The following is a 112,320-nucleotide window of genomic DNA, read 5'->3' as shown; positions in this document are numbered from 1 at the left end:
TTCCATGGCCATCCTTGTCCTGGAAGAAGCACACCTGCTTCGCCGGGCACGAATAGTCCGCCGAGGCAGGCGAAGAAACTGCGAGGAGAGAGCCGGTCATGGCTACGACGATTCCTGCCCCGGCGGCAAGGGTACGCTTTCTCAACAAGCTCACTTGATCTCCAAATTTCGGAACTGCCACCTGGCGATGGAAGCGAACACGACGGCGCTCGACGTCGAACGATTCGCCCTTCCATCGCACGTCTTCGTTAATGAACGTACGAGGCGAGTCTGTAAGAGCTGTTTATTTCCACTGAACGCCTCCGGCCCGGCACGATCGAGGCGACCAGTCCGCCCTTGGCATTGTTCAGCCACAGTGCAGCGGATTCCACGATCCGTGCCGTCTTCGTCACCTCACGCCGACGCCGACTGGGCCTCCAGCCGCGCCCAGTGCATGATCAAAGGACGCCACCCTGACGGGCGGGGAGATCGACTGCCCGTCCGCGTACCACCCCGAGGAGGTCTGCGGCATGGACCTGCCGTTCGTCGTCACCACGCTGACCCGTCGCGGTCTGCTCACCCCGGGCCGCCCGATCCGGATCGCCTCACAGCTCAACGCGCTGCGTACCTGGGGATGGAGCCTCGCCGGCGAGCTACGCCAGGCGGCCGCCCGCGACCCCGGACGAGCGGCGATCATCGACGAGGACGGCGTCGAGCTGACCTACCAGGCGCTCCTCGACCGGGCCGAGCGGATGGCCCGGTCGATGCGATCCGGGATCGGCGTACAGCCTGGCGACCGGATCGGCGTCCTCTGCCGCAACCACCACGGGCTGATCGAGACGATCGTCGCAGCGACCCTGCTCGGCGTCGACGCGGTGCTCGTCAACACGGGCCTCTCCGCCGCCCAACTGGCGACTGTCGCCGAGGAACAGCGACTGCGGCTGTTGGTGCACGACGACGAGTTCGCCGACCGGGTCCTCGGCCTCCCCGCCGAGCTGCCCCGCCTCGACGAGCGCGCCCGCGAGGAGCTGGTGGCCGGGGCGCTGCCCGGCGAGCTGCACCCGCCGGAGCGCGACGGACGCATCATCGTGCTGACCTCGGGCACCACCGGCGCTCCCAAGGGCGCCCGCCGGCCCACACCCAGCGGTTTCGGGCCGCTCGTGTCCATCATCGACCGCATCCCCCTGCACGCGAAGGACCGGGTGCTGATCGCCGCCCCGATCTTCCACACCTGGGGATTCGCCGCGCTCCAGGTGTGCTTCGCGCTGCGGGCCACCATCGTGCTGCACCGCCGCTTCGACCCGGCCGCCACGCTCGCCGCCCTGGTGGCACACCGCTGCGACGCCCTCTTCGCCGTACCCGTCATGCTCCAGCGGCTGCTGGAAGTGCCCCCGCCGGACCCGCGCCCATCGCTCAAGGTCGTCGCGGTCAGCGGATCGGCCCTACCCGGTGGGCTCGCGCCGAAGTTCATGGACGCGTACGGAGACGTCCTCTACAACCTGTACGGGTCCACCGAGGTCTCCTGGGCGTCCATCGCCAGCCCGCCGGACCTGCGCCAGGCGCCCACCACGGCTGGCCGGCCACCGCACGGCACCCGACTGGAACTGCTCGACGACGCCGACCAACCGGTGCCGCAGGGGCGGGTCGGGCGCATCTTCGTCGGCAACGAGATGCTCTTCGAGGGATACACCTCGGGTGCCACCCGCGAGACCCGCGACGGGTTGCTCGACACCGGCGACCTCGGCCGGCTCAACGCCGACGGGCTGCTCTTCGTGGACGGCCGGGCCGACGACATGATCGTCTCCGGCGGCGAGAACGTGTTCCCGTCCGAGGTGGAGGACCTGCTCGCCCAGCTGCCGCAGGTACGCGAGGCCGCCGTGATCGGCGTACCCGACCCCGAGTACGGCCAGCGACTCGCCGCGTTCCTCGCCCTGCACCCCGGCGAGACGCTCGACCCCGAGGCGGTCCGCGAGTACGTCCGGCACTACCTGGCCCGCTTCTCCGTACCCCGGGACGTGGTCTACGTGAAGTACCTGCCCCGCAACGCCACCGGCAAGGTCCTCGCGCGCGAGCTGCGCCGCTACTACGGCTGATCATCCGGGTGCGCCGACGGCCTCATCGACGTGGGCCCAGACCCGCCTCCTGCGCCAGCAGTGCCGCCTGGGTCCGGTTGGCGCAACCGAGCTTGACCAGAAGCCGCGAGACGTAACCCTTGACGGTGGCCTCGGACAGGTGCAGGCGGCGGGCGATCTGCTGGTTCGACCGCCCGGCCCCGAGGCTCTCCAGCACCTCCACCTCGCGCTCCGTGAGCGACCGGAGCAGGTCACGGGCATGCTGGCTGCGCACCGTCTGCGCAACGAGGCGGTCAGCCGCCACCGCGGAGAGCACCGTGTGCCCGGCGGCCGCCACCCGTACCAGGGCCAGCAGGTCGTCGGGCGACGTCGACTTGAGCAGGAAGCCGGCCGCGCCGGCCCGGAGCGCGCCGGTCACGTAGTCGTCCAGGTCGAACGTGGTGAGCGCCAGGACCCGTGGCGGTGACGGCAGGGTCATGATCCGCTCGGTGGCCCTGATCCCGTCGACGCCCGGCATCCGCAGGTCCATCAGCACCACGTCGGGCCGTAGTCGCACCGCGGCCTCCACCGCGTCCGCCCCGTCGTACGCCTCGCCGACGACCGTCAGGTCCGGTGCGGACCCGAGGATCGTGCACAGGTGGGCGCAGACCATCCGCTCGTCGTCGACGACGAGTACCCGGATCACGACCGCACCGCCGTCGACACCCGCACCGGCAGCGTCGCGTGAACGGCGAAGCCACCCAGCTCCGTCGGTCCGGCCGCGAACGTCCCGCCGAGCACCTCGACGCGGTGCCGCAACCCGGCCAGGCCGGTGCCACCACCGGCGGCGGCCAGGACAGCGTCGGGTGACCGACCCGCCGAGGTGTTCGACACCGTGACCAGCACCGTCTGCCTGCCGTACTCGATCGAGACGGTGGCGGCGGCGCCCGGAGCGTGCTTGTGCACGTTCGTCAGCGACTCCTGGATCAACCGGAACAGCGTCCTGCGTACCGTCGACGCCAGCCCTTCCGGGTCACCCACTTCGGAGAGCCGAACCGGCAGACCGACCGCACGCGAGTCGTCGACCAACCGGGCCAGCTCGGGCGTGTCGTCCGGGACCGGATCAACTGCGGATCGTCCGTCCTCGCCACGCAGCACCCCGACCAGTTCGCGCAGCTCCGTCAAGGCCTGGCAGCCGGTTTCCCGCAGTTCCTCGGCCGCCGCCCGGGCCGTCGGATCCGTGGTGGTGACCCGAAGCGCGCCCGCCTGCAACACCATCAGGTTGATCCGGTGGGTGACCACGTCGTGCATCTCCGCGGCGAGCCGCACCCGCTCGTCGGCGCGCGCCTGATCGGCCAGGAGCAGACGCTCCCGCTCGGCCCGCTCCGCCCGGTCCGTCAACTCCGCCAGCAGGCTCCGCCGGGCACGGACGTACATGCCCAGGACCGCTGCGGCGAGGATGACGGTCGGCGCGGTGAACGGATCGTCGATCGACCAGGCGCTCGCCCCCACCAGGAACGCCACCGTCAGCAGCCCGATGACCGTCCACTGTCGCCACCGCCGACCCCGGCCGTACGCCGTGACCGCGTACGGAACGAGGACGGCGGCCCAGGCCGGCGCGAAGAGGCTGATCCCGGCGATGGTCAGCGCGGCCGTGTACGGACGGTGCCGACGAAAAAGCAGCATGACGGCGGCGGCCACCTGCGCGGCCACGTAGGCCCACGTAGGTGCGGGGATCAGCTTGGTGTCGACGTCCGGATCCGCCAGTTCCAACCCGCCGCCGGCCGCTGTCGCCACAAGCGCGAGCAGCACGTCCATGGCGACCCGGAGCGCCCGGCTACGGCCCATGGCAGCAGGGTAACCGGACGCCCGGGAAACGGCCTGCCGCGCGTACGAGGACCCGACGAACCGCGACCGGCATACGACGAAAGGAGGTAGCGGTCACGACTTTCTCCGCTGACGACGCTCGGCCGCAGCACGGTGGGATCGACTCATGACCGAATCGGTACGGACGACTGACCGGCCACCGGCATCGACCGACGTCTCCACCGTCGGACCGCGTATCGGCGCGCTGGACGCGCTGCGCGGCTTCGCGCTCTGCGGCATCCTGATCATCAACATCTACCAGCAGGTCGTCTTCCGGGGTGCGGCGGCCGGCACCTCGTCACAACTGCCAGAGGCGGTGCAACTGCTCTTCTACGAGCGGTTCTACCCGATCTTCTCGATCCTGTTCGGTGTCGGCTTCGGCATCTTCCTCCGGCGCGCCGCGACCCGGACCAGCCGTCCCCGGGTGGTGCTGGCCCGCCGACTGGTCGTCCTCCTGCTGATCGGTGCCGCGCACTTCGTCGTCCACCCCGGCGAGGCGCTGACCGCGTACGCGTTGGCCGGTCTTGTCGTGCTACTGCCGCTGAGTTACCTCGGTGGGCGCACGGCCCTCGTCGTCGCGGTGCTGTTGCTGCTCGTCGGCGCGCAACTCGTCGTCGGTTACGGGCCCATCCCGGGCCTGCTCGCCCTCGGCTACGCGCTGGCGACACTGGGCGTGCCGGCCGCACTCGAGCGTCGCGCCGGTCGGGTGGCGATCGCGTTCGTCGTCTGCGCCGCGCTAGCGGTGACCTGGATCGTGCTGACCATTCGCGAGGCGGACCTGCCGTTCGTCAACGTTCTCGGCGGACCGGGCGGCGGAGTGAGCCTGCTGCCCCCGCTCGCCGGCATCGCCACCGGCCTCGCGTACTGCTGCGGGCTGTTGCTTCTGCTCCGCACGCCGGTCGGGCCGGCGCTGTCCGCGATCCTGTCACCGATGGGACGCATGGCCCTCACGAACTACCTGAGCGCCACCGTGCTGTTCCTGCTCGCCGGACCGCCGCTGGGCATCGACAGCACCGACGACCTGCCCCGGATCGTGGGCCTCACCGTCGCCATCATCGTCGTCCAGGCCGTGTGGAGCGTGCTCTGGCTACGGTCGTTCCGGTACGGCCCGGTCGAGTGGGCGTGGCGGTGCCTGACGTGGTGGCGACGCGCGCCGATCCGACGTCGGGACACGGAGTCGCCGACCCCAGCCTGACCCACGCGACGACGCGCGCCGATCCGACGTCGCGGCACGGAGCCACCGACCCCAGCCTGACCCACGCGGCAACGCGCGCCGATCCGGCATCGCGGCACGGAGCCACCGAACCCGGCCTGACCCCACGGGACAACGCGCGCCGATCGGCATCGCGGCACGGAGCCGCCGAACCCGGCCTGACCCCACGGGACAACGCACGCCGATCCGGCATCGCCGCACGGAGCCACCGACCCCAGCCTGACCCACGCGACAACGCCCGCCGATCCGGCATCACGGCACGGAGCCACCGAACCCGGCCTGACCCACGCGGATCGGCGGCTTCGGCTCGTCGACCTCGTGCCGGCCGCGCTGGGCCGGCCGATGCCGGAGCGGGTGGCGGCCTCAGCCGGGGATCGTGATCCGGCCGTCGATCGCGGCGGCGGCGATGTCCGTGCGGTGCTGCGAGCCCGCCAGCTCCACCCCGTCCACCAGCGCGTACGCCGCGTCCCGCGCCGTTGCAAGGTCGGGGCCGGTGGCCGTACCACAGAGGACCCGGCCGCCGGCGGACAGCAACGCGCCGTCGCTGGCCCGGCGGGCGGTGCCCGCGTGGATGATGCCCGGCCGGTCCGCACCGGTGATCACGTCGCCGGTGCGCGGCGCGGCCGGATAGCCCTGCGCGGCGAGCACCACGGTGACGGCGGCGCCGTCCCGCCAGCGCAGCGGCGGGTGGTCGGCCAGCGTGCCGGTGGCCGCCGCGTGCAACAACCCACCCAGCGGCGTCTCCAGCAGCGCGAGCACCACCTGGGTCTCCGGGTCACCGAAGCGCGCGTTGAACTCGATCACCCGAGGGCCGGCAGCGGTCATCGCGAGGCCGACATAGAGCAGGCCCGCGAACGGCGTGCCCCGGCGACGCAGCTCCGCCAGCGTCGGGTGGACCACGTCGCGCATGACGTCGTCGACCAGACCCGGCGGGGCCCACGGCAGCGGCGCGTACGCTCCCATGCCACCCGTGTTCGGGCCGGTGTCGCCGTCGCCGATCCGCTTGAAGTCCTGCGCGGGCAGCAGCGGCAGGGCGGCCTCACCGTCGGTGACCACGAACAGGCTGACCTCCGGGCCGTCGAGGAACTCCTCGACCACGACCCGGCCACACTCCGCGGCGTGCGCCAGCGCGGCGGACCGGTCGTCGGTCACCACCACGCCCTTGCCGGCGGCGAGACCGTCGTCCTTCACCACGTACGGCGCGCCGAACTCGTCGAGCGCACGCGCGGCGCTCTCCTCGTCGGTGCAGACGTGCGCCCGGGCGGTCGGTACACCGGCGGCGGTCATCACGTCCTTGGCGAACGCCTTGGAACCCTCCAACTGCGCGGCCTCGCCCGACGGGCCGAAGACGGCGATGCCCTTGGCGCGTACGGCGTCGGCGACACCGGCGACCAGCGGCGCCTCCGGCCCGATCACGACCAGGTCGGCCGCGGTCTCCACCGCCAGCGCCGCGACGGCGGCCGGATCGGTCGAGGTAACGGCCCGCAGCTCGGCGACCTCGGCGATCCCCGGATTGCCAGGAGCGGCAATCAACTCGGAGACGCCCGGATCACGCACCAACCCGAGGGCAAGCGCATGCTCGCGCCCCCCACCACCCACCAAGAGAACCCGCACAACACCTCATCCTAATGCCCACCCCTCCCCACCAACCCTCCCCACCGCCGCCCGTCCCCTCCCCGACCCCCGCCGCCGCCCGCACCCTCCCCGGTGATCATGAAGTTGTTGCCCGCCACCTCGGCGTGTCGGAGCAATAACTTCATGACCACTGATGTCGCGCGGTGGTCATCGCCTGCCGGACGGTCCACGGGATGTAGTCCGGACGCAGTGTGTCCTGCCAGGTGAAACGGAGCACCGTCCAGCCTGCGTTCACCAGGCGGTTCTGGCGGCGCCGGTCAGCGAACACGGCCTCTGGCAAGCCGTGCGGCGAACGGCCGTCGGCCTCGGCGATGATCCGGTAACCACGCCACCCGAGGTCGCCGATGCCCAGTAGATAGCCGTCGTGGTCGCGCACCTCGAGTTGCAGCACATCCGGCGGGACTCTGCCGTCGACGCATCGGAGCCGGGCGCGGGTCTCAAGCGGTGACTGCGCGCGCCCATCCACTTCGGCGAGGAAGGCACGCGCCGCGACCGCACCGCGCCGCCCATTGATCAGGCGCGGCAGCGAGAGCAGGTCTTCGGCTGCCACCAGCCGCCGATTCAGTGCCGAATCCAGCACACTCACCGCCGAGAAGCGATCGACCCGCAGAATCACGTCGGCAAGGGTCCTGAGAGGTCCGGTCATGGTCATTCCGCACACCCGAACAAGTTGCTCGGACGAAATCACCAGTTGGTGGACCACCACCTCCGGATGGGCAACCCGCGCCGGCTTGGCAACCGGGCCAGGCACCGACAGATGAATCATTTCGGTGGCCTGCAGTCCATCCATCCCGTGCAGCTCGACCGCTGTTCCAAGCACTGCCGCGGCCGACGGCCCGAAGGATTCCAGCGCTGCCCTGATCTGCGCCCGACGGGGAACCCCGTCATAGAGATCGGCGTCCACCAGGTAGCTGCCGCGCGCGACGACCCGCCAGCGACCGGCGCGACAGAGCCGCTGCACCTCGTAGGTGGGGAAGCCGGCAGCGCGCGCCTGCCTGAGCGTCACTATCCCGTCACGCGCGTAAGCGACGCGCCGCACCGCAGCCAAGGCATCCACCCGGCCACCCTGGCCGACCAGCAAACCGCCCGAAACCCCCTGTGGACAACCACGTCCACCCTGTGGATAACCCGACCCACCCTCACGCGTCGATCATGAAGTTATTGCCACGACACGCCGAGGTGCCGGGCAATAACTTCATGATCACCGGGGGCAGGGCCGGCGGGCCCGGGGCCCGGGGGACGGGCCCGGGGACGGGTGGGGTTAGGGGAGGAGGGGGTGTTGGACTACGTTTTCGTCTCGGCCTGGGCCTACGCCTATGACGCTCACCCTCGTGTTGCAGAGTTCCTCTACGCGGGCGATGTAGCGGCGGGCGTTCTCCGGCAGGTCCTCGGGGGTGCGGGCCTTGGTGATGTCCTCCCACCACCCGTCCAGCTCCTCGTACACCGGTGTGGCGTGGTGGAAGTCCGTCTGGGTCATCGGCATGTCGTCGACACGCTTGCCGTTGATCTCGTAGCCGACGCAGATCGGCACCTTCGGCAGGCCGGTGAGCACGTCCAGCTTGGTGATGACCAGGTCGGTGACACCGTTGAGGCGGCAGGCGTACCGGGCCACCACCGCGTCGAACCACCCGCACCGGCGCTCCCGGCCGGTCGTGGTGCCGTACTCCGCGCCGATCTTGCGCAGGTGCGCGCCGTTGGCGTCGAACAGCTCGGTCGGGAACGGCCCGGAGCCGACCCGCGTGGTGTACGCCTTGCTCACCGCGATCACCTGGTTGATCGCGGTCGGCGGGATGCCGGCGCCCACGCAGGCCCCGCCGGCGGTCGGGTTGGACGAGGTCACGAAGGGGTACGTGCCGTGGTCCATGTCCAGCATGGTGGCCTGGGCGCCCTCCAGCAGCACCGTCTCGCCCCGGTCCAGGGCGTCCCAGAGCATCGCCCGGGTCTCGGTGATGTACGGCTTGAGCCGCTCGGCGTACTCCAGGTACTCCTCGACCGTGGCCTCGACGTCGATCGCCTTGCGGTTGTAGACCTTGAAGAGCATCTGGTTCTTCTCGCGCAGCGCGAGTTCCAGCTTCTTGCGCAGGATGCCCGGGTCGAGCAGGTCCTGGAGCCGGATGCCCATGCGGGCGACCTTGTCGCCGTACGCGGGACCGATGCCCCGACCGGTGGTACCGATCCGGGAGGAGCCGAGGTAGCGCTCGACGACCCGGTCCAGCGCCCGGTGGTGCGGCATGATGAGGTGCGCGTCACCGGAGATCCGCAGCCGGGACACGTCCACGCCGCGCTCGGCGAGACCGTCGATCTCGGCGAGGAGCACCTTCGGGTCGACGACCACGCCGTTGCCGATGACGATCATCGCGTTCGGCGAGAGCGCCCCGGAGGGCATCAGGTGCAGCGCGTACTTCTGGCCGTCCGGGGTGATCACCGTGTGCCCGGCGTTGTTGCCGCCGGAGTAGCGCACGACGTAGTCGACCCGCTCACCCAGCAGGTCGGTAACCTTGCCCTTGCCCTCGTCGCCCCACTGAGCGCCGATGAGCACGATCGCTGGCATCTTTTCCGCCTCCAGAAGGCTCGGGTGCCAGGTGGCGACCGGTTGGCGAGCCCGGGGTGTCAGGTTAACAAGTAGTGACGGCGCGACCGGCAGGGGTCGCGTCGAGAGGCAGGAGGCTCCTTCGGTGTACGACGTGGTGCTGCTCACCCTCTCGGCGGAGCGGGACGCCTCCGGCGGGTGTGGCAGCGGCGAGGCCTGCTGCGGCGGCGCGGACGCGACAGGCGCGGGCGTCGACAGAACCGGCACCGGACCGACCCCGGGTGACGCCGACGGTTGCGCCGGCGACCGGCCCCGGGTGCCGGTGCTGGCCTGCGCCGACGCGCTGACCGCCCGGGGCGCCCGGGTGCAGATGGTCACCGCCCGCTCGGACGCGGAGATCGACGCCGTACTCGCGCAGCTCGACGGCCCGACCCGTCCGGACGGCCTCACCTGGCCGGACGCGGACGGCAAGACCCGGCTGGTCGTCGCCACGGCCAGCGACGGTCAGTTGCGCGCCGTGCTGCGCCGGCTCGTTCGGCGGTACGCGCCGGCGCCCAGCCGCCGACCGGCGGACCTGCGCGACAACCGGACCCTGCCCGACCTGCCCCCGGTCGCCGTACTCCCCCTCGACCCGGCGCGCGGCGGCGCCCAGCGGGACCTGGCCGCGCAGCTCGGGTTGCCCCGCGACCCGGCGGCCGTGGCGGCCGCGGTGCTCGACGGCACGCCGCGCCGGCTGGATCTGCTGCGCAACGACGGCGGCTCGGTGACCCTGGACGGCGCGCTGTTCGGGGCCGCCGACGACGCGGGTCGACCGCTGCACTGGCGGGCCCGGGTGGAGGTCGACAACACCGTCCTCACGAACGGTGACGAACCGTTGCTGGCCTGCGCGCTCGGCAACGCCGGCGGGTACGCGTCGCTCGACGACGTGACGTTGCTGGCCGCGCCGGACCCGGCGGACGGCCAGGTCGAGGTGGCGGTGGCCGTCCCGGTGGTCGTCCGGTCGGCGTGGGGCCGCAAGCGGGTACGCCTCGAAGTGCGGCGGGCTCGCGGACGGGCGGTGTCGGTGCTGCCCCGCGAGGGAAAGGTGCCCTACCTCGACGACGGCGTCGAGGGTGAACTGACCCGCAAGCGCTCGTGGTGGGTCGAACCGGGCGCCTGGGCGGTCTGGGTGGTCTGACCCCCGTTTCGCCGACCGGCCGTGGTCGGCCGGTGGGCCTATCCTCGCAGGAGGACTGGGGAGGAACCGTAATGGACAAGAACGCCGACCGGGCTCAGGTGCCCGGCCAGCAGCCGGTGCCGGAGCGGGACATCGAACCACTGTGGCCGCCGGATCCGGCCGAGCAGGGCGCAGAGGTGGTACCGCCGTGGGCGGCGGTCGCCGAGCAGCGGGTCACCCCGTCGCAGTCCGGGCCTCAGGCCGTTTCGCCGCCGGTCGCCGCACCACCGATCACGGCACCGTCAGCCGGCCGTCCCGGCGTCCCCGGGCAGCCGGGCGCAGCGGCCCTGCCACCACCGTCTCCGTCGGACTACCCGTCGCTGACCGGGGCGGTGCCGCCTCCGACCGGTTGGGGCGCCAACGGTCCGGGCGGTCCGAGCGGGCCGGGCGCGGGCTGGGCGCCGGCGCAGCCGAGCTGGCCTCCGGCCGATCCGCCGGCCACGTCGCCCACCTCGACGACGTCGCCCGCTCCTGCCGCGCCGCCCGTGGCGCCGACGCCACCGCTCCCGCCCGCGGTGGGCGGGCTCGTCGGGCCTGGAAACGACTCGTCGCCGTCGACCACCGGCACTCCGACCGCCGACGGCGCAACGCCGATCCCCGCCACCAGCTCGGCGTCGTCGGGTGGCGCGAACGGCGCAACAGGCACCGGGGCGGCGGCCGCCGTGACCGGGGCGACCGGCACCACGACCGGAGCGGCGGCGGACGCGCCCGGGGCGGGTTCGGTTGCCGGCCAGTCGGCGGTTCCAGGCGGCGTCGACCTGGATCTGCCCTTCTCCCTGGACCGCCCGCCGGCCGCACCCACCGATCGAGCGGCCACGGCTGGCCTCGGAGCAGCCGGTCCGGCCGTACCAGGGCAGCCCACAGCAGGCGCCGCCACGGCGGGTGCCGGCCCGACAGACCCCAGCACGGCAGAAGCCAGCACGGCAGGCCCCGGCACCGCAGACCCCGGCACGGCAGGCCCGACCGCAGCAGGGCCGACCGCAGCGGAACCGGCGCCGCAGGGTGGCGGGGAGACCGCGCCTGCCGTCGGGACGGCTCGGCCCGCGACCGAATCGCCCTGGGCCTATCCACCGCAGCGACCGGCCAGCCCGCCCCCGTCGGCGCAGGAGCAGGTCAACATCCCGCCGCCACCGATCCCTGCCCCGCCCATTCCGCAGCCGCCGACGACTGCCGTCGACAACGGGGGCGCGGCCGGGCAGACGTACGCGGGTCAAATCTACGGCGGCCAGGCGGCGATCCCTGGTCAGGCCGGCCCCGCGCCGGTGGAGACCCCGCAGCAGGACGCCGTGCCGACCCCGCCGCCGGGGCCGTTTCCTCCGTCGCCGGGCTGGTACCCGCCTCCCTGGCAGCAGGGCACGGCGGCGGCGCCACCCACGCCTCCGCAGCAGTACCAGGAGACCGACCCGGTGGCGCGGGTGCCGGCCACGGGTTACCCGGACGCCACGTGGACGCCGGAGACCACTGCCGCGCCGACGGCCGAGGACTTCGCCCGCCGTCGGCAGGTACGACCCGCGGACCCGGTGGCCACGATGGGCGTACGGGCGGTCGTCAACAAGATGGGCCTGCTCCGGCTCTCTCCGGGGCGGCACGAGCAGGAGCTCAAGCGGGACATCGAGATGGTGCGCCGCAACTTCGGTGGCCTGCGGCAGGTGACCGTGGTCAACCCGAAGGGTGGCGCCGGTAAGACGGTGGCCATCCTGCTGCTCGCCATGACGTTCGGCCAGAAGCGCGGCGGCTACGTGCTGGCCTGGGACAACAACGAGACCCAGGGCACCCTCGGGATGCGCGCCCAGCAGGACTTCCACGCCCGCACGGTGCGCGACATGTTGCGTGACCTCGGGCAGTTCCAGGGCGCGCACGGGCGGGTCGGCGACCTGTCGCAGTACGTACGCTCGCAGGGCGAGGGCATGTTCGACGTGCTCGCCTCGGACGAGTCGGCTACCGGCGGCGAGATGCTGACCGCTGCCGCGTTCGCCGAGATCCGCGAGGTGGTCAGCCGGTTCTACAAGCTGATCTTCGTGGACACGGGCAACAACGTACGGGCGCAGAACTGGCAGGCGTCGATGGACGCCACCGACCAGCTCGTGGTCACCATGTCCGCCCGTAACGACTCGGCGGAGACCGCGGCCCGGATGCTCGACCACCTGGAGCAGAGCGGCCGGCAACGGCTGGTCCGGCAGGCGGTGACCGTGGTGTCGATGCCGCCGTCCCGCAAGGAGATCGACCTGCCGGCCATCCAGGAGCACTTCGCGGCCCGGACGCGGGCGGTGCTGCTGGCGCCGTACGAGCGGCTCATCGACAGTGGCGAGCCGATCCGGTACGGCGGTCTCTCCTCGGCCACCCGGGACGCCTGGCTGAAGATCGCCGCAGCGGTCGCCGAAGGGCTCTGAGCAGCCGACGGCCGGCCCGGTGTCGGGCCGGCCGTCGGAACGGGGTCAGTTGCTGGCCAGCGCGTCCGCCGCTGCCGGGTCGCAGTCGCGCAGGAACTGGGCGCAGCGGGCCGCCTCGTCGGCCTCGCCGATCTCGTCGGCTGCCCGGGAGAGCACGTACAGGCAGCGCAGGAAGCCCCGGTTGGGCTCGTGGGACCACGGCACGGGCCCGTGGCCCTTCCAGCCGTTGCGGCGGAGCTGGTCCAGGCCACGGTGGTAGCCGGTGCGGGCGTACGCGTACCCCGTCACCACCGCGCCGGCCGCGAACGCCCGGGCCGCGAGCGCGCCCCACGCCGCGCTGAAGGTCGGGAAGCGGGCCGCGACCTCGGCGTACGCCTCGTCGGTGCCGGCCTCCTGGGCAGCGGCCAGGGCGGCGTCGGCCTCGTCGTTCGCGGGCAGGAGGGTGGCCGGTGGCTCCGGCAAAAGGTTCTGCATCGCCCCATTCAACCCGCTGGACAGGGCGACATGCGAGCGGGTCGGCGGACGCGTCCCGCTGAACGGCTGAGGAGTTCATCACGCCTGCGGCCTATGCCGCCACCAGGTGTTTTCCGTTACAACTATTGGTCCGGAGCCTCCCCAGGAACCGGTAACGCAGGAGCCCGGTGGCCACGACCGCCGGGCTCCTGTCTCGTCCCGGGCCGCCCGGGGTTTGGTCGACCCCGCCGAAGGGGCAGGATGGCCCGGTGCCGACCCCACCACCCACCGACGTCATCGAACCGCACCTGCACGCCGACGAGATCCAGACCCGGGACGAGTTCGACCGGCAGCTGATCACCGGCCGCCTGACCGGGCTGACCGTGCAGGGGCTACGCCTCGACCTCGCTCCGGTACCCGACCTGACCGGCGTCGAGGTCACCGGCACCCTCTTCGTCGGCTGCCGGTTCGCCTCCCGGGAGGTCGGCGCCGACCTCGTCCGACGCGGCGCGAACGTGGTGCCGCCGTTCTCCGGGCTGCCGTACCCGACCCAGCCGGCGCACCTCTACACCCCGGACGACCTCGCCGCCGGGTTCGTCGAGGGCGGGTTCGTCGGGATGTACGACACCCGGGTGTACGAGCACTACCGGGCGCACGGCGGCGCGCTGCCGGACGTGAAGGAGGCGCTCGGCCAGCGGCTGCACGACCACGGCGTGGACAACGCGCTGGGTGACGCCACCCGCGCCTGGCTGGCGGCGCACGGGTCGCAGTCGGTGGTGGGCATCATGGGCGGGCACGCGGTGCGACGCGGCAGTCCCGCGTACCGGATGGCCGCCGTGCTGGGGTGGGAGCTGGCGCGGGCCGACCGCCTGGTGGTGACCGGCGGCGGTCCCGGGGTGATGGAGGCCGCGAACCTCGGCGCGTGCCTGGCGGACCGACCGGCCACGGATCTGACGGCGGCGATCGACCTGCTGGCCACCGCGCCCGACTTCACCGACCACCACCGGTACACGGCGGTGGCGTTGTCGGTCCGGCAGCGGTACGCGGGCGTACCCCGGCAGCGGGGCGACGAGCTGGGCTGGGCGCGTGCGGGCGGGCTGGCCATCCCGACCTGGCTGTACGGGCACGAGCCGGCCAACCTGTTCGCGGGACGGATCGCGAAGTACTTCTCGAACGCGATCCGGGAAGACACCATCCTGCGCCTCGCCCGAGGTGGCATCGTGTTCGCGCCCGGGCGGGCGGGCACCGTGCAGGAGGTTTTCCAGGCGGCCACCAAGACCTACTACGGCACCGACGGGGCCAGTGGCGCGTACATCTTCCTGGACCGCTCCTACTGGACGCGGGAGCTGCCGGTGGAGGCGTTGCTGCGTCCGCTGCTGGCCGCCTCACCGTTCGGTGACCTGTCGCCGACGATCCACCTCACCGACGACGTCCGCGAGGCCGTCCGCCTGTTGACGGCCTGAACGTCGACGGCCGGCCCCCGCGTGGGGAGCCGGCCGTCGACGGGACGCTTGTTACTTGGTCATCGTGGTGCCGGTGGAGCGCAGGTGCTCGCACGCCTCGACCACGCGGGCGGCCAGGCCGGCCTCGGCGGCCTTGCCCCAGGCGCGCGGGTCGTACTGCTTCTTGTTGCCGACCTCGCCGTCGATCTTCAGCACGCCGTCGTAGTTGCGCAGCATGTGGTCGGCGACGGGCCGGGTGAAGGCGTACTGGGTGTCGGTGTCGATGTTCATCTTCACCACGCCGTAGTCGAGCGCCTCACGGATCTCGCTCAGCAGGGAGCCCGAGCCGCCGTGGAACACCAGGCTCAGCGGCTTGTCCTTGCCGTACTTGGCGCCGACCGCCTCCTGGATCTGGTTGAGGATCTCGGGGCGGAGCTTGACGTTGCCCGGCTTGTAGACGCCGTGCACGTTGCCGAAGGTCAGCGCCGCCATGTAGCGGCCCTTCTCGCCGAGGCCCAGCGCCTCGACCATGGCCAGGCCGTCCTCGGTGGTGGTGTAGAGCTTGTCGTTGATGGCGTTCTCGACGCCGTCCTCCTCGCCGCCCACGACGCCGACCTCGATCTCCAGGACGATCTTGGCCTTGGCGGCCTCGTCCAGGAGCTGGGCGGCGATCTGCAGGTTCTCGGCGACCGGCACGGCCGAGCCGTCCCACATGTGCGACTGGTACAGCGGCTCCTCGCCGCGCTTGACCCGCTCCTGCGAGATGCCCATCAGCGGACGCACGAACTTGTCCAGCTTGTCCTTCGGGCAGTGGTCGGTGTGCAGGGCGATGTTCACCGAGTACTTCTTGGCCACCTCGTGCGCGTACGCGGCGAACGCCACCGCGCCGGTGACCATGTCCTTGATCGAGGGACCGGACAGGTACTCCGCGCCACCGGTGGAGACCTGGATGATGCCGTCGCTCTCCGCGTCGGCGAAGCCCTTGAGCGCCGCGTTCAGCGTCTGGGAGGAGGTCACGTTGATCGCGGGGTACGCGTACCGGCCAGCCTTGGCGCGGTCCAGCATCTCCGCGTAGGCCTCGGGGGAAGCGATGGGCATGTGATGCGCTCCTTACTTACCACTCTCGGCCGTGCTGGCCGCTGTTGTTCGTCTGTGCGCCGGACCGCGCTGTCCTCCGCCCGGCAGTATCCCGCAGGTGAGGTAGGCGGGACCAACCGAGGGGGTGTCAGCCGTTCACCGGGTGTCCAGACGGTCCGGCACGATGACGCTGATCAGCCAGGTGACCACGGTCATGACGATCGCTCCCCAGAATGCCGCCCAGAAGCCGTCCACCTGGAACGGCAGGTCGAGCCCGCGCGCGATCCGGTCGGTGAGCAGGAAGAGCAGCGCGTTCACCACCAGGGCGAACAGGCCGAGGGTGAGCAGGTAGAACACACAGCCGACCACCCTGATCACCGGCTTGAGCACCGCGTTGATCACGCCGAAGATGAGCGCCACCACGATCAGCGTGAGCACGGTGTTGCCACCCGAGCGGCCGTGCACGTCGACGCCGGGCACGATCAGCGTGGTCACCCACAACGCGACCGCGGTGATCGCCAGTCGGATGAGGAAGCCCACGGCACCATCCTGGCACCGGCTCCCGCCGTCCCGGGGTGATTCGGCCGACTCGGCTTGCCGGCGCGGAGCGGACGCAGCCCGTACGGTGATGGGAGCCGTGCCCCGAGACCCCGGGAGGGACGATGGGTCAGCCCGACGAGGACTTCACCCCCGGCGACCACCTCGCCGCGGACGAGCGCGATCCGGAGGCGGAGCCGGCCGACGCGGTCGAGTAGGCCACCTCGGTGAGCCCCGCCGACGTCGATGCCGAGCCGCCCCGCGGCCTGGAGGTCGACGACTGGGATGCCCTGGAGCAGGCCCGGGTGGTCACCGCGGACGAGGACGACTACCGCTGACCTGCCGCGAGCGCGGGCTGCCCGTTGCGGCAGAGGTTCCCAGCCGATCGGCTCGTTGGACGCGTATCGATGGAACGGGGCGTGCGCAGGGCGCCGGTTTCTCCCTAGGTTGTACGAACGTCGCCTACTCTCCGGGAGGACCCTCGTGCTCAAGCACCCGATCCGCTGGCTGGTCGGGCTGGGTGCCGTGAGCGCCCTGGTCGCCGCGTCCGCCACACCCGCCGTCGCCGCGGCCACGATCGAGCCGTACTTCCAGGACGCCACTCTGGCCGTCGGTTCGGAGAAGGTCAGAAGCCTGTTTCTGTACGCCGACGAAGAGACGAGCCTCAGTGACGTCTCCGTGCGGTACGACTACCGCTCACTGGCCAACAAGATCACCATTGCCCCCTTCGACCAGCAGGCGTGCACCACACCGGAGCCGGGCGTTCTCGTCTGCCCGGAGTCCTTCGGCGTCACCCTGAACGAGTTGCCGCCGCTCGGCAGCGGGATCTACCGAGGCGTCACCAAACGGGTGGCCCTGACCGCCACCCAGAACGCACAGCTCGGCGACTCCGGCGACGTCGTGGTCAGCTTCGAGGCGGCCGGCGGGCGGCAGGGCAGCTACACCTCACGGGTCCGCATCGGCGAGGGCGTCGACCTGGCCGGCGGGCCGTTCACCGAACATTCCTCGAAGCCGGGCGGGAAGGTTTCGGTGCCGCTGGCCGTGTCCAACGTCGGCGACAAGACCGTCACCGGATTCGTCGCGGTCTTCGACCTCCCGTACGCGATCCGGACCAAGGATCGGTTCAGCAACTGCCTCTACTCCGACGACCACCTGGTCTCCTGCCAGTTCGACCAGGAGATCCCGGCGGGCGAAGGGCTCACCGGCACGTTGAACCTCGAACTCGCGAAGGACACCTACGCCCCGAGCAACCTGTCCGGCTACGCCCAGTTCATGACCGTTGCCGACTTCGAGGACCTGACCCGGGTTCGCGAAGCCGTCGGCGCCCGAGAGGGCGCGCGGGGCAGCGGCCCGAAGCTGACCCTGAGCTCGGCACCCAGCGGGATGCGGCTGGCCGACCAGACCGACGTCGGCCCGGGCTACGACTACACCGGCTGGATCATCAAGGTCACGGGCCGCAACGGCACCGACCTCGCGGCGATCGGCGCCACGCTCAGGGGCCGGGCGGGCGCTGTCGTCACGGCCACCGTCGGTTTCCGCAACAACGGCCCGGCGACGCTCGACAACGTGAGCGAGGAATGGGAGGCCGCCACTCACACGCTCGTCGAGCTGCCACCCGGCACCACGGCCGTCGAGGTCCCCGACAGTTGCGAACTGCGGCCGGGCACCCGTACGTACCAGTGCGCCTCGGAAATGCTCCTGGTGGCGGGCAAGACCTACACCGTGGAGTTCCGCCTGCGTATCGACCGGGTCGTCCCCAACGCCAAGGGCACGGTGTGGGTCAACGCGCCCTGCGAGTGTCCCGCCGGCGGCGGCTTCAGGGGTGACATCAAGCCGGCCAACGACCGGGCCACGATCCTGGTCAACCCGGGCCAGGGCGGCGGCAGCGGTGACGGTGACGAGGGTGGAGGCAGCGGCGGCGGTGGTTCGCTGCCCATCACCGGCACCCCCACGAGCCTGCTCGCAGGCCTCGGTGGCCTGCTGCTCGCCGCCGGCCTCGGCGCTTACCTGCTCGCCCGACGTCGCAGCAGCCACTTCGTCGCCTGAGCTGCCCCGCCTGACCGGCACCCCGCCGCCGTTCGTTCCCTGGGCGGTGGGGTGCCGTCGCAGTCCACGGGAGTCACCGGGCCTGGTCGACCAACGTCGGGTGACGGGCGGCCCACTCGCCGAGGCGGTCCTCCCGCAGCGCCTTCAGGAACTCCGGCACGAACGTCGGGTCGGCACGCAGGGAACGGTCCCTCGCGCTCGGCAGGGCGACCGGCAGTCCGAGCCCGACCGGTTCGACCGACCGCAGCGTGGGCACGAGCCGCAGCAGGTCCAGGATGGCCGCCCGGTCGGGTGACACCACGAGGTCGGGGCCGACGGTGGCCAGCAGTCTGGCGAGGCGTACGGGATCGGTGAGTACGCCCTGGTCGGTGGTCTGGCGGACGAGACCGGCGGCGAAGAGGCGGGCGTTGCGGTCCCGGTCCTGGCTGCCCGCGGGCAGACCGTAGCGCTGGCGGAGCAGGTCGACCGAGGCGGCGCCGTCGAGGCGCTGGCAGCCGGCCGGGAAGACCCGGCGGGTGTGGACGGAACGCACCCGGTCCTTCAGGCAGATCGGCACACCGCCCACGGCGTCCGTCAGCGCGCTCGCGGCTCGGTACGTCAGCACCAGACCGGCATCCACCCGGACCCCGGTCAGCTCGGCCACCGTGCGCCGGGTCAACTCGTACCCCTTGGCCATCTCCGGCCGCGTCGACCCGACGCCGGCCGGGAACGCGGCGTTCAGCTTGTCGGTGCCGTGGCCCGGGATCGCCACGCCCAGGTCGCGGGGCAACGACACCAGGTAGGGGCGGCTGCGGTCGGCCGGGATGTGCACCAACAGCACGGCGTCGGCCCGCGTCGCCGCCGGCCCGTCACCGTCGAGGCCGAGCAGCAGGATGTTCAGAGCGCCGGTCGGTACCGGCCGAGCGGATTCACCGAGCAGCTCGGCGGCCGGCGGCGGCCCCCCGCGCTCCGGGGTGAGCAGCGGCACCCCGATCCCCAGCACCCCGAGCAGCGCTAACGCGACGCCACCGGCCTGCCAGCGGCGACGCCGACGGCGACGGCGGATGGTCAGGCGGTCGATCGCCGCGCGCAGCGGGCCGGTCGGCGGGGTCAGCGGCTCGTGCCGGGCGAAAGCGGCACGCAGGTCATCCTCGATCACGAGGGAACCTCCACGTACTCGGCCCGGAGCGTGGCGAGGGCCCGGGAGATGGACGAACGGACGGTCCCGACGGCACAGCCGAGGATGTCGGCGATCTCGGCGTCGGGCAGGTCCTCGTAGTAGCGCAGTACGAGGGTGGCGCGCTGTCGGCGCGGGAGCCGGGACAGCCAGGTCCAGATCTGGTCCCGGTCCACGGCGGACTGGGCGTGGTCGACGGGCGCCGGCAGGGACTCGTCGGGTTCCCCGCGCAACAGGACCCGGCGCATCCACGAGCCGCGCTTCCAGTCGACGTACTGGTTGGTGAGCATGCGGCGCACGTACCGCTCGGGCGAGTCCGCACGGGCGACCCGCCGCCAGTTCAGCTGGACCCGGACCATCGTCTCCTGCACCAGATCCTGTGCCTGGTGCGGATCACCGGTGAGCATCACCGCGTACCGCAGCAGCGGGGCAAGTCGCGTGTCCGCGAACTCCTCGTACGTCACTGCACCTCCCGGGGTCCTGCCTCAGATGACGGGAGCGGACGCGCGGAACATTGCGGTAGCGGGGGTCAGCCTTTCGGTTCGTCCTGGTCACCGGCGGTGATCAGGGACGACGCCGAACCTTAGCGGTTCCTTAAGATCCACAGGCTCCACCTGAATCCCCCTACTGGAGGAATCCCCCTCATGCTCACGCACTCCACCCGGCGCTGGCTCGCCGGACTGGGCGTCGCAGGCGCGTTCGTCGCCGCCTCCGCCAGCCCGGCCGCCGCCGAGGAGCCCTCGAACGAGGTCTTCCTGTACGCGAACAACGCCCTCCTCGCCGCCGGCGGCGAGGCCAAGTCCGTCATCCTTCAGGCGTTCGCCGAGGCGCTGCCGGATTACTTCACCGTCACGGTTGACCGCGCCGCGGTGGCCGACTTCGCCGCCGTCACGCTGAGCAACCCGGTGCCGGGCTGCTCGGAGAGCGGAACGCTCATCACCTGCAATCTCCGGGGTGCCACCACCATCGATTACGTCCTCGACCTCACGGTCAAGGCCAAGGACACCGCGGCGGTCGGCAAGAAGGGTGACATCACCCTGACGATGGCCACCAAGGGCAAGGCGAACGTCACCGCCACGTCGACCATCGAGGTGGGCGAGGGCGTGGATCTCAAAGCGGACGACACCCTCGAGATCTCGGGAGCGCCAGGAGCGGCGGTGAAGGCGCCGCTGCGGGTCGCGAACGTGGGTGACAAGACCACCAACGGCGCGGTCCTCCTGCTGATCGGCAGCGGTCTCAGCGCGGCCCAGCACTCGAACTGCTCCTACCTCTACGCGTTCGGTACGAACTTCGCCCAGTGCACGCTGGACCAGAAGATCGAGCCGGGGGCCGTCGTCCAGCTGGACTCGACGTCCACCCTCAAGATCGCTTCGGACGCCTGGGCGCCGAGCGAGCAGAACGGATCGGCCGAGTGGTTCGCCGATGGCGACTGGGCCGCCTTCCTCGCGGAGTCCCCGTTCCCGGACGGCGCGTGGCAGAAGGGCACCGGGCCGGCGCTGACCCTGGTTCCGGCGCCGACGTCGCAGGCTCGCCAGCTCAAGCAGACCGACAAGGACCCGTACAACAACATCACGTGGATCACGGCGACCGTGACCGGCAACCAGCGGGCCGACGTGGCCGCGAACGGGGCCGAAGTTGCCGGTGCCGTCGGCAAGACCGTCAACACCAAGGTCGGCTTCGTCAACAACGGGCCAGCGGCGATCAACACGTACTCGCCGGGCCAGCTGACCACCGCCGCCGAGATCACCATTCCGGCTGGCGCGACCGTCGTGACGGCACCGAACGAGTGCTCACCCTTCAAGGACGGTGAGGTCGTCGGCTGGTACGGCGATCCGGGCGCTCGCGCCTACCTCTGCGAGTGGTACGAGACCCTGCACAAGGGCGACACCGCCGTGTTCGAGTTCGGGCTGCGGATCGACAAGCTGGCCGGCGCGCCGGGCTCTGTGCACCTGCTGCACTTCAACCTCGATGGCGAGGGGGCGACCATCGCCGACCTCGACCCGAAGAACGACACCGCGGCGTTCACCATCAAGGGTGCGACCGACGGCAACGGTGGCGGCGAGGGTGGCGGTGACGGTGGCACGCTGCCGATCACCGGTCCGTCGACCGGCCTGCTCGCCGGACTCGGCGCGCTGCTGCTCGCCGCGGGCGTTGGCGGTTACCTGGTGGCGAAGCGCCGCCGGACCCGTTTCGTCGCCTGACCGCCCGTCCCAGCAGTACCGGTGCCCCGTCGACCAGCCTGGTCGGCGGGGCACCGTCGTATCCGGCCACCGGGTGGTGGGGGCTGGTCCGGCGTGGGCCGGGCACCGGGCTTCGGTACCCTTTGTGGCCGTGGACACAGCTGAGAAGACCCGCGCTCTCACGGAGAGCGTCGCCCTGAACCCGCTCGATCCCAAGGACCTGTTGCAGACCTTCGGGCTGGTCGGCGTCTGGGTGATCCTCTTCGCCGAGACCGGCCTGCTGGTGGGCTTCTTCTTTCCCGGCGACTCGCTGCTGTTCCTCGCCGGTGTGGCCGCTTCGCCGGTGGCGGACGCCATCTTCGGCGGCGGCACCCGACTTTCGCTGGCCGGTCTGCTGATCGGAGGACCGATCTGCGCGATCGTCGGAGCGCAGTTGGGGCACTGGCTCGGCGCGCGGTACGGCCGACGGATGTTCGAGCGGCCCAATTCGCGGCTCTTCAAGAAGGAGTACGTGGAGAAGGCCGAGTACTACTTCCAGAAGTTCGGCCCGGCCAAGGCCGTGGTGCTGGCGCGCTTCATCCCGATCGTGCGGACGTTCCTCAACCCGGTCGCCGGTGCGCTGGGCATGCCGGCGCGGCAGTTCCTGCTGTGGAACATCGTCGGCGGGATTCTCTGGGTGGACGGCATCCTGCTGATCGGCTATCTGCTGGCCGATCGGATCTACAAGGCGATCGGCGACAAGATCGACCACTACATCCTGCCGGTGGTCGCACTGATCATCCTGATCTCGGTGCTGCCGATCTTCTTCGAGTTCCTGCGCGACCGCCGGGCGCGCAAGCGTGGCGAGGCGGTCGCGGTGGTCGCGGCGGCCAGCGCCGCGGGCGCGGTCGAGGCGGTACGCGAGAAGTTCGACCACGACGAGCACCCGCACGACCGTCGGGGGCACGGGTACGGCCAGGAGCGCTGACGTCAGGTACGACGACGGCCGGCCCCCTGGTGTGGGGGTCGGCCGTCGGCATGTCGGACCCGGCCTCCGGCGGTGCGGCCGGGGACGAGCAGGTGTCAGCTACCGGTGGCGCCACCCCTGGTTCGCCACCGGACACCGCCCCGGATACGGGACGGTGCGCAGCGCCTTTGTCAGCGGGCCTTCTTGGTGGCCCGCTTACGCGGCGGGGTCAGCAGGTCGGCGATCGTCGCGATCGCGCTCGGGACCAGCCGGTAGTACGCCCAGACACCGCGCTTCTCCCGCTCCAGCAAGCCGGCCTCGGTGAGGATACGCAGGTGGTGACTGACCGTCGGCTGGGAGAGGCCGAGCGGCGCGGTCAGGTCACAGACGCACGCCTCGCCCTCGGGGGCCGACTGGATCAGGCTGAGCAGCCGCAGCCGAGCGGGATCCGCAAGGGCCTTGAGGACCCCCGCGAGACGCTCGGCATCGGCACGTTCGATCGGCTCGCCGGCAAGCGGCGAGATCTGAGGCATAGTCATTTCGGCCAACGCAGTTCCCACGTATTCCATCCTTCCACCAGCAGCATCGATCCGCCTGCATATCAGCAGATACGAATCGGCAAACTTTTACGCCACAAGGCCGAGGTCAGCCAACGTATAGGCCGCCCGGTACGGCAATCCGGCGGCTCGCACCGCGTCGCCGGCGCCTCGATCAACAATAACCGCCACGCCCACGACTTCGGCTCCGGCCTCGCGAAGAGCCTCGACGGCGGTCAACACACTTCCGCCCGTTGTGGACGTGTCCTCCACCGCCAACACCCGGCGGCCGGCCACCTCCGGTCCCTCGATCCGTCGCTGTAGACCGTGTGCCTTGCCCGCCTTGCGCACCACAAAGGCGTCCAAGGCGCGGCCGGTCGGAGCGGCGGCGTGCAGCATCGAGAGCGCGACAGGGTCCGCGCCCAGGGTGAGGCCACCGACCGCGTCGTACTCCCAGTCGGCGGTGAGGTCGAGCAGCGCCCGACCGATCAACGGAGCGGCCTGGTGATGGAGCGTGACACGTCGCAGATCGACGTACCAGTCTGCCTCGCGCCCCGACGAGAGCACGACCCGTCCGTGGACCACAGCCAGGTCGGTAATGAATTTACGCAGGTCGTCGTGGTCCCCCATGGCGATAGAGGTTACTGCGCAACTCTGAACGCCGTGTGGACGGGCCTGGTGATTCGGAGCGGCGAGACACCGATGACTGGCGATGTTCGACTACGCTCAGCGACCGGCTCGGTCGCGGTGCGCCAACGACCGACGGCGGCGGCTCCGGCGCGACAACGCGCGGAGGCTCAGCGTTCCTCGCGACCGATCCGGCCGCGGGTGTCGCGGGAGACCACCTCCAGCAGCCGGCGCGGCGCGTGTCGCAGACCGGCGACGGCCACCTTGTACTTCCACGCCGGGACACTCACCAACTTGCCTTTGCGCAGGTCACGCAGGGCCTCTCCGACGACGTCGTCGGCCCGCAGCCACATCCACTCCGGCGTCTTGGACATGTTGATGCCGGCCCGCTCGTGGAATTCGGTACGGGTATAGCCGGGGCACAGAGCCATCACCCGGACGCCGAAAGGGCGCGCCGACTGGCCCACGGACTCGCTGAAATTGGTGACCCACGCCTTGCTGGCCGAGTAGGTCGACCCGGGCATCACCGCGCCAAAACCAGCAACCGAAGAGACATTTATCACTGCCCCGTCGCGTCGTTCGGTCATCGGACGTAGCGCCGCCAGTGTCAATCGCATGACGGCGTGCACATTGAGGCGGAGCAGCCGCGCCTCGTCCTCCGCTGTGGAGCGCAGGAAGGGCTTGTTCAGGCTGATGCCCGCGTTGTTGACCAGGAGGTGAACGGGACTGTCGGACGCCAGCCGCTGTTCGACGATGGCGCAGCCGTCATCGGTGGACAGGTCCGCCGGCAGCGTCTGGACGTCGTGACCGTGCCGGGTGCGCAGCTCGGTGGCCATCGCGGCCAGTCGGTCCGCGTCCCGGGCGACCAGCACCAGGTGCCAGCCGTCGGCCGCCAGCCGCCGGGCGAACGCCGCTCCGATGCCGGCCGTGGCGCCGGTGACCAGGGCCCGTCGCTCGGTGGTCGTGGATTCGAGCGTCACGGGCGGTCCTTTACCTGGGTGGGTACGGGGGCGTGGCCGGCGCCTGCGGGGGTTGGTGTGACGCGGGCGGAAACGCGGACGGTCCGGTGGGTGCCGCGACGCGGTGTCGACCGAACCAGGCGTTCGCCGCCGGCAGGACCAGCAGCGCGGCTACCACAAGGTAACCGAGGGCCTGTCCGACGGAAAGCCCGGCATTGAGCGGAATCCACCAGGACGGGTACGCGTCCGCGAGCAGACCCAACAACTCGGCGGTGGCCCGCTCGTCGGCCCCCAGCCGCAGCGGCGCGGCGCGTTCGCCCACGAGCACCGCCACGCTGCAACAGCCCGCGAGCAGGCCGAGCCCGCAGACCACCCAGGTGGCCACGCGTACGCCCCGTCGACCCGTCAGCAGTCCGAGGGCCAGTCCGGCGAGCACGGGCGCGGACAGTCCGGCGACGACCGCGGTCAGCGCCGCCGACGCACGCAGCAGAGCCACCACGCCGTCGATCTGCTGCGGGGTGGCCGAGGTGTCCCGGGCCGCGGCGCGGAAAGCGTCCACCGTCGGGCCCAGCACCGCCAGGTCGACGGCGGCGTACGCGAGTGCGCCGACCGCCATCAGCAGCAGCACGGCCGTGGCCACCAGGACCACGGCGGGCCGGCGGGGCGGTGCCGGTTCGGGGTACGACACGACGGATCCCTCCGGTAGGCGTCGGGTTGCAACCTACTCGGAGGGATCCTCGGCGTCGTGCTTATCCGTGGATCAACTCGTCGACGGCGGGGTCGTGCCGGGGCGGTCCGTCGGCGGGGTGTCGTCCGGACGGTCCGAGGTGGACGGGTTGGCCGGTGGGGTGGTCGGCTGCTCCGGCTCGGACGCCGGGCCGGGAGTCGACGGGTAGGCCGGCTCCCCGCTCGACGGCTGTCCAGGGGCCGGCGGGTAACCGGGCTGGCCGGGAGCCTGCGGGTAGCCCGGCTGGCCGGACGCCTGCGGGTAGGCCGGGTAGCTGGCGCCCGGGGTCGGCGGCTCCCACGCGGCGGCGGGCTTGCGGAAGAACTCGTTGGACTTCGGCAGGGCCAGCAGGATCAGTGCCGCCAGCAGCGCGAGCAGGCTGATCACACCGAGCAGGAGGCTGACCGGGGTGATCCAGGAGGGCAGCGCCTCGTCGAGGCGGCGCTGGATCTCGTCGGGGCTCGGCGCGTCGCCGCCGCTGTTTCCACCGGCGTTGAAGCCGCCGCCCGCTCCGCTGAGCAGGCCGCCACCCGTGCAGCAGACCATGATGCCGCCGACGATCCAGGTGGTGATCCGGGCGCCGTTACGACCCTGGTTGTTGAAGATGGCCAGCACGCCCAGCACGACCGCCAGCAGGAGCAGGAGGATCGCGGCGCCGAGGCCGAAGGCGAAGACGAAGTTCGCGACCTGCTCGGCGCCCTCGGTGGTGCTGCCCTCGTACGCCTCGCGGAGCACGTCCCGGGTCTTGCCGATGGTGGCGAGGGTGATGATGAGACTGATCACCTGGCACGCCAGGAACAGGTAGAGCAGGTAGCTGGAAATCGTCACGGTGGAGGGCCGTTGGCGGGCCGGCGTGCTCGGGGAGTCGACCACGATTCTCCTTTCCTAGATCGGGCCCACACCGTATCGGCAACCGGCCACTCCGGCATGCCGTGACGAAAGCGGCGCGCCCGGCGAGGTCGTTCAGCGCGCGTCGTCGGCCGGTCGGATCGCCAGGTCGGCCGGGTCGAGCAGGTCGCCGCGCGCGACCCGCCAGCCCTCTTCGCCGTACGCCTCGAAGGAGAGCCGGGAACGCCCACCCGACTCGTAGTCGTGGTAGCGCATCGTCCCCGCCGCCGGCAGGCCGGTCTCCCCGGTGGCGGTGTAGCGCGCCTGCCCGGTCTCGGCCCAGGTGTACCGCCGCCCGCCGAGGTCGATCTCCGGGGCGCCCGGGGTGACGGTCGCGCCGGGCGCGGCGGTCCAGAGGACGAGTTCCAGTTCGGGGCCACCGTCGCCCTCCACGGAGAGGCGGTGCGGCGTGCCGGAGGCGTCGTCGAGGAGGTGCTGCACCCAGGTCCAGTCGCCCTCGACGAGTCGGATGGTGCCGCTCACGACGTACTCCGTCTGGCGGATCCGCACGCGATCACCCGGCGCCAGGCGGCGGGTCGGCGGGAGGCCGGTGGGCCGGGCCGCGGCCCGCCGCCGGGCGCGCAGGACGACCACGAGCACGACCGTCATGAGTACGACAACGGCCCCCACCAGGGACGCCAGCGACCCGTCCACCCGACCACCTCCCCAGGTACGTCGGCGCAGACGGTAACAACCTGGCGCACCGAAATGAGTCGCGTCGTGACCGAAAGCTCAGCTCCTCACGACGGGCCGCCGGACACGGCCCTCGATGGTGGAGGTCTGCGGCGATCGTCAGGCTGCGGCGAGTCGTTGGGTGGCGTAGTCGCCGAGGGTGGAGCGGCCCATGACGCAGCCGACGAAGGTGGTGAACTCGGTGGGATCGTCGCGCAGCGACGTCCAGATCGCCTGGGCGGCCGCCGGGTCGACCCGCTCCAGCAGCGTCGCCGCGTACGCGCGGCCGGCGGGCGAGCCCTCGGCCAGCAGGTGGTCGAGTTGCCGGCGTACCTCCTCGGGGTGCTCGTCGAGTGCGGCCTCGACGCGGTGGTACGCCTCGGTCACCGGCAGCACCTCACCGGCGAACCCCACACCGCCGAAGGCCAGCGTGTCGGCGGTCATCAACTCGTCCGCCGCCGCACGAAGGTCCCGCTCCCACCCACTCATCCCGAACATGCCCCACTCCTTTCCCCGTCGGCCCGCCTCTCACCCTGTTGATCAAGAGGTTTGCGTCATGGGAAGACGTCCCGATGACGCAAACCTCTTGATCGCGGGGCTCAGGCGGCCGTGACCGTCAGGGCGTTCCCGTCGGAGTTGAGGTCGGCCTTGACCGTGTTGCCGTCCCGGATGGTTCCGGAGAGCAGGGCCTTCGCCAACTGGTCTCCGATGGCCGTCTGCACCAGCCGGCGCAGCGGGCGGGCGCCGTAGATCGGGTCGTAGCCGTGCTCGGCCAGCCAGCCCCGCGCCGCCTCGGTGATCTCCAGGCCGAGCCGCCGGTCGGCCAGACGGCGTCGCATCCGGTCGAGCTGGATGTCCACGATGGAGCGCAGATCGTCCCCGCGCAACGCCGCGAACACCACGATGTCGTCGAGCCGGTTGAGGAACTCGGGCTTGAAGTGCGACCGGACGACGGCGAGGACGCCCTCGCGACGCTGCTCCTCGGCCAGCGTCAGATCGCTGATCACCGACGAACCGAGGTTGGAGGTGAGGATCAGGATGGCGTTGCGGAAGTCCACCGTCCGCCCCTGGCCATCGGTGAGGCGACCGTCGTCCAGCACCTGGAGCAGCACGTCGAAGACGTCCGGGTGCGCCTTCTCCACCTCGTCCAGCAGGATCACCGAGTACGGCCGGCGGCGGACGGCCTCGGTGAGCTGGCCGCCCTCCTCGTAGCCGACGTAGCCGGGCGGAGCGCCGACGAGGCGGGCGACGGAGTGCTTCTCGCCGTACTCGCTCATGTCGATGCGGACCATCGCCCGCTCGTCGTCGAACAGGAACTCGGCGAGCGCCTTGGCCAGCTCGGTCTTGCCCACACCCGTCGGGCCGAGGAAGAGGAAGCTGCCCGTCGGGCGGTCCGGGTCGGCGACACCGGCGCGGGCCCGCCGTACGGCGTCGGAGACCGCGCTCACGGCCTCGGCCTGGCCGACCACCCGACCGCCGAGCGACTCCTCCATCCGCAGCAGCTTGGCCGTCTCGCCCTCCAGCAGCCGACCCGCCGGGATGCCCGTCCAGGAGGCGACGACCGCGGCGATGTCGTCCGAGCCGACCTCCTCCTTGAGCATCGCGCCGTCGGCCTGGAGCTGCGCCAACTCCTCCTCGGCCTGCGTCAGCTCGACCTTCAGGGCCGGGATACGGCCGTACCGCAGCTCGGCGGCGCGTTCCAGCTCGCCGTCGCGCTCGGCCCGCTCGGCCTCGCCGCCCAGGCGCTCCAACTCCTCCTTGGCGGTGGAGAGCTTGGTGATGTGGCTCTTCTCGGTCTGCCAGCGCTCGGAGAGCACGGTGAGCTGTTCGCGCTTGTCGGCCAGTTCCTGACGCAGCCGTGCCAACCGCTCGGCGGAGGCGGCGTCGGGCTCCTTGGCCAGCGCCATCTCCTCGATCTCCAGCCGGCGCACGGCCCGCTCGATCTCGTCCACCTCGACCGGACGGGAGTCGATCTCCATCCGGAGCCGGGACGCGGACTCGTCGACCAGGTCGATCGCCTTGTCGGGCAGGAACCGGTCGGTGATGTACCGGTCGGAGAGCGTGGCGGCGGCGACCAGCGCGGCGTCGGTGATCCGTACGCCGTGGTGCACCTCGTAGCGCTCCTTGAGGCCCCGCAGGATGCCGATGGTGTCCTCGATCGTCGGCTCGCCGACCAGCACCGGCTGGAAGCGGCGCTCCAACGCCGGGTCCTTCTCGATGTGCTCGCGGTACTCGTCGAGCGTGGTCGCACCGACCATCCGCAGCTCGCCGCGGGCCAGCATCGGCTTGAGCATGTTGCCGGCGTCCATCGAGCCCTCGCCCTTGCCGGCGCCGACGACGGTGTGCAGCTCGTCGAGGAAGGTGATGACCTGCCCGTTGGAGTTCTTGATCTCCTCCAGGACGGACTTCAGCCGCTCCTCGAACTGGCCCCGGTACTGGGCGCCGGCGACCATCGCGCCGAGGTCCAGCGAGACCAGCTTCTTGTCGCGCAGCGACTCGGGCACGTCTCCGGCCACGATCCGCTGGGCGAGACCCTCGACGATGGCCGTCTTGCCGACGCCGGGCTCACCGATCAGCACGGGGTTGTTCTTCGTACGCCGGGAGAGCACCTGGATGACCCGGCGGATCTCCGAATCCCGGCCGATGACCGGGTCGATCTTGCCGTCCCGCGCGCTGGCGGTGAGGTCGACGCCGTACTTGCTGAGCGCCTGGTAGGTCTGCTCGGGATCGGCGGTGGTGACCCGCCGGTCTCCGCCTCGGACGGTCGGGAAGGCCGCGATCAGGGCTTCCTCGGTGGCGCCGGCCGACTTGAGTGCCGCCGACACCCCGCCGCCCACGCGGGCCAGACCGGCGAGCAGGTGCTCGGTGGAGGTGTACTCGTCACCCAGCGGGCGGGCGATCTGCTCGGCGGCCCCGATGGCGTTGACGAACTCGCGGGCCAGGGTGGGCTCGGCGATGCTGGAGCCCCGCGCGGCCGGCAGGGCGTCGACCGCCCGCTCGGCGGCCCGGCGCAGCTCGGCGGGGTCGGCCCCGACGGCGCGCAGCAGACCGGCGGCGGTCGAGCCTTCGGTGTCGAGCAGGGACAGCAGCAGGTGCCAGGGCTCCACGGTCGCGTGGCCACGCTGGTTGGCCAGGGAGACGGCACCCGTGATGGTCTCGCGGCTCTTGGTGGTGAGTTTCTCGGTGTTCATGGGCTCCCCCGGATCGGCGTTGTCCACTGTCTTGGACGCAACCAGAGTTGAGCGTATTCCACTCAACCTTACCGTGTGACGCCCGTCACTCGCGGCGTCGCCACCGCCAGTCGAACTCGCCGGCGGCCGGCGCCGGGCCGGGGAGCGCGCCCGCGTCCGGCGTCGTCGACAGGCCACCCAGCAGTACCGCGAGCTGCCTGCGGCGCAACTGACGGGTCCGCTCCGCATCGGGTACGCGCACCGCCGCGCACCCCTCCAACACCAGCCCCAGATCCCGTACGACCACGTCGGCGCGCAGCCGCCCGCTGGCGTGCGCCCGCTCGACGAGCGTCGAGGCCAGCTCGCCGGCACGTACCGCGTCCCGGCCCATCTCCTCGGTCGGCGTGAACGTGCCGGCCAGGTGGACGGTGAGCGAATGCACGTCGGCGTCGACCACCCGGGACAGGAAGCCGGCGAACGCGGCCCAGTCGTCCGGCTCGGCGAGCGCCTCCTCGGCCACGGCGATGTAGCGGCGCAGCCCGTCGTGGCAGAGCTGACGCAGCAGGGCCTCCTTGCCCGCGTACCGCCGATAGAGCGCGCTGATCCCCACGCCGGCGCGATCCGCGACGGCGGCGATCGGTGCCTTCGGGTCGTCCAGGAAGACGGCGCGGGCGGCTTCGAGGATCACCTCGTCGTTGCGGGCGGCCTGGGCGCGGCGGCCGGCCAGAGGTCTCGTCGACATGACCTGAGCCTAGCACTGGAACGGATCGTTCCGGTCTGCTACCGTGGTGCAGAACGAAACATTCCGTTCCAAAGGAGCACCGAGATGACCGGCACCGCGATCCGCCCGTTCCGCGTCGAGATCCCGCAGACCGCCCTCGACGACCTGGCCGCCCGCCTGGGCCGCACGATCTGGCCCGCCGAGCTGCCCGGCGTCGGCGACTCGTACGGGATGAGCGGCGACCGGATCCGCGCGCTCGCCGACCACTGGCGCGACGGGTTCGACTGGCGAGCCGTTGAGACCCGACTCAACGCCCACCCGCAGTTCGTCACCGAGATCGACGGCGAGCAGATCCACTTCCTGCACGTCCGGTCGTCCCGGCCGGACGCCACCGCCCTGGTGCTCACCCACGGCTGGCCGGGCTCGGTGCTCGAATACCTGGACGTCATCGGCCCGCTCACCGAGCCGAGCGACCCGGCCGCGCCGGCCTTCCACGTGGTCATCCCGTCGCTGCCGGGCTTCGGGTTCTCCGGCCCCACCCGCAGCGCCGGCTGGAACCGGCACCGCACGGCCCGCGCCTGGGCCGAGCTGATGAACCGCCTCGGGTACGACAGCTACGGCGCCGTCGGCAACGACGCCGGCTCGATGATCTCGCCCGAGCTGGGCCGGATCGACCGCAAGCACGTGCTGGGCGTGCACGTCACCCAGATCTTCTCGTTCCCCTCCGGCGACCCGGCCGAGTTCGCCGACCTGTCCGAGGCGGACCAGGCGGCGCTGGCGCACCTCCAGTGGTTCTACGAGAACAAGTTCTCCTTCAACCAGGTGCACAGCCAGCAGCCGCAGACCCTGGCGTACGCGCTGGCCGACTCGCCCGTCGGCCTGCTGGCCTGGCACGCGCAACTCTTCGACGAGAGCCTGGACGCCGACTTCGTCCTGGCCAACGTGGCCCTGTACTGGTTCACCGGCACCGCCGCCTCGGCGATCCGCCTCTACTGGGAGGACGCCCACGCCGGGGAGCAGCCGGCCGAGCCGACGACGGCACCGATCGCAGTGGCCATGTTCCCCGGTGACTTCCAGTCCATCCGGCGCTTCGCCGAGCGGGACCACGCGAACATCGTCCGCTGGACGGCCTACGGCACGGACGTCGAGGGGCGCGGCGACGTCGGCGGCCACTACGCCGCCCACCAGGCGACCGACGTCCTGGTCGACGACATCCGCGAGTTCTTCGCGCAGCTCTGACCGGCTCGGCTCGGCTTGATCGACTCGGTTTCCCGAAAGTCGGGGTGTCCTGGGAGTCCGGACACCCCGACTTCCGTGATGTCGAGTCGATCAGGCTCGGCGGGGCAGGCGGGCCGTGCAGGGCGTCTCGTGGTCGGCGCGGAGCACGCAGCGCCGGCCACCGTCCAGCCGCCGGTCGCAGAAGACCCAGTGCCGTACGCCCTGATCGTCCTCGGCCGAGACGGTGATTCCGCCCAGGTCGATCCGGGCCAGGAAGGCCAACGACCGGCCGGCGGTCCGGCCCAGCATCTTGGCGCGAGCCAGATCCGGCGCCGAGATCGGCAGGTGAATGACAAAGCGCCCGGTCATCGCCGCCGCAATCGGTGAGACATGACTGACGGTCCTCCTCGCGGTGGAAGGCAGAGCCGGGACGAACAACGGGGGGAAGCTCGCCCCGGCTCGGTGAGCGCTCCAGTGCCATCCGGAAGCGTTCTCTCCGAACCTACAATCGGTAGCGGTTGTAGGTCAACGACCTGGCTCCGATTGCTTGAGGTTGTAGGTGGTCGCGTGATCGAATGGGCGTGCCATCCGGGGAGTGTGTATGCCCAAGCAGCAGTACCAGGTGCTCGCAGACGAGCTACGGACGAAGATCGAATCAGGAACGTGGCCGCCCGGCACGAAGCTGCCGAGCCGATCGCAGCTCTGCAAGGAATACGGCGTGTCGGACACCGTGGTCGGCAAGGCCATGATGATCCTCCGCGCGACCGGACTAACCGAGACGCTGGAAGGCGTCGGTGTATTCGTAGCGGAGAAGCCACCGATCTCCTGACGGTCAGCGGCTCTAGATCGACACGAGATCGCCGATGTCGGGGCATCTAGCGACCGGGACACCCCCACATCGGCGAAGTCGTGTGGATCAAGCCCGCGCCGCCGGTCGGCGTCCAAGATCTGCGCTCCGTTAACTTGGCGGTAGCCTTGGCGGGTGCGAGTACGTGTCGAGCAGACCGCCCTACCCGGGATCGGGGTACGCCACGATCTGGTGACGGAGTCCGGACGCCGCCTGGGCGTCGTCTCCCACCGCAATGGCCGCCGTGATCTTGTCCTCTACGACCCTGACGATCCCGACTCCTGCCAGGCGGACATTCCGCTGACGGACGACGAGGCGGAGGCGCTTGCCGACATCCTCGGCGCGTCGCTGATGCTCGGTCAGCTCTCCGGACTGCGCGAGCAGGCCGCTGGGCTGCTCACCGAGCAGATCGCCATTCCGGCGGGGTCGCGGTACGTCAACCGTCCGCTCGCGGACACCAAGGCGCGTACCCGCACCAGCGCCTCCATCGTGGCGGTGCTGCGTGACGGCGAGGTGATCGTCTCGCCGCTCCCCTCGTTCCGCTTCGCCGCCGGTGACGTGGTGGTCGTCGTCGGGACCCGCAGAGGTCTCGACGGTGTGTCCGCCATCCTCGCCGACAGTGACCCGGACGGCTGAGGCGGATGCACGATTTCACCACGCTGCTCATCGAAGTCGGTGCGCTTCTCCTGCTCCTCGGGCTCCTGAGCCGGCTCAGCCGGCGCTTCGGCCTGTCTCCCATCCCCCTCTACCTGCTCGCCGGGCTCGCATTCGGGCACGGCGGGCTGTTGCCGCTGGACGCCAGCGAGGAGTTCTTCGCGGTCGGCGCCGAGATCGGCGTGATCCTCCTGCTGGTGATGCTCGGCCTGGAGTACTCGGCCAACGAGCTCGTCGGCAACCTGCGCTCGGCGGCACCCGCCGGCCTGATCGACGGGGTGCTGAACGCGCTGCCCGGGGCGGGGTTCGCCCTGCTGCTCGGCTGGGACTGGGTGGCCGCCCTCGTGCTCGGCGGCATCACCTGGGTCTCCTCGTCCGGTGTGATCGCCAAGGTCCTCGCCGACCTGGGCCGGCTCGGTAACCGCGAGACCCCCGTGATCCTCTCGGTGCTCGTCATCGAGGACCTGGCGATGGCGCTCTACCTGCCCCTGGTCACCGCCGTACTGGCCGGCACCGGTCTGCTCGGCGGCGGAATCGCGCTCACCATCGCGGTGGGCACGGTGCTGATCGTGCTGGTGGTCGCCATCCGGTACGGCCACCTGATCTCGTCCGCCCTGTCGGCGAAGGACCCGGAGGCGCTGCTGCTCGGCGTACTCGGCCTGACCTTGCTGATCGCGGGCATCGCGGCGTCGCTCCAGGTGTCGGCAGCGGTCGGCGCGTTCCTGGTCGGCATCGCCCTCTCGGGTCCGGTGGCCCACCACGCCACCGAGCTGCTCTCGCCCCTGCGGGACCTGTTCGCGGCTGTGTTCTTCGTGTTCTTCGGCCTGACCACCAGCCCGCAGGACATCCCGCCGGTGCTGCTGCCGGCGCTCGCGCTGGCCGTGGTCACCATGGGCACGAAGACGCTCACCGGCTACCTGGCGGCCCGCCGGGTCGGCATCGCCGAACCCGGTCGCTGGCGGGCCGGTCTGGCGCTCGTACCCCGAGGTGAGTTCTCCATCGTCATCGCCGGGCTCGCGGTCGCGGCCGGCAGTGTCGAGCCGCGGTTGGCGGCGCTCGCGGCGACGTACGTCCTCATCACCGTGGTGACCGGACCGATCCTGGCCCGGCTGCCCGACTTCCCGTGGTTCAAGCGGTGGTTGCGCAACCGCGCGCTGGCCCAGCGGCGGGAACCGATCCCCGTTCACGACTGATGTTCACCGCCGCTGTCCTGCCCGCCGAGGTGGGACAGCGGCGCTGGCCAGGACACCCGAACGCGCGTTCGGGCAGGGCCGGCCGACGGATGCCGAATTGCGCCTTGCGGGTACTACCGCAGTAACCAACGGCGGGTTACCGTTTCGCCCCAGCAGCCAGCGTCCGCAGGCAGCGTTGCCACCCGCGGGCGATAGCGGAAGGTTGGCCGGTGAGCGTGCAGGAGTCGACGTTCCACGGCTTCGCGAACCCCGTCGATCCGAGCCCGGCGGAGTTGCGAGCTTGGGCGTACCAGCCGGATTCGGTGCCATTGGCGTCCATGCCGCCCGACTGGGACCTCCTGGTCTCCGGTGACCGGCTGGTGTTGACGCTGTTCGAGTTGGCCATGGACCCGACGTGCCCGGCGCGGCGGTTCGCGCTGCACTGCCTCTACATCTACGCCGCCGACGGCATCCGGACGAACTTCCGGGCTCATCCCAAGCGCCGCTTCCGCAAACTCGTGGAGCAGGCCGAGCGCGACGGCGACGAGCTGATGAGGATCTGGGCGCACAACGGCCGCGTACTGCTGGCGAGGCCGGACCTCTTCGTCTACCGGGACTGGTGCGAAGGCGGCCTGGTCCGCGAAAACCGCCGCCTCGGCTGAGCTCGCGCCCCCTCATTGCGCCGATCTTGCACTTTCTGTCCCGACTTACTGGGTCAAGCTGGGCATTTCACCGTACCAAAGTGCAAGATCGGCGCGGGGGCGGGTGCGCCCTGCATGGCGAACGGGCCGGGACCCCCCGTGGGTCCCGGCCCGCACGTCGGTCACCGGTTTCAGTCGCGCTTGCGGTCCGTCTCTGGTCGGGTTGGCTCGCCCTGCTCGGCGAAGCGCCCCTCCTTGATCCGGTCCCGGAACGTTCCCTCGGTGACCTTGTCGAACTTCTCGCGGACGGTGTCGGCCAGACCTTCCAGCCGTTCCTCCGTTCGCTGAGCGACCTTCTTCGCCGGCTCCGCCATCGCTCCCCCTCGCCATGCCGGTAGGCCCGAATTAAGCCGGTTGGACCCCGTATCGACAGGTTAACGGAAGCGGCCCGGTCCGCGCCGGGAAATCGGAGCGCGGGCCGGGCCGAGGAAGCGACAGGTGGGTCAGCGGTCGGTGTTGCGGCGCGGACGCCAGACCACCAACGCGGTGGACGTGCGGTTGGTCGGCACCAGATCCCGACCGGGAAAGCGGGCCAGCGACTCCAGCTCGGCCACCCGGCGGTACGCGGCGTCCAGCTCCGCCTCCAACCGCGCGACCCGCTGCTGCGCCTGCTCCAGCAGCCGCTCCAAGCCGATGATCCGCTTGACGCCGGCGAGGTTGATCCCGTCGTCCTGACTGAGCCGCTGCACCTCGCGTAGCAGCACCACGTCCCGGACGCTGTAGCGACGACCACCGCCGGCGGCCCGGCCGGGCTGCACGAGCCCCAGCCGGTCGTACTGGCGCAGGGTCTGCGGGTGCATCCCCGCCATCCGTGCCGCCACCGAGATCATGAGCACCTTGGCCTCGTAGGCAGGGTCACCCGAACCGAGGAACTCGCCCGACATCCCGCTCACCTCCGCGTCCATCCCACCGGACTATCCGACCCGACGCACACGCGCGTCGAGATGTTCCCGCGCCGCCGGCGGACTCTGCTCGGCGAACGCCTCGAGCGCGGCCCGCGCCTCATCCGTCAGCCGCGCGGGTATCACCACGTCCAGGGTGACCAGCAGATCGCCGGCCTGGCCGTCGCGGCGGACCACGCCCTTGCCCCGGGCCCGCAGCACCCGCCCGCTGGGCGTGCCCGGCGGCACCCGCAATGTCACCGCGCCGTCGAGCGTGGGCACCCGCAGGTCCGTGCCGAGCACGGCCTCCGGGAAGGTCACCGGCACGGTCAACGTCAGGTCGTCGCCGGTACGCCCGAACAACTCGTCCGGGCGAACCTTCACGTGCACGAACAGGTCACCGGCCGGGCCACCACGCTCGCCCGGCTCACCGCGCCCGGCCAGCCGGATGCGTTGGCCGTCGGCCACGCCGGCCGGGAAGCGCACGTTCATCGTGCGGGTCTTGGTGACCCCGCCGCTGCCGTGGCACTCCGGGCACTTCTCCTCCACCACGGTCCCCACGCCCTGGCAGTTGCCGCACGGCTCGGAGAAGCTGAACGACCCCTGGTTGCGGGTCGTGACCCCGGCCCCGTGGCAGACCGGGCAGGTGCGGGGTTGCGTGCCGGGCTTGGCGCCGTTGCCGTGACAGGTGTCGCAGACACCGGGAGCTCGCAACGTCAGCGGCAGGGTCACCCCGCGCACGGCGTCGCCGAAGTCGAGCGCCACCTCGGTCTCGACGTCCCGACCACGAGCCGGACCCCGCGCAGCGGCCTGCCCACCGGCCTGCCCGCCCGAGAAGATCGAGCTGAACAGGTCCTGGAAACCGGCTCCGCCGCCGAAACGGCGCTCTCCGCCGCCCGCGCCGCCGCCGAACAGGTCGGAGACGTCGAACGGCATCCCGCCCGGCTGACCGCCGGCCCGGGCGTTGCGCCGGAACGCGCCCGAACCGAACAGCGACCGCATCTCGTCGTACTCCCGGCGACGGCCGGTGTCCGACAGCACGTTGTACGCCTCGGACACGGCCTTGAACCGCTCCTCGGCCTTCGGGTCGCCCGGATTGTGATCCGGGTGCGACTCCCGCGCCAGCTTGCGGTACGCCTTCTTGATGTCATCGGCGGAGGCGGCCTTGTCCACGCCGAGCACGGCGTAGAAGTCCTTCTCGAGCCAGTCCTTCGAACTCACCGCTCCACCCCCTTCCGACCGTCGTGGCCCGGCCGTCCCGCCCACCGCCGCGCGGTGGACGGGACGGCCCGGTCACCGTCTCGCACTATTCCGGATCCGCGACCGCGACCAGCGCGGGGCGCAGCAGCCGCTCACCGAGCTGGTAGCCGCGCCGCATGACCTGCACGCAGGTCGGCTCGCTGACCTCGGCCGAGGTCTGGTGCGCGACGGCCTCGTGCCGGGTCGGGTCGAACGGGTCGCCCTGCTCGCCGAAGGCGGTCAGGCCGAACTTGCCCAGCGCGCCGGTGAGCTGGTCCGCCACCGTTCCGAACGGTCCGACCAGGTCGCCGTGTTCCCGTGCCCGGTCCAGGTCGTCGAGGATCGGCAGCAGCGCGGCCAGCACCGAACCGGTCGCCTGCTCCTGCACCAAAGCACGGTCGCGGTCGACCCGCTTGCGGTAGTTGGCGTACTCCGCCGACACCCGCTGCAGATCCCTGGTCCGCTCGTCCAGCTCGGCCCGGAGCGCCTCCAGCTCGGCGCCGAGCGAGGTGCCCGTGCCGCCGCCGTCGACCGGCTGCGCCGGGGCGTCCACCACCGGCGGACCGGAGGATTCCGGCCCGTCGGTGGCGTTGACCTCGACCTCGATCTCGTCGACCACGACCTCGGCGTCCTCGACCAGACCCTCGGCCGGTGCGCCGGTCTCCGCGTCGGCGGCGGTGCCCTCCGGCTCCGTCGCGTCACTGAGCTTGCGGTTGTTGCGGATGACGACCCGCTCCTCGGCGTCGGTGCTCGACTCCGTGGGCGCGGAGCCACCCGGCGTCGACCCGGTGTCGTCCGAGTCGGCGGCTCGTGGCTTCTGCGTCATGCGGCTACCTCATCCCTTCGCCGTGGATACGTGTCGGAGGTGAGCAGTCACTTCTTGCCGTCCTCGTCCACGATCTCCGCGTCGACCACGTCGTCGGCCCCACCGGTCTGGGTGCCGCCCGTGGCGCCGGTCGCGCCGGTCGCACCCGGGCCGGCCTCGCCGCCGGGCTGGCCCTGCTCGGCCTGCTGGGCGTAGAGAAGCGAACCCGCCTGCTGGGAGACCTGCGCCAGCTTCTCGTGCGCCGACTTGATCTTCTCGATGTCCTGGCCACCCAGGGCACCCCGCAGCTCGCCGAGCGCCTCGTTGAGCTGCTCCCGGTTCTCACTGGGCAGCTTGTCGCCGCTCTCGGCGAGGAACTTCTCGGTCTGCCACTGCAGCGCCTCGGCCACGTTGCGGGTCTCGGCGTCGTCGCGGCGACGCTTGTCCTCCTCCGCGTGCTCCTCGGCGTCCCGGCGCATGCGCTCGATGTCGTCCTTCGGCAGCGAGGAGCCGCCGGTGATCGTCATCTTCTGTTCCTTGCCGGTGCCCAGGTCCTTGGCGTGCACGTTCACGATGCCGTTGGCGTCGATGTCGAAGGCGACCTCGATCTGCGGCACGCCGCGCGGCGCCGGCGGGAGGCCGGTCAGCTCGAAGGTGCCGAGCTTCTTGTTGTAGGCCGCGATCTCCCGCTCGCCCTGGAACACCTGAATCAGCACCGACGGCTGGTTGTCGTCGGCGGTGGTGAACACCTCGGAGCGCTTGGTCGGGATGGTGGTGTTGCGCTCGATGAGCTTGGTGAAGATGCCGCCCTTGGTCTCGATGCCCAGGCTCAGCGGGGTCACGTCGAGCAGCAGGACGTCCTTGACCTCGCCCTTGAGCACACCGGCCTGGAGGGCGGCGCCGACGGCGACGACCTCGTCCGGGTTGACGCCCTTGTTGGGGTCGCGGCCGGTGAGCTGCTTGACCAGGTCGGTCACGGCGGGCATACGCGTCGAGCCACCGACGAGGATGACGTGCTCGACGTCGGAGATCTTGATCCCGGCGTCCTTCACGGCCTGCTCGAACGGGCCCTTGCAGCGGTCCAGCAGATCCTGCGTCATCCGCTGGAACTCGGCGCGGCTGAGCGTCACGTCGAGGTGCAGCGGGCCGGCGGAGCCGGCGGTGATGTACGGCAGGTTGATGTTGGTGGTGGTGGCGGCAGACAGCTCGATCTTGGCCTTCTCGGCGGCCTCACGGAGGCGCTGGAGGGCCATCTTGTCCTGACCGAGGTCGATGCCGTGCTCACCACGGAACGTCTTGACCAGGTGGTCGATGATGCGCTGGTCCCAGTCGTCGCCACCGAGGTGGTTGTCACCGCTTGTCGACTTGACCTCGATCACACCCTCGGCCAGCTCCAGCAGCGACACGTCGAAGGTGCCGCCACCGAGGTCGAAGACCAGGACGGTCTGCTCCTTGGAGCCCTTGTCCAGCCCGTACGCCAGGGCGGCCGCGGTCGGCTCGTTGACGATCCGCAGCACGTTGAAGCCGGCGATCTCACCGGCCTCCTTGGTGGCCTGGCGCTGGCTGTCGTTGAAGTAGGCCGGGACGGTGATCACCGCGTCGGTGATCTGCTCGCCCAGGTACGCCTCGGCGTCCCGCTTGAGCTTCATCAGGGTCCGGGCCGAGATCTCCTGCGGGGTGTACTTCTTGCCGTCGATGTCGACGGACCAGTTCGTGCCGACCTCACGCTTGACCGAACGGATCGTCCGGTCCGGGTTGGTCACCGCCTGGCGCTTCGCGACCTCACCGACGAGCACCTCGCCGTTACGGGCGAACGCGACGATCGACGGGGTCGTCCGCGAGCCCTCAGCGTTGGCGATGACGGTGGGCTCACCGCCCTCGAGAACGCTGACGCAGGAGTTCGTCGTGCCGAGGTCGATACCGACCGCACGTGCCATCTTCGCTTCCTCGCTTCGTAAGGTTGTGCAGGTGACGGGCACCGCCCGCGACTGCTCGGCGGGCGCCGCCCGCAGCGGGCCCCACCACAAGTTGAGTGAACTTGACTCAATAGTGCCACGCGTCAGCCAATCGTCAAGTCGGGTTGAGCCGACCCGACGCAACCCAGACGTTATTACCGTCCGGTTGTCTTCCCTTGCATCGGTCGGGCACGCTTTAGCGGTGACGACGCACGGCGATTCCGCCACCCGTTCCGGCGCGCCCGCCGTCGCCGCCCGCACCGTCCCTCCGGACGCCGCGGAGGAGCCCTCCGTCACCAGCGCGGACGACAGCCTCCCCGGCGCGCTGTCGGGCCTGAGGGCCGCGATCGGCGCGACCCGCTATCCGCTCGCCCTGCCCTCCGCCAGCTCGGCCCGGCAGGCCGCCAGCGCGCTCACCGACCAACTCGACGACTACCTGCTGCCCCGGCTGGCCCGGCTGGACGCCCCGCTGCTCGTGGTCGTCGGCGGCTCCACCGGCGCGGGCAAGTCGACCCTGGTCAACAGCCTGGTCAAGGCCCGGGTCAGCGCCGCCGGGGTGCTGCGACCCACCACCCGCTCCCCGGTGCTGGTGTGCAATCCGGCCGACGCGACCTGGTTTCGGCAGGGCGACCTGCTGCCCGGTTTGACGCGTACGACCGAGCCGAGCGACGACCCACGCTCCCTGCACCTGGTGACCGCTCCGGCCCTCCCCGCAGGCCTCGCGTTCCTCGACGCTCCGGACATCGACTCGGTGGTCGACGCCAACCGCGCGCTCGCGAGCCAACTGCTCGCCGCCGCCGACCTCTGGCTCTTCGTCACCACCGCCGCCCGGTACGCCGACGCGGTGCCGTGGGAGCTGCTCCGCAGCGCACGGGCCCGTGGCGCCGTGATCGCCATGGTGCTCGACCGCGTACCCGCCGAGGCCAGCGACGAGATCGCCGCGCACCTGGCCGAGATGCTCGCCGCCCAGGACCTGGACCGCGCGCCGCTGTTCGTCCTGCCGGAGACCTGGGTCGACGGTCAGGGGCTGCTGCCCGAGGGCGTCACAGCGCCGCTGGCCGAGTGGTTCGCCCGACTGGCCGCCGACGCCGACGCCCGCGCCGCGGTGGTCCGGCAGACGCTGGACGGCGCGCTGGCCGCCCTGCACCCCGCCGTCGAGGAGCTGGCCGACGCCGCCGACGAGCAGGTCACCGCCGCCGACGCGCTGGACGAGAGGGTACGGGCGGCGTACCGCGCCGCCGAGCGGACCGTCGACCAGGGCCTGCGGGACGGCCGGCTGCTCCGCGGCGAGGTGCTGGCCCGCTGGCAGGAGTTCGTCGGCACCGGCGAGTTCTTCCGCACGTTGGAGGCCCGCATCGGGCGTCTGCGGGACCGGATGGTGGCCGCCGTCACGGGCCGGCCCGCGCCCTCCGCCGAGCTGCGCAACGCCATCGAGTCGCAGCTCGTCACCCTGCTGCGCGGCGTCGCCTCCGAGGCCGCCGAATCCGCGTACACCGGGTGGAAGGCGCACCCGGCCGGCGCGGAACTCCTCGATCCGGCGCTCGCCTACCCGAGCGGCGACCTGCCCGAACGCGCCGAGCGGATGGTCCGGGACTGGCAACGCGGCGTGCTGGAGCTGGTCCAGGTCGAGGGCGGCGACAAGCGGTTCGTGGCCCGGACGGCCGCGTACGCGGTGAACGCCACCGGGCTGGCCGTGATGATCGCCGTGTTCGCCTCGACCGCGTTCATCCCGACCGGGTTGGAGGTGGCCACCGGGGCCGGCACGACGGTCGCGGCGCAGGCCGTACTCCAGGCGATCTTCGGCGACCAGGCGGTGCGTACCCTCGCCGCCAAGGCCCGGGTCGACCTCCTGGCGCGGGTGCGGACGCTGCTGGACGCGGAGGCCGACCGCTTCCTCACCCGCACCGCCGACGCCCGGCCCGCCGAGGCGGCCGGCGCGGCGCTGCGCCAGGCTGCCGGACAGGTCGAGCTGGCCCGGCACCGCAGCGGCCTCGCCGACCACGACGGCACCCTGCCGACCGGTGACGAGGAGGGCTCGCGATGAGCAACATCGCCGGCCGGGTACGCGAAGTCTTCCGCGGTGACCACCGGATCGACCCCGACGCGCTGATCGCCCGCCTGGACGCCGTACGCCGTCTGCTGACCGCCGTCGACGGCCTGCTGCCCGACGCCGAACTGGTGCCCGCACACACCCTGGTCGAACGGGCCGGCACCCGGCTCGCGCTGTCGCGTGACCACACCGTCGTCGCCCTCGCCGGCGCGACCGGGAGCGGCAAGTCCAGCCTGTTCAACGCGCTGGCCCAACTGGAACTCTCGCCGGTCGGCGTCCGCCGACCGACCACCGGCGTGACCCACGCGTGCGTGTGGGGGCCGCTGGAGGACGCCAACCGGCTCCTCGACTGGATCGGCGTGCTGCCCCGACACCGCTTCGTCCGCGAGAGCGCGCTCGACGGCGACGACGAGACGCCCCTGCACGGCCTGATCCTGCTCGACCTGCCCGACTTCGACTCGGTGCAGCGGTCCCACCGCCTCGAGGTGGACCGGCTGCTCGGCCTGGTCGACCAGGTGGTCTGGGTGGTCGACCCGCAGAAGTACGCCGACCGGGTCATCCACGACAGCTACCTGCGCGAGTTCCACCGGCACCGGGACGTCACCCTGGTCGTGCTCAACCAGGCCGACCGGCTACCGGCGGCCGAACTGCCCCGCGTCCTGGACGACCTGCGCCGACTGCTCGACTCCGACGGGCTGACCGGCGTACCCCTGCTCGCCACCACCGCCATCGACCCCGCCGGGATGGTCGGTCTGCGCACGGCGCTGGAGCGTACGGTCGCCGAACGGCAGGCCGCCCTGCGTCGACTGGCCGGCGACGTTGACACCGTGGTCGCCGGGCTGGACGAGATGATCGGCTCGACCCGGCCGGGTGGCGGTCCGGACGACGCGACCGTCGCCGGGCTGAACCGGGCGCTCGCCGGCGCCGCCGGAGTGCCGGCGGTGAGCGAGGCGGTGGAGCGGGCGTACCGACATCGGGCCGGCGCGGCCACCGGCTGGCCGGTGGTGCGGGGCTGGCGGCGGCTGCGGCCCGACCCGCTGCGCCGGTTGCACCTGCCCGGCCCGACCGGCGCGGACGCTGACCCGGCCGAGAGCCTGGTGGCGGCGACCTCGGTGCCCGATCCGACGGCGGCCCAGCGGTCGGCGCTCGGTCTGGCGATCCGTGCGGTGGCCGACCGGGCAGGCGGCGACCTGCCCGCCGCCTGGCCGACCGCGGTCACCTCCGCGGCCCGGTCCCGCCTCGACGACCTGCCGGACGCGCTGGACCGCGCGATCGCCGGCACCGACCTCGGCCTCGACCACCAGCCGGTCTGGTGGCGGGTCGTCGGTGGCGTGCAGTGGCTGGTCACCCTGGCCGCCGTGGCCGGTCTGGGCTGGCTGGCGCTCGGCTACGCGCTACGGGCGCTCGGCCTGCCCGCGCTGGACAACCCCATGGTCGGGCAGGTGCCGCTGCCGACCGTGCTGCTGCTCGGCGGCCTGCTGGCCGGGCTGCTGACGGCGGCGCTGACCCGACCGGTCGTGCGCTGGGCCGCCAAGCGGGCGCGGGCCCGCGCCCGGCAGCGGTTGACGGTCCGGGTCTCCGAGGTCGGCGACGAGTACGTGCTCACCCCGGTCCGGACCGTGCTCGCCTCGTACGCGCAGGCGCGCGACGCGCTGCGCGAGGCTGCCCGCCGCTGACGCCTCTGCGTACGCCCCGACCGGCGTAGGGTCGAAGCATGGCCACGCCTCAGACCCCTTACGACGCGGTGCTGCACGCCGCACGCGACGTGACCAAGCTGGAGTCCGCCCTCGACGCCGAGATGCTCGGCAGCGCGCTGCTGGGCAGTGTCTACGCAATCGCGGAGACCGACCGCGACACCGCCGTACGGGAATTCGTCACCGGGTTCCTCGCCGCCACCGCCCGCCGCCGGATCGCGGCGGCGACCACCATCCGCCAGGTCTTCGCCGCGCTCGTTCCGACCGCCGAGGGCGTCGAGCGGGTACGCCCCGGCAGCCAGGCCCCCGCCTGGTCCGGTCAGCTCGGCCGGGTACACCTCACCGGCAGTTGGGCGTACGGCGACGTCTACGGCGACCAGACCTCCTACCTCGCCACCTTCGCCTACGACGACGCGGCCGGCGGCCCGGAGCACGCGCTGGTGGCCCTCGTCGACCACAACATCGGGATCACCAAGGACATCTTCGTCGGCGGGCCCGCCGAACGGATCCTGGACCAGGTCCGGCAGATGTGCGCGGACGACGAGCTGACCTGGTTCCGCACCGAGGACCCGTCCCGACTGCGGGGCGAGGTGGCCCGTCACCTCTCGGTCACCGACGACCTGAGTGAGTTGCCCGGCGAGGGCTCACTCGCCACCGACCGCGCGCTGGTCGGCGCCCGACTGGCCCTACTGCCGATCGCCGCAGTGCCGACCGGTCCGGCCGAGGTCGAGCCGCTGTCCGCCGCCGAGCGCACCGACCTGGTCCGGCGGTTCCTGGCCTCACCGGAAGCCGCCCGGTTCGGGCTCGACACCGTCGACGGCCCCGGCCTGGCGTCGCTGCACTTCTGCCTGAGCCTGCTGCTGGACCACTCGGCGTCCTTCCCCGACTCCGACCCGATGCGGTGGAGCCCGGCGGTGTCCGGTCTCTTCCTGCTCGACTGGGTGCACCGCCGTGCCGTGCTGGACATGGACGACGCTGCGATGCTGCCCAGAGTGCTGCGTGCGTGGGCCCGGTACGCGTCACAGCAGCGCGGACTGCCCGAGGCCGCCGCCGAACGGACCGACGAGGCGATCGAGGAGATGGTGCCGGAGTTCGCCCGGCTCTACTCGACCGGCGAGCGGCGCAGCCCGGCCACGGCGGCCGTCGCGCAACTCATGGCCGACGGCGTGGACCCGGACGACCCGGCCGCGCTCGACGCCTGGATCGAGGCGAACCGGCACCGACTCGCCGACGACGGCGCCTGACGGCATCCGGGCGGGTGGCAGGAGCCGCCCGCCCGGTGCAGTCCGCTCGGTGCGGGCCGCTCAGTGCGGGCCGCCCGATGCGAGCCGCTGGGATCTGGCCCACTCGACGTGGCCCGCCTGCCCGCCCGGCGTGGCGAGGTGGCCCGCTCGACGTGGCCCGCGTGGGCCGGCACAGCGAGGTGGGGCTCGACGGGACGATGCTCGGTGGGTGGGGTTGGGTGTGCTCAGCGCAGGAGGCCGAAGACGACCGCGGCGATCAGCGCGCCGAGCAGACCGCCGGCGAGCACCTGGGCGACGGTGTGGTCCCGTAGGCGTACCCGGGACCAGCCGACCACGCCCAGCAGCGGCGCGGCGACCAGGAATCCGCGTCCGAAGGTCAGCGCCAGGATGACCAGGGTCCCGGCGGAGACCGCCGAGTGGATCGACATCTTCCACCAGTGGCTCACCGACACGGCGACCACCAGTCCGACCAGCCCCGCCACCGCCAGCGCCAGCAACGGCCGCGGCGCGCCGAGGATGACGAGCAGGGCGAGCCCTGCGGTGACCGAGCCGAGACCGACCAGCAGAGGCACGCGGCGCTGCTCCCGGCGGCCGATGTGGTGGTCGGTGAGCCGCCCCCGGCGCACCCCACCGACGATGTAGGCGAACGGGATGCCGGTGACGAAGACCGTCGCGAGCAGGCCCCACACCAGACCCCGCGTACTGCCCCGGCTGCTGTGCCAGCTCACCGTGACGATCAGCAGCGACACCAGCACAGCCGGGGCCGTCAGCTCGGTGACGAGTCGGGCGACCCGTAGCCCCGGACCGGGACGGGCGGCGACCGTGCGGGGTTCCGCACCGCCGCCCACGCCACCCCCCTGCTGTGCGCCACCGCTGACCAGCGCCGTCTCGGCGACGCCTGCCCGTCACCGTACCGCCGGGAAGGCCCTCGAATGCACGGCTCCGCCCACCGACAGACGAACACCAGCCCCCACCCCCACCGACCCCCGCCCCGCCTCGCCCACGCCCACGCTGATCAAGAGCTTTGCGTCACCGCGACCACGCTCCTTGACGCAAAGCTCTTGATCACCGGGTGGCAGCCTCCCCGATCGCGCCGATCTTGCGTTTTCTGTTGTCGTTATGGGACGTATTCAGGCTTATGTCGCCACAGAAAGTGCAAGATCGCGGCGGTTCGCGGGGGCGGGGGCCGTGGTGGGACTGGGCGCGAGGGTTGGTGACGGCGCGAGGGTTGGTGACGGCGCGATGGTGGGGGACGGGTGGGGGGTGGGGGGCGGCGGGGCTGTGCTGGCAGGTGCGGAGAGGGTGCTGGTGGGGACGGGCGTTGCCGGGTCGGTAGTGGGGACGGGCGTCGCCGGGTCGGTTGTGGTGGGGGTGGTCGGGTTCGTCGTGGTGGGGGTGCCGGGGTCGGTTGCGGTGGGTGTCGTCGGGTCGGTCGGCGACGGGCTCGGGTCGGACGTCTCGGTCGGGTCCGGATCGGGTGGCGCGGTCGGCGACGGTACCGGCGAAGGGCTGGAAGGTGGCTCGACCGGTGGGGTGCTGCGGGTGGGCCGGGGTGCTGGCGGCGGCGCGGACACCACCCGGCGCGTGGGTACCCGGTCCTCGACGTTCGGGCCGTACCACGAATCGTCCGGGACACGCCGGGGTGCGCCGGGCAGCCAGTCGGTGGTCGCGGTAGGGCCGGCGCTGGGCGCGTCGGGGGGCGGGAGCGCGGGCGGCGGCGGCTGACTGGTCACCGGCATCGGGATGACCACCGGCCCGACCGACGGGGTCGGGATGAACGGGGTGCTGGTGTCCGGCAACGCGGACGTGCCGGGGGTCGCCGAGCCCGCACTGATCGCCGCGAGCACGGGCATCGACGCGGTGCCGGCCAGCAGCGCGACGGTGAGCAGGTATCCCCGGGAGGGACCACCCCCGCCGGGTGCCCGGTGCGCTCCGATCACCCGGCGGTAGCCGCCCGGGGAACGATGGCGGCCGAGCACGGGTGTGCCGGGCCCGTCACCTGACTCGTCCACCGCACACCCCTTGTCCTCGGCCTCTGCGGTCGCTGTGGGTATCGCGCCGGGCGTCAATCCGGCCAATCACCCGATCGGTGCGATCCTGCGGGAATCAGCCTCGCCCAGTTACCGTCCGTCAGCCAACATCCACCGCGTGTCGACACGCGACACTGACCGAACGGTGACGAATCAGTACCGGAACTCCCGCTGGACGCGTTACGGCACGATGTCGACAAACAGCGGTAAACCGTGGACGGTCGGAATGCGGGGCAGGCGTACTGTGGGCGCGCTCACCTGCTCTGCGAATATGGAACACGACGGCAACGCAGCCGCGACCTCCGCGCACCCCCGCGGCAGCCGCGGCCCGGCGCCGGCGCTCCCGATCCGGGTTCGGCCAGAACCCGGCTCACGCCGCGCGGCAACCCCCACCCGGGCTAGGCGCGGCCGCCAGGAACCGGTCCGGCAGCAGCCGGACAGGCGCACGAGTTGCGTGGCCGGGTGACCCCCCGGTGCCGACGCAGACACGACAGGGAGAGACCGATGGCAAAGGGCGACCCCGGGGGCACCACCCGCAGCAGGCGGGCAGCTCCCCGCTCCAGAAAGGGCGCGGCCGGCAACCCCGAGCTGGTGCAGCTGCTCACCCCCGAAGGCGAGCGGATCGACAGCGCCACCGGGCCGGACGGCACCGAGTACCGCGTCGACTTCTCCGACGAGGAGTACCGCGGGCTCTACCGCGACCTGGTACTGGTCCGCAAGCTGGACGCCGAAGCGACCGCCCTTCAGCGGCAGGGCGAGCTGGGCCTCTGGGCCAGCCTGCTCGGCCAGGAGGCCGCGCAGGTCGGCTCCGGGCGCGCGCTGCGGACCCAGGACATGGCCTTCCCGACGTACCGGGAGCACGGGGTCCTCTACTGCCGGGGCATCGACCCGATCATGCCGCTCGGCCTGTTCCGCGGCGTCGACCAGGGCGGCTGGGACCCGAACGAGTTCAAGTTCAACATGTACACGATCGTCATCGGCGCGCAGACCCTGCACGCGACCGGGTACGCCATGGGCATCACCATGGACGGCAAGGTCGGCACCGACGACGGCGAGGCCGCGATCGCCTACTTCGGCGACGGGGCGACCAGCCAGGGCGACGTCAACGAGGCGTTCGTCTGGGCCAGCGTGTTCAACGCGCCGCTGGTCTTCTTCTGCCAGAACAACCAGTACGCGATCTCCGAGCCGCTGGAGCGGCAGACCCGTGTCCCGCTCTACCAGCGGGCCGCCGGCTTCGGCTTCCCCGGCGTACGGGTGGACGGCAACGACGTGCTGGCGTCGTACGCGGTCACCCGCACGGCGCTGGACAACGCCCGGCACGGGCAGGGCCCGAGCCTCATCGAGGCGTACACCTACCGGATGGGCGCGCACACCACCTCCGACGACCCGACCCGGTACCGGATCGCCAGCGAGGTGGAGTCGTGGCAGGCGAAGGACCCGATCCTGCGGGTCAAGACCTTCCTGGAGAAGCAGCAGATCGCCGACGCGGCCTTCTTCGCCGAGGTCGACGAGCAGGCCCGCCGCGAGGCGGTGCACCTGCGCGAGCGCGTGCTCACCATGCCCGACCCGGAGCCGGTGACGATGTTCGACCACGTCTACCCCAACGGGTCGCCACTGCTCGACGAGCAGCGTGCGCAGTTCAACCGCTACATGGAGTCGTTCGAGGGGAGCGCCCACTGATGGCCACGGAGACGCTCACCCTCGGCAAGGCCCTCAACACCGGCCTGCGCCGCGCCCTGGAGAGCGACCCCAAGGTCGTCATCATGGGCGAGGACGTCGGCAAGCTCGGCGGCGTCTTCCGGATCACCGACGGGCTCCAGAAGGACTTCGGTGACCAGCGGGTGATCGACACCCCGTTGGCCGAGTCCGGCATCATCGGCACCGCCGTCGGCCTGGCCATCCGCGGCTACCGGCCGGTCTGCGAGATCCAGTTCGACGGCTTCGTCTACCCCGCGTACGACCAGATCGTGTCGCAGGTGGCGAAGATGCACTACCGCTCGGGCGGCAAGCTCAGCATCCCGATGGTGATCCGGATTCCGTTCGGCGGTGGCATCGGCGCGGTCGAGCACCATTCCGAGTCGCCGGAGGCGTACTTCGCGCACACCGCCGGCCTGAAGGTGGTGACCTGCGCCAACCCGCAGGACGCGTACGTGATGATCCAGCAGGCCATCGCCTCGGACGACCCGATCGTCTTCCTGGAGCCCAAGCGGCGCTACTGGGAGAAGGGCCAGGTCGACCTGGACGCGTCGCTGTCCGACGCGTACCCCCTGCACTCGGCCCGCGTGGTGCGGCCCGGCACGGACGCGACCCTGCTGGCGTACGGCCCGATGGTGCGCACGTGCCTGGAGGCCGCGACGGCCGCCGCCGAGGACGGCCGGGAGCTGGAGGTCATCGACCTGCGCACCCTCTCCCCGCTGGACCTGGGCGCGGTCTACGACTCGGTGAAGCGCACCGGCCGCGCGGTCGTGGTGCACGAGGCGCCGTCCAACATCGGCCTGGGCGCCGAGCTGGCCGCCCGGATCACCGAGGAGTGCTTCTACTCCCTGGAGTCGCCCGTGCTGCGGGTGACCGGCTTCGACACTCCCTACCCGGCTGCCCGGGTGGAGGAGGAGTACCTGCCCGACCTCGACCGGGTGCTCGACGCCGTCGACCGCACCTTCGGCTGGTGAGCGGAATGTCCCGGATCAAGGAGTTCAACCTGCCCGACCTGGGCGAGGGGCTGACCGAGGGCGAGATCCTGGCCTGGCTCGTGAAGGTGGGCGACACCATCGAGCTCAACCAGCCGATCGTCGAGGTCGAGACGGCCAAGGCGGCGGTGGAGATCCCGGCGAAGTGGGCCGGGCAGGTACAGGCGATCTTCCACCCGGAGGGCACCACGGTCGAGGTCGGCACGCCGATCATCGCGATCGACACCGACCCCGGCGCGGGCCCGCTGGACGGCCCGTCCACCACAGCCACGCCCGCCGGTGACCTGCCCACTCCGTCGGCGGCCTCGCTGGCGGCGGTGGAGGTCGCCCCGGCCGAGGGCATGGTCGAGCCGGGCCTCATCGGCGGTGCCGCCCCGGGCGGTCGCACGGCCGTCCTGGTCGGCTACGGGCCGCGTACGACCAGCGCGAAGCGCCGCCCCCGCAAGGCCGGCGTCCCGACACAAGCCCCGGCCCCGGCCCCCACGTCGGTCGATCACGGAGTTGTGGTGGCCGACAAAGCCGTTGCTACCCCGACAAGCCAGGCACCACGGGTCCATGATCGACGCGATGGGGCGGGTGGCGGCGGGGTTGTGCTGGCCAAGCCGCCGGTGCGCAAGCTCGCCAAGGATCTTGGGGTTGACCTGCGGACGCTCTCCGGGTCGGGGCCGCTGGGCTCGATCACCCGGGAGGACGTACAGCAGGCGGCGAGCGGAACCGTCGCGGTGGCCGAGCCGGTCGCGACCACCTCGACGGCGACGAGCGCCGCGAGCTTCGGCGCGGACCGTGAGCAGCGCATCCCGGTCAAGGGGGTCCGCAAGCTCACCGCCGAGAACATGTCCCGTTCGGCCTTCACCGCCCCGCACGTGACGGAGTTCCTGACCGTCGACGTGACCCGGGCGATGAGGGCGCTGGAGCGTCTGCGCGGCCGGCGCGAGTGGCGCGACGTACGGGTCTCGCCGTTGCTGCTGGTGGCGAAGGCCGTGCTGCTGGCCGTCAAGCGTCACCCCATGGTCAACTCGACCTGGGCGGGTGACGAGATCGTGGTCAAGGAGTACGTCAACCTCGGTATCGCGGCGGCGACCGAGCGCGGCCTGATCGTGCCCAACGTCAAGGACGCCGGCCGGCTCTCGCTGCGCGAGTTGGCGGACGCGCTGAACGACCTGGTGCAGACGGCGAAGTCCGGCCGCACCTCGCCCGCCGACATGTCCGGCGGCACCCTGACCATCACCAACGTCGGGGTGTTCGGCGTGGACACCGGAACGCCGATCCTGCCGCCTGGCGAGTCGGCGATCCTCGCCTTCGGCGCGGTACGGGAGATGCCGTGGGTGCACAAGGGCAAGGTCAAGGTTCGCCAGGTGACCACCCTGGGGCTGAGCTTCGACCACCGGATCATCGACGGTGAGCTGGGCTCGAAGTTCCTGCGCGACATCGGTGACTTCCTCGCCGACCCCGAGGCGGCGCTGCTCGCCTGGACCTGACGGTTCGTAACGCCAGCCACGGCCGGTGTGCCACGGGTTAACGCCCGGCACACCGGCCGTGTCCGTTGGGCGACGAAACCATCGGCAACAAGCCCTGTTGACCTTTGATTGTTAGGCAGGTGTCTCAGCTCACCTAATAATCGATGGAAGTTCGCCGGCTTCTGCGGTTGAATAGATGCATCAGGGGCTGACAACCGAATAGCCAGGGGGACCCACCAATGAGCAGCATGATCGAGCGAATCCGCAACCACCGCGACGCCAACCGCCGCGCCCGTGCCATCGAGCACGCGCTGCGCTCGGCGAACTCGCCGGCCGTTCGCGAGGAGCTTCTCGTCATCGCCCAGCGTCACATGAGCTGACGCTCCACGACATTCCTCACCTCCTCCAGATCGATGGCCCACCCGACTCACCGGGTGGGCCATCGGCATTCCACCCGTGCGTCACGCCGGGACGCCCGCACGTGACACCGGGATTCCGCCCTGCCGCAGCGCCCGGTACGGTGGGCTTCGGTCGCCGCCCGCCGGCACGGCCGACGCCGAGCCGATAGAAGCTGCTCGACACCACCCGGCGACGGGCAGTGACGACCGGTGCTCCTTTGGACGCCCCAAGGGGCCACCGGATACGGTGCGGGGAGCCGGCACGGCGGTACGCCGGTGACGCCGGCAGCCATGCCGAGGAGACCGATCGGCACCGGCGGCCGACATGTGATGGAGGAGGCGCACCCATGACGTCCGAGGGCCCGCACCGTCCCGGCCAGGAGCCGGACGAGGTGTCACCGGGCGCCGGCGGACCGGCGCCGTACGGCGACCGCCCGGCGCAGCCGGACAACGGCAACAACGCCGCCGGCCCCGACCTGGGCTGGGCACCACCCCCGCCGCCCGCGCGACCGAACCCGTCCTGGGCGACCCAGGTGGAGCAGCAGCCGAACCCCGCGTGGGGCGCTGCCGCCGCGCCGCAGCCCGGCGATCCCGCACAGCCCGCCTGGGCCGCCGGAAGCGCTCCGGAACCGACCCCGACCGCCCAGTGGACTCCGCCCCAGCAGGGGTGGACGCCGCCCGAGCAGCAGGCCCCCGCCTGGCCCGCCGAGCAGCAGCCCGACTGGGCGCAGGCCCAACCGGCCGCGCGAGGCGCCGCCCAGGTGCCCCCGGCCACCACCGCCTGGCCCGCCCAGGACGACCCGTCCCGCTCCGGCGGATGGGCGGGCGGGGCAGCCCCGGTCAGCCCGTCCGCCCCGGATTGGCACGCCGAGCCGGCGCAGCCCGCCGGCCGCGCGGGCGTACCCGCCCAGCAGGACGACCCCTCGGGGTCGGGCGGATGGCCCGTCGGCGCCGCCGCCGCCCGCGAGGGCCAGCCCGTGTGGACGCCGACCGAGCAGCCGCCCCAGACCTGGGGCCAACCGGCCGAGCAGGCGTCGCCCGGCTGGGCACCCGCCGAAGCGGCCGGGGCACGCGGCGCGGCCCAGGTCCCGGCCGGTGCCTGGCCCGCGCAGGACGATGCCCCACAGCCCGCGGCCTGGGGTGGCGCGGAGAGCCGTCCGCAGCAGCCGGACTGGGTGCTTCCGTCCCAGGACCAGCCCGTCGAGCGTCCGGAACCGACCGCATGGCCCCAGGCCGAGCAGGCCGGCCCCGCGTCCGCCCGGGCCAGCGTCAGCGTGCCCGGCAGCGACGCGACGCCCGGCTGGGCCGCCGCCGGCCCGGACAACCAGGCGCAGGCCACTCCCGGTGTCGCCCAGGCCGAGCCGTGGGCAGCGGGCGAGGTGTGGGGCCGCGCCGAGGCGGAGGCATCCGCACAGGCCCGCGGCGGCTGGGACGCCGACCGGGGTGACGAGCCGCCGGTCTACCAGCCCGCACCCGCGCCCGGCATCTCACCCGCCAACGCCGTGCCGCTGCCACCGCAGGAGCAGCGCGTACCGGGTGCCAGCCTCGCCGCCGCCCCACCGGCCGACTACGTGCCCTCGACGCCGTTCGCCGCGATCCCCGAGCAGCCGGCGTACCCCGAGCGGGACACCCCGGACGCCGCCGTGCAGCACGACGCCGAGCCGGCCGGCTGGGGCCGGGGCGAGGAGGCCTCGGCGGGTGCCGCCGTGGTGCCCGCACCCCGTACCTCGCCGGAGTCCGGAGCGGGCCGCGCGGTCGTACCGACGTCGGACGCCGAACCGGCCGCGGGCGCGGCGGGCCGTGCCTCCGCGAGCGCCTCGGTGCCGCTGGCCAGCCGGGTGATGCCCCCGACCGACCAGGCGATGCGACCGGCCAGCACGGCCACACCCCAACCGCGGGTGTACGGCCGTCCGGCCCGATCCGAGGACAACGAGCCGGAGCAGGCGGGTCCGGAGGCCTTCCAGCCGAGCCCGGAGCACCCCGGCGCGCCCGACTGGCAGCAGGACCCCGGCCGTCCCGGCGCTCCCGACTGGCAGCAGGCGCCCGAGCGCCCGGCGATGCCCGACTGGCAGCAGGACGCCGGCCGCCCCGCCCTGCCCGACTGGCAGCAGGCGCCCGAGCGCCAGAGCCCGCCGGACTGGCAGAACGGGCCGGAGCGGCAGGCCTTCCCCGGGTGGGGCGAGGAACCGCCGTCCGCGCCGAACGGTTTCGGTGAGCCGCCCGCGGCGGCCGCCGCGCCACCGGCGTTCCCGCCGGGTGTGCCCTCCTTCGTCGACGCGCCGGGCAACAACCGGCCGATGAACGGGGTTCGGCCGCAGTCCGGCGGTGAGCGTCCGGACGACCGCTTCGGACCGGGTGCGCCGGCCGCCGGCGCCGCCACGGTGAACGGCGCTGCGGGCTTCGGTGGACCGGCCGTCGAGCAGGCGCCGGGTGCGCAGTTCCCGGCCTTCCCGCCGCCGCAGCCCACGCCGTCCTGGGGGCAGGAGGCCAGCGAATCGGACCAGGGCCGGTTCGACGCGTTCAAGCCGGACGCGGACGAGCCCAAGGCGGAGCCGCCCACGCCGAAGGTACGCAACGGGCGGGTCCTGGCCGCGGTGTTGATCGCCGCCGTGCTCATCCTGGCGGTGCCGCTCGGTCTGCTGATGCTGCTCGGCAAGTTCGGCGGCGGCAACGACACGCCGGCCTTCGACCCGGCGGTCGGCACCTGCGTCAAGCAGGTCGGCCAGGGCGCCTCGGCCGTGGACTGCACCGAGGCGGGCGCGTTCACGATCGTCTCCAAGGTGGATGCGAAGGACAAGTGCGCCGACCCGGCACAGCCCCACGTGGTGCTGCCCGGCGAGGGCACCAACCGGGTGCTCTGCCTCAAGCCGGCCACCAAGTAGGACCGACGACGGCGGGGTCACGGGTCACCGTGGCCCCGCCGTCGCACGTCCGGGGCCCGGCGCACGGTCTCGTCGGCCGCCTGTCGTCCGGGTCATGGCGGCCGGAGCTGCCGGGCGTGGCAGGCTGGCAGGCATGGGAACGACAGCGCGCGTACGGGCACCTGAGCTTCGGGGCCGGCAGTGGCTCAACACCGGCGGCAGGGACCTGACCCTCCAGGATCTGCGTGGCAAGATCGTTCTTGCCGATTTCTGGACCTTCTGCTGCATCAACTGCCTGCACGTGCTCGACGAGCTTCGCCCGCTGGAGGAGAAGTACGGCGACGTGCTCGTCGTGATCGGCGTGCACTCGCCGAAGTTCGAGCACGAGAAGGATGCCGACGCGCTGGTCGCCGCCGTCGAGCGGTACGGGGTGCATCACCCCGTACTCGACGATCCCGAGCTGGACATGTGGCAGCAGTACGCGGCCCGCGCCTGGCCGACCCTGTCGGTGATCGACCCCGAGGGGTACGTGGTGGCCACCATGGCCGGCGAGGGTCACGCCGAAGGGCTGGCCCGGCTCATCGACGAACTGATCGCCACCCACGAGGCGAAGGGCACCCTGCACCGGGGCGACGGGCCGTACGTCCCGCCGCCGCCGCCGGAGACGGCGCTGCGCTTCCCGGGCAAGGCGGTGCTGCTGCCGGACGGCAACCTGCTGGTCTCCGACTCGGCGCGGCACTCGCTGGTCGAGGTGGCCCCGGACGGCGAGACGCCGGTACGCCGGATCGGCTCGGGCGAGCGGGGCCGGGCGGACGGGCCGGCCGGCTCGGCGACCTTCTCGGAGCCGCAGGGCCTGTGCCTGCTGCCCACGCACGTCGCCGAGGTGGCCGGTTACGACTTGGTGGTCGCCGACACCGTCAACCACCTCCTGCGTGGCGTACGGCTGGAGTCCGGCGAGGTGGTCACCGTCGCCGGCAGCGGGCGGCAGTGGCGTGCCTCCGTCGACGACCACGCGCACGACGCGCTCTCGGTGGACCTGTCCTCACCGTGGGACCTGGCCTGGTACGACGACAAGCTGATCGTCGCCATGGCGGGTATCCACCAGCTCTGGTGGTTCGACCCGATCAAGCGGACCGCCGGCATGTACGCGGGCACCACCGTCGAGGCGCTGCGCGACGGGCCGCTGGCCGAGGCGTGGATGGCGCAGCCGTCGGGCCTGTCCGTGTCGGCCGACGGCACCCGGCTCTGGGTGGCCGACAGCGAGACCAGCGCGGTCCGGTTCGTCGAGAACGGCGTGCTGGGCACCGCCGTCGGCCAGGGTCTGTTCGACTTCGGGCACGTGGACGGGCCGGCCGAGTCGGCGCTGCTCCAACACCCGCTGGGCGTGTGTGCGCTACCGGACGGCTCGGTACTGATCGCGGACACCTACAACGGCGCGGTGCGCCGCTTCGACCCGGCCAGCAACCAGGTCTCCACCGTGGCGGACGGGCTGGCCGAGCCGAGCGACCTGGTGCTCACCCCGTCCGGGGAGGTTCTGGTGGTGGAATCCGCCGCGCACCGGCTGACCCGGCTCGCTCCGGGCGCCCTGTCGGCGGCGGGCGCGAGCACGGTGGACGGCCCCCGGCACCGCACCGAGCGCAAGCCGACCGACGTGGCGGCCGGTGAGGTCACCCTGGACATCGTCTTCACCCCGGCTCCGGGCCAGAAGCTGGACGAGACGTACGGACCGTCCACCCGCCTGGTCGTCTCGGCGTCCCCGCCGGAGCTGCTGATCGACGGCGGCGGTACGGGCACCGAGCTGTCCCGCCGACTGGTGCTCAACGGCGACGTGACCGGCGGGGTGCTCCAGGTGACCGCGCAGGCGGCGACCTGCGACGCCGACGTCGAGCACGCGGCCTGCCATCTGACCCGGCAGGACTGGGGGGTCCCGGTACGCGTGGTCGACGGCGCCGCGACCCGGCTGCCCCTGGTGCTGCGCGGCCTCGACGCCTGAGGCCCCTTGTTGTGCAGAATCCGGCAACAAGTCACGCGAACGGGGTGAGTCGGACTCCGGCGTCGATCAGGCTGGCGCGGACCAGCTCGGTGGCGGACACCGCTCCCGGAGTGTCGCCGTGGACGCAGATCGACTCGACCGGGCAGGGAATCACGGTGCCGTCCACGGCCACGACGGTCCGTTCGGTGGCCATCCGTACCGCCCGGGTGGCCACCTCCTCCGGGTCGCTGATCAGCGCGCCGGGCGTGCCGCGCGGCACCAGCGAACCGTTGGGCAGGTAGCCGCGGTCGGCGAAGGCTTCGGCGACCACCGGCAGGCCCGCGCCGACGGCGAGTTGGGCGAGCGTGGAGCCGGGCAGACAGAGCACCGGCAGGTCGGGGTTGTGATCGCTGACGGCGGCGACCACGGCCGCCGCCTGGGACTCGTCGGTGGTCGCGGCGTGGTACAGCGCGCCGTGCGGCTTGAGGTAGCGCACCCGGGTGCGAAAGATCCGGCAGAACGCGTCCAGGGCCCCCAACTGGTAGGTGATCTCGTCGCGCAGCTCGGCGAAGTCGTACGCGATGCGCCGCCGGCCGAAGCCGGCCAGGTCGCGGTAGCCGACCTGCGCGCCCACCGCGACCCCGTGCCGTACCGCGCCCTCGCAGACCCGCCGCATCGTGGACGGGTCACCGCCGTGGAAGCCGCAGGCCACGTTGGCGCTGGTCACCAGGGCGAGCAGCGCGTCGTCGTCGCCGAGCCGCCAGATGCCGAATCCTTCGCCCAGGTCAGCGTTGAGGTCCATGAAACCTGACGGTAGTACCTGGTCGGGCCTGCGCGAGCGGGGTCACGTCGGTGACCACCCCGATGACCGGGTAACCGCCGGTGGTCGGGTGGTCGGCGAGGAAGATCAGGGGTTGGCCGTCCGCCGGCACCTGCACCGCGCCGAGCACGATGCCCTCGCTGGGCAGTTCGCCGGCCACCGCGCGGGGCAAGGGCGCGCCGGCGAGCCGCGCGCCGACCCGGTTGCTGACCGGGCTCACGGTGTACGCGCTGCCGAACAGCCGGTCGAGCGCGATCGGGGTGAACCAGTCGTCACGGGGACCGAGGCGTACGCCCAGGCGCAGTTCCGGCGCGGGGGTCACGCCGATGGTCACGTCCACCGGTGCAGGGTGACCGGTCGGCACGCCGAGCGGCAGCCGGTCGCCGTCGCGCAGTGGGGCCGGGCCGAGCCCGGCGAGGGTGTCGGTGGAGCGGCTGCCCAGCACCGGCGGCACGTCGATGCCCCCGGCCACGGCCAGCCAGCTCCGGACGCCCTCACGGGCCGGACCGACGCGGAGCACCGTACCGGCGGGCACGCTGAGCGGACGTCCCGTGTCACCCGCCCGGTCCCCGGCCCGAACGGTCACCTGAGCGCCGGTGACGGCCACGGTGGTGGCCCGGGTCAGCCGCAGCGCGCAGCCGGTCAGAGTGATCTCCAGGCCGGCGGCCTCCTCGGCGTTGCCGACCAGCCGGTTGGCGAGCCGCAGGGCGGCCGGGTCGAGAGCGCCGGATCGGGGCACGCCGAGGTGCGCCCAGCCGGGCCGGCCGAGGTCCTGCACGGTGGTGAGCGCCCCGGCGCGCAGCACCTCGATCTCGGCGGGAGCCGTCACGCCGCCACCATCCGCACGCGGGTACCGGGGCCGAGCCGGGCGGGCGGGTCGCTGTCGACGTCGAAGAGGGGCAGGTCGGTCCGGCCGACGAGCAGCCAACCGCCGGGGGACGCGCTGGGGTAGATCCCGGCGTACGGGCCGGCGAGGGCGACCGAGCCGGCCGGTACCCGTGGGCGTGGAGTGGGCAGCCGGGGCAACGCCAGCTCGGCGGGCAGCCCGGTCAGGTAGGGAAAACCAGGGGCGAAACCGCAGAAGGCGACTCGGAACGGAGTGCCGACAAGGCGACGCCGCACCTCCGGCACGTCAACACCCCACCGCTCGGCCACAACCCCCAGATCCGGCCCGTCGAACAGAACCTCCACGAGAACCTCCGCGCCCACCCCCTGCGTCGATCTTGCAGTTTCTGTTGTCGATATGACGTGATCAGCACATTTTGTCGCAACAGAAACTGCAAGATCGGCGGGGTGGGAGGGGGTCGGGGACGGGGTTGGGGTTGGGGTGGGGGTTGGGGTTGGGGTGGTGACCGCGGGTGCCCAGTGGGAGAGCAGGGTGGCGGTGGCGGCGGGGTTTGGTAGGCCGTCCAGCAGGACGGTGTTGGCCGCTGGGACGATCTCCAGCGCGGTCAGGTCTCCGCGTTCGCGGCGCTGCCACAACTCGGCCCGCCAGGCCTCGACGAGTTCCGACGCGCCCAGGCCGGTGGAGCCACCGCACTCGATCAGAAGGGCGTGCGCCCCAACGGGCCGAATCCGCATCGCCCCATCTTCACCGACGAAAGTCGCTTCCATCCCTCGCGATCTTGCACTTTCTGTGGCGACAAAAAGAGCTATCCCACTCATCTCCACCACCGAAACTGCAAGATCGGCGCGTGCCATGCGTCACCGGCCGGACTACTTGAAAGTAACCTACGGTGCCGTAACCTGAGGGCGTGACCACCTCCGCCCCGCTTCGCCTGAAGCCGGTCGACATCGGCAAGCCCCGGATGCGCGGCTGGCTCCACACGTACGCCTTCTTCGTCGCCCTGGTCGCGGGCATCGTGCTCTGCTCGATCGCCGCGAGCCGCCCGGGCTGGGCGCCCCTGGTGAGCTGCGCCATCTACAGCCTGACGGTCTGCGGGCTGTTCGGCACCAGCGCCCTCTACCACCGTCGGGTGTGGTCGGAGCGCGGCTACCAGGTGATGCGCCGGATGGACCACTGCATGATCTTCGTGTTCATCGCCGGCACGTACACCCCGCTCTGCACCATGCTGCTCTCGACCCGGCAGGCCACCATCATGCTGGCCCTGGTCTGGGGTGGGGCTCTCGGCGGTGTGGCGCTGAAGCTCGTCTGGCCGCACGCGCCGCGCTGGGTCTCCGCGCCGCTCTACCTGGCGCTCGGCTGGGTCGCGGTCGCCATGCTGCCGGACATTCTGCACGGCGGCGGTGTCACGGCGTTGGTGCTGCTGATCGTCGGCGGCGCCATCTACAGCGTCGGCGCGGTGTTCTACGCCCTGCGCCGGCCCAACCCGTGGCCGACGGTCTTCGGCCACCACGAGTTCTTCCACGCGTGCACGCTGGTGGCCGCGCTGTGTCACCACGTCGCGATCTACTTCGCGCTGTTCGCCTGAGGCCAATCCGTTCCGGCGAGCCGTCGGACAGCGAAGACCCACCTGCGCCCTCCTCTGGCGAGGGCCGGGGGCGCAGGTGGTGGTGCGCGTCCTTTGCTCTGCTTCAACCCAGGAAACGCTCCGCGTCCGATAACCGGACACCGCCTGTTTCCTCTACTGAAGCAGAGCAAAGGACGCCTGCGGCAGTGTGGCCCTGCCGCCCAACGAGCCCAACGGCCCCAACGCGCTCGACGCGCCTGTGCTGCCAGAGATGCCGCGACACTGTCGCGCTCAGACGCGAGAGCCGGGACACCGCACAGTGCGGCACCCCGGCTCTTGTTCGGTAGGGGTCAGACCGGGCGGCCCGGCCGACGCACCTCGCGGTACTCCCGCATGACCTGGTCGTCCTGGACCGGCACCACGCGGTCGACCACCACCGGGTCCTCGCGGACCGGCGTGGCGACGACGGCACGACGGCGGTTGCTCCAGAAGTAGAGGGTGACGAGCAGGCCGGCGACACCGGCGAGCATCAACACCCAGCCGACGACGGACAGGTTCAACCAGCCCAGGTCGGCCTCCACGGCGAATGCGAAGATCGCGCCCAGCGCGATCAGGAAGATGCTGCCACCAATGCCCATGTCTCGCTCCTCGGCTCTAAGCTGGCGTACGACCCGCCGTGGGCCGTTGGTAGGGGGTGCGGCATCCCTGGACTTACCCCGGCAGGTAGATCGCCAATCGGGCAAGCTGGTGGCATGACGGACAGCCCCACCGAGGCGCGGACACTGGTGTTGCTCCGGCACGCGAAGGCCGAGCCGGGCAGCGAGGGTACGGACGACGCCCAGCGCCCGCTGAGCGCCCGTGGAGAGGCCGACGCGGCGGCGGCCGGCGCGTGGTTGGCCCACCACGACCTGCTGCCCGACGTGGTGCTCTGCTCGACCGCCCTGCGGACCCGGCAGACCTGGCACGGCGTGGCGATGGGCATGACGGGTACGCCCCCGGAGGGCGGGCCGACCGGTCCCCGCCCGAGCGTGCGTTACGAGCCCGGCGCGTACGACGCCCATCCCGAGGAGTTGTTGGCGCTGGTCCGGACGGCCGATCCGGCGGCCCGGGTGGTGCTGCTGATCGCCCACAATCCGGGCGTCTCGCTGCTGTCCGCGTTTCTCGACCCGGAGACGGCGGACGAGGAGGGACTGCGGACCGCCGAGCTGGCGGTGCACCGCAGCGCGGCCACCTGGACCGAGTGGGGCCGGGGCGCAGCGCCGATCGCCCAGCGGCACACGGCACGCGGCTGAGCCACCCGCGGTCCGGCGGGTGGCTCAGGCGTACGCGCTCAGGGGGTCAGGACGGCGGCGCGGTCGGCGGCGGAGGGTCCGGCGGCGGAGGCATCATCGCCGTGGGATGGGACAGCCGGTTCTCCTCCACGATGAGGGTCCGGGCCCGCTTGCGCCGGTCCTGCCAGAACCAGAGGGTGGTCAGCAGCACGGCGAGCCCGGCCAGGATGAACACCCAGCCGACCGCGCGCAGGTCGATCCACCAGACGTTGGCCCGGATCGCGAAGGTCATGATCGCGCCGAGCGCGATGAGAAAGATGCCGCTTCCTACACCCATGTGCGCTGCACTCCCCCGTGCGGTGGCTCTGGGCGTTCCCGTGGTCGAGGCGGGTTACCCGCCACGGCAGCGGCATACCCGACCGTGCCCGGCCAACACGCGCCGCATGCCGTGCCGCTCGGCTGGTGGCCCCGGGGAACGGCGACGGCCGGCGGGGCGCAGGCCCCACCGGCCGTCGAGAGGGTGCCGGGTGGTGCGACCCGGAACCGCTCAAGCGTGCCGTGGCACGGTCAGAAGGCCTCCTCCGGGAGGTCCATGATGTCGAGGTCGGTGCCCTCGATGATGCGCCGGTCGGCGCCGATGCGCGGCAGCACCTCACGGGCGAAGAACCGGGCGGCGGCCACCTTGCCGGTGTAGAACGCCTTGTCGGTGGCGGACACCTCGCCGGCGAGGGCCTTGAGCGCGACGTCGGCCTGCTTCTGCAGCAGCCAGCCGACGACCAGGTCGCCGATCGCCAGCAGGAACCGCCGGCTGCTCAGGCCGACCTTGTAGAGCGCGCGGGGGTCACCGGCCTGCGCCTCACCGAGCCAGCCGGTCAGCACACCGAGGATGTTCTGGATCTCGGCCAGCGCCTTGCCGAGCGCCTGCCGCTCCTCCTTGAGCTGGCCGTTGCCCGCCTCGGTGGAGATGAACTCCTGGATCTCGCCGGACACCGCCAGCAGCGCCTTGCCGTTGTCCCGAACGATCTTGCGGAAGATCAGGTCGAGGCTCTGGATAGCGGTGGTGCCCTCGTACAGGGTGTCGATCTTGGCGTCCCGAACGTACTGCTCCAGCGGGTAGTCCTGGAGGAAGCCGGAGCCGCCGAAGGTCTGGAGGGCCTCGTGGCCGAGCATCTCGTACGCCCGCTCCGAACCGACGCCCTTGACCAGCGGCAGCAGCAGGTCGTTGACCCGCTTGGCGAGTTTCGTGGCCTTCTCGTCGCCGGCCGCCTCGGCGAGCGCGACCTTGTCCTGCCAGGTGGCGGTGTAGAGGACCAGGGCGCGCAGGCCCTCGGCGTACGACTTCTGCAACAGCAGCGAGCGCCGCACGTCCGGGTGGTGGGTGATGGTGACCCGCGGGGCGGTCTTGTCGGCCTGCTGGACCAGGTCGGCGCCCTGCACCCGGTTCTTCGCGTACTCCAGGGCGTTCAGGTAACCCGTGGACAGCGTGGCGATCGCCTTGGTGCCGACCATCATGCGGGCGTACTCGATGATCATGAACATCTGCCGGATGCCGTCGTGCTTGTCGCCCAGCAGCCAACCCTTGGCCGGTACGCCGTGCTCGCCGAACGTCATCTCGCAGGTGTTGGAGACCTTCAGGCCCATCTTGTGCTCGACGTTCGTGGCGTAGACGCCGTTGCGCTCGCCCAGCTCACCGGTGGTCTCGTCGAAGTGGAACTTCGGCACCACGAAGAGGGACAGGCCCTTGGTGCCGGGGCCACCCACGCCCTCCACACCGACCGGGCGGGCCAGCACGTAGTGCACGATGTTGTCGCTCAGGTCGTGCTCGCCCGAGGTGATGAAGCGCTTCACGCCCTCGATGTGCCAGGACCCGTCGGGCTGCTGGACAGCCCGCGTACGACCGGCGCCCACGTCCGAGCCGGCGTCCGGCTCGGTGAGCACCATCGTGGAGCCCCACTGCTTGTCGATGAAGAGCTTGGCCCAGGCCTTCTGCCGCTCGGTGCCCTCGACGTGCAGCACGTGCGCGAAGGAGGGGCCGGAGGAGTACATCCAGACCGGCGCGTTCGCGCCGAGCACCAGCTCGGCGAGGGCCCACCAGAGAGCCCGCGGTGCGTTGGTGCCGCCCAGGGCCGGCGGGAGGTCCAGCCGCCAGAACTCCGAGTCCATGAACGCCTGGTACGACTTCTTGAACGACTCCGGCAGCGGCGCGGTGTGCGTGGCCGGGTCGAAGGCGGGTGGGTTGCGGTCGCTGTCCGTGTAGCTGGCGGCCAGGTCCTCGCGGGCCAGGCGGTCCACCTCGGCGAGGAAGCTCCGGGCCGTGTCGGTGTCCAGTTCCGAGTACGGCTCCTGGCCGAATGCCCGGTCCGCCCCGAAGACCTCGAACAGGTTGAATTCGAGGTCCCGAAGGTTGCTCTTGTAGTGGGTCATGCTCACTGGCCCCCGCTTCCGGACAGGTGTTACCGATCAGTAACCACGACTGTATTACTCGCGGGTAGGCAGCGACAACCCGATCAGCGGAGTGACGGCGATTACACAGTTCCCGCGCTCAGCTCTCGGCGGCGCCGACTTCCCAGCTCGGCACGGCCGACGTCACCCCCGTGCGGGAACCGACGTACTCCATGAGGACCAGCGCGATGTCGTCGTCCAGGCGACCGTGCACCCACTCGACGAGCGCGGTTTCGAGCGAGGCGAGCCCGTCGGCGACCGTTCCGTGTCCGAGCAGCCGCCACGCCCGGTCGGCGGTGGGGAAGAACTCGCCGTCCCGCCGGGCCTCGCCGAGACCGTCGGTGAACAACAACAGCCGGTCGCCCGGTTCCAGGCGTTCCACGCGGGGACGGACCGCCGGCATGAACCCGAGCGGCGGCGCCGGCGCCGGGGGCTCCAGCGGGATCACCGCGCCCCGGCGCAGCAGCAGCGGCGACGGATGGCCGCAGTTCACGATCGTGAGCGTTCCGCCCCGCTCCTCGACCAGCGCGGCGGTCACGAAGTCCTCGTCGCCGACGTTGCGGGCCACCGCGCGGTCCAGGTCGGCGACGACGGCACGCAGATCGGCCCGCTCGTAGGCCACGTGCCGGTAGGAGCCCAGGACGATGCTGGCCAGGCGGACGGCGTCCAGCCCCTTGCCGCGTACGTCACCGATGATCATGCGGACGCCGTACGGGGTGTCGATCGCCTCGTACAGGTCACCGCCGATCTCGGCCGTGGCGGTGGAGGAGATGTAGCGACCAGCCACCGAGAGCATGCCGATCTGCGGTCCGAGCGGACGCAGCACCGCCTGCTGGGCCACCGACGCGAGCTTGGTCAGCTCGGCGATCTGCTCCGCCTGCCGCTGTCGTACCCACGCCACCGCCACGGCCAGTCCGCTCGCGACCCCGACGGCGACCATGTTGACCGAGGTCACCAACATCATCCTCGGGTCGGTCATCGCGAAGGCGACCCCGATCAGGGTCGCCGCCGCGCCCACGGCCAGCACCACCCGCCAGGCCGCCAACGCGGCGGCCAGGATCGGGGCGGCGGCCAGGAGCGCGACGTAGTGGGCCCGGCGGCCGTCGGTCAGTTCCAGCAGCGAGACGATCGCGAGCAGGACGACGGCCGCGCCGAGGCCGGCGCGGGATCCGGGGCTCAGCGGGCTACGGCCCGACTGGAGGAGTCGCGTGGGTACGAGGGACAGCATGCCTGATCGACGTGAACCGGTGAATGAACCTGGCCCGTCGTCCGAGGATGTTCTGTCCGGCCGGCCCACGCTTGCAACCGTATCGGTGTTCCCCAATACGCTCAGCCGAGTACCTCGTAGCGAACGGTGAGCGCGCCGACGTCGACCGAGGCGATGGTCGCGAAGGCGGCACGGGACAGGTCGAGGCAGCGGCCGTCGATGAACGGGCCACGGTCGTTGATCCGCACGACGACCGACTTGCCGTTGCTCGGGTTGGTCACCCGGACCTTGGTGTTGAACGGCAGGGTCTTGTGCGCCGCGGTCAACTCGTTCGGGTTGAACGACTCGCCGTTGGCCGTGAGCTGCCCGTCCGAGTAGAAGGACGCGCCACACGATCCGCTGTCGAGGACCTTCGCCGCCGCCGTGGTCTTCTTGGGCTTGGGGGTCGGCTTCGGCGACGCGGTGCGGGCCTTGGCCCGGGAGGCGGCCTGCGGCGAGCGGGTGGCGGACGGACTGGCCGTCACGCTCGGCGTCGCGGTGGCGCTGGCGCTCGGGGAGGCGCTCGGGGAACCGGGGGTGGGGCTACCGGCGGTGGTGGGGGTGAAGTCCAACGCCGCCTGCCCCGACTGGCCCGAGCCCGAGGTCAGCTGGACCGCGCCGACCGTGCCGCCGACGGCCAGGGCGACGCCGACCGCCGCGGTGGCCGCGATGCCCGCCGGGGAGGAGAAGATGCGGGTACGGGAGTGCCTACCTGCCACCGGCCCGGTCCTTTCGTCGATTGAACAAACCGGGTCGGACCGTAACGAGAGAAGCACTTCCGAAGTCAACGTGATCATGGTGGTATGCCCTTATTTGCCCTGGTAGCTATAGCCGATCATCCGAGCCGGGGTAGGTCGAGCGGCCCAGGTGCGGACGCGCCGAGCGCGCGTGCCGCACGATGGACCGATGCCCACCGAACTGACCGGACGTCTGGCCGCCCTGTTCCGCTGGATCGATCCCGGCCCGGGCGTCAGCCACCTGGTCAGCGACATCTCCGGCTGGTGGCGCGACCCGACGGTGCTGGCCGAGCTGGGTCCGGCCCTGGTGGCCCCGTACCGGGAGGCCCGACCGACGGTGGTGCTCGCCCCGGCGGTCACCGGCCTGCTGCTCGGACCGCTGGCCGCGACCGCCCTCGGGGTCGGCTTCGTGGCCGCGAACAAGCCCGGTGACGGCAGGTTGCCGGCCGGCCCGCTCACCTGGGCGCAGAGCCCGCCGGACTACCGGGGTCGGCGGGTCGACCTGGCGGTACGGGAGCGACACCTCGGCCCCGACGACCGGGTGCTCGTGGTGGACGACTGGGTACGCACCGGCGCGCAGATCCGCGCCCTCTACGACATCTGCGCCGCGCGCGGCGCGCAGGTGCTCGGCGCGGCCGTGGTGGCCGTCGACTGCCCGCCGGAGACCGCCGCCGCGCTGCGGATCACCGGCCTGATCACCGGCGCGGAACTGCCGGGTTGACCTGAAGCGCCCTTCACCTTCGACGATCGACGCATGAGCGACGGAATCCTCGACGAGGCGTACGAACGGCTGCACCACACCGGTCCCGAATACGAGGGCTGGCTCTCCAACCACGGCCCGATGGCCGTGGAGGCGCTGGCCCGGCACGGGCACGAGCGACAGGTACACCGCTGGCTGGACGACTACCTGACCCGGCTGGACGAGTTGCCCCGCGGGCTACGTCCGATCGACGACTGGCGGGCGGCGCTGGGCGACGCGAAGCGGGCCGGCGACTGGCTGGCCCACTTCGACCGGCAGCTGCGCGAGGCGCCGTGGCGGGACGTGCTCGGCACCTGGTGGCCCCGACTGCTGCCCGGCATCGCCGCGGGCGCCACCCACGGGGTGATCCGGGTCGGGCACGCGGTACGCGCCCTGCACCTGCACGGGGCGAACCCGCCCCGGCTCACCGAACTGGGCCAGGCCCTCGGCTACTGGGCGGCCCGTTGGCAGCCGGTGCCCGGCGCCGATCGACTGCTCGCTGCGGCTCCGTCGGGCACCACCGCCGAGCAGGTCGACCAGGAGGGCCCGGACGTGGTCGCCGCGCTGACCGGACTGCCCCGCATCGACGACCGGACCGGGGGCATCCGGGAGCGGTTGGGGAGGCTGGTGAGCGTACCTCGATGGGAACCGGCGCTCGCGGCGCTGCGCCCCGCGCGGACGCCGAGCGAGGCGGAGCGCGGGCTCGGCACGCTCGTGCACCGCGCCGGCCTCGACTACCTGCGCTTCGGGCACGCGGAGCCGGTCATGCTGGTGCACGCGGTGACGGCGCCGACCGCCGTGCTGCGTACCCTGCCGGCACTCGACCGGGCGCTCTGGGCGCCGAGCTTCGCCGCGGCCTGGGCCGCGGCGGCGGCCGTGACCTCGGTGTACGCCCCGAGCGACGCGGTCGCGCCGCCGTCGGTCGCCACCGGGACCCCGGCGGAGGTCTTCGCGCGGGCGGCCCGGCACGGTGACGCGCACGTGGTCAAGCTGGCCGACGCGGTCCTCGATGCCCACGCGGCCACCGGTGACCGGCGGCTGCTCGACGCCGCCGGCTACGCGGCGCAGTTGATCTGAGCCGCGCCGGACGAATTACGACGGCGCGTCCGCCCTCGCTGGCCTAGCCTCGGCAGGATGTGGCCTCGGATCGGTGACCTGCGCACGCTCGCCCTCGGCACGCCGGGCGAGCTACGGACGACCCTGAACACGCTGGTGCTGGCCGGGGTCAAGACCGCGACCGCCGGTCGGCTGGCGGAGTACGCGCAGGAGGGCGAGGAACTGGAGCAGGTCGGCGAACGGCTGGCGCTCGTCGACGACGCCGACGCGTTGGCCGGTGTCGTCGAGATCACCGGGGTCGAGGTGGTCCGCTTCGGCGACGTGCCCTGGGATTTCGCCCGCGCCGAGGGCGAGGGCGACCGCTCGATCGAGGAGTGGCGGGCGGGGCACGCGGCCTACTGGGCGCGACTCGGCACACCCGTCGACGACGACACCCCGATCGTCTGCCTGCGCCTGCGGCTGGTCTCCGGCGGCGAGGGCGGCGTGGCCACCGGAGACCTGGGCACCTGAGCCTGCGTCAGCCGCGCAGCTCGGGCAGCAGTCGGGTCGCCACGTCGACCAGGACGGCCTCGTCGCCGGCGTACCAACTGCTGGCGCGCGGCCAGTGCGTCACGACGTCGGTGAAGCCCAGCTCCCTGGCCCGGCCGACCTGGTCGGCGAAGAACTGCGCGCTGGTCAGCGAGAACACCGGCGCGGAGTCCAGCAGGAGGTAGCGGTCCAGCGTCGCCGGGTCGCGGTCGGCCTCGGCGAGCGTCCGGTCCATCCGCGCGGACAGCGTCGACACGCTGGCCCACCAGCTCGCCAGGTCATTGTCGTCGCCGGTGCCGGTGGTCACCCACCCTTGCCCGAAGCGGGCCACCAGCCGCATCGAGCGCGGCCCGTTGGCGGCCACCACGAACGGCACCCGGGGCTGCTGCACGCAGCCAGGGTTGTTGCGGGCGTCCACCGCGGCGAACCAGTCACCCCGCCAGGTCGTGCCGTCCTGGCGCAGGATCAGATCCAGCAACTCGGTGAACTCGGCGAAGCGGTCGACCCGCTGGCGCGGCGGCAGCGTCTCACCACCCAGCACCGCCGAGTCGAAGCCGATGCCGCCGGCACCGAGACCGAGCAGCAGTCGACCGTCCGACATGTCGTCCACCGTGGTGATCTGGCGGACGAACGCGGCGGGTTGGCGGAAGTTCGGCGACGCCACGAGCGTGCCCAGTCGAATCCGGGACGTCACGGTGGCGGCCGCCGTCAGGGTGCTCATGGAGTCGAACCACGGGCCGTCGACCAGATCACGCCAACCCAGGTGGTCGTACGTCCACGCGTGGTCGAAGCCCCACTCGTCGACCTGCCGCCAGCGGTGCTGCGCCTCCGACCAGCGCTGGTCCGGCAGGATCACGATGCCAATCCGCATGATCGCCAGCCTACCGGGACTCGCGTGTGATCCAGGTCACAGATCGCTTCGGTAGGGGCGTCCTGCTCGGCTCCGACCTCGTTGCGAGCAGGCACCCGAGGGGTGCCGCCCGAGCAGGAGAGAGACGACATGACGAAGGTGACCGCGCAGCTGTCGGTGTCCCTGGACGGGTTCTATGCCGGCCCACGGTTCGACGGCGACGGGGACTGGATCGACTCGGCCGAAGCCGCCGGCTTCTTTCGGGTCACCCGCTGGGCCACCGAGGCGGCAGCCTGGCGCGAGCGGCAGGGCTTCGCCGGTGGCGAACGCGACGCCAACTCCGACGTGATGGCCGAGACGTTCGAGGCAGCCGGCGCGTACGTCATGGGACGGCGGATGGCCGACGGCGGCGAGGTGCCGTGGGGCGAAGAACCACCGTTCCGCGCACCGGTCTTCGTCGTCACACACCGGCCCCGCGAAACCCTGCGGCGCGGCGGTGGCACGAGCTTCACCTACGTCACCGACGGCGTGGCCAGCGCGGTCGAGCAGGCGCGCGCCGTGGCCGGTGGCAAGAACGTGGCCGTGGCCGGAGGCGGCAGCCTCGTGCGACAGGTACTCAAGGCCGGCCTGCTCGACGAGTTGGAGCTGCACGTCGTACCGGTCGTGCTCGGCACCGGCCTGCGGCTCCTCGACGCCGACCTCGACCTCGGCGACAAGGAGGCGATCGAGTTGACGCCGAGCCGGGTCATCCACACCCCGCAGGTCACCCACATCCGGTACGTGGTGGACGGTCGCGCCCCGCTCGTGCTCGACGACCGGGGCCGGGGCGGCGGACCGACGACGACCACCAACTGACGTCACAAGGGGAGTTCTCATGCCACAGCTACTGCGGGTGCAGTGCTTCAACGTCTCGCGCGACGGGTTCGGCACCGGGGAGGGGCAGAGCCTGGAAAGGCCCTTCGGCCACGCCGACCCCACCGCGCTGTTCTCCTGGCGTTCCGCCACCGCCAGCTTCATCTACCGCACCGAGCCCGGCGGAACCCGTGGCCTGGACGACTACCTGACCCGCGACGCCGAGCACAACATCGGCGCGGAGATCATGGGGCGCAACAAGTTCGGCCCCCAGCGTGGGCCCTGGGAGAACCACGAGTGGCAGGGATGGTGGGGCGACAACCCGCCCTTCCACACGCCGGTCTTCGTGCTCACCCACCACGTACGGCCGTCGTTCACCCTCGCCGACACCACGTTCCACTTCCTCGACGCCACCCCGGCCGAGGCGCTGGCCCGGGCCAAGGAGGCGGCCGACGGTCGGGACGTACGCCTCGGCGGCGGAGTGGCCACCATCCGCGCATTCCTCGACGCCGACCTGGTCGACACGATGCACATCGCCGTCGCGCCCGTCGACCTGCACCGGGGCGAGCGGCTGTGGGAAAGCCCGGACGAACTGCTCGACCGCTTCCACCTGGAGTCGGTGCCCAGCCCCAGCGGCGTCACCCACCTGCTGTTCTGGAGGCGGTGACACAGCGGAGACACCAGCCCGCCCCGCTACCTGGCGTAGGGCTCGCCGGAGGTCGCGACCCAGACCAGGAACACGATCGTCGCAACGACCCCGGCGACCGCGACAAGAAGGGTGACCAGGGCCGCGCGAGGCGCGTTGCGCCGACGAAGCTCCCACGCCGCCGTCAGGTGGAACAGAAGCGCGAACATCTCGGACCCGGCGAGCCACAGAAAGGCGACGAAGCTCAACAGCCCTTCGGGCAGGTCGCGGCCTTCGACCATCGTTTCGGCACCCCATGCGGCGGACGCCCAGAAGGGCACGGCCAGGCCAGCGAGTACGTACACCGCACGGTAGGAGACAGGGGCGGAACCGTCAGGCAGGACGGCGGGCTGGCGGGGTGGCTGCGGCGGGGGCATGCTCGGACGCTAACGACACAGCTCTGTGCGGAATATCGACCGACCGGGCCGGGGCATGCATCGATATGCCCGGTTCGGCGCGGGTGGACAAGGCCGACGGCCCGGTTACGGCAACCGTCGGCGCGATCAGCCGCAGACTCCGCAGCAGCGCAGCCGCTTGGACGAGCGGACGATCGTCGATCAACTGGCGGCGACGGTGCTCTCGTTCCTGCGCCGGTATCAACCACCGGTCCGCTCGACCTCGCGCAGCATCAGGGCAAGGCTCTGCGATCGGCGTTCGGCTGGGAGGGCTTCCCACGCCTGGCGTGCGTAGGCGACCCCGCCGGCCCGGTCGCCAGCTTTCGCCATGGTCAGGCCCCGGTGCAGCTCGATGTGCGTGGCGAATCGGGGTAGGCCCGCCGGCCGCGTCCGGTCGGCCTCTTGCTGCGCCTCGCTGCCCGGTCCGAGCATGCCGAGGCGCGCATACAACATGCTGCGGAAGGTCGCCATGCGCCACGGCGGTACGGCGGTGTCCGAGACTTCGCCGTCGGGCGACGCAACGTGATCGAAAACCCGTCGGGCCTCAGTGTCGTGCAAGATCGCCCCGGCCTCGTCGCCGCGCCCGGCTGCGACGTGCGCCTGTGCCATGAGCGCCTGTACGCGCCCGAGTGACGGCCGGTCGGATAGCGCAATGGCCTGTTCGGCGTAGCGCTTGGCGGTGGTCAGCGACGCCCCTTCGTAGCCGAGGGCGATAGCAGCCCTCCCGCGTACCCACACCCGCACACCGAGGTCGTCGGACCGGTCAGCGGCCGTTGCCGCGAGGTCGTACCAGCGGATTGCCTCGACGGGGTTGGGCGTGGTCTTGCCGTAGGTCACGAGCGCTCGCGCTGCGTGTGTCCACATGCGCGGCGTGTCGAGGTGCTGTTGCAGGATCACGAGGTCGCTCGCGAGACGCGCCTGAAGGACCGCCGCGCCTACGGCCATGTAGTCCCGCCCGTATTGGTCGACTCGCTCGCGCCAGTCCTCCTCGGCCCCTCGCCCATCAAGGGCTGCGCTGAAACCGGCCCGGATCAGCTCACCGGCTACTACGGGGCCGACGGCACCCGCCGCGAGCCCGAGCACCTGTCGACGGTTCACGTCACCCTCCCCGAATGCCCGCGCGTAGGCGAGCACGATGTCAGGGGTAGCGGTTCGTCGTCCTGCCTCGACGTTACTCAGATGCGAAGCCGAGTAGCACGACCGCGCCGCCACCGAGGCGAGCGAAACGCCGGCCTCGATGCGAGCTTGACGCAACTGCCCGCCTAGATCTTCCACGGGTCCCCCTGCTGAAAGCCGCTGAAAGCATCGACCTACTTCCCAGCGTAGTCCTGTCATCGCAGGGTGGAACCAGACGGCGCGACCGGCAGGGACCCGAACCCGACGGACGTGTTCGTACCGGGGCCGCCCTGTCCGGCGAGCACTTACGGGGCGGCCCCTTCCAAGACGACAGCGCGAAGGAGGCAGCGTGCGTTTCTCGTTCCGGCGCAGCAAACAACCTGTTCCGAAGATGCCTGCACCTCGTCCTGCCCCGTCGCTTCCGGCCTGGGTCACTGCGCACACCGAGGCGTTCCGGGTGGACGAGGTCGGCCGGGTGGGTCGCCTGACCCGGGCTCAGGAGTTCCGGGCGAACGGGGGCCAGGAATGATATCCGGGCAGATTTCTGTCCCCGAGCGAGGACCGGTCGCGGACCACCCGCGCCAGCACGGCCAAGCCCCGCCGCACACGCCGTTACGCCCACACTGGGCGTGCCGCTCCGACGGTCAGCCGTGGCCGTGTCCGACCGCGCGACTCATGCTCAAGGCGGAATACGAGAACAAGATGCCGAGCCTGTCGATCTACCTGGCCGGGCTGTTCTACGAGGCGATGCGCGACCTCTACCACCTCAACCCGCACGACGGGCCGAGCCCGCGAGCCCTGTTCGACCGGTTCGTGGGATGGGGACCGTTCCGCAAGCCGATTGTCGAGCCCGCGACGTCGAACACCGGCGCCTAGATTCCCGCTCGCCGCCGTCCTGGCCAACGGCGGCCACCCGGGCGCACCGAGCACAACCGGCGCGGGGAACGCATCTCCGCACAGCGAGAGCAACGGAAGGGATCGCACATGACCGTCACCACAAGCACGCCGGAGAAGACCGCCGCCGACCCCCGCACACTGGTCGACGCCGAGACGTTCGGCAAACTGGTCGCCTACTTCGCCGCCGACGTCCACGTCACCCGTTCCTACGCGGAGCGAGCCGTCGAACAATTCCTGATCTTCCTCAAGGCGCACGCCGACAACGTGACGAACGAGGACTTCGGAATGCCTCTGCCGGACGGGTCGATCGGTCGCGTCGTGCCGACACTCCCGGTCGACGCGGTGTGGCACTCGGTGTTGCAGCACACCGTGCCGTATAACGCCGCGTGCGAGCAGGTCGCCGGAGGCTTCGTGCACCACATCCCCATCCTGACCGAGGGGATGATGGACGGGACCGCCGTGACCTTCACGCTCGCGGCGCTGCACCGGACCGGCTACCGCGTCGACATGGAATTCTGGTACGGCGAGGCCGAATCCTGCTGCCCGCCCAACCCGCCGCAGCCCGGCGGTAAGTGATCAAGAGGTAGCCATGCGCCGCGAATGGGCCGCCCTGCCCAAGACAGTCGTGACGGAGATTGCCGAGCGCGTCGGCGGAATCATCGGCGTACGCGCGGCTCCGACCGGCAACCACGCCGAGATCGCGTCGACCGTCGTCGGCACGTCCGGCATGGTCTTCGTCAAGGCCGCCTCGACGGGGCGGAGCGTCCAAACGCTGCGCTACGAGCTGACAGCAACCAGGGCGGTCGACTGGTTCCCGCCGGCCGTCCTCTGGCACTTCGAGCGGGATGGCTGGTTGGTGGTGGGGGCCGAGCTGCTTGACGGCCCTCACCCCGACCTGTCTCCCGGAAGTCCAGATCTGGAGTTGCTGCTGGTAACCCTGAAATCACTTCAGGGCACGCCGGCCCCGCCAGGGACGTGGTTCACCCCGTCGGGCCGACTCGGGTTCGCACTGCCCGAGATGCAGGGTCGGACGCTCGTTCACTCCGACATCAACCCGACCAACCTCATCCGCACGGCGACGGGAATGCGCGTCGTTGACTGGGCGTGGACGACCGAGGCCGCTGCGTGGGTTGAGCTGGCTCTGCTCGTGCAGTGGCTGATAGGTAGTGGTCACAGCCCGGCGCAGGCCGAGGAGTGGCTGGCGCAGTTCCCCGCTTGGGCCTCGGTCGGTCACGACACTCTCGACGCCTTCGCCGCGATGAACGCCGCGAAGTGGGAGGTAAAGGCCGAGCAGAGCAAAGACGGTTGGGTGCACGATCTCGCGGCGTGGACCGGCGAGTGGGCGCAGCACCGGAGCTCCTATACCGCCAAGCCATAACGCCGGGCAAGAATCGGCGCGATACCCAACAATGATCTTGAAATGTCGAAGGTCCTGACTGCCAAGCGGGCTGCCAATGATGACGCGGCCTTCGTCCAGGGTCGGTACGGCTTAGCGAAGCCCCTGACCAAGCGCTTGGCCGCACCGACCAGTGGAGCGGGTGACGGAAGTCGAACCGCACCGTCAGCTTAGGAAGCATACGAGATCCCCGCTGAAGCCCGTCGTACACCGCTCGGCGACTTCACGAGCGGTCCGGAGGGACCCCTGTTGACTTCGACTATCGGCCACTAATGACCCAAGACGCCCAATCAGATTCGCACACAATGATTGTTGGAGGCTAGGCGTCGTGAAGGCCGTCACTGGAAGCAGCTTTTGCTAGCTTGCCTCCAAGATTTTTCCAAGGAGGCGGCAGATGCTTAAATGAGGCTTTCCTGCTCGCACTGACGTCGACGAACGACCTTTCGTGAAAGGAGTGGGTTCCCGAGAAGGTCGTAGAGCCGTTAAACTTGGCTTTAGTAAAGTAGAGACCACCCTTAGATCCGGCTGTCATATGATTGAACTGTGCCACTGCTTGGAACCGACTGGAATTAAATTCCATATCGAAGTTCCTCGTGATCCTGTTGAAGTACACCCCGCCTATGAAGTTCACATTGGTGAAGCCCGCGTAGGCGTCGAACACTCCGCCACTGAATATTGCCGACTGCACGAAGATGGCACCGTCAAACCGTGCTTCTCCCCTGAAATGGCACCAACTGAAGGATGCATCCCCATAGAACACGGCTCCCTCGCAATTGAGATCAACGAAGGCGCAGTTATGGAAGTCTACGTCTACCAGCGTGGCACCACTCAGAACCGCACTAACGTCCGTCCATGCAGGATCGCCGTATTCGTTCGGCTGAGGTCCACGCCGCCTGGATAGACGCTTCGTCCAACTCTCTGAGGACTTGACAACTTTAGGACTACGCAGACGTGAAGCAAAGACGCCCTGGATCGTTAGACGCACCTGAAGCTCTTCATATCCATTGCGCTGCTCGATCGAATCCGCGGAACTGACGATTAAAACCTGCCCCTTGTCGCTGACTTGCACTTCGGATTTCGGCTTCTCGAAGGGCCCTGAGAAAGGCATGCGGAGATACGCGGCGAGCACCTCCACACACATCTGCCGCCCCTCCGCCCAGTCGTCAGCTAGGGCCTGGAATGCGTATACGCCGGATAGACGGACTGCCGCTTTTTCCGAACCTAGTTGTTCAGCAGCAGCCTTGAAACGTTCGTTGTATAGTTTTATGTCGTCACGCCGAGAATTCAACTCGGCTCTGCGATCGTCTTCCTCCTGCAACCGCTGTTTGCGATAGGCGACAGCTAGGGCGACTACAGCACCGACACCGGCTACTACCGCCAACGCCAATTTGACGCCGTTGTAGACCTCCCCGAGAGTTGCGGTGCCCCCTCTCGGCAACTTGGGTGATCCTAGAGCTAGCCACAACAGGTAGGATGCTCCCGACGCGAGGAACAATGCACTTAGCAGCAGTATTAGAATGTGGCGCACCAACCCGACCTTAAAGACTTTCTTACGCACCACATCACCTCTTTTCCGTTTGGCATACTAACTCGGATCAGGCGGGGACACCCGCAGTGGATTGTCCTCCTTGTCAGGAGGCTTGACGAAGGCGACAGACCGGCACTGAGGCGAGCTGGTGGTTCATCCCGGTCCAACTTGACCTAGAACCACGGAAGCCCTGGCGGGACGTGTGTCCTGACCAGGGCTTCCGCACGTGGAGCGGGTGACGGGAATCGAACCCGCACTGTCAGCTTGGGAAGCTGATGTTCTGCCATTGAACTACACCCGCGAGCGGCACCACTGTACCCGAGTCGTCGCAGCCGTGCACCCAGCCACCCCCACGTGCCGACCACCCCCGCTCGCGCCCGAAGAAGTTTCCAGACGGCAACATATGGCCGTTCTCAAATGCATCGATGGGTTGTAACGTCGGCCACACCTTGCCAGCCATGGCGTGACACACCCCCTGCCGCGCCGCCAGAAAGAGGTGGGCCCATGGGACTCCGTCCCAACCTGCTGACCCGGCGTGTCGCCGGTGTCGCGTCGACGACCCTCGCACTGCTGCTCAGCACCGCCGCGATGGGCGTCGTGCCGGCCGCTTCGGCCTTCTCCGCGGCACCCGGTGGCACCTGCGCGGAGCCGGCCGACAGCCATGCCAACACCCGGGCGAAGCCCGGTGCCCCAGCCCTCCACGAGCCCAACGAGCTGACCGCCAAGCAGGTCCGCGATCGTGACGCCGACCTTGCGGCGGCGTTGCGCGAGCGGGCCAACTACCGGGCCGGCGCCGGTGCCACGACGCTGACCGCCACCGTCACCATCCCGGTGGTGGTGCACGTGATCCAGGAGAACAGCACCCGGGCCGGCGGCAACATCCCCGACTCGATGATCACCTCGCAGATCAGCGTGCTCAACCAGGCCTACGCGGGTGGGACCGGCGGTGCGGCCACGGCGTTCGCCTTCCGACTCGACTCGATCAACCGGGTGACGAACCCGTCGTGGTACCCGATCGTCTACGGCTCGTCGGCGGAGCGGTCGATGAAGTCGGCGCTGCGGGTGGGCGGCAAGAACACGCTCAACATCTACCTCGGCGAGTTGAGCGACGACCTGCTGGGCTGGGCGACCTTCCCACAGCGCAAGCTCAGCAGCACCGACGGCGTGGTCGTTCTCGGCGAGTCGCTGCCGGGCGGCACCGCCACCAACTACAACCAGGGCGACACCGGCACGCACGAGGTGGGCCACTGGCTGAACCTCTACCACACCTTCCAGGGCGGCTGCGGCGGCTCCGGCGACGGTGTCAGCGACACCCCGGCCGAGGCCTCACCGGCCTACCAGTGCCCGACCGGGCGCGACACCTGCTCGGCGACCGGCCTGGACCCGATCACCAACTTCATGGACTACACCTACGACTCGTGCATGTACCAGTTCACCACCGGACAGGCGAGCCGCATGCTGACCGCGTGGAACGCGTACCGCGCGGCCTAGCTCTCCTCACGTACACCAGGTGCCGGCTCCGTCACGACGGAGCCGGCACCGGCGTTTTCATCCCCAGGACCGTGGTCAGGCGGCCGTGCACTGGACGTCGCGGTTGCGGCGGGTCGGGCGCTTCTGCGGTACGGCGGCAGGCGCGGCCGCCGCGGGCGGTGTCTGCGGATCGAGCCAGACCTGGACGGCCGGATGACCCACCGCGATGCCCAGGCCGTGCTGCTCGCGCCGGGTCAGCATCGCCACGTCGACGGTGAACTCGAACAGTCGCCAGTCGACCTGCGGCTCCGCTCGGGCGCTCTGCGCCAGTCGGGCCACCCGGACCGGATCGGTGACCGGCCAGGCGTGGCCCGCCACGTACGCCTCGTCGTCGCTCTCCTCCGGGGGGAACGAGTGCAGCGCGTAGCGGCCGTCCCGTTCGAGGTCGCGGCGCTTCGGCGAGTCGATGATGAAGCAGAACAGACCCTCGTCGGTGATGACCGGGGAGACCGGATGGACCCGGGGCCCACCGTCGGCACGGACCGTGGCCAGATAGCCGAAGCCCGGCCCGTACTGCTGCAGGAGAACGCGGATCCCGTCGGCGAGGCGGGGCTCGTCGGCGGCGAAATCGGACCAGGAAGCCATGCGGGCATTCTATCGAACAAATGTACGAGGAGCGACCTCGACACGCTGGTCACCGCCCACCTCGCTATGGTGGTCCGATGCTGCTCTCCGACCGTGACCTGGTCTCCGAGATCAAGGCCGGCACGCTGGGCCTGGAGCCGTTCGAGCCCACCCTGGTCCAACCCTCCAGCATCGACGTACGACTCGACCGACTGTTCCGGGTCTTCAACAACCATCTCTACACCCACATCGACCCGGCGATGCAGCAGGACGACCTGACCTCGGTGGTCGAGGTGCCCGACGGCGAGCCGTTCGTGCTGCACCCGGGGGAGTTCGTGCTCGCCTCGACGCTGGAGGTGATCTCGCTCGGCGACCAGCTCGCCGGCCGACTGGAGGGCAAGAGCTCACTGGGCCGCCTCGGCCTGCTCACCCACTCCACCGCCGGGTTCATCGACCCGGGCTTCTCGGGGCACGTCACGCTGGAGCTGTCCAACGTGGCGAACCTGCCGATCACCCTCTGGCCGGGTATGAAGATCGGTCAGCTCTGCATCTTCCGGCTCTCGTCGCCGGCCGAGCACCCGTACGGCTCGGTGGTCTACGGGTCGCGTTACCAGGGTCAGCGGGGGCCGACGCCGAGTCGCTCCTGGCAGAACTGGCGCGCCTGGCCGACGCGCTAGGGGACGACGAGGGCCCGCCGCGAGCGATCGCGACGGGCCCTGAATGCGTCCGGTCAGCCCGGACGGCCGTAACTGTGGATGGGCCCGTCGTCGACCTTCTTCATCTTGACGGGCACACCGGCCTGGGAGGCGTGCACCACCCAGCCGTTGCCGACGTACATGCCGACGTGGTGGATGTCGGAGTAGTAAAAGACCAGGTCACCCGGGCGCAGGTCGCCCTTGCTGACGTTCCTGGTCACCCGGCTCTGCGCGGCGGCGTTGTGCGGCAGTGACACACCGGCCTTCGCCCAGGCGGCCAGCATCAGCCCGGAGCAGTCGTACGACTCCGGCCCCTCGGCGCCCCACACGTACGGCTTGCCGATCTGGGCACAGGCGAACTTGACCGCGATGCCGGCGCCGCCTCCGGGGTAGCTGGCCGGGCAGGGCGCCGGACGCAGCGGACCGCCGCCGCCGTTGCCGTACACCTTGAGGCGCAGCTTCTGCAGCCGGTCGATCTCCTCGTTGATCTGCTTCTTCTTCGCCGCCAACTGGGCCTCGGTGCGGGTCAGCTGGGCCACCATCTCGTCCAGCGGGGCCTTCTGCCGGGCCAGCTCGTTGCGCAGGTCCGCGACCTGACGGACGTCCTCCTGCTGGTTGTGGGCGAAGCGGTCGAGCATTTCGAGCTGACCGACCATCTCGCTGGGCGACCGGCTGCCGAGCATCGTGTTGACGGTCGACAGGTTCTCACCCATGTACGCGCGGACGGCCAGTGCGCTGACCTTGTCCATCGCGGCGTCGACCTGACGCTCCAGCGGCGCGATGCGGGCGGCGAGCGCGTCGGCCTGCTTGCGCTTGAGGGCCAGGTCGGCGCGGGTGGCGTTGTGCCGCTCGATGATCGGTTCGAGCTTGTTCCAGTCGTCGTCGATCTGGCGTTCGATCTCGGCGACGGACGGGTCGGCGTGGGCCACCGTGGCGCTGCCGGTCAGGACGACGGCGACGCCGACCAGGGCGGCGAGGGCGGTGGTGAAGCGGGACCAGCGTGGACGCGGCACGGTCGAGGTCGGGTCGGCCGGAGCCGACCGTCCGGACGACGGCCGCGGGGCTTGGAGGGCCACCGGGTTCCGTACTCCTTCTTCCTGACCGCCTACCGGGTTAGCTGACGGGTTCGGGCGGGAAGTGGGCGCCCTACCGCAGGGACTGCGGATTCACCCCGGGAACGTGGGTCCCCGGCTCGCTCGCGAGCGACTCGGCGGTGTCGGTCCGTTACCGCCCGGGGTGGGCAGACCTGCTACCGGGCCGACGAATGACCAGAGTAGAGACGGCCGTTACCGATCCGCAACCCGTGCGGCCGTGACACTCCGTACCGATTGGGGCGGGCCATCGAGCGGATGTGAAGGATTCTTTCCGCACGTTTCGAAACATGGAAAGGTATTGACGCAAGCCGCCAGGCAGCGCGAAGGTGACCGCACCGATACCCGTTCACATGTAGGGGGTTCGATGAAACGTCCGATCCTGCTCGCCATCGCGCTCGTCACCGCCGTGGCGGCCGTACCGTTGCCCTCCGGCCCGGCCTCCGCGGCCCCCGCCGCCGACCGCCAGCAGCAGTACGCCGCCGCGGCCACCGAGTACGGCGTGCCGGTCGACGTACTGCTCGGCGTCTCCTACCTGGAGTCGCGCTGGGACAGCAACGCCGGCACGCCGAGCACCAGCGGTGGCTACGGCCCGATGCACCTGACCGATGCCCGCCACGTGACCGCCCTACCCGGGCGCGGCCACCACGACTCCCCGGGAGAGGACCCGCGCGGCGACGGTTCCCGTCGTGCTCTGACACCCGCGCCCGCCAGCGAGAACGCGCCACCCACCGCCGCGCTGCAGACCGTGGACGCCGCCGCCGCGCTGACCGGCGCCACCGTCGAGGCGCTGCGCACCGACCCGACGACGAACCTCCGGGGCGGCGCCGCGCTGCTGGCCGCGTACCAACGGGAGATCGGCGCCCCGGTCGGAGTCGGCACCGACCCGGCCACCTGGTACGGCGCGGTGGCCCGCTATGCCGGCGCGGACAGCGCCGATGCCGCGGCGGCCTTCGCCGACGAGGTCTTCACCACGATCGGCGCCGGCGAGACGCGGGTGACCGACGACGGCCAGCGGGTCACGCTCCCGGCCCGAGCGGTACGACCCGAGCGGTCCTGGCTCGACCGGCTGGGACTGCGGCGACTCGCCCGCCCGGACGGGTTGGAGTGCCCCCGCACCGTGTCCTGTGAGTGGATCCCCGCCCCCTACGCGGCGTTCGGCGACGGCGACTACGGCAACCACGACCTGTCCGACCGGCCCGCGCGGCAGAAGATCGAGTACATCGTCATCCACGACACCGAGGCGAGTTGGGCGACCACCCTGCAACTCGTCCGAGACCCGACCTACGTGAGCTGGCACTACTCGCTGCGCTCGGTGGACGGCCACATCGCCCAGCACGTCCGCACCAAGGACGTCGCCTGGCACGCCGGCAACTGGTACGTCAACGCCAAGGCGATCGGGCTCGAACACGAGGGCTTCGCCGCGCAGGGCACCTGGTACACGGAGGCGATGTATCGGACCTCGGCGAAGCTTGTCCGGCATCTCGCCCTGCGCCTGGGCATCCCGCTGGACCGCCAGCACATCATCGGCCACGACAACGTGCCCGGCACCACCGCATCGACGGTCCGCGGGATGCACTGGGACCCGGGGCCGTACTGGGACTGGACGCACTACTTCGACCTGCTGCACGCCCCACGGCTGGACACCGGCACCCCGGCCACCGGGCTGGTCCGGATCGACCCCGACTACGCGACCAACCAGCCGGCGTTCACCGGATGCGTCACCCCGGGGACGCCGTGCGCGCCACGCGGCTCCTCGTCGGTGGTGCTACGCAGCGCGCCGTCGGCGGACGCGCCGCTGGTCAACGACATCGCGCTACGCCCCGACGGCACGCCGAACACGATGGACGTGTCGGACCACGGCGCCCGCGCGTCCGCCGGCCAGACGTACGCGCTGGCCGGCCGGGAGGGCGACTGGACGGCCATCTGGTACCTCGGGCAGCGGGCGTGGTTCCACAACCCGGCGTCCGCGCCGACGGCCACCTGGACCGTCGGGATGGTGGTCACCCCGAAGCCCGGCCGGGCCACGATCCCCGTGTACGGGCGGGCGTACCCGGAGCAGGCCGCCTACCCGGCCGGCGTGCCCTACCAGGCGATCTCACCGTTGCAGTACACCCTCGCCGCCGGCCAGCGGTACGCCGTCGGCGCGGTGCTGCCCGGTGAGTACTACCGGGCCAGCACGTTCGACGGCTCCTCGCCGGGCGACTGGACGGTGATCCGGGGCCAGAACCGGTACGCCCAGATCCAGTTCGGCCACCGCGTCATGTACGTCGACCTCGCCGACGTGCAGCTCCTGCCGTCACCGGTGGGCGCACCCCGCTGAGGAACCACGACGGCCCCCGGTCGGTGTGACCGGGGGCCGTCGTCGTGCGTGGTGGGGGTCAGCCAGGTCGGCGGAACCCGGCGACCGGCATCGTGTTGATGCTGGACACCTGCACCGGTTTGCCGGCGCGTGGTGCGTGCACCATCTGGTTGTTACCCAGATACAGCCCGACATGACTCAGGCCGGAGTAGAAGAAGACCAGGTCACCGGCGCGGGCGTCGGCGCGCGAGACGGCCTTGCCCTCGTTCCACTGGTCACCCGTGTGGTGGGTGAGGTAGATCCCGGCCGACTTGTAGGCGTACTGGGTCAGGCCCGAGCAGTCGAACGCGTTCGGGCCGGTGGCGCCCCACACGTACGGATCGCCGACCTGCTGGCAGGCGGTCCTGATCGCCTTCTGCGCCGCCGCGGAGACCACACCGTTGATGGTCGGGCAACCGGCGGTCTTGACCGTGGTCTTCGGCATCGACGCTTCGAGCTTCTTGATCTCGGCGTCGATCTGCTTCTTCTTGGCCGCCAGCTCGCTCTGCTGCTTGGTCTGGGTGGCGATGAGCGCGTCCAGCTTCTGCTTCTCGCCGTCGTACTTGGCCCGGACGGCGAGCACACCCTCGACCTGCTTGCGCTCCTGGGCGGCGAGCCGGTCGAGGAGGGTGAGCTGCTCGGTGAGCGTGTCCGGCTTGGCGCTGACCAGAAGCGCGCCGATCTCCTGCGAGGGACCCGACATGTAGTAGCGGGACGCGAGGTCACCGACCCGGTTGAGGGCCAGCTCGCTCTGCAGGGCCAGCGGCTCGATCTTCTTCTGCAGTTCGGACGACTTCTTGCGGTTGACGTTGAGTTGCGCCCGCACCTTGTTGTACTTCTCGATAGTGGGCTCCAACTCCTCCCACTTCTTGTCGATCTGCGCCTCGATCTCGTCGACCGTCGGCTCGGCCTGCGCCGGCACGGCGATCATCCCGGCACCGACCGCAGCGGCGGCGACCAGCACGATCAGGCGACGAGCGACCCCGCGAAGTCGAACGCGCGACCCTGGTGCGTGACGATGAGGGGGCATGGTTGCCACCGGCACCGACTCCTTTGCAACCGACCGCCGGGCGCCTCGCGTGAGGGAAGGGCCGAGGCAGACGACCCACAGCGGTCGGTGCACCACATTAGGGAAGCGCCGGACCGGAATCAAGGCGAGGCGAGTCACCGTCACTGTCGCGCAACCGCTTGCACACCAAGTGTGTTGGTCAATTAACCAACGATTGCTGTCAATACGTCATCGAGTGTCACCACGCCGAGCGGACGACGACCGTCACTGACCAGCACCATGTGCCGCCGTTCCCGACGCATGGCCAGCAGCAGATCGGCGAGCGTACGGTCCGGCGGCACCACCGCCAACGGCCGGTACACCGCCGCCGGCACCGGCGCTCGGCGACCCTGCCCGGCGTACCCCAGGACGTCCTTGACGTGCACGAAACCCAGCACCCGCCGGGTGGACCGCTGCACCACCGGAAACCGGGACCGGCCGGTACGGGTCGCCAACACCTCCAGCGACGCCGGCGAGACGTCCTCGGCCACCGTCGTCACCGTCGACCACGGTTGCAGGGCGTCCGCCGCCGTGCGGGTGTGCAGGGCCAGAGCGCCGGTGATGCGGGCGTGCTCCTCGGCATCGAGCAGCCCCTCCGTACGCGCCTGCGACACCAGCCCGGCCAACTCCTCGGCGGTGAACACCGTCTTCACGGCCTCCGTCGCCTCGATCCGCCAGAGGGCCAGCACCCGGCGAGCCGCCCACTTCATGGCCAGCAGCAGCGGCTTGGTGGCCACGCAGAACGCCAGCATCGCCGGACCCAGCCAGAGCGCGGAGACCTCCGGGCCGGCCAGCGTGATGTTCTTCGGCACCATCTCGCCGACCACCGTGTGCAGGAAGACGACGACACCGAGCGCGAGCACGAACGCCACCGGGTGCACCGCACGCTCGGGCAGACCGGCGGCGTGGAACGGCGACTCGAGCAGATGGGCCAGCGCGGGCTCGGCGATCGCGCCGAGGCCCAGCGAACAGACCGTGATGCCGAGCTGCGCGCCGGCGATCATCAGCGGGATCTGGTTCATCGCCGACAACGCCCAGCGGGCCCGCTTCGAACCGGCCGCCAACGGCTCGATCACCGTCCGGCGGGACGCGATCAGCGCGAACTCACTACCCACGAAGAAGCCGTTGCCGAGCAGCAGCAGCACGGCCACCAGCAGCTCAGTCATCGGCGTCCGGCTCCGCCGGGCGCAGCACCCGGACCTGCTCGATCCGGTGCCGCTCGACCTCCACCACGGTGAACTCCCAACCGTCGGCGTCGACCGTCTCGCCGGGCAGCGGGATGTGCCCGAGCCGCGCCAGCAGGAAGCCGGCCAACGTCTCGTACGGCCCCTCGGGCAGCCGGAAGCCCGTCTGCTCGACCAACTCGTCGAAGCGCAGCACCCCGTCGACAAGCACCGTTCGCTCCCCGCCCGGAACGGTCAGCTCGAAGGGCTCGGCGTCGTCCACGCTGGCCGGATCGAACTCGTCGGCGATCTCGCCCACCAACTCCTCGACCAGGTCCTCGATCGTCACCACCCCGTCGGTGCCGCCGTACTCGTCGACGACGATGGCCAGGTCGGCGCCGGCCGCCTTCAACGCCGCCAGCACGCCGTCCAGGTCCAGGCTCTCCGGCACGTACACCGGCTCACGGGCCACCGCGGCCACCACTGTCGACGCCCGCGCGGCCAGCGGCACACCCAGCGCGTCCGGCACGCCCGCCACGCCGGTGACGAGGTCCAGGGTCTCCTCGTACACCGGGAAGCGGGTCCGTCCCGTCCGCCGGGACTCCTCCAGCAGCTCGGCCACGGTCGCGGTGGCCCGCAGCGCGACCACGTCGACCCGGGGGGTCATGGCCTCGGCCGCGCGTTTGTCGCCGAACCGGATGGTGCGGCGCAGCAGCATCGCCGTGTCCGGCGGCAGCGCGCCCGCGCGGGCCGAGATGGCGGCCAGCAGGCCCAGTTCCTCCGGCGACCGGGCGCTGGCCAACTCCTCCTGCGGCTCCACGCCGAGCGCCCGGACCAACCGGTTCGCCGAGCCGTTGAGTCCCCGGATCAACCAGCCGAACGCCCGGGAGAAGGCGTGCATCGGCCCGGCGGTGGCCAGCGCGGCGGGCATCGGCCGGGCCAGCGCCGCGTTCTTGGGTACCAGCTCGCCGAAGAGCATCGAGATCAGCGTCGCCAGGGCCAGCGCCAGGAACGGGGTGAACCGTTCGGTGCTCTCCCCGGTCACGGGACGCAGCAGCGGGGCGAAGATCCGAGCCAGCGCCGGTTCGGCCAGGTAGCCGGTGAGCAGCGCGGTGATGGTGATCCCGAGCTGCGCCCCGGAGAGCTGGAAGGACAGCTCACGCAGCGCGGCGCGTACCGTCCGGGCGGCGTCGTCGCCGGCGGCGGCCCGCCGGTCGATCTCCGCGCGGTCGACCGTGACCAGGGCGAACTCGGCCGCGACGAAGAACGCGTTGCCGGCGGTCAGCGCAACGAACCCGACCAGCGGCAGCAGCGTCATCAAGAGCAGGCCGTCGATGTCTCCTCACCTCGGCGAGATTCTTGCACGGCGGCGGCGGCCCTCAGGGACCGCCGCCGCCGATGCGCAGAACCGAGGTGTACGCCTCAGCCGGCGACCGGCGTGGCCTCCTTGTCGCCCCGCGGCTGCTCGGGCTTGACCGACCGCAGCAGGACGCTCGCCACGTCGACCACCTCGACCTGCTCACCGGCGCCCTTGCCGTTGACACCGTCGTTGAGCATCGTCGAGCAGAACGGGCAGCCGACGGCCACCGTCCTCGCCCCGGTGGCCATGGCCTCCTCGACCCGGTCCACGTTGATCCGCTTGCCGATCTTCTCCTCCATCCACATCCGGGCGCCGCCGGCGCCGCAGCAGAAGGAGCGCTCGCTGTTGCGCGGCATCTCGGTCAGCTCGCCCTGGATGGCGTCGCCGAGGACCTCGCGGGGAGCGGCGAAGACCCGGTTGTGCCGTCCCAGGTAGCAGGGGTCGTGGTAGGTGACGCCACCGTCGACCGGCTGCACCGGGGTCAGCTTGCCGGTGGACACCAGGTGGGCCAGCAGTTGGGTGTGGTGGACCACCTCGAACTCGCCGCCGAGCTGGCCGTACTCGTTGCCGAGGGTGTTGAAGCAGTGCGGGCAGGTCGCGACGATCTTGCGCTTGGCCTTCTCCCGACCCTCGAACGCCTCGTTCAGCGTCTCGACGTTCTGCTGGGCGAGCATCTGGAAGACGAACTCGTTGCCGATCCGGCGGGCCGGGTCGCCGGAGCACGTCTCACCCTCGCCGAGGATCGCGAAGCTCACACCGGCCTCGTTGAGCAGCGTGGCCACCGCCCGGGTGGTCTTCTTGGCCCGGTCCTCGAACGCGCCGGCGCAGCCGACCCAGAACAGGTACTCGAAGTCGTCCACCTCGCCGACCCGTGGCACCTCGAAGTCGAGGCCCTTGGTCCAGTCCTCACGGGTGTTCTGCGGCGCGCCCCACGGGTTGCCCTTGTTCTCCAGGTTGCGCAGCATCACGCCGGCCTCGGAGGGGAAGCTCGACTCGATCAGCACCTGGTAGCGCCGCATGTCGACGATGTGGTCCACGTGCTCGATGTCCACCGGGCACTGCTCGACGCAGGCGCCGCAGGTGGTGCAGGACCAGAGGACGTCCGGGTCGATGACCCCGCCCTCCTCGGCCGTGCCGATCAGCGGCTTGTCGCCCTCGGCGAGCGACAGCACGTCCAGGTGCGCGAGCTGCGCCTGGGTGGCCTTCTCCTCGCCGGTGAGGTCCTTGCCACCGCCGGCCAGCAGGTAGGGCGCCTTCGCGTACGCGTGGTCGCGCAGGCTGAGCACGAGCAGCTTCGGCGACAGCGGCTTGCCGGTGTTCCAGGCGGGGCACTGCGACTGGCAGCGACCGCACTCGGTGCAGGTGCTGAAGTCCAGCAGGCCCTTCCAGGTGAACTGCTCGACCTGGGCGACGCCGAACTGGTCCTTCTCCGGGTCGGCCTCCTCGAAGTCGAGCGGCTTGCCCTCGCTCATCATCGGACGCAGCGGGCCCAGGCCGGATCCGGCCGGCTTCTCCGGGTCGCGCTTGAAGAAGATGTTGGGGAACGCCAGGAAGCGGTGCCACGCGACGCCCATGGTGACGTTCAGCGAGATGACGATCAGCCAGGTCATCGAGATGACGATCTTGATGAGCGCGGCGACGCTCGCGCCGTCCGACCAGTCCGGCACGATCGCGCCGACCGCGTGGCTGACCGGGGTGGCCCAGACCGGGTACTCGAAGTGGTCGGTGGCGACCTTGAAGCCCCGGATCACCAGGCCGAAGATCAGGACCAGCAGCACGATCCACTCGACGAAGTAGCCCTGCCACATGGTCGAGCCGGTGAAGCGGGAGCGACCGCCGGGCCGGCTCGGCCGGTTCCGCACCCGGATCGCCATCAGCACCAGGATGCCGACCAGCCCCAGCACGGTGATGACCTCGGTGGCCAGCCCGAAGATGGTCCAGTGCCCGATGATCGGCAGGCCGCCGGTCGGCGTGACCACCTCGAAGTACGCCTCGAGCACCAGCAGCGACAGCACGATGAAGCCGACCATCACGAACCAGTGGGCGGCGCCCACCACACCCCACTTGAGCATCCGGGTGTGGCCGGCGGTCTCCACCAGCATCTTCCTGGTGCGGGCGCCCTTGTCGGAGAACCGCTCCGGAGCGGGTTGCCCCAGCCGGATCACGGCCGTCATCTTCATGACCGCGCGCACCGCCAGCCACACCGCCACGGCGGTGATGCCAGCCGCGAGGATCGTGGTGACGATCTGGACGCTGCCCATCGAGTTGGCCTCCCCGGTCTGCTGCTCGTCGAGCGGTTCAGCAACCGGGGCCGGGGCAGGGCAGCGTCGCGCCGCTGCCGCACCTGCGACCGGACCGGTCGATGACCTCGCTCCGCTCGGTCATGCAGTGCAGCCTACGCGCAAGGTTACCCAGCAGTAACGTGAGTCATCTCGCAGTAGGCCACGCCGCCTGCGGACACCATAGGGTGCCCGGCCCGGTCCTGCCGGGCAGGGGGATGGCGGGTGACGGAGATCCTGCGGTCCGGTGGTGGATCCTGCGGTGCGGCGGCGGCCCGACCGGGCTCAGCGCCAGCGGGAGAGCAGTACCAGCGACGCGACCATCGCGCCGAAGCCGACCGCCAGGTTCCAGTACTGCCACGAGGCGACCGGGTACTCCTGCTCGGAGAGGTAGTAGACGACAAGCCAGCCGATGCCCGCGACGATCAGAGCGACCGCGGTGATCGGCAGCCACACCGGGCTAGGCTTGCGCGACGCCGCCGTCGTCGTCGGACGGACGTCCGTCGGCGGGGTGTACACCTTCTTCTTGCGGACCTGAGACTTGGGCACGGCGCTCTCCAGAGGGGGTGACAACCTCGTCCGGCCTGACAACCGGACGCGGAGGCGACGGTTCATGGCCAATAATGTTCGACAGCTAGCGTAGTCCCGAACGGCCGCCTGGACCACGAATGGGGTCAGTCAGGTACATGGAGTGACCGAAAAGTGCGGGACTGTTCGCATCGCGGCCCAGTCGTCACGGACCGGCCCCCGACACTCGGAAGGAACGCTCGGTGGAGTACACATCCGGTGCCGCCTCCTGGCAGAAGGTCCTCCGACGGGCCGTCGCCGGGCTGCTGCCCCGGCGGCCACGCCAACGGCGACCGGGCTGGTCGATCGGGGTGCCCCTGATCGCCGCCGCGGCGGGACTGCTCTTCACGACCACCGCGACCACGGCCGGCGGCACCGCCCTCCGGGAGGACCGGCGGCCCCAGCTCAACCAGCTCATCGAGGAGCGGCAGCAGCAGGTCACGGCGAGCGAGCGGCGCGCCGCCACACTGCGGGACGAGGTCGAGCAACGCACCGACACGCTGGCCGACTCGGACGCCCCGATCAAGGCCCAGCAGACCCGGGCCCAACGCAGCCTCGCGGCGGCCGGGTTCACTCCCGTGACCGGCACGGCCGTCACGGTCGAGCTGAACGACGCGCCCCAGCACAACGACGAGGCTCACTCCGACGCCACCAACGACGACCTGGTCGTGCACCAGGGTGACGTGCAGGCGGTGGTCAACGCGCTCTGGGCCGGTGGCGCGGAGGCCATGTCAATCATGAACGTCCGCGTGCTCGCAACCAGCGCGGTACGCTGCGTCGGTAACACCCTGCTGCTGCACGGCCGGGTGTACTCCCCACCGTTCAAGATCGTAGCAATCGGCGATCCCGCTGCCCTCCAGCAGGCCCTCGCCAGCTCTCAGGGAGTCCGGTTGTTCAAGGACGCAGTCGACGACTACCAACTCGGCTACAAGGAGTCCGTCTCCACCGTGACCGTCCCTGCCTTCGAGGACTCGACCGCCCTGCGCTCGGCGACGGTGCCCAGGTGAGCGGCTCCGACGAGCGCCGCGACGGCCGACACCGGGACCAGGCCGACGAACCGACGGCCTTCCTGCCCAAGGTCAGCCGGCCCGAGCCGGGTCGCGCCGAGCCGCCCGCGAGCCGGGTGGAATCCGCTCCGGGCCAGGCTGAGTCCACCGGAGGTCGACCCGAGTCGTCGCCATCCCGGCCCGCACCGGCTCCAGGGCAGACGCCGACCGGCAACTGGCCCGATCCTGTGCTGCCCAGTCGGTCACGGCCGACGGGCCCGCCCAGCCCTTTCGACGCACCGAGCGCCGGCTGGCCCGGTCCGCAGGGCTCCCCCGACCACGCGACCTCGACCGCGCCGCCGCGCTGGCCGGGCAGCGGGGCGCAGCGCGCCGAATCCGGTCCTCTGCCCGCCACTCCGAGCCGGCCGACCGCGCCTTCCGCACCGGGGCCGGTCCGGCAGCCCGCCCCGAGCACCGACCCCACCCGCTCACCGGCCGGAGGCGGCGCCGCGAGCCGTCCGCCGGCCGTCGGTCCGGCCGGGGCACCGACCGCGCCCGGCAACGCTCCGGGCACCTCGGCCGCTGCCGGCGACGCCGGCCGCTCGACGCCCGGGGCGGCCGCAACGCCGATCTGGGCCTCGGCCTTCCCCGGCTCGACGACGCCGAGCGCCGCCACACCGCCGAGCACGCCCACGCCACCGAGCGCCGACCCGAACGCCACCGCGGTCATTCCGAAGGTCACCCCCGGGTCCACGCGTTCGACCAGCGCCCCGGGCGCCCCCGTCTCCCCGGCCGCCGCCGACCCGAACGCCACCGCGGTGATCCCCGCCGTGACCGGCAAGCCGACACCCCGGCCCCCGTCCATCGACATGACGGCGCTGATGGGCGCGGTTCCCCGTACGCCCGCTCCGGAGGGGCCGGCCGGCGAGGGCGACAGCGCCACCGAGCCACCCCGACCGCGTCGGGGGGAGCGGGTCGTCCAACTCCGGCCGCACCAGACCGGCGAGGGCTACAAGAGCGTCTATTCGGAGCTGACCCGTCCGTCCGTCGCCTCCCGACTCCGGACCGGCATCCGCGCCACCGGTGAAGTACTGATCACCTTCGGCCTGGTGGTGCTGCTCTTCGCCGGCTACGAGGTGTGGGGCAAGTCCGCCGTCGTGGACGCCCACCAGAACGACCTCAGCAGCCAACTCGCGCAGGAGTGGGGCCCGACCGACGACCCGACGGTCGTGCCGTCCACGGCCCCGAGCGCCAAGCCGTCCCCGCCGGTGCGCGGCAAGCCGATCGCCGGCCTCTACATCCCGAAGCTCGACAAGAACTGGGTCGTCGTCGAGGGCGTCACCCAGGACGACATCCGCTACGCGCCGGGCCACTACCCGACCAGCGCGCAGCCCGGCCAGGTCGGCAACTTCTCCGTCGCCGGCCACCGGAACCGGGCCACCTTCTGGCGGCTGGACGAGTTGCACGACGGCGACGCGATCGTGGTCGAGAGCAAGACGGACTGGTACGTCTACCGGGTGGCGCAGACCCGCATCGTCAAGCCGACGCAGGTCGAGGTGGTGGCGCCCGTGCCCGGCGAGCCGAACAAGAAGCCGACCAAGCGGATGCTCACCCTGACCACCTGCAACCCCAAGTGGGACAACTACCAACGCCTGATCATCCACGCGGAGTTGGACCGGACCCAGCCCAAGTCGGCGGGTCGCCCGACAGAGCTGGGAGGCTGAGGCGGTGTACGCGTTCATCTGGCGCAAGCTCCCGTTCGGCCTGGCCGGCAAACTCGTCGGTTCGGTGCTGCTCGCCGCCGCCACGGTGGCCCTGCTCTGGTACGTGGCCTTCCCGTGGGCCGAGCCCCTGCTGCCCTTCGACGACGTCCAGGTCACCCAGGAGGATTCCGGTGTTCCCGGCGAGCCGAGCGACGGCGATGCGGTGACCGGCGACACGCCGGCCGGCGACGAGCACGACCTGCCGTACGACACGGAACGGAACAATCCCGAGCCGTCCTCCACGAGCAGGTGACGATGCGCGTCCTGGTGATCGACAACTACGACTCGTTCGTCTTCAACCTGGTGCAGTACCTGGGCCAGCTCGGCGTGGACTGCGACGTTCGTCGCAACGACGAGATCGACGTCGCCGAGGTCGGCCGGCTGGGCGCGGCGGGCGTCCTGCTCTCACCCGGCCCGGGCAGCCCGGACCGTGCGGGCATCTGTCTGGACGTCATCCGGGAGTACGCGGGCAAGCTGCCGATCTTCGGCGTCTGCCTCGGCCACCAGGCCATCGGGGAGGCGTTCGGGGCGACCGTCACGCGGGCCGCCGAGCTGCTGCACGGCAAGACCTCCGAGGTACGGCACCACTCCGTCGGCGTCCTCGCCGGCCTGCCCGACCCGTTCACCGCCACCCGCTACCACTCGCTGGCCGTTCTCCCCGAGACGCTCCCCGACGAGCTGGAGGTCACCGGCTGGACCGGCTCCGGGGTGGTGATGGCTATGCGGCACCGGACGCTGCCCATCGAGGGCGTGCAGTTCCACCCGGAGTCGGTGCTCACCGAGGGCGGCCACCTGATGCTCGCCAACTGGCTGGCGAGCTGCGGGCACACCGAGGCGCTGGAGCGCGCGCCCGCGCTGGCCGCCGAGGTGGACGCCCGGCGACTCGCCGCCTTCGCCACCTCCTAGACCGCGTCCGGTCAGCCCGTGAGCGCGTCCCGCACGGCCGGGTTCGCGGGTGACCGGACCGCGGGTGGCCGGTCCCGGAACGCATCCCAGGCCGCCTTGCCACTGGCCAGGTAGTCGCGGACCGCCTTCCCGGCGAGCATGACGGAACCGCACCCGTCGCAGCGGGCGGCCACCCCGTCGACGTCGAGGCCGAGGTGCCGGCAGAGCGTCACCGCCCGGGACAGGTGGTAGGACTGCGTCACGATCAGCGCGCGCTCGACGCCGTACACGTCGCGGGCGCGGACACAGCTGTCGTACGTGTCCAGGCCGAACGGGTCCGCCACCACCCGTCGCGGGTCGACGCCGAGCCGCTCGGTCAGGTACGCGGTCATCACCGTCGGCTCGTCGCCGGAGGTGCCGCCGCCGTCGCCGGACACCAGCACCGCCCGCGCCCGTCCCGTACGCACGAGCTCGGCGGCGGTCTCCAGACGGCCGGCGAGCCGGTCGCTCGGTTGCCGTCCGTCCGCGCCCACCGCCGTGCCGAGGACGATCACGACGTCGGCGGTGGGCGCCTCGGCCGCGTCGTGGGTGTGGCCCCGCGCGCCGATCGTCGTCCACAGCCATGGGAGGCTGCTCAGCGCCACCACGGCCACGGCCAGGATCGCCACGCGTCGCAGCCACCGCCGCCACCGACCTACCGCTGGGCGGTCGTCGACGGGCACCCGGATGCGGACGCTACTCTCCGCTCACCCGGAACGGCGGGATGATCGGCTGTCCGGTGCCGCCACCGCCGCCGGGCGTCGGCGTGCCGCTCGGCGTCGGCGTCGGCGTCGGCGATCCGCTGGGCGTCTCCTCGACCTCCTCCGGGATGCCGATCTCGATGGTCACCGTCTTGCCCTGGGCCAGGTCGGTGCCGCCCTTCGGGTTCTGCTTCTGGACCCGACCGGCCTCGGCGGCCGGCACCTCGTCGCCGTCGCGGAAGCTGACCACGTAACCCGCCGCGCGGAGTTCGGCGGCAGCGTCGTCCTTCGTGGAGTTGACGACGTTGGGCACCTTGCTGACGTTGCCGCGTGAGACCTCGACGACCACCTTGCTGTCCTGGGCAACGGTGGACCCCGAGGGCGGGCTGACCTTGACGACGATGCCCTTCTGCGCGGGGTTGTCGACCGGTTTCTGTTCCACGGTCAGCCCCAACGCTTCGAGCTGGGGCGCGACGTTGTCGAACTGCGAGTTGACCAGGCCCGGGGGGATCTTGACGTCGGGCTTGCCGTCGCAGATCTGGACGGTCACGTTGCTCGCCTGCTTCACCCGGGCGCCCGCCGCGGGATCCTGCCTGGCGACAGTGCCCTTCGTGCAGTCGTTTGCCAGGACCGGATCGCCGACGACCGGGTTGAAGCCCGCGTTACGGATCTCGGTGACCGCCGCGTCGCGCGCCTTGCCGGCGAGCGTCGGCACCGCCTTCAGGTCCTTGTCCTGCTGCTGACTCCAGAGCAGGGCGGCGACCAGGGCGATCACCGCCAGCACGCCGACCGCGCTGAACAGGGCGATCAGCCAGGAGGACGCCTTGCGCTGGCGCGGGTCGCCGACCCGGGCCGGGATCTGCCGGGTCTGCTGCCCGGTCGCGGCAGCCGGGTAGCCAGCGGCACCGCCGGCCGGGGCCATCGCCACCGTCTCCGCCTCGCGCATCACCGGAGTGGCCAGCACCGGCCGGCCAGCGGCGGCACGCAGCAGGTCGGCGCGCATCTCGCCGGCACTCTGGTAGCGGTTCAGCGGGTTCTTCGACAGCGCCTTGAGGACGATCGCATCGACCGCCGGGGTGACGTCCGGGTTGATGTCGCTCGGGGTCGGCGGAGTCTCCCGGACGTGCTGGTACGCGACGCTGACCGGACTGTCGCCCACGAACGGCGGGTGCCCACAGACCAGTTCGAAGAGGACGCAGCCGGCCGCGTACACGTCGGAGCGGGCGTCCACGGCCTCACCGCGCGCCTGCTCCGGCGACAGGTACTGGGCCGTGCCGATGACCGCGCTGGTCTGCGTCATGGTGGTCGCGCCGCTGGCCAGCGCCCGGGCGATACCGAAGTCCATCACCTTGACCTGGCCGGTCTGGGTGAGCATGACGTTGCCCGGCTTGATGTCCCGGTGGATGATCCCGTGCCGGTGGCTGAACTCCAACGCCGCGCACATGTCGGCGCAGATCTCCAGCGCACGGCGGGGCTGCAACCGGCCCTCGACGCCGAGGACCTCCTTCAACGTCCGTCCGTTGACGAACTCCATGACGATGAAGGGCAGCGTCTCACCGGTCGGGGCGGTCTCCTCGCCGGTGTCGTAGACCGCGACGATCGCCGGGTGGTTGAGCGACGCGGCGTTCTGCGCCTCCCGACGGAAGCGCATCTGGAACGTCGCGTCCCGGGCGAGGTCGGTGCGGAGCATCTTGATCGCGACGTCCCGACCGAGCCGGAGGTCGCGACCGCGGTGCACCTCGGCCATGCCGCCGTAGCCGAGCAGCTCGCCGACCTGGTACCTGCCACCGAGCAGGCGGGCCTGCGCTGTCATCGCGTCTGTCGTCCTTCGCTCGTCGTCGTCCCGCCGTCACCCGGCCGGATTCGTACCTCACGACGGTACGACGTTCGGGTCGCATCGTCGCGTCCGTCGAGCCGCAGCGCGCCGGACGTCACGGTCTGTGAACTCGTCGGCCCGGACGCACCCGTCTGCGACGCCTTTCGCAGGTTGTAGGAAATCACGCCGGAGCAGAGCAGGACCAGTAAGGCCAGCAGGATGGCGAGGAGCACCATCCCGGGCCGGGACCGGCGGGGCTCGGACGCCGGACCGGCCTGCCGGGCGTACGCCGGTGGGTGTTCCTGCCGGGTCTGCGCCGGCGGCACCGCCGCGGCGCCGCGCGGGTAGCCGGCCTGGGCGACCGGCGGCCGGGCGTGCGGTACGGCCGGCGCGACGGCGGTGGGGCGGGGTTGTTGAGCCGGCGCGATCGTGGTGGGCCGCTGCCCGACCGGCGGCTGCCGGTGTGGCGCATTCGGCGGGCGGAACTGCTGGGCCTGCGGCACCTGCGCCCGACCGGGTGCGGCGGGCGAGGACGGCGCCCCGGAGATCGGCGCGGAGTGACCGCCGGCCCGGGCCTGCTGGGACAGCGCGGCCTTGAGCTGCCGGGCCACCGAGGCGAGGGCGGCGGCGCTGGGCCAGCGGGCAGCCGGGTCCTTGGCCAACGCCCGCTCGACGACCGCCCGGACCTGCGGCGGGATGTCGTTGGGCAGCGGACGGGGCGTCTCCCGGACGTGCCGCATGGCGATGTCGAGCGGGTTGTCCCCCTCGAAGGGTCGCCGGCCGGCGAGGCACTGGTAGGCGACCACGCCGAGCGCGTACACGTCGGACGCCGGGGTGGCGACCTGCCCGGTGGCCTGCTCCGGCGAGATGTAGGAGGCGGTACCGAGCACCGAGCCGGCGGCGGTGAGCTGGCCGACGATGTCCGAGCGGGCGATGCCGAAGTCGGTCAGGACGAGCGTGCCGTTCGGCCGGACCAGCAGGTTGCCCGGCTTCACGTCGCGGTGCACGATGCCCTTCTCGTGGGCGGCGTGCAGCGCGTCCGCGGCCTGCGCGACGAGCGCCATCGTCCGGGCTGGGGTGAGCCGGCCGACCCGGCTCAGCGTGGAGGACAGGGCGTCGCCCTCGACGTACTCCATGACGAGAAACGCGATCTGCTGGTCGTTGCCGAAGTCGTAGACGTCGACGACGCCGGGGTGGTTGATCGTCGCCATCGTCCGGGCCTCGCCCCGGAACCGCTCGGCGAAGTCCGGGTCGTCGAGCAGCGCGGGGAGCAGGCTCTTCACCGCGACCGTCCGGCCGAGCACCTGGTCGGTGCCGCGCCAGACGTCGCCCATGCCGCCGCTGGCGATCCGCTCGTCGAGACGGTAGCGGTTGCCGAGCTGAACGCCGGGGCTGAGCATGTCAGCGGCCCCCGGGGTCGGCGATGGCGGCCCGCATGATCTGGCCACCGATCCGGGCCGCTTCGGAGCTGCCACCGCTGCCGGCCTGTTCCAGGACGACACACACGGCCGAGACCGCGTTGCCGTTCTTGTCCAGCGCGAAGCCGATGAACCAGCCGTGGTCGGGGCGGTCCGGCGCGGACTGCGCCGTACCCGTCTTGCCGCCGACCGTGTAGCCGCTGATCGCCGCCTTCTGGCCGGTGCCCTTCTGGACGACGCTGACCATCATGTCGCGCAGGTCGGAGGCGACCTGCGGCTCGACGGGCTGGCGCAGTTCCCGCGCCTTCGCCGTGTAGTAGCTGGTGGTCCGGTCCGGGGCGAGGAGCTGCCGGACCAGGTACGGCCGCATCTGGCTGCCGCCGTTGGCGACCGCCCCGGCGATCATGGCGCCCTGCAACGGGGTCATCCGGACGTTGTTCTGACCGATCGAGGACTGGGCCAGCGCGGCCGGGTCGGTGCCACCGTCCGGGTTCAGCATGTCGCCGGTCCGGCTGGCGGCCGTGCGCAGGCCGCCCTCGCCGAGCTGGCCGACCGTGAGGTCCTCCTGCTCGAAGCCGAACTGGCGGGCCTTCTCCTTGATCTTGTCCGCGCCGAGCCGCACTCCGAGCTGCGCGAAGCCCGTGTTGCAGGACTCGGTGACCGCCTCCTGGAGGGTGACCTGCGGCTCGGGGCAGATCGACGGGGCGGCGTTACGAATCGGGGTGCCCGAGGTGGGCGGCGTGTAGCTGGACCCGGCCGGGATCGGGGTCGACTTGGTGACGCCGTTCTCCAGCCCAGCCGCGGCGACCACGATCTTGAAGGTGGACCCCGGCGGCAGCGTCTCGGACAGGGCACGGTTCTTCAGCGGACCGTCCGGGTTCTGCTCCAGCTTGTTGATCTCCGCCGCCGCCTCGGCCGTGTCGTGGCTGGCGAGCGGGTTCGGGTCGAAGCTGGGCATCGACACCAGGGCCTGCACCGCGCCGGTGGACGGGTCGATGGCGATCGCCGCGCCCCTCTTCGCACCCACCTGGTTGTTACGCATCTGGTCGTACGCCACGTCCTGCGCCCGCTTCGAGAGCGTCAGCAGCACGTTGCCGCCGGCCGTCTCGTCACCGGTGAACAGGTCCTTGAACCGGTCGCCGATCAACTGGTCGCTGGTGCCGGCCAGGAAGTCGTTCTCGACCTGCTCGATGCCGGTGTCGGCCAGGTTGACCGGCTTGTAGCCGAGCACGTGGGCGTACTTGGCGCCGCCCGGGTAGGTGCGCTGGAACTTCAGCTTGCCGGTGGTCTCCTTGCTGGTGGCCAACGCGGTGCCGCCGGCTTCGATGTTGCCGCGCTTGCGCTTGTAGTCGGCGACCTGGACCCGACCGTTGTAGTCACTGGTGCGGTACTCGTCCGCCTTGTACGCCTGGATCCAGTTCAGGTTCGCGAAGAGCAGACCGAACAGGACCATGACGACGACACCGACACGACGCAGGGGTGCGTTCACGGCTTGATCACCTCCGTGGGAGCACCGTGCAACTGCTCGGGCGGACCGCCCGACGGCCGGGCCGCCTTGCCGGCGCCACCGGTCACCGGCCGCCGGGCCCCGTCGGAGACCCGCAGCAGGACCGCGATGAGCAGCCAGTTCGCCATCAGCGACGAGCCACCGGCGGACAGGAACGGCGTGGTCTGGCCGGTCAGCGGGATCAGCTTGCTGATACCGCCGACGATCACGAAGACCTGGAGGCCCAGGGTGAAGGCGAGACCGCCGGCGAGCAGCTTGCCGAACGAGTCACGGACCGCGAGCGCGGCGCGCAGACCACGCTCCACGATCAGCAGGTAGACCACCAGCAGCGCGGAGAGACCGAAGAGGCCGATCTCCTCGCCGATGCCGGCGAAGATGAAGTCGTTCTGCACCTCGGGCAGGATGTCCGGCTGGCCACCGCCCGGGCCCGCGCCGAAGAGCCCGCCCGTGCCGAGGGCGAGCAGGCCCTGGACGAGCTGATAGCCCTTGTCGGTCGGGTCGGCGAACGGGTCCAGCCAGATCTCGGCACGCACGTAGAAGTTGGCGAACGGACCACCGACCGTCGAGCCCAGCACGTACGCGAGGTAGGCGCCACCGAAGAAGAGGAGCAGACCGATCAGCAGCCAACTGACCCGTTCGGTGGCGATGTAGAGGGTCACCACGAACATGCCGAAGTACAGCAGCGAGGTGCCGAGGTCCTTCTCGAACACCAGCACCAGGAGGCTGATGAGCCAGACCACGACCACCGGACCGAGGTCCCGACCGCGCGGGAAGTCGATACCGAGGAACCGCCGGCTGGCCAGCGAGAGCACCTCACGCTTGCGCACCAGGTAGTACGCGAAGAAGACCAGCAGCGCCAGCTTGGCGAACTCACCCGGCTGGATCGAGAAACCACCCACCCGGATCCACAGCTTCGCGCCGTTGATCTCGGACATGCTGCGCGGCAGCACCGCCGGGAGCATCACCAGCACGATGCCGGCGAGCCCCAGGGTGTACGCGTACCGGGACACCGAACGGTGGTCGCGCATGATCGCGAGCAGGCCCGCGGCGAGGATCACCGAGGCGAGCGTCCACGCGAGCTGCCGGCCGCCGATACCGGCGAACGTGGCCAGATCCTCCCGGTCCACCGGGGCGGCCTCGCCCAGGTCGATCCGGCGCAGGAAGCCCACACCGAGGCCGTTGAGCAGGGCCACCGCCGGCAGCAGAGCCGGATCGGCGAACGGGGCGAGGAACCGGATGACCAGGTGCAGGCCGAGGAAGACCGCGCCGAGCGCGGCGGCGGGCAGCCAGAAATCCGGAGTGACCGTGTCCAGGAGGTTCGCCTCGACGGTCGCCATGTACGCGGCCACCAGCACCATGGCGAGCAGCAGCAGGGACAGCTCGGCGTTGCGCCGGGACCGGGCCAGGCGTACGCCGGACTCCCCGCCCGTGGTGGCGGGCGAGGATGCCGGTGTGGCCGCTACGGTCACGGGTGGAGTCCTTGGGATCTCAGTCGACGCTCACTCAGGAGACCGGCAGCCGGCCGGGTCGAGCGCCGGCGGTGCCGAGTCGGAGGGCGTGGCGTCGGGTGCGGTGGTCGGATCGGTCCCGCCCGTGGTGGCCGCCGTGGTGGGGCTCGCGCTGAGGACCCCGTTCACCGACGCGCTCGGGCTGGTGGCCGGCGTCGGGGACGTCACGGGCGGGGTCGGGGAAGGAGTGGGCGTGGGCGAGCCGGTCAGCGCGCCCGTGTCGGGCGTGCAGAGCGGCTTCAGGTTCGGATTGGTCGGCGTGTCGCTGGTCAGCTCGGCGAGCTGACGCTCGGCGTCCGGCTCGCTCTTGGCCCGGATGCCCACCTTGACCGTGTCCTGGGCGGCGACCGTCAGGTCGTCCAACCGGGTACCGCTGGTGCGGTGCACGGTGGACAGGTCCACCCCGGCGATCTGCCCCTGGATGCCACGGAAGACGGCGACCTGGCCCTCCTCGGTGGCGCCCACGTAGTACTGGCGCTGGGTGTACGTCCAGCCGGCGAAGAGTCCACCGCCGATGATCACCAGAAGGGCCACAGCCATGGCGGTGGCCCGTACCGGCCGACGCTTGCGCCGTTCCGGCTCGTCGTCGGCGGAGACGGGCTCCTCCGGCGCGGCGGGACGTGGCGCGGAGAGCGCCGAGGCCCGGGCGGCCGGGGTCGAGTCGTCGGCGGAGGTGGCCATGCCCCGGTCCCGGGCGGCGGCGCCGCCGACGATCGGGGTCGCCTCGACGATGTCGTGGTCGGTGGCATCGGCGATGATCACCGTGATGTTGTCCGGGCCGCCGCCGCGCAGCGCAAGCTGCACCAGCCGCTCGACGCACTGCTGCGGATCGGTGTACTCGCGCAGGGTCTCGCCGATGGTCTCGGCGCTCACCACACCCGAGAGGCCGTCGCTACAGATCAGGTAGCGGTCGCCGGAGAGCACCTGGCGCACCGAGTACTCCGGGTCGATGTCCCGGCCGTCGAGTGCGCGGGTCAGCAGCGACCGCTGCGGGTGGCTGCTCGCCTCCTCGGCGCTGATCCGACCCTCGTCGACGAGCATCTGGACGTACGTGTCGTCCTTGGTGATCTGCGAGAACTCACCGTTGCGCAGCAGATAGGCCCGCGAGTCACCGATGTGGACCATCCCCAGCTTGCTGCCGGAGAAGAGGGTCGCCGTCAGTGTGGTGCCCATCCCCTCCAACTGCGGGTTGGCGTCCACCGTGTCGCGGAGCTGTTGGTTGGCGGTGCCCACGGCCGAACGCAGCGCGTCGACGAGGGCGTCCCCGGGGACATCCTCGTCGAGCGGCGCCATGGCACCGATGACGATGTTGCTGGCGACGTCACCGGCGGCCATGCCGCCCATGCCGTCGGCAACGGCGAGTAGCCGCGGCCCGGCGTAGACGGAGTCTTGATTGCCGTCACGGATCAGACCGCGGTCGCTGTGGGCCGCATAGCGCAGGGTCAGAGTCATGGCCGTAATTCGAGGGAAGTGCGGCCGATCCGGATCGGCACGCCGAGGGGTACGGGGGTTGGTCCGGTGACCTTAGCGCGATCGAGGTACGTGCCGTTAGTCGAGCCGAGATCCTCGACGAACCACTGGCCCTCGCGCGGTACGAGTCTCGCGTGCCGCGCGGAGGCGTAGTCGTCGGTGATGACCAGGGTGGAGTCCTCGGCCCGACCGATGGTGATCTGCGCTTCGCCCAGGGTGATGCGGGTGCCGGCCAACTGACCGGCGGTGACCACCAACTGGTGGGCCGCCCTGCCCCGCTTCACCTTCGCCGGTTTGGCCGCCTGCCCCGTCGAGGCGCCAACCGCGCGTGGTGCCGCCACCAGGCGACCGGACCGGGCTCCCGCGAAGAGATCTCGGCGGATCACGCCGACCACCGTGAACACGAAGATCCACAGCAGGATCAGGAACCCGAACCGGGCAACGGTGATGACCAGTGCCGGCAAGGCGGCTCAGCCGTCCACGCGGAAGGTCAGCGTCGTGGTGCCGAGCTGGACCATGTCACCAGGGTTCAGCGCGACGGCGGAGACCCGCTGCCCGTTGACCATGGTGCCGTTGGTGGAACCCAGATCGGTCAGCACAACCTGGCCGCCGTCGAAATCCAGTCGGGCGTGTCGCCGGGAGATGCCGACGTCGGGCAGGCGCAGGTTCGCCTGGTCGCCGCGACCGATCACCGTCGACCCCATCTGGAGGGGGTAGGTGCGTCCGTCACCGGAGACCAGTCGCACGTTGCGACCGCCACCGTGCCCGGGCGGCGGGCCGTAGCCGCCACCCTGGTCGTACGCGGGGTAGGCGGGCGGACCGGCGTCGTAGCCGGGCGCCGACACCGGGGCGACCTCGCCACCGGTGTAGACCTCGGCGGTGACGCGGAACATTCCCGTGTCCAGGCCCTCGCCCCGCTCGATCTCCACGATCACGTCGCCGTAGACCGTCCAGGCCTGCTCGCCGATGAACTCCGCCTGCGACTGGGCCAGCTCCTGGGCCAGTGCGGCGGCGTACGGCGCCAGACGACTGTGGTCGAACGGCGAGAGATCGATCACGTAGCGGTTGGGCACCAACGTGCGCCCACCGGCCAGGATCGCCTTGTGCGCCTCGGCCTCCCGCTGCATGGCGTTGAGGATCTCCACGGGGTGGACCACCCCTTTGAAGACCTTGGCGAAGGCCCCTTCGACCAGGCCTTCCAGACGCTTCTCGAAGCGTTGCAGCACGCTCACCGGCTCCTCCTCGGGTCCCGAGGACATGATGGTATCCGGCCGGCGCGCGCGCAGCTCACACGCCGCTCGGCCGCCTGCTCCCGGCCCGTTCGGAAGGACCGGGACCGCCGTGCTAATCTTTCGTCCGCCACGAACGGTAACCGCTCGTGGCGAGCGTCCGGGACAGCGTAGTATTCCCGAGGCCTGTTGGAGACAGCGGGTCCGGGGCGGCTACAGTGTCCCGGGTCGTGCCACGGGGATGTGGCGGAATGGCAGACGCGCACGGTTCAGGTCCGTGTGCCCGAAAGGGCGTGGGGGTTCAACTCCCCCCATCCCCACCAAAAGACGAGGGCTCCGCTTGATGCGGGGCCCTTCCGTCATATCGGGGCGTGCCGGGCGTCACGCTATGCTCCGATGGTTTCTGCCTCCGATGGACCAGGAGTGGCGTGTGAGTGTCGCGTTGGTGACCGGGTCGGGCGGTCTGATCGGCTCCGAGGCGGTCCGGCACTTCGCCGGCCTCGGTCTGGACGTCGTCGGCATCGACAACGACATGCGCCGGTACTTCTTCGGAGAGGACGGCTCCACCTCGTGGAGCCTGGAGCGGCTCGGCCGTGACCTCGGTAACTCGTACACCCACTACGCGGTGGACATCCGGGACCGGGACGGCCTGGAGCAGGTGTTCAAGAAGTACGGCTCGGACATCGCCGTGGTGATCCACAGCGCCGCGCAGCCCAGCCACGACTGGGCGGCCAAGGAGCCGTACACGGACTTCGACGTGAACGCCGGCGGGACTCTCAACATGCTGGAGAACACCCGCCAGCACGCGATCGACGCGGCGTTCATCCACTGCTCGACGAACAAGGTCTACGGCGACCGGCCCAACAGCCTGCCGCTCATCGAGCTGGAGACCCGGTACGAGCTGCCCGAGGACCACCGCTGGTACCAGGGCATCACCGAGGAGATGTCGATCGACCACTCGCTGCACTCGGTCTTCGGCGCCTCGAAGGTGGCCGCGGACGTGATGGTGCAGGAGTACGGCCGCTACTTCGACATGAAGACCGCCTGTTTCCGGGGCGGCACCCTGACCGGCCCGGCCCACTCGGCCGCCGAGCTGCACGGGTTCCTGGCGTACCTGATGCGTTGCGTCATGGAGGGCCGGACGTACAACCTGTTCGGCTACAAGGGCAAGATGGTCCGCGACGCGATCCACTCGCACGACGTGCTGACCGCGTTCGAGGCGTTCTTCCGGGCGCCCCGCTCGGCCGAGGTCTACAACCTCGGTGGCGGCCGGCACTCCAACACCTCCCACATCGAGGCGTTCGCGATCGCTCAGGAGATCACCGGACGCGAGGCACAGATCAACTACGTCGAGCAGAACCGCACCGGCGACCACCAGTGGTACGTGAGCAGCATGGCCCGGTTCGAGGCGCAGTACCCGGACTGGAAGATCACGTACGACGTGCCGATGATCCTGCGGGAGATCTACGAGGCGAACGTGGACAAGTGGGTGCCGCAGCCGTGACTCGCCAGACCAAGCGCAACGTGCTCGGCGTCCTCGTCGACGCCACCGACTACGCCTCGGCGACCGACGCGGTGGTGACCGCGGCGCACGAGCGACGGCCTCTCGCGTTGACGGCGCTGGCCGTGCACGGCGTGATGACCGGGGTGCTCGATCCGGCGCACAACGCCCGGTTGAACTCCTTCGACGTGGTCACCCCGGACGGCCAGCCGGTGCGCTGGGCGCTCAACCTGCTGCACCACGCCGGGCTCACCGACCGGGTCTACGGGCCGACGCTGACGCTGCACGTGCTCTCCCGGTTCGCCGACGAGGGGCTGCCCGTCTACCTGTACGGCTCGACCGAGGAGACGCTGGCGAAGCTGATCCCGGCGTTGGAGCGGATGTTCCCGGCCTTGAAGATCGCCGGCGTGGAGCCGTCGAAGTTCCGCGCGGTCCAGCCGGGCGAGGACGCCGAGATCGCCGACCGGATCCGGTCCAGCGGCGCCCGGCTCGTCCTGGTCGGGCTCGGCTGTCCGCGCCAGGAGGTCTTCACGTACGCCATGCGCCCACTGCTGGACATGCCGATGATGGCGGTCGGCGCCGCGTTCGACTATCACGCCGGGCTGCTGCGCCAGCCTCCGCCGTGGATGCAGCGCGCCGGCCTGGAGTGGTTCTGGCGGCTCGGGCTGGAGCCGAAGCGGCTGTGGCGTCGCTACGTGATCCTCAACCCCGCGTACCTGGCCCGGCTCGCCGGCCAGAAGACCGGCCTGTGGAAGGCCCGCCCGCCGGCCCCGGCCACCGAGCGGCCGGCCACCTTCGCGGTCTAGGGCGTGTGTCAAAGTCCTCGGTCGAGTCGAGGCGGAGTCCAGGCGGCGGTCCGGCAAGGCGGAGATGGGTTCGGATACCGGTGTTGTATCCGAACCCATCTCCAACGCCGCCGGCCGTCGTCTGGGCCCGCCGCAGGCCGGCAAGGGACTTTGACACTCGCCCTAGACCGATCGGGTACGACACGAGGCCCCACCGGGATCGTCCGGATGGGGCCTCGTCCCTGGGGAACAGGTCAGACGGTCAGGGTCCAGCTGGCGATGTAGCCGGTGTCCGCCGAGTAGACGTCACGCACCTGGAGCCGCCAGGTGCCGTCCGCGGCTTCGCCGGACAGGTTGACCGTGTACGTGGTGTTCACGTTGTCGGCGCTGTCCGAGCTGCTGCTGTTCTTCAGCCGGTACGAGCTGCCGTCCGGGGCGAGCAGGTCGATGACCAGGTCACCGCGGTAGGTGTGCACGATGTTCACCGCGACGGTGGAGGCCGACGAGGCGTTGCGGCCACAGCCGGAGATGGTGATCGAGCTGGTCACCGCCGCGCCGGCGTCCGGGATCGTCAGGGCGGCGCCGTTGGTGCCGGTGCAGCCGGTGGGCGGCGGGGTGGTGCCGCCGCTGCCCACGTAGAGCAACTGGTTCGGGGTGCCGGTGCCGACGTTGGTCACCACGTTCGGGGTGGAGTTGCTGACCAGGTTGTCCCGCACCTGCTGCGGGGTCCAGGACGGGTTCGCCGACAGCGCCAGCGCCGCCGCGCCGGCGACGTGCGGCGAGGCCATCGAGGTGCCGCTGATCGTGTTGGTCGCGGTGTTGCTGTTGTACCAGGCCGAAGTGATGTTGACGCCCGGCGCCAGGATGTCGACGCAGGTGCCGTAGTTGGAGAAGCTCGCTGCCGCGTCGTTGTTCTGCGTCGCACCCACCGTGATCGCGGAGGCCACCCGCGCCGGGGAGTAGTTGCAGGCGTTCTGGCGGACGCCGAGGCTGTTGCCATTGCCGGCCGCAACCGCATACGTGACGCCGGAGTTGATCGAGTTGCTGACGGCCGTGTCGAGCGAACTGTTGGCGCTACCACCGAGGCTCATGTTCGCCACGGCGGGCTTGATCGCGTTCTGGGTGACCCAGTCGACGCCGGCGATCACACCGGCGTTGGTGCCACTGCCGGAGCAGTTCAGCACCCGTACGCCGACCAGCTGGACGCCCTTGGCCACCCCGTACGTCGACCCTCCGACGGTCCCGGCCACGTGCGTGCCGTGCCCGTTGCAGTCGTCCGCCGATCCGCCGTCGACGGCGTCGTAGCCGGAGGTCGCCCGGCCTCCGAAGTCGTTGTGGGAGAAGCGGATGCCGGTGTCGATGATGTAGGCGTGCACGTTGCTCGCCGTGTTCGGGTAGGTGTAGGAGCTGTCCAGCGGCAGGTTGCGCTGGTCGATGCGGTCGAGGCCCCAGGACGGCGGGTTGGTCTGCGTTCCGGAGATGGACACGGTGTGGTTCTGCTCGACGTACGCGACGGCCGGGTCGGCGGCGATCCGTGCCGCTGCCGCCGCGTTGACGGTGACCTCGAAGCCCCGCAGCGCGGTGCCGTAGGTGCGGGCGACCTTTCCGCCGTGCCGGCCGGTCAGCCGTTGCGCGGTGTCGCCGACCCGGTTGGGCGCCACGGTGCTGTCCTTGAGGACGACGATGTAGCTGTCCGGCACGGCGGTCGCTCCGCCAGCCTCCCGTACGACGCCCACAGGTTCGGCGGCCAGAGCCGGGGCACCGACGGCCAGCACGGTCGCGGTGGCCACCCCGACCAGTACGGACCTGCGTGGAAGACCCATCTCCCTACCTCCCTCCGACCGGCGTCCAAGCGCGACCACCGGTACCACTGATCGACACTTGCCGATCTCGCTGAGAGTAGGTCGGCCGGCCCGACAGATAAACATGCCGAAACGTCCATCACCCGGATGGGATGCCCCCTACGGGCCCGGCTTCCGGGGCCAACGGGGGTCCGGCCCGGATTCGCCGCACCGCAGAAGGGGAAAGACTCTCCGACATGGAGAGTCAGCTCACCATCCTGTTGCCGGTCGCCGCCGTCTGGCTGGCCGCCGGGGTCCTGGCCGACCGACTGCCCCGGCTGCGCGACGCGCGTGCGCTTCGTCGGCGTACCGGATGGCTGCTGGCGCTCGCGCTGGCCGGCGTCGCGCTGATCGCGGCGGTGGCCATCGGCGGCTTGTCGAGCGCCGGCGACGCGCCGATCGACCGCGCCGCCGCCGGGATCACCCTCGCCGCCGGCCCGGCCCTCGTGGTGGCCGTGTGCTCGGTGCGTCGAATCCGCCGGCTGTGGGCCGGGGCGGGCGCGTTCGACACCGCGCCCGGCACGCCCGCCCCACACGGGCTGCGGGCCGCCGCGGCCCATCCCCTCGTCGGCGTGCCGTTGCAGGTCACCGCCCTGGCGACACTGCCGGCGGTGATCGCGGCGGCCGGCACGGATCTCGGCGCCGAGCCGGGGATCGCCGGCCCGGCGATCACCGTCGGCGCACTGGTGGTGGCGACCATCGGCGTCCGGCACGCGCTGCGGCACAACCGGCTCATCGAGCGGGCGCAGCCCACCGCCGCCGCGCGGTCAACGCGAGCGGCCGGCCCCCTGCACGTATAGGAGCTCCAGAATCGCCCGGGTCGCCTCGAACCAGCGGTCCAGCCAGCCGGGCGGTGGCACGCTGCCCTTCGGCGGCAGCTCCAGCAGCAGGCCACGCAGCAGCGGATGGTCGGCCAACGAACTGGTGGGCTCGATCGGCCAGCCGTCCGGCGGAAACGACGGCTCGACCAGCGGGTTGGGATCCAGTGACGGCAGCGAGAGCGGCGGGTCCATCGGCTCCTGGTCCGACACCTCCCGTCCGTCCAACTCCTGGTCGCTCGAGACCACCTCGGTCAGTACGGTGTCCCGACGCGCCCCGCGGTACTTGCCACCGAAGCGCTCCGGCTTGGCCGGACCGTTGGTGAGGTTCTCTGAACCGATCGTCGTCATCCGTCTCGCCTGCCTCGCTCGGTTGCGGGTCGGTGCGGCGGGTCGTCGACCAGGCCGTACCGACGGGTTCAACGACGCGGGCCCGCTGTGGCGACGGGAATCCCGGCGGAACCTGGGAGCGCGGGCGGGTCGCCGGGGTACGGGACACGGAACGTCCCCGCCCGGTCGAGGACCGGACGGGGACGTTCATCGACCACTCGGTCAGGCCGAGCCCAACACACCACCCCTGGCTCCGGCAACGAAGGCACGCCAGTCGCCGGGGGCGAAGACCAGGGCCGGACCGGCCTTGTCCTTCGAGTCCCGCACGCCGACCGCACCGGTCACGTACGCCACCTCCACGCAGTTGTCACAGTTGGGCCCGCTCTTCGAGCTCTTGAACCACGCCGCCTGCGTCAGGTCCACGGGGAACCTCTTGGTCGCCATTTCGGCTCCTCTGCCAGTTTTGCGATGTGTGCGACGGACTCCTCCGGACGAATGGCCGCAGCGCGGATGTGATCAAAGATGAAGCTGTACTTCTGCAGTTCGTCGCTCTTCTCGAGGAAGAGCCCACCCGTGGCGTTCTCCGCGTACACAACATCCGGATCACCGGGCTCAGGGAAGCTGAGGATCGTGAAGGTGCCGTCCATGCCGGCGTGCGCGCCCACCTCGAAGGGGAGGATCTGGAGCGTCACGTTCGGCAACTCGGCCACCTCGACCAACCGCCTGAGTTGGCCGCGCATCACCTCGTCCCCGCCCACCGGCCGACTTACCACCGCCTCATCGAGCACCACCCACAGATCGACCGGATCGTCCTGGGTCAACAACGACTGACGGCCCAGACGGACACGCACCCTTTGATGTACCTGATCGGCGGTGAAGTCCGGACGGGCGGCGCGGATCATCGCCCCGGCGTACTCCTCGGTCTCCAACAGGCCGGGGACGACCTGCTGTTCGTACGCCCGGATGGAGCTGGCTGCCGCCTCCAGTCCGACGTACGCCCCGACCAGCACCGTGCTGTACGGGTGCCACCAGCCCTTCTGCCGCGCCTCCCGGGCGATCTGCACGAGTTCGTCGCTCTCGGCGCCCACGACGCCGTAGATCCGCAGCATGTCCCGCACGTCGCGCGGGGTGGCCGTGGTGTGCCCCGTCTCGATTCGGGAGACCTTGGACGCCGAGCACTCCAACTGCTCGGCCACCACCTCGATGGTGATCCCCGCCGACTCCCGCTGCCGGCGCAGCTCGGCGCCGAGCCGTCGCCGTCTGATCGTCGGGCTGCGCCGTTCACTCATCGCGCGGCCTCGGCACTTCTGGCTCTCGCCGCTGGTTGCTCGACCCCACTCTCGGGCTACCTCCGGTCGACGCGCCCACTGGTTGCCGCTTGCCGGGGGCGCGACCGACGACCGGCGAGCGTTCGCGACGAGGGGTGTTGCCGGTCATCGGCCGGCCGCGACGGGCGAAACCGGCCCCCAGTGTGCCGCCCACACGCGGATCGCTTCAAGCGCCGCTTTGCGTGGCGAACTCACGTATCGGCAAAAGTCGACGTGCAACTTGCATGAAGCACGTCGCTGATGCACTCTGTCCGTATGGCACGGATCACTCAGCGTTCTGGTCCGCTTCCCGGGAGTGGTGAACCCACCGACCCCGGGCAGCCGGACGGGCCGCGGACCGGGCCAGCGACACCCGGACCTGCGCCGGGGTAATGACCCCACCGCTGCAAGTCAGCTGACTGCGGCGGTGGGCGCGGTTCCCGGCAGCAGTCAGGTGATGGTCGGGTGGCGGCACGCCACCAGCGGGTACGGCCCGACCACCACCAGCACCAGACGGTCCACGAGGCGCGATCCCGCAACCGGGCCGAGACATCCCAGACCAGTCACCCGCCGGCGCCCGCCGGCTTACCCTCCCCAGGAGCCCATGTGCTTCCCCGCTCCGGTGACGTTCTGCACGTGACTCGCGCGGCGAGTGTCCAGTTCCTCAGGCCGATCATGTTCCGGGTGATCCGGGTGCTCGACTGGCCGACCTACGACGGTTGGCTCTGGCTCGACGGCTACGAGCTCAACGCCGCCGGCGACGCCGTCAACCGCCGGTCGATCTTCGTACAGCGGGAAGGGCTGCAACAGGTGCAGGCCGCGCCGGTGCCCCGCCCGCACACCGTACGGACCCGGCGACCGGTTGCCCGTACGCCGGTCAGAGTCAGCTGACCAGCGCGATCCGCCGCGGGTAGGCGTGCCGTCGCCATAGAATCGGTACGCCCACCCCGGCACCGTTCCACCCGCACGTCCAGGGCCCTGAGCCTGGGATGGTCATGGTCAATCAGCCCGCCGTGCGGCGGCACCACCGCTGGAGTATCACCTACGCTCTCGGACTGCTCGCCCTCCTCGGGGCCCTGACCACCGTCGTGGTCCTGGTCCACGATCCGGCGTCGTCGTCCACCCGGCTGGCCGCTCCGGTGCCAGCACCGGAGATCACCGTGGCCGGCTCCGACCCACCCGTGGACGAGTACGGCTGGATCGGCGTCGACACCCCCGACGGGTACGCCGGGGCGGCCGAGACGACCGGCCCGGCCACCGGTTCCGGCGCCGGCGGTCAGGCCGATGGCCACCAGGAACTCGCCGAGACGACGTCGGGCGGCCACGACGCCACCGACGTACGCCGGTCGCTCTTCTGGTCCGGGATCTTCGGCCTCACTATCTCGCTCGCCGGCCTCGGCCTCGTCGGCACCCGCCGCCGGATGTGGTGAGCACCGGTCACGGCGTGGCCGTCGCCGTCGGGCTCAGGCTGGTCGAGCTGCCACCCGGCGACGGCCGGGCCTGTGAGATCACCACCAGTACCTCCCGGTCGGTCGGCACCAGAGTGCCGGCCCCCGGATCGGTCCGCACCACCGTGCCCGGTGGCAGCTCGGACGGGCGGTACACCACCCGGTAGCTCAGGCCCAGCCGGTCCAGCAAACCTTCGGCGGTCGACTGCGAGAGGCCGGTCAGCGGCGGCACCGGAATCTGTGCCCCCTCGGTGGTGGGCGCCGGGCTGCTCGGCGTCGCACTCGTGGGCGCCGCCGACGTCGGGGCGCTGCTGCTCGGCGCGGCGGTGACGCTGGTCGGCGGAACGGACGGCGTGGCCGGCTCGTCGGGATCGTCGTCCCGCGCGCTCAACACCACCCACAGGGCCGCACCGAGCAGTGCGGCGAACAACAACGCGAGTACGCCCCAGAGGATCGGCAGCCACCACGGGCGGCCGCCCTGCTCCTCCGCGTACCAGTCCGCCGAGGGCTCGGCCGGTCGAGGTGCCCGTACCTCGGCCCGCCCCGACCACGACGGTGGCGTCGAGCGCTCCGCGGGCATCCGAGCCGTCCGGTCACCCGCAGACGCCGCCGCGGCCCGGTCGATCGGCATCGTCTCGTCCGGCGGGGCACCACCGCCCGCCGCGGCCCGGTCGATCGGCATCGTCTCGTCCGGCGAGGGGGTGGGTGGCGAGGGCTGTGGGCGGTCGCTGCGGGCCGGTGGCAGCGGGCGCGTCCGGTCGTCGTCGGGTGTCCCGGCGGGCGGCTCCTGGCGGTCGTCGCTCATCGCACGTCCTTTCCCGAACCCGGGCGGGCGCCCTGGCCCTCGACGTCAACCTAACCGCCCCGGTCGACATCGGCCGGCATCGGTGGCACGTACCGCGCGCCGCCGGCGGGTCGGGACAGGTCAGGTCAGGTCAGGTCAGGGGGTGGGCTTCGCGGTCGGCTGGGTCGGTGGGGCCGCCGCGCCGCACCAGATGCCGACCTCGTCGTTCCAGCGGGCCGGGCCGTCCTCGGCCGGTTCCTGCCGAGTGACCTTTCCGCTGCGCCCGCTGCGGTAACTCGGGTAGAGCCCCTCGTCGACCAACTCCTCCGCTGCCTTGGCGCAGTCGTCGCCGACCACATCCGGTACCTCGGCGGCGGGCGGTGGCCCGGCGATCTGCAGTTGAACCGTGGTGCCCCGGGTCACCGGCGTGCCGACGGCCGGCGAGGCGCTCTCCACCGTGCGTCCGATGCCGGCGCCGAAGACCAGACGCCACCCCAACCGCTCTTTGCGCAGCATGTCGCGCGCCTGCACGAAGTCGCTCCCGACGACCGGGGGTACGGTCAACCCGGTCCCCTTCGTCGCGGAAGCGGTCGTCCGGGGAGCGGACGGGGTGGTCCGGCCGGTGGTCGGCCGAGACGAGGTGGCCTCGTCGGTCGGCGTACCGGCCGTCGTGGCGACCGCCTGCGGATTCACCGGCGTTTCGTCGTCGTCGCCGGCCAGCAGCCAACCCCCGGTCGCGCCGACCACGGCGAGGAGCACCGCGACCAGTCCGCCACCGAGCACCACACCGGCCCGGCTTCCACCGCCGCCGTCCTGGCCGCCGGAGGAATCCTGCCGACCCGTGTTCGCGTCCGTCATACCGTCCACCGCCTCATCACCGGCGACCGTACCGTTCGCCGCCCATCACGTTGTGCCGACGGTCCGTACCGGCGGGTCACTGCGACTCGCCGCACCGACGACGGGACGTTACGCTGCCCGGCATGGCCAGACGGGGCTGGGGAGTATCGATCGCGACGGCGGTCGGGGTCGCTGCCGGCGCGGGCGCCGCGCAACTGGGCTTCGGCTACGGGCTCGGCGTCATCACCTGGACGCCCACCGAAGCCGGGGCGAACGGCACTGCCTGGGCCGACGGGCTCGCCTGGGCGACCTGGCTCGCCGCCAGCTCCACTGTGCTGGGAGCGGTCTGCGCCCAGCGACTGCACCAGCGTGCCGCCCCCACGGCGACGACCGGAGCCCCGGCCGCCGGCGCGGTGGCGGACGAGGCGGACCTGCCGCGGTCGCCGGCTCTCACGCCTGACCCGGCGATCCGCGCCGAGGGCACCGACGCGGCGCAGGACCGGCAAGGGATCGGGCGGGCGGAACGGGTGCCCGACGAGCGCGGCGGCCTGCTCCGCCGGCTGTCCCTGGCGCTCGGCGCCGGGCTCGGTGGACTGGTCACCGTACTGCTGGTCGCCGTACCGGCCCGGGTCGCCGCGGGCGCCGACACCGGCGCACCGCAGCGGGTCGCGGCCCTGCACGCGGCGCTGGGGATCCTGATCGGTGTCATCGTCGCGCTCTGGGCGCTGCGGTCCCGCACGGTCGCGGTGAACATCACCGCGACGGCCGCCTGGCTGTGGCTGCTCGCGGTGGTCTCGGTCATCGACGGTGTACGCGTCGGACGCGGGCTGACCGGCGCCCAACTCGGCACCTGGCAGC

At 71.3% G+C, this 112,320-nt stretch carries 106 protein-coding genes, 2 tRNA genes, 3 pseudogenes and 1 riboswitch (2 of these 112 running past the window's edge); of the genes and pseudogenes, 49 read left to right on the top strand and 62 right to left on the bottom strand.

All coding sequences use genetic code 11. The features are described 5' to 3' along the window. A protein-coding gene (locus tag ACQPZK_RS00810; protein WP_433536445.1) for a peptidase inhibitor family I36 protein crosses the window boundary here: on the bottom strand, window positions 1-241 show its start. Its footprint begins 281 nt before the window's first position; only the first 241 of its 522 coding nucleotides appear in the window; its start codon is at window positions 239-241; the stop codon falls past the left edge of the window. Window positions 242-509: 268 nt separating this feature from the next. Between ACQPZK_RS00810 and ACQPZK_RS00805 the strand changes: the two genes are divergently transcribed. Continuing rightward, window positions 510-2,072, top strand: a complete 1,563-nt coding sequence (locus ACQPZK_RS00805) for an AMP-binding protein (RefSeq protein ID WP_433536444.1) — start codon at window positions 510-512, stop codon at window positions 2,070-2,072. A gap of 22 nt (window positions 2,073-2,094) precedes the next feature. Here ACQPZK_RS00805 and ACQPZK_RS00800 read toward each other — a convergent pair whose 3' ends face one another. After that, window positions 2,095-2,736 carry a response regulator gene (locus ACQPZK_RS00800; protein WP_433536443.1) on the bottom strand — a complete coding sequence of 214 codons (642 nt, stop codon included), beginning with the start codon at window positions 2,734-2,736 and terminating at the stop codon, window positions 2,095-2,097. After that, window positions 2,733-3,878 (bottom strand): sensor histidine kinase, encoded by a 1,146-nt coding sequence (locus ACQPZK_RS00795; protein WP_433536442.1) that lies wholly within the window; start codon window positions 3,876-3,878, stop codon window positions 2,733-2,735. Before ACQPZK_RS00795 ends, ACQPZK_RS00800 begins: the two co-directional genes overlap by 4 nt. Before the next feature lie 145 nt (window positions 3,879-4,023). Between ACQPZK_RS00795 and ACQPZK_RS00790 the strand changes: the two genes are divergently transcribed. Next, window positions 4,024-5,091: a DUF418 domain-containing protein gene (locus tag ACQPZK_RS00790; RefSeq protein WP_433536441.1), complete on the top strand. Its 1,068-nt coding sequence runs from the start codon at window positions 4,024-4,026 to the stop codon at window positions 5,089-5,091. A 381-nt stretch (window positions 5,092-5,472) separates the two neighbouring features. Here ACQPZK_RS00790 and purD read toward each other — a convergent pair whose 3' ends face one another. The 3 genes from purD to ACQPZK_RS00775 form a co-directional block, all read right to left on the bottom strand. Next, complete coding sequence (gene purD / locus ACQPZK_RS00785) at window positions 5,473-6,723, bottom strand: phosphoribosylamine--glycine ligase (protein WP_433536440.1); 1,251 nt, start codon at window positions 6,721-6,723, stop codon at window positions 5,473-5,475. Between the two features lie 142 nt (window positions 6,724-6,865). Continuing rightward, window positions 6,866-7,801, bottom strand: coding sequence for a type IV toxin-antitoxin system AbiEi family antitoxin domain-containing protein (locus ACQPZK_RS00780; RefSeq protein ID WP_433536439.1), 936 nt, complete (start codon window positions 7,799-7,801; stop codon window positions 6,866-6,868). Between the two features lie 204 nt (window positions 7,802-8,005). Then, window positions 8,006-9,295, bottom strand: coding sequence for an adenylosuccinate synthase (locus ACQPZK_RS00775; RefSeq protein WP_433536438.1), 1,290 nt, complete (start codon window positions 9,293-9,295; stop codon window positions 8,006-8,008). Window positions 9,296-9,419: 124 nt separating this feature from the next. Here ACQPZK_RS00775 and ACQPZK_RS00770 point away from each other — a divergent pair, with 124 nt between their 5' ends. Together ACQPZK_RS00770 and ACQPZK_RS00765 are read left to right on the top strand one after the other, a co-directional pair. Next, complete coding sequence (locus tag ACQPZK_RS00770) at window positions 9,420-10,451, top strand: hypothetical protein (RefSeq protein ID WP_433536437.1); 1,032 nt, start codon at window positions 9,420-9,422, stop codon at window positions 10,449-10,451. Between the two features lie 71 nt (window positions 10,452-10,522). Continuing rightward, a complete protein-coding gene (locus tag ACQPZK_RS00765; protein ID WP_433536436.1) occupies window positions 10,523-12,880 on the top strand; it encodes a chromosome partitioning protein in 2,358 nt (785 codons plus the stop codon). A 45-nt stretch (window positions 12,881-12,925) separates the two neighbouring features. Here the strand turns inward: ACQPZK_RS00765 and ACQPZK_RS00760 are convergent, their stop codons facing one another. After that, complete coding sequence (locus ACQPZK_RS00760; RefSeq protein ID WP_355048444.1) at window positions 12,926-13,354, bottom strand: DUF3151 domain-containing protein; 429 nt, start codon at window positions 13,352-13,354, stop codon at window positions 12,926-12,928. A gap of 248 nt (window positions 13,355-13,602) precedes the next feature. On the opposite strand from ACQPZK_RS00760, the gene ACQPZK_RS00755 reads away from it, so the two are divergent. After that, window positions 13,603-14,796, top strand: coding sequence for an LOG family protein (locus ACQPZK_RS00755; RefSeq protein ID WP_433536435.1), 1,194 nt, complete (start codon window positions 13,603-13,605; stop codon window positions 14,794-14,796). 51 nt (window positions 14,797-14,847) lie between these two features. Here ACQPZK_RS00755 and fbaA read toward each other — a convergent pair whose 3' ends face one another. Together fbaA and ACQPZK_RS00745 are read right to left on the bottom strand one after the other, a co-directional pair. Further along, on the bottom strand, window positions 14,848-15,873 hold the full coding sequence (fbaA, locus tag ACQPZK_RS00750) for a class II fructose-bisphosphate aldolase (protein WP_124771129.1): 1,026 nt from the start codon (window positions 15,871-15,873) through the stop codon (window positions 14,848-14,850). A 135-nt stretch (window positions 15,874-16,008) separates the two neighbouring features. Beyond that, window positions 16,009-16,392, bottom strand: coding sequence for a phage holin family protein (locus tag ACQPZK_RS00745; protein ID WP_355048446.1), 384 nt, complete (start codon window positions 16,390-16,392; stop codon window positions 16,009-16,011). 122 nt (window positions 16,393-16,514) lie between these two features. Between ACQPZK_RS00745 and ACQPZK_RS00740 the strand changes: the two are divergent. Next, window positions 16,515-16,727 (top strand): annotated as a pseudogene (locus tag ACQPZK_RS00740) (hypothetical protein). A 145-nt stretch (window positions 16,728-16,872) separates the two neighbouring features. Then, window positions 16,873-18,435 (top strand): LPXTG cell wall anchor domain-containing protein, encoded by a 1,563-nt coding sequence (locus ACQPZK_RS00735; protein ID WP_433536434.1) that lies wholly within the window; start codon window positions 16,873-16,875, stop codon window positions 18,433-18,435. A gap of 73 nt (window positions 18,436-18,508) precedes the next feature. On the opposite strand, the gene ACQPZK_RS00730 is transcribed toward ACQPZK_RS00735, so the two are convergent. Both ACQPZK_RS00730 and ACQPZK_RS00725 read right to left on the bottom strand, forming a co-directional pair. Further along, on the bottom strand, window positions 18,509-19,573 hold the full coding sequence (locus ACQPZK_RS00730; protein ID WP_433536433.1) for an LCP family protein: 1,065 nt from the start codon (window positions 19,571-19,573) through the stop codon (window positions 18,509-18,511). Next, on the bottom strand, window positions 19,570-20,055 hold the full coding sequence (locus ACQPZK_RS00725) for a SigE family RNA polymerase sigma factor (protein ID WP_433536432.1): 486 nt from the start codon (window positions 20,053-20,055) through the stop codon (window positions 19,570-19,572). Before ACQPZK_RS00725 ends, ACQPZK_RS00730 begins: the two co-directional genes overlap by 4 nt. 180 nt (window positions 20,056-20,235) lie before the next feature. On the opposite strand from ACQPZK_RS00725, the gene ACQPZK_RS00720 reads away from it, so the two are divergent. Both ACQPZK_RS00720 and ACQPZK_RS00715 read left to right on the top strand, forming a co-directional pair. Then, the gene (locus ACQPZK_RS00720) at window positions 20,236-21,792 is read left to right on the top strand and encodes a cell wall anchor protein (RefSeq protein WP_433536431.1); all 1,557 of its coding nucleotides are present in this window, start codon (window positions 20,236-20,238) and stop codon (window positions 21,790-21,792) included. 124 nt (window positions 21,793-21,916) lie between these two features. Continuing rightward, on the top strand, window positions 21,917-22,738 hold the full coding sequence (locus ACQPZK_RS00715) for a DedA family protein (RefSeq protein WP_433536430.1): 822 nt from the start codon (window positions 21,917-21,919) through the stop codon (window positions 22,736-22,738). 170 nt (window positions 22,739-22,908) lie between these two features. On the opposite strand, the gene ACQPZK_RS00710 is transcribed toward ACQPZK_RS00715, so the two are convergent. From ACQPZK_RS00710 to ACQPZK_RS00670, 9 genes are all read right to left on the bottom strand, one after another. After that, complete coding sequence (locus ACQPZK_RS00710) at window positions 22,909-23,286, bottom strand: ArsR/SmtB family transcription factor (protein WP_007454255.1); 378 nt, start codon at window positions 23,284-23,286, stop codon at window positions 22,909-22,911. A gap of 57 nt (window positions 23,287-23,343) precedes the next feature. Continuing rightward, window positions 23,344-23,883 (bottom strand): orotate phosphoribosyltransferase, encoded by a 540-nt coding sequence (pyrE, locus tag ACQPZK_RS00705; RefSeq protein WP_433536429.1) that lies wholly within the window; start codon window positions 23,881-23,883, stop codon window positions 23,344-23,346. Between the two features lie 167 nt (window positions 23,884-24,050). Further along, on the bottom strand, window positions 24,051-24,860 hold the full coding sequence (locus ACQPZK_RS00700; RefSeq protein ID WP_433536428.1) for an SDR family NAD(P)-dependent oxidoreductase: 810 nt from the start codon (window positions 24,858-24,860) through the stop codon (window positions 24,051-24,053). A gap of 10 nt (window positions 24,861-24,870) precedes the next feature. Beyond that, window positions 24,871-25,527, bottom strand: a complete 657-nt coding sequence (locus ACQPZK_RS00695; RefSeq protein WP_433536427.1) for a hypothetical protein — start codon at window positions 25,525-25,527, stop codon at window positions 24,871-24,873. A gap of 72 nt (window positions 25,528-25,599) precedes the next feature. Beyond that, window positions 25,600-26,439 (bottom strand): hypothetical protein, encoded by an 840-nt coding sequence (locus ACQPZK_RS00690; RefSeq protein ID WP_433536426.1) that lies wholly within the window; start codon window positions 26,437-26,439, stop codon window positions 25,600-25,602. A gap of 90 nt (window positions 26,440-26,529) precedes the next feature. After that, complete coding sequence (locus tag ACQPZK_RS00685; RefSeq protein ID WP_433536425.1) at window positions 26,530-27,108, bottom strand: DUF4178 domain-containing protein; 579 nt, start codon at window positions 27,106-27,108, stop codon at window positions 26,530-26,532. 138 nt (window positions 27,109-27,246) lie between these two features. Then, window positions 27,247-27,624, bottom strand: coding sequence for a hypothetical protein (locus tag ACQPZK_RS00680; RefSeq protein ID WP_433536424.1), 378 nt, complete (start codon window positions 27,622-27,624; stop codon window positions 27,247-27,249). A 101-nt stretch (window positions 27,625-27,725) separates the two neighbouring features. Continuing rightward, the gene (gene clpB / locus ACQPZK_RS00675) at window positions 27,726-30,317 is read right to left on the bottom strand and encodes an ATP-dependent chaperone ClpB (RefSeq protein WP_433536423.1); all 2,592 of its coding nucleotides are present in this window, start codon (window positions 30,315-30,317) and stop codon (window positions 27,726-27,728) included. A gap of 85 nt (window positions 30,318-30,402) precedes the next feature. Continuing rightward, window positions 30,403-31,038, bottom strand: a complete 636-nt coding sequence (locus tag ACQPZK_RS00670) for a TetR/AcrR family transcriptional regulator (protein WP_433536422.1) — start codon at window positions 31,036-31,038, stop codon at window positions 30,403-30,405. 84 nt (window positions 31,039-31,122) lie between these two features. On the opposite strand from ACQPZK_RS00670, the gene ACQPZK_RS00665 reads away from it, so the two are divergent. After that, window positions 31,123-32,256, top strand: a complete 1,134-nt coding sequence (locus tag ACQPZK_RS00665) for an epoxide hydrolase family protein (RefSeq protein WP_433536421.1) — start codon at window positions 31,123-31,125, stop codon at window positions 32,254-32,256. Between the two features lie 90 nt (window positions 32,257-32,346). On the opposite strand, the gene ACQPZK_RS00660 is transcribed toward ACQPZK_RS00665, so the two are convergent. Continuing rightward, the gene (locus ACQPZK_RS00660; protein ID WP_421473918.1) at window positions 32,347-32,604 is read right to left on the bottom strand and encodes a hypothetical protein; all 258 of its coding nucleotides are present in this window, start codon (window positions 32,602-32,604) and stop codon (window positions 32,347-32,349) included. Between the two features lie 232 nt (window positions 32,605-32,836). On the opposite strand from ACQPZK_RS00660, the gene ACQPZK_RS00655 reads away from it, so the two are divergent. The 4 genes from ACQPZK_RS00655 (at window position 32,837) to ACQPZK_RS00640 (ending at window position 35,570) form a co-directional block, all read left to right on the top strand. Then, window positions 32,837-33,064, top strand: coding sequence for a winged helix-turn-helix domain-containing protein (locus ACQPZK_RS00655; protein WP_433536420.1), 228 nt, complete (start codon window positions 32,837-32,839; stop codon window positions 33,062-33,064). A gap of 153 nt (window positions 33,065-33,217) precedes the next feature. Continuing rightward, a complete protein-coding gene (locus tag ACQPZK_RS00650) occupies window positions 33,218-33,718 on the top strand; it encodes a cation:proton antiporter regulatory subunit (protein ID WP_421473916.1) in 501 nt (166 codons plus the stop codon). Window positions 33,719-33,723: 5 nt separating this feature from the next. Continuing rightward, window positions 33,724-34,929: a cation:proton antiporter gene (locus tag ACQPZK_RS00645; RefSeq protein WP_433536419.1), complete on the top strand. Its 1,206-nt coding sequence runs from the start codon at window positions 33,724-33,726 to the stop codon at window positions 34,927-34,929. A 209-nt stretch (window positions 34,930-35,138) separates the two neighbouring features. Then, the gene (locus ACQPZK_RS00640; RefSeq protein ID WP_355048464.1) at window positions 35,139-35,570 is read left to right on the top strand and encodes a hypothetical protein; all 432 of its coding nucleotides are present in this window, start codon (window positions 35,139-35,141) and stop codon (window positions 35,568-35,570) included. 170 nt (window positions 35,571-35,740) lie between these two features. On the opposite strand, the gene ACQPZK_RS00635 is transcribed toward ACQPZK_RS00640, so the two are convergent. The 5 genes from ACQPZK_RS00635 to dnaK form a co-directional block, all read right to left on the bottom strand. Continuing rightward, a complete protein-coding gene (locus ACQPZK_RS00635; protein ID WP_433536418.1) occupies window positions 35,741-35,923 on the bottom strand; it encodes a hypothetical protein in 183 nt (60 codons plus the stop codon). A gap of 129 nt (window positions 35,924-36,052) precedes the next feature. Then, complete coding sequence (locus tag ACQPZK_RS00630; RefSeq protein ID WP_355048782.1) at window positions 36,053-36,493, bottom strand: heat shock protein transcriptional repressor HspR; 441 nt, start codon at window positions 36,491-36,493, stop codon at window positions 36,053-36,055. A gap of 30 nt (window positions 36,494-36,523) precedes the next feature. Continuing rightward, on the bottom strand, window positions 36,524-37,711 hold the full coding sequence (gene dnaJ, locus ACQPZK_RS00625) for a molecular chaperone DnaJ (protein ID WP_433536417.1): 1,188 nt from the start codon (window positions 37,709-37,711) through the stop codon (window positions 36,524-36,526). 85 nt (window positions 37,712-37,796) lie between these two features. Then, the gene (grpE, locus tag ACQPZK_RS00620; protein WP_433536416.1) at window positions 37,797-38,555 is read right to left on the bottom strand and encodes a nucleotide exchange factor GrpE; all 759 of its coding nucleotides are present in this window, start codon (window positions 38,553-38,555) and stop codon (window positions 37,797-37,799) included. Between the two features lie 47 nt (window positions 38,556-38,602). Next, window positions 38,603-40,471 carry a molecular chaperone DnaK gene (gene dnaK / locus ACQPZK_RS00615; RefSeq protein ID WP_433536415.1) on the bottom strand — a complete coding sequence of 623 codons (1,869 nt, stop codon included), beginning with the start codon at window positions 40,469-40,471 and terminating at the stop codon, window positions 38,603-38,605. Between the two features lie 220 nt (window positions 40,472-40,691). Between dnaK and ACQPZK_RS00610 the strand changes: the two genes are divergently transcribed. Genes ACQPZK_RS00610 through ACQPZK_RS00600 form a run of 3 tightly spaced genes read left to right on the top strand, consistent with a single transcriptional unit; the run spans window position 40,692 to window position 45,477 of the window. Next, the gene (locus ACQPZK_RS00610) at window positions 40,692-42,533 is read left to right on the top strand and encodes an ABC transporter (RefSeq protein WP_433536414.1); all 1,842 of its coding nucleotides are present in this window, start codon (window positions 40,692-40,694) and stop codon (window positions 42,531-42,533) included. After that, window positions 42,530-44,215, top strand: coding sequence for a GTPase (locus ACQPZK_RS00605; RefSeq protein WP_433536413.1), 1,686 nt, complete (start codon window positions 42,530-42,532; stop codon window positions 44,213-44,215). Before ACQPZK_RS00610 ends, ACQPZK_RS00605 begins: the two co-directional genes overlap by 4 nt. Window positions 44,216-44,253: 38 nt before the next feature. Beyond that, the gene (locus ACQPZK_RS00600) at window positions 44,254-45,477 is read left to right on the top strand and encodes a hypothetical protein (protein ID WP_433536412.1); all 1,224 of its coding nucleotides are present in this window, start codon (window positions 44,254-44,256) and stop codon (window positions 45,475-45,477) included. Window positions 45,478-45,701: 224 nt separating this feature from the next. On the opposite strand, the gene ACQPZK_RS00595 is transcribed toward ACQPZK_RS00600, so the two are convergent. Then, window positions 45,702-46,325, bottom strand: coding sequence for a phosphoesterase PA-phosphatase (locus tag ACQPZK_RS00595; RefSeq protein ID WP_433536411.1), 624 nt, complete (start codon window positions 46,323-46,325; stop codon window positions 45,702-45,704). Between the two features lie 454 nt (window positions 46,326-46,779). On the opposite strand from ACQPZK_RS00595, the gene ACQPZK_RS00590 reads away from it, so the two are divergent. From ACQPZK_RS00590 to ACQPZK_RS00555, 8 genes are all read left to right on the top strand, one after another. After that, window positions 46,780-47,202 (top strand): hypothetical protein, encoded by a 423-nt coding sequence (locus tag ACQPZK_RS00590; protein ID WP_433536410.1) that lies wholly within the window; start codon window positions 46,780-46,782, stop codon window positions 47,200-47,202. 18 nt (window positions 47,203-47,220) lie between these two features. After that, the gene (locus tag ACQPZK_RS00585; protein ID WP_433536409.1) at window positions 47,221-47,427 is read left to right on the top strand and encodes a hypothetical protein; all 207 of its coding nucleotides are present in this window, start codon (window positions 47,221-47,223) and stop codon (window positions 47,425-47,427) included. 584 nt (window positions 47,428-48,011) lie between these two features. Then, the gene (pdhA, locus tag ACQPZK_RS00580) at window positions 48,012-49,187 is read left to right on the top strand and encodes a pyruvate dehydrogenase (acetyl-transferring) E1 component subunit alpha (RefSeq protein WP_433536408.1); all 1,176 of its coding nucleotides are present in this window, start codon (window positions 48,012-48,014) and stop codon (window positions 49,185-49,187) included. After that, a complete protein-coding gene (locus ACQPZK_RS00575) occupies window positions 49,187-50,176 on the top strand; it encodes an alpha-ketoacid dehydrogenase subunit beta (RefSeq protein ID WP_433536407.1) in 990 nt (329 codons plus the stop codon). Before pdhA ends, ACQPZK_RS00575 begins: the two co-directional genes overlap by 1 nt. A gap of 5 nt (window positions 50,177-50,181) precedes the next feature. Further along, window positions 50,182-51,672, top strand: coding sequence for a dihydrolipoamide acetyltransferase family protein (locus tag ACQPZK_RS00570; RefSeq protein WP_433539068.1), 1,491 nt, complete (start codon window positions 50,182-50,184; stop codon window positions 51,670-51,672). A 218-nt stretch (window positions 51,673-51,890) separates the two neighbouring features. After that, window positions 51,891-52,031: a hypothetical protein gene (locus tag ACQPZK_RS00565; protein WP_357129538.1), complete on the top strand. Its 141-nt coding sequence runs from the start codon at window positions 51,891-51,893 to the stop codon at window positions 52,029-52,031. Between the two features lie 365 nt (window positions 52,032-52,396). Continuing rightward, a complete protein-coding gene (locus ACQPZK_RS00560; protein WP_433536406.1) occupies window positions 52,397-54,931 on the top strand; it encodes an LppU/SCO3897 family protein in 2,535 nt (844 codons plus the stop codon). Between the two features lie 133 nt (window positions 54,932-55,064). Continuing rightward, window positions 55,065-56,903 carry an NHL domain-containing thioredoxin family protein gene (locus ACQPZK_RS00555; RefSeq protein WP_433536405.1) on the top strand — a complete coding sequence of 613 codons (1,839 nt, stop codon included), beginning with the start codon at window positions 55,065-55,067 and terminating at the stop codon, window positions 56,901-56,903. A 31-nt stretch (window positions 56,904-56,934) separates the two neighbouring features. On the opposite strand, the gene ACQPZK_RS00550 is transcribed toward ACQPZK_RS00555, so the two are convergent. From ACQPZK_RS00550 to ACQPZK_RS00540, 3 genes are read right to left on the bottom strand one after another with little or no spacing between them, the layout of a single operon-like run. Beyond that, window positions 56,935-57,684: a LamB/YcsF family protein gene (locus ACQPZK_RS00550; RefSeq protein ID WP_433536404.1), complete on the bottom strand. Its 750-nt coding sequence runs from the start codon at window positions 57,682-57,684 to the stop codon at window positions 56,935-56,937. Further along, window positions 57,668-58,531, bottom strand: coding sequence for a biotin-dependent carboxyltransferase family protein (locus ACQPZK_RS00545; protein WP_433536403.1), 864 nt, complete (start codon window positions 58,529-58,531; stop codon window positions 57,668-57,670). The genes ACQPZK_RS00550 and ACQPZK_RS00545 overlap by 17 nt, the downstream gene beginning before the upstream one ends. After that, entirely contained in the window at window positions 58,528-59,283 is a 756-nt protein-coding gene (locus tag ACQPZK_RS00540) for a 5-oxoprolinase subunit B family protein (RefSeq protein WP_433536402.1), read from the bottom strand. The genes ACQPZK_RS00545 and ACQPZK_RS00540 overlap by 4 nt, the downstream gene beginning before the upstream one ends. 173 nt (window positions 59,284-59,456) lie before the next feature. On the opposite strand from ACQPZK_RS00540, the gene trhA reads away from it, so the two are divergent. Beyond that, window positions 59,457-60,134, top strand: coding sequence for a PAQR family membrane homeostasis protein TrhA (trhA, locus tag ACQPZK_RS00535; RefSeq protein ID WP_433536401.1), 678 nt, complete (start codon window positions 59,457-59,459; stop codon window positions 60,132-60,134). Between the two features lie 329 nt (window positions 60,135-60,463). On the opposite strand, the gene ACQPZK_RS00530 is transcribed toward trhA, so the two are convergent. Continuing rightward, window positions 60,464-60,751 (bottom strand): DUF6458 family protein, encoded by a 288-nt coding sequence (locus tag ACQPZK_RS00530; RefSeq protein ID WP_433536400.1) that lies wholly within the window; start codon window positions 60,749-60,751, stop codon window positions 60,464-60,466. A gap of 114 nt (window positions 60,752-60,865) precedes the next feature. Between ACQPZK_RS00530 and ACQPZK_RS00525 the strand changes: the two genes are divergently transcribed. Then, window positions 60,866-61,405 (top strand): SixA phosphatase family protein, encoded by a 540-nt coding sequence (locus ACQPZK_RS00525; RefSeq protein ID WP_433536399.1) that lies wholly within the window; start codon window positions 60,866-60,868, stop codon window positions 61,403-61,405. A 46-nt stretch (window positions 61,406-61,451) separates the two neighbouring features. On the opposite strand, the gene ACQPZK_RS00520 is transcribed toward ACQPZK_RS00525, so the two are convergent. From ACQPZK_RS00520 to ACQPZK_RS00500, 5 genes and pseudogenes are all read right to left on the bottom strand, one after another. Then, window positions 61,452-61,721, bottom strand: a complete 270-nt coding sequence (locus tag ACQPZK_RS00520; protein WP_007454197.1) for a DUF6458 family protein — start codon at window positions 61,719-61,721, stop codon at window positions 61,452-61,454. A 230-nt stretch (window positions 61,722-61,951) separates the two neighbouring features. Further along, window positions 61,952-63,808 (bottom strand): acyl-CoA dehydrogenase, encoded by a 1,857-nt coding sequence (locus ACQPZK_RS00515; protein ID WP_433539067.1) that lies wholly within the window; start codon window positions 63,806-63,808, stop codon window positions 61,952-61,954. A gap of 118 nt (window positions 63,809-63,926) precedes the next feature. Then, window positions 63,927-64,739: pseudogene (locus ACQPZK_RS00510) on the bottom strand (PP2C family protein-serine/threonine phosphatase); the annotation flags it as partial. A gap of 65 nt (window positions 64,740-64,804) precedes the next feature. Then, window positions 64,805-65,054, bottom strand: a pseudogene (locus tag ACQPZK_RS00505) (serine/threonine-protein phosphatase); the annotation flags it as partial. Window positions 65,055-65,155: 101 nt separating this feature from the next. Next, complete coding sequence (locus ACQPZK_RS00500) at window positions 65,156-65,791, bottom strand: septal ring lytic transglycosylase RlpA family protein (protein ID WP_433536398.1); 636 nt, start codon at window positions 65,789-65,791, stop codon at window positions 65,156-65,158. 187 nt (window positions 65,792-65,978) lie between these two features. On the opposite strand from ACQPZK_RS00500, the gene ACQPZK_RS00495 reads away from it, so the two are divergent. From ACQPZK_RS00495 to ACQPZK_RS00485, 3 genes are read left to right on the top strand one after another with little or no spacing between them, the layout of a single operon-like run. Next, window positions 65,979-66,530: a phosphoribosyltransferase family protein gene (locus ACQPZK_RS00495; RefSeq protein WP_433536397.1), complete on the top strand. Its 552-nt coding sequence runs from the start codon at window positions 65,979-65,981 to the stop codon at window positions 66,528-66,530. Window positions 66,531-66,563: 33 nt separating this feature from the next. Beyond that, on the top strand, window positions 66,564-67,625 hold the full coding sequence (locus ACQPZK_RS00490) for a questin oxidase family protein (protein ID WP_433536396.1): 1,062 nt from the start codon (window positions 66,564-66,566) through the stop codon (window positions 67,623-67,625). 57 nt (window positions 67,626-67,682) lie between these two features. Further along, window positions 67,683-68,114, top strand: a complete 432-nt coding sequence (locus ACQPZK_RS00485; protein WP_433536395.1) for an ASCH domain-containing protein — start codon at window positions 67,683-67,685, stop codon at window positions 68,112-68,114. Between the two features lie 7 nt (window positions 68,115-68,121). On the opposite strand, the gene ACQPZK_RS00480 is transcribed toward ACQPZK_RS00485, so the two are convergent. Beyond that, a complete protein-coding gene (locus ACQPZK_RS00480; RefSeq protein WP_433536394.1) occupies window positions 68,122-69,003 on the bottom strand; it encodes an LLM class flavin-dependent oxidoreductase in 882 nt (293 codons plus the stop codon). 129 nt (window positions 69,004-69,132) lie between these two features. On the opposite strand from ACQPZK_RS00480, the gene ACQPZK_RS00475 reads away from it, so the two are divergent. Both ACQPZK_RS00475 and ACQPZK_RS00470 read left to right on the top strand, forming a co-directional pair. Beyond that, window positions 69,133-69,837 carry a dihydrofolate reductase family protein gene (locus ACQPZK_RS00475; protein WP_433536393.1) on the top strand — a complete coding sequence of 235 codons (705 nt, stop codon included), beginning with the start codon at window positions 69,133-69,135 and terminating at the stop codon, window positions 69,835-69,837. A 19-nt stretch (window positions 69,838-69,856) separates the two neighbouring features. Further along, window positions 69,857-70,501: a dihydrofolate reductase family protein gene (locus ACQPZK_RS00470; protein WP_433536392.1), complete on the top strand. Its 645-nt coding sequence runs from the start codon at window positions 69,857-69,859 to the stop codon at window positions 70,499-70,501. 26 nt (window positions 70,502-70,527) lie between these two features. Here ACQPZK_RS00470 and ACQPZK_RS00465 read toward each other — a convergent pair whose 3' ends face one another. Next, window positions 70,528-70,896 (bottom strand): hypothetical protein, encoded by a 369-nt coding sequence (locus tag ACQPZK_RS00465; protein ID WP_433536391.1) that lies wholly within the window; start codon window positions 70,894-70,896, stop codon window positions 70,528-70,530. A gap of 219 nt (window positions 70,897-71,115) precedes the next feature. Then, window positions 71,116-72,189, bottom strand: coding sequence for a helix-turn-helix domain-containing protein (locus ACQPZK_RS00460; RefSeq protein ID WP_433536390.1), 1,074 nt, complete (start codon window positions 72,187-72,189; stop codon window positions 71,116-71,118). Window positions 72,190-72,555: 366 nt separating this feature from the next. Between ACQPZK_RS00460 and ACQPZK_RS00455 the strand changes: the two genes are divergently transcribed. The 3 genes from ACQPZK_RS00455 to ACQPZK_RS00445 all read left to right on the top strand — a co-directional run bounded on the left by ACQPZK_RS00455 (window position 72,556) and on the right by ACQPZK_RS00445 (window position 74,305). Then, window positions 72,556-72,906, top strand: coding sequence for a hypothetical protein (locus ACQPZK_RS00455; protein WP_433536389.1), 351 nt, complete (start codon window positions 72,556-72,558; stop codon window positions 72,904-72,906). Window positions 72,907-73,014: 108 nt separating this feature from the next. Continuing rightward, the gene (locus ACQPZK_RS00450; protein WP_433536388.1) at window positions 73,015-73,503 is read left to right on the top strand and encodes a hypothetical protein; all 489 of its coding nucleotides are present in this window, start codon (window positions 73,015-73,017) and stop codon (window positions 73,501-73,503) included. Between the two features lie 13 nt (window positions 73,504-73,516). Next, window positions 73,517-74,305, top strand: coding sequence for a phosphotransferase (locus tag ACQPZK_RS00445; protein WP_433536387.1), 789 nt, complete (start codon window positions 73,517-73,519; stop codon window positions 74,303-74,305). A 337-nt stretch (window positions 74,306-74,642) separates the two neighbouring features. Here the strand turns inward: ACQPZK_RS00445 and ACQPZK_RS00440 are convergent, their stop codons facing one another. Continuing rightward, on the bottom strand, window positions 74,643-75,881 hold the full coding sequence (locus ACQPZK_RS00440) for a pentapeptide repeat-containing protein (protein WP_433536386.1): 1,239 nt from the start codon (window positions 75,879-75,881) through the stop codon (window positions 74,643-74,645). A 197-nt stretch (window positions 75,882-76,078) separates the two neighbouring features. Further along, window positions 76,079-76,152 (bottom strand) — tRNA-Gly (locus tag ACQPZK_RS00435). A gap of 203 nt (window positions 76,153-76,355) precedes the next feature. Between ACQPZK_RS00435 and ACQPZK_RS00430 the strand changes: the two genes are divergently transcribed. Continuing rightward, window positions 76,356-77,342 carry a zinc metalloprotease gene (locus tag ACQPZK_RS00430; RefSeq protein ID WP_433536385.1) on the top strand — a complete coding sequence of 329 codons (987 nt, stop codon included), beginning with the start codon at window positions 76,356-76,358 and terminating at the stop codon, window positions 77,340-77,342. 75 nt (window positions 77,343-77,417) lie between these two features. Here the strand turns inward: ACQPZK_RS00430 and ACQPZK_RS00425 are convergent, their stop codons facing one another. Continuing rightward, a complete protein-coding gene (locus ACQPZK_RS00425) occupies window positions 77,418-77,966 on the bottom strand; it encodes a pyridoxamine 5'-phosphate oxidase family protein (RefSeq protein WP_433536384.1) in 549 nt (182 codons plus the stop codon). Window positions 77,967-78,043: 77 nt separating this feature from the next. On the opposite strand from ACQPZK_RS00425, the gene dcd reads away from it, so the two are divergent. Then, window positions 78,044-78,622: a dCTP deaminase gene (gene dcd / locus ACQPZK_RS00420; RefSeq protein ID WP_266247661.1), complete on the top strand. Its 579-nt coding sequence runs from the start codon at window positions 78,044-78,046 to the stop codon at window positions 78,620-78,622. Window positions 78,623-78,675: 53 nt separating this feature from the next. On the opposite strand, the gene ACQPZK_RS00415 is transcribed toward dcd, so the two are convergent. Then, window positions 78,676-79,716, bottom strand: a complete 1,041-nt coding sequence (locus ACQPZK_RS00415) for an NlpC/P60 family protein (RefSeq protein ID WP_433536383.1) — start codon at window positions 79,714-79,716, stop codon at window positions 78,676-78,678. Between the two features lie 12 nt (window positions 79,717-79,728). Then, window positions 79,729-79,863: riboswitch (cyclic di-AMP (ydaO/yuaA leader) on the bottom strand. 235 nt (window positions 79,864-80,098) lie between these two features. On the opposite strand from ACQPZK_RS00415, the gene ACQPZK_RS00410 reads away from it, so the two are divergent. Further along, window positions 80,099-82,054, top strand: coding sequence for an N-acetylmuramoyl-L-alanine amidase (locus tag ACQPZK_RS00410; RefSeq protein ID WP_433536382.1), 1,956 nt, complete (start codon window positions 80,099-80,101; stop codon window positions 82,052-82,054). Between the two features lie 58 nt (window positions 82,055-82,112). Here ACQPZK_RS00410 and ACQPZK_RS00405 read toward each other — a convergent pair whose 3' ends face one another. The 5 genes from ACQPZK_RS00405 to ACQPZK_RS00385 all read right to left on the bottom strand — a co-directional run bounded on the left by ACQPZK_RS00405 (window position 82,113) and on the right by ACQPZK_RS00385 (window position 88,471). Then, entirely contained in the window at window positions 82,113-83,117 is a 1,005-nt protein-coding gene (locus ACQPZK_RS00405; RefSeq protein ID WP_433536381.1) for an NlpC/P60 family protein, read from the bottom strand. A gap of 167 nt (window positions 83,118-83,284) precedes the next feature. Next, window positions 83,285-84,286 (bottom strand): hemolysin family protein, encoded by a 1,002-nt coding sequence (locus tag ACQPZK_RS00400; RefSeq protein ID WP_433536380.1) that lies wholly within the window; start codon window positions 84,284-84,286, stop codon window positions 83,285-83,287. Beyond that, the gene (locus tag ACQPZK_RS00395; protein ID WP_433536379.1) at window positions 84,279-85,601 is read right to left on the bottom strand and encodes a hemolysin family protein; all 1,323 of its coding nucleotides are present in this window, start codon (window positions 85,599-85,601) and stop codon (window positions 84,279-84,281) included. The genes ACQPZK_RS00400 and ACQPZK_RS00395 overlap by 8 nt, the downstream gene beginning before the upstream one ends. Window positions 85,602-85,705: 104 nt before the next feature. Continuing rightward, window positions 85,706-87,904: a (Fe-S)-binding protein gene (locus tag ACQPZK_RS00390; protein ID WP_433536378.1), complete on the bottom strand. Its 2,199-nt coding sequence runs from the start codon at window positions 87,902-87,904 to the stop codon at window positions 85,706-85,708. A gap of 303 nt (window positions 87,905-88,207) precedes the next feature. Then, window positions 88,208-88,471, bottom strand: coding sequence for a cell division protein CrgA (locus ACQPZK_RS00385; RefSeq protein WP_007454145.1), 264 nt, complete (start codon window positions 88,469-88,471; stop codon window positions 88,208-88,210). 221 nt (window positions 88,472-88,692) lie between these two features. Here ACQPZK_RS00385 and ACQPZK_RS00380 point away from each other — a divergent pair, with 221 nt between their 5' ends. The 4 genes from ACQPZK_RS00380 to ACQPZK_RS00365 are packed head-to-tail and all read left to right on the top strand — an operon-like array spanning window position 88,693 to window position 92,144. Beyond that, a complete protein-coding gene (locus tag ACQPZK_RS00380) occupies window positions 88,693-89,496 on the top strand; it encodes a DUF881 domain-containing protein (protein ID WP_433536377.1) in 804 nt (267 codons plus the stop codon). Further along, window positions 89,493-91,199, top strand: a complete 1,707-nt coding sequence (locus ACQPZK_RS00375; RefSeq protein WP_433536376.1) for a class E sortase — start codon at window positions 89,493-89,495, stop codon at window positions 91,197-91,199. Before ACQPZK_RS00380 ends, ACQPZK_RS00375 begins: the two co-directional genes overlap by 4 nt. 4 nt (window positions 91,200-91,203) lie before the next feature. Beyond that, window positions 91,204-91,491 (top strand): hypothetical protein, encoded by a 288-nt coding sequence (locus tag ACQPZK_RS00370; RefSeq protein WP_433536375.1) that lies wholly within the window; start codon window positions 91,204-91,206, stop codon window positions 91,489-91,491. A 2-nt stretch (window positions 91,492-91,493) separates the two neighbouring features. Then, window positions 91,494-92,144: an aminodeoxychorismate/anthranilate synthase component II gene (locus ACQPZK_RS00365; protein WP_433536374.1), complete on the top strand. Its 651-nt coding sequence runs from the start codon at window positions 91,494-91,496 to the stop codon at window positions 92,142-92,144. A gap of 11 nt (window positions 92,145-92,155) precedes the next feature. Here the strand turns inward: ACQPZK_RS00365 and ACQPZK_RS00360 are convergent, their stop codons facing one another. The 8 genes from ACQPZK_RS00360 to ACQPZK_RS00325 are packed head-to-tail and all read right to left on the bottom strand — an operon-like array spanning window position 92,156 to window position 101,841. Further along, entirely contained in the window at window positions 92,156-92,845 is a 690-nt protein-coding gene (locus ACQPZK_RS00360) for a SanA/YdcF family protein (protein ID WP_433536373.1), read from the bottom strand. A gap of 13 nt (window positions 92,846-92,858) precedes the next feature. After that, window positions 92,859-94,676, bottom strand: a complete 1,818-nt coding sequence (gene pknB / locus ACQPZK_RS00355) for a Stk1 family PASTA domain-containing Ser/Thr kinase (protein WP_433536372.1) — start codon at window positions 94,674-94,676, stop codon at window positions 92,859-92,861. Beyond that, window positions 94,673-96,079, bottom strand: coding sequence for a protein kinase domain-containing protein (locus ACQPZK_RS00350; RefSeq protein WP_433536371.1), 1,407 nt, complete (start codon window positions 96,077-96,079; stop codon window positions 94,673-94,675). The genes pknB and ACQPZK_RS00350 overlap by 4 nt, the downstream gene beginning before the upstream one ends. Window position 96,080: 1 nt before the next feature. Next, window positions 96,081-97,586 carry a peptidoglycan D,D-transpeptidase FtsI family protein gene (locus ACQPZK_RS00345; protein ID WP_433536370.1) on the bottom strand — a complete coding sequence of 502 codons (1,506 nt, stop codon included), beginning with the start codon at window positions 97,584-97,586 and terminating at the stop codon, window positions 96,081-96,083. Beyond that, the gene (locus ACQPZK_RS00340; protein WP_433536369.1) at window positions 97,583-99,073 is read right to left on the bottom strand and encodes an FtsW/RodA/SpoVE family cell cycle protein; all 1,491 of its coding nucleotides are present in this window, start codon (window positions 99,071-99,073) and stop codon (window positions 97,583-97,585) included. Before ACQPZK_RS00340 ends, ACQPZK_RS00345 begins: the two co-directional genes overlap by 4 nt. Window positions 99,074-99,103: 30 nt before the next feature. Further along, window positions 99,104-100,564, bottom strand: a complete 1,461-nt coding sequence (locus ACQPZK_RS00335; protein WP_433536368.1) for a protein phosphatase 2C domain-containing protein — start codon at window positions 100,562-100,564, stop codon at window positions 99,104-99,106. After that, window positions 100,561-101,046 (bottom strand): FHA domain-containing protein FhaB/FipA, encoded by a 486-nt coding sequence (locus tag ACQPZK_RS00330; protein ID WP_007454124.1) that lies wholly within the window; start codon window positions 101,044-101,046, stop codon window positions 100,561-100,563. The genes ACQPZK_RS00335 and ACQPZK_RS00330 overlap by 4 nt, the downstream gene beginning before the upstream one ends. Before the next feature lie 6 nt (window positions 101,047-101,052). Beyond that, window positions 101,053-101,841 (bottom strand): FhaA domain-containing protein, encoded by a 789-nt coding sequence (locus ACQPZK_RS00325; RefSeq protein WP_007454122.1) that lies wholly within the window; start codon window positions 101,839-101,841, stop codon window positions 101,053-101,055. Between the two features lie 207 nt (window positions 101,842-102,048). Here ACQPZK_RS00325 and ACQPZK_RS00320 point away from each other — a divergent pair. From ACQPZK_RS00320 to ACQPZK_RS00310, 3 genes are all read left to right on the top strand, one after another. Then, window positions 102,049-102,134: transfer RNA gene (locus tag ACQPZK_RS00320), tRNA-Leu, on the top strand. Between the two features lie 65 nt (window positions 102,135-102,199). Further along, window positions 102,200-103,315 carry an NAD-dependent epimerase/dehydratase family protein gene (locus tag ACQPZK_RS00315; protein ID WP_433536367.1) on the top strand — a complete coding sequence of 372 codons (1,116 nt, stop codon included), beginning with the start codon at window positions 102,200-102,202 and terminating at the stop codon, window positions 103,313-103,315. Next, complete coding sequence (locus ACQPZK_RS00310; protein WP_433536366.1) at window positions 103,312-104,118, top strand: WecB/TagA/CpsF family glycosyltransferase; 807 nt, start codon at window positions 103,312-103,314, stop codon at window positions 104,116-104,118. The genes ACQPZK_RS00315 and ACQPZK_RS00310 overlap by 4 nt, the downstream gene beginning before the upstream one ends. Window positions 104,119-104,351: 233 nt before the next feature. On the opposite strand, the gene ACQPZK_RS00305 is transcribed toward ACQPZK_RS00310, so the two are convergent. Then, complete coding sequence (locus ACQPZK_RS00305) at window positions 104,352-105,920, bottom strand: S8 family peptidase (RefSeq protein WP_433536365.1); 1,569 nt, start codon at window positions 105,918-105,920, stop codon at window positions 104,352-104,354. A 215-nt stretch (window positions 105,921-106,135) separates the two neighbouring features. Here ACQPZK_RS00305 and ACQPZK_RS00300 point away from each other — a divergent pair, with 215 nt between their 5' ends. Further along, entirely contained in the window at window positions 106,136-106,738 is a 603-nt protein-coding gene (locus ACQPZK_RS00300; RefSeq protein ID WP_433536364.1) for a hypothetical protein, read from the top strand. Here the strand turns inward: ACQPZK_RS00300 and ACQPZK_RS00295 are convergent. The 3 genes from ACQPZK_RS00295 to ACQPZK_RS00285 form a co-directional block, all read right to left on the bottom strand. Beyond that, window positions 106,706-107,107 (bottom strand): hypothetical protein, encoded by a 402-nt coding sequence (locus tag ACQPZK_RS00295; protein ID WP_433536363.1) that lies wholly within the window; start codon window positions 107,105-107,107, stop codon window positions 106,706-106,708. The genes ACQPZK_RS00300 and ACQPZK_RS00295 overlap by 33 nt on opposite strands. Window positions 107,108-107,308: 201 nt before the next feature. Next, window positions 107,309-107,530 (bottom strand): DUF397 domain-containing protein, encoded by a 222-nt coding sequence (locus tag ACQPZK_RS00290; protein WP_433536362.1) that lies wholly within the window; start codon window positions 107,528-107,530, stop codon window positions 107,309-107,311. Then, window positions 107,500-108,375: a helix-turn-helix domain-containing protein gene (locus ACQPZK_RS00285; protein ID WP_234584497.1), complete on the bottom strand. Its 876-nt coding sequence runs from the start codon at window positions 108,373-108,375 to the stop codon at window positions 107,500-107,502. Before ACQPZK_RS00285 ends, ACQPZK_RS00290 begins: the two co-directional genes overlap by 31 nt. Before the next feature lie 624 nt (window positions 108,376-108,999). Here ACQPZK_RS00285 and ACQPZK_RS00280 point away from each other — a divergent pair. Together ACQPZK_RS00280 and ACQPZK_RS00275 are read left to right on the top strand one after the other, a co-directional pair. Further along, the gene (locus ACQPZK_RS00280) at window positions 109,000-109,284 is read left to right on the top strand and encodes a hypothetical protein (protein ID WP_433536361.1); all 285 of its coding nucleotides are present in this window, start codon (window positions 109,000-109,002) and stop codon (window positions 109,282-109,284) included. A 98-nt stretch (window positions 109,285-109,382) separates the two neighbouring features. Continuing rightward, window positions 109,383-109,823: a hypothetical protein gene (locus tag ACQPZK_RS00275; RefSeq protein ID WP_433536360.1), complete on the top strand. Its 441-nt coding sequence runs from the start codon at window positions 109,383-109,385 to the stop codon at window positions 109,821-109,823. A 7-nt stretch (window positions 109,824-109,830) separates the two neighbouring features. Here ACQPZK_RS00275 and ACQPZK_RS00270 read toward each other — a convergent pair whose 3' ends face one another. Then, window positions 109,831-110,646 carry a PASTA domain-containing protein gene (locus ACQPZK_RS00270; protein WP_433536359.1) on the bottom strand — a complete coding sequence of 272 codons (816 nt, stop codon included), beginning with the start codon at window positions 110,644-110,646 and terminating at the stop codon, window positions 109,831-109,833. 135 nt (window positions 110,647-110,781) lie between these two features. Next, on the bottom strand, window positions 110,782-111,483 hold the full coding sequence (locus ACQPZK_RS00265) for a PASTA domain-containing protein (RefSeq protein WP_433536358.1): 702 nt from the start codon (window positions 111,481-111,483) through the stop codon (window positions 110,782-110,784). 122 nt (window positions 111,484-111,605) lie between these two features. Here ACQPZK_RS00265 and ACQPZK_RS00260 point away from each other — a divergent pair, with 122 nt between their 5' ends. Beyond that, on the top strand, window positions 111,606-112,320 hold the 5' end (the start) of the coding sequence (locus ACQPZK_RS00260) for a hypothetical protein (protein WP_433536357.1). 866 nt of this gene lie beyond the right edge of the window; the window shows 715 of its 1,581 coding nt (coding positions 1-715); it begins with the start codon at window positions 111,606-111,608; its stop codon lies beyond the right edge, outside the window.

Origin of the sequence: Micromonospora sp. CA-249363 (assembly GCF_050950185.1) — a bacterium.
In the GTDB taxonomy this organism is placed as follows: Bacteria; Actinomycetota; Actinomycetes; order Mycobacteriales; family Micromonosporaceae; genus Micromonospora.
This window is presented reverse-complemented; position numbering and strand designations above follow the sequence as displayed.

What these genes read in the sequence shown, in the direction of transcription:
- ACQPZK_RS00805 (WP_433536444.1), top strand. Translation starts at nt 510, where the DNA reads ATGGACCTGCCGTTCGTCGTCACCACGCTGACCCGTCGCGGTCTGCTC.
- ACQPZK_RS00795 (WP_433536442.1), bottom strand. Translation starts at nt 3,878, where the DNA reads ATGGGCCGTAGCCGGGCGCTCCGGGTCGCCATGGACGTGCTGCTCGCG.
- ACQPZK_RS00790 (WP_433536441.1), top strand. Translation starts at nt 4,024, where the DNA reads ATGACCGAATCGGTACGGACGACTGACCGGCCACCGGCATCGACCGAC.
- ACQPZK_RS00775 (WP_433536438.1), bottom strand. Translation starts at nt 9,295, where the DNA reads ATGCCAGCGATCGTGCTCATCGGCGCTCAGTGGGGCGACGAGGGCAAG.
- ACQPZK_RS00765 (WP_433536436.1), top strand. Translation starts at nt 10,523, where the DNA reads ATGGACAAGAACGCCGACCGGGCTCAGGTGCCCGGCCAGCAGCCGGTG.
- ACQPZK_RS00760 (WP_355048444.1), bottom strand. Translation starts at nt 13,354, where the DNA reads ATGCAGAACCTTTTGCCGGAGCCACCGGCCACCCTCCTGCCCGCGAAC.
- fbaA (WP_124771129.1), bottom strand. Translation starts at nt 15,873, where the DNA reads ATGCCCATCGCTTCCCCCGAGGCCTACGCGGAGATGCTGGACCGCGCC.
- ACQPZK_RS00720 (WP_433536431.1), top strand. Translation starts at nt 20,236, where the DNA reads ATGCTCACGCACTCCACCCGGCGCTGGCTCGCCGGACTGGGCGTCGCA.
- ACQPZK_RS00710 (WP_007454255.1), bottom strand. Translation starts at nt 23,286, where the DNA reads ATGGAATACGTGGGAACTGCGTTGGCCGAAATGACTATGCCTCAGATC.
- pyrE (WP_433536429.1), bottom strand. Translation starts at nt 23,883, where the DNA reads ATGGGGGACCACGACGACCTGCGTAAATTCATTACCGACCTGGCTGTG.
- ACQPZK_RS00680 (WP_433536424.1), bottom strand. Translation starts at nt 27,624, where the DNA reads ATGTTCGGGATGAGTGGGTGGGAGCGGGACCTTCGTGCGGCGGCGGAC.
- clpB (WP_433536423.1), bottom strand. Translation starts at nt 30,317, where the DNA reads ATGAACACCGAGAAACTCACCACCAAGAGCCGCGAGACCATCACGGGT.
- ACQPZK_RS00670 (WP_433536422.1), bottom strand. Translation starts at nt 31,038, where the DNA reads ATGTCGACGAGACCTCTGGCCGGCCGCCGCGCCCAGGCCGCCCGCAAC.
- ACQPZK_RS00665 (WP_433536421.1), top strand. Translation starts at nt 31,123, where the DNA reads ATGACCGGCACCGCGATCCGCCCGTTCCGCGTCGAGATCCCGCAGACC.
- ACQPZK_RS00660 (WP_421473918.1), bottom strand. Translation starts at nt 32,604, where the DNA reads ATGACCGGGCGCTTTGTCATTCACCTGCCGATCTCGGCGCCGGATCTG.
- ACQPZK_RS00655 (WP_433536420.1), top strand. Translation starts at nt 32,837, where the DNA reads ATGCCCAAGCAGCAGTACCAGGTGCTCGCAGACGAGCTACGGACGAAG.
- ACQPZK_RS00645 (WP_433536419.1), top strand. Translation starts at nt 33,724, where the DNA reads ATGCACGATTTCACCACGCTGCTCATCGAAGTCGGTGCGCTTCTCCTG.
- ACQPZK_RS00635 (WP_433536418.1), bottom strand. Translation starts at nt 35,923, where the DNA reads ATGGCGGAGCCGGCGAAGAAGGTCGCTCAGCGAACGGAGGAACGGCTG.
- ACQPZK_RS00630 (WP_355048782.1), bottom strand. Translation starts at nt 36,493, where the DNA reads ATGTCGGGCGAGTTCCTCGGTTCGGGTGACCCTGCCTACGAGGCCAAG.
- grpE (WP_433536416.1), bottom strand. Translation starts at nt 38,555, where the DNA reads ATGACGCAGAAGCCACGAGCCGCCGACTCGGACGACACCGGGTCGACG.
- dnaK (WP_433536415.1), bottom strand. Translation starts at nt 40,471, where the DNA reads ATGGCACGTGCGGTCGGTATCGACCTCGGCACGACGAACTCCTGCGTC.
- ACQPZK_RS00605 (WP_433536413.1), top strand. Translation starts at nt 42,530, where the DNA reads ATGAGCAACATCGCCGGCCGGGTACGCGAAGTCTTCCGCGGTGACCAC.
- ACQPZK_RS00600 (WP_433536412.1), top strand. Translation starts at nt 44,254, where the DNA reads ATGGCCACGCCTCAGACCCCTTACGACGCGGTGCTGCACGCCGCACGC.
- ACQPZK_RS00585 (WP_433536409.1), top strand. Translation starts at nt 47,221, where the DNA reads ATGACCACCGGCCCGACCGACGGGGTCGGGATGAACGGGGTGCTGGTG.
- pdhA (WP_433536408.1), top strand. Translation starts at nt 48,012, where the DNA reads ATGGCAAAGGGCGACCCCGGGGGCACCACCCGCAGCAGGCGGGCAGCT.
- ACQPZK_RS00575 (WP_433536407.1), top strand. Translation starts at nt 49,187, where the DNA reads ATGGCCACGGAGACGCTCACCCTCGGCAAGGCCCTCAACACCGGCCTG.
- ACQPZK_RS00570 (WP_433539068.1), top strand. Translation starts at nt 50,182, where the DNA reads ATGTCCCGGATCAAGGAGTTCAACCTGCCCGACCTGGGCGAGGGGCTG.
- ACQPZK_RS00565 (WP_357129538.1), top strand. Translation starts at nt 51,891, where the DNA reads ATGAGCAGCATGATCGAGCGAATCCGCAACCACCGCGACGCCAACCGC.
- ACQPZK_RS00560 (WP_433536406.1), top strand. Translation starts at nt 52,397, where the DNA reads ATGACGTCCGAGGGCCCGCACCGTCCCGGCCAGGAGCCGGACGAGGTG.
- ACQPZK_RS00555 (WP_433536405.1), top strand. Translation starts at nt 55,065, where the DNA reads ATGGGAACGACAGCGCGCGTACGGGCACCTGAGCTTCGGGGCCGGCAG.
- ACQPZK_RS00550 (WP_433536404.1), bottom strand. Translation starts at nt 57,684, where the DNA reads ATGGACCTCAACGCTGACCTGGGCGAAGGATTCGGCATCTGGCGGCTC.
- ACQPZK_RS00540 (WP_433536402.1), bottom strand. Translation starts at nt 59,283, where the DNA reads ATGCGGATTCGGCCCGTTGGGGCGCACGCCCTTCTGATCGAGTGCGGT.
- ACQPZK_RS00530 (WP_433536400.1), bottom strand. Translation starts at nt 60,751, where the DNA reads ATGGGCATTGGTGGCAGCATCTTCCTGATCGCGCTGGGCGCGATCTTC.
- ACQPZK_RS00525 (WP_433536399.1), top strand. Translation starts at nt 60,866, where the DNA reads ATGACGGACAGCCCCACCGAGGCGCGGACACTGGTGTTGCTCCGGCAC.
- ACQPZK_RS00520 (WP_007454197.1), bottom strand. Translation starts at nt 61,721, where the DNA reads ATGGGTGTAGGAAGCGGCATCTTTCTCATCGCGCTCGGCGCGATCATG.
- ACQPZK_RS00515 (WP_433539067.1), bottom strand. Translation starts at nt 63,808, where the DNA reads ATGACCCACTACAAGAGCAACCTTCGGGACCTCGAATTCAACCTGTTC.
- ACQPZK_RS00495 (WP_433536397.1), top strand. Translation starts at nt 65,979, where the DNA reads ATGCCCACCGAACTGACCGGACGTCTGGCCGCCCTGTTCCGCTGGATC.
- ACQPZK_RS00490 (WP_433536396.1), top strand. Translation starts at nt 66,564, where the DNA reads ATGAGCGACGGAATCCTCGACGAGGCGTACGAACGGCTGCACCACACC.
- ACQPZK_RS00485 (WP_433536395.1), top strand. Translation starts at nt 67,683, where the DNA reads ATGTGGCCTCGGATCGGTGACCTGCGCACGCTCGCCCTCGGCACGCCG.
- ACQPZK_RS00480 (WP_433536394.1), bottom strand. Translation starts at nt 69,003, where the DNA reads ATGCGGATTGGCATCGTGATCCTGCCGGACCAGCGCTGGTCGGAGGCG.
- ACQPZK_RS00475 (WP_433536393.1), top strand. Translation starts at nt 69,133, where the DNA reads ATGACGAAGGTGACCGCGCAGCTGTCGGTGTCCCTGGACGGGTTCTAT.
- ACQPZK_RS00470 (WP_433536392.1), top strand. Translation starts at nt 69,857, where the DNA reads ATGCCACAGCTACTGCGGGTGCAGTGCTTCAACGTCTCGCGCGACGGG.
- ACQPZK_RS00465 (WP_433536391.1), bottom strand. Translation starts at nt 70,896, where the DNA reads ATGCCCCCGCCGCAGCCACCCCGCCAGCCCGCCGTCCTGCCTGACGGT.
- ACQPZK_RS00455 (WP_433536389.1), top strand. Translation starts at nt 72,556, where the DNA reads ATGATATCCGGGCAGATTTCTGTCCCCGAGCGAGGACCGGTCGCGGAC.
- ACQPZK_RS00450 (WP_433536388.1), top strand. Translation starts at nt 73,015, where the DNA reads ATGACCGTCACCACAAGCACGCCGGAGAAGACCGCCGCCGACCCCCGC.
- ACQPZK_RS00445 (WP_433536387.1), top strand. Translation starts at nt 73,517, where the DNA reads ATGCGCCGCGAATGGGCCGCCCTGCCCAAGACAGTCGTGACGGAGATT.
- ACQPZK_RS00430 (WP_433536385.1), top strand. Translation starts at nt 76,356, where the DNA reads ATGGGACTCCGTCCCAACCTGCTGACCCGGCGTGTCGCCGGTGTCGCG.
- ACQPZK_RS00425 (WP_433536384.1), bottom strand. Translation starts at nt 77,966, where the DNA reads ATGGCTTCCTGGTCCGATTTCGCCGCCGACGAGCCCCGCCTCGCCGAC.
- dcd (WP_266247661.1), top strand. Translation starts at nt 78,044, where the DNA reads ATGCTGCTCTCCGACCGTGACCTGGTCTCCGAGATCAAGGCCGGCACG.
- ACQPZK_RS00410 (WP_433536382.1), top strand. Translation starts at nt 80,099, where the DNA reads ATGAAACGTCCGATCCTGCTCGCCATCGCGCTCGTCACCGCCGTGGCG.
- ACQPZK_RS00400 (WP_433536380.1), bottom strand. Translation starts at nt 84,286, where the DNA reads ATGACTGAGCTGCTGGTGGCCGTGCTGCTGCTGCTCGGCAACGGCTTC.
- ACQPZK_RS00395 (WP_433536379.1), bottom strand. Translation starts at nt 85,601, where the DNA reads ATGACGCTGCTGCCGCTGGTCGGGTTCGTTGCGCTGACCGCCGGCAAC.
- ACQPZK_RS00390 (WP_433536378.1), bottom strand. Translation starts at nt 87,904, where the DNA reads ATGGGCAGCGTCCAGATCGTCACCACGATCCTCGCGGCTGGCATCACC.
- ACQPZK_RS00365 (WP_433536374.1), top strand. Translation starts at nt 91,494, where the DNA reads ATGCGCGTCCTGGTGATCGACAACTACGACTCGTTCGTCTTCAACCTG.
- pknB (WP_433536372.1), bottom strand. Translation starts at nt 94,676, where the DNA reads ATGACAGCGCAGGCCCGCCTGCTCGGTGGCAGGTACCAGGTCGGCGAG.
- ACQPZK_RS00350 (WP_433536371.1), bottom strand. Translation starts at nt 96,079, where the DNA reads ATGCTCAGCCCCGGCGTTCAGCTCGGCAACCGCTACCGTCTCGACGAG.
- ACQPZK_RS00335 (WP_433536368.1), bottom strand. Translation starts at nt 100,564, where the DNA reads ATGACTCTGACCCTGCGCTATGCGGCCCACAGCGACCGCGGTCTGATC.
- ACQPZK_RS00325 (WP_007454122.1), bottom strand. Translation starts at nt 101,841, where the DNA reads ATGTCCTCGGGACCCGAGGAGGAGCCGGTGAGCGTGCTGCAACGCTTC.
- ACQPZK_RS00315 (WP_433536367.1), top strand. Translation starts at nt 102,200, where the DNA reads ATGCTCCGATGGTTTCTGCCTCCGATGGACCAGGAGTGGCGTGTGAGT.
- ACQPZK_RS00305 (WP_433536365.1), bottom strand. Translation starts at nt 105,920, where the DNA reads ATGGGTCTTCCACGCAGGTCCGTACTGGTCGGGGTGGCCACCGCGACC.
- ACQPZK_RS00300 (WP_433536364.1), top strand. Translation starts at nt 106,136, where the DNA reads ATGGAGAGTCAGCTCACCATCCTGTTGCCGGTCGCCGCCGTCTGGCTG.
- ACQPZK_RS00295 (WP_433536363.1), bottom strand. Translation starts at nt 107,107, where the DNA reads ATGACGACGATCGGTTCAGAGAACCTCACCAACGGTCCGGCCAAGCCG.
- ACQPZK_RS00290 (WP_433536362.1), bottom strand. Translation starts at nt 107,530, where the DNA reads ATGGCGACCAAGAGGTTCCCCGTGGACCTGACGCAGGCGGCGTGGTTC.
- ACQPZK_RS00285 (WP_234584497.1), bottom strand. Translation starts at nt 108,375, where the DNA reads ATGAGTGAACGGCGCAGCCCGACGATCAGACGGCGACGGCTCGGCGCC.
- ACQPZK_RS00275 (WP_433536360.1), top strand. Translation starts at nt 109,383, where the DNA reads ATGGTCATGGTCAATCAGCCCGCCGTGCGGCGGCACCACCGCTGGAGT.
- ACQPZK_RS00270 (WP_433536359.1), bottom strand. Translation starts at nt 110,646, where the DNA reads ATGAGCGACGACCGCCAGGAGCCGCCCGCCGGGACACCCGACGACGAC.
- ACQPZK_RS00265 (WP_433536358.1), bottom strand. Translation starts at nt 111,483, where the DNA reads ATGACGGACGCGAACACGGGTCGGCAGGATTCCTCCGGCGGCCAGGAC.